The organism is Citrobacter sp. Marseille-Q5395 (assembly GCF_947057495.1).
Taxonomy (GTDB): Bacteria; Pseudomonadota; Gammaproteobacteria; order Enterobacterales; family Enterobacteriaceae; genus Citrobacter; species Citrobacter murliniae.
This window is the reverse complement of sequence record NZ_CAMSEL010000009.1, coordinates 115,343-230,685: the sequence shown is the minus strand read 5'-3', so window position 1 is coordinate 230,685 and position 115,343 is coordinate 115,343. Positions and strand designations below refer to the sequence as shown.

The 115,343-nt window shown below is 51.4% G+C and carries 108 protein-coding genes and 7 tRNA genes (2 of these 115 running past the window's edge); 39 read left to right on the top strand and 76 right to left on the bottom strand.

Translation table 11 applies throughout. From position 1 onward, the window contains the following. The 5 genes from pheP to OH663_RS12145 all read left to right on the top strand — a co-directional run. Positions 1-536, top strand: the 3' portion of a protein-coding gene (gene pheP / locus OH663_RS12165) for a phenylalanine transporter (RefSeq protein WP_045440895.1). It extends 859 nt beyond the left edge of the window; only the last 536 of its 1,395 coding nucleotides appear in the window; its start codon lies off the left edge, out of view; its stop codon occupies positions 534-536. Between the two features lie 163 nt (positions 537-699). Further along, the gene (locus tag OH663_RS12160) at positions 700-1,941 is read left to right on the top strand and encodes an MFS transporter (RefSeq protein ID WP_045440896.1); all 1,242 of its coding nucleotides are present in this window, start codon (positions 700-702) and stop codon (positions 1,939-1,941) included. A 15-nt stretch (positions 1,942-1,956) separates the two neighbouring features. Beyond that, positions 1,957-2,985: a sugar phosphate isomerase/epimerase family protein gene (locus tag OH663_RS12155; protein WP_200010477.1), complete on the top strand. Its 1,029-nt coding sequence runs from the start codon at positions 1,957-1,959 to the stop codon at positions 2,983-2,985. After that, positions 2,982-4,133, top strand: a complete 1,152-nt coding sequence (locus OH663_RS12150) for a Gfo/Idh/MocA family protein (RefSeq protein ID WP_200010478.1) — start codon at positions 2,982-2,984, stop codon at positions 4,131-4,133. Before OH663_RS12155 ends, OH663_RS12150 begins: the two co-directional genes overlap by 4 nt. Positions 4,134-4,210: 77 nt before the next feature. Continuing rightward, positions 4,211-5,191 (top strand): LacI family DNA-binding transcriptional regulator, encoded by a 981-nt coding sequence (locus OH663_RS12145; RefSeq protein ID WP_045440902.1) that lies wholly within the window; start codon positions 4,211-4,213, stop codon positions 5,189-5,191. Positions 5,192-5,194: 3 nt separating this feature from the next. Here OH663_RS12145 and OH663_RS12140 read toward each other — a convergent pair whose 3' ends face one another. Continuing rightward, the gene (locus OH663_RS12140; RefSeq protein ID WP_045440904.1) at positions 5,195-6,439 is read right to left on the bottom strand and encodes a mechanosensitive ion channel family protein; all 1,245 of its coding nucleotides are present in this window, start codon (positions 6,437-6,439) and stop codon (positions 5,195-5,197) included. A gap of 73 nt (positions 6,440-6,512) precedes the next feature. Beyond that, positions 6,513-7,949 (bottom strand): MFS transporter, encoded by a 1,437-nt coding sequence (locus OH663_RS12135; RefSeq protein ID WP_200010479.1) that lies wholly within the window; start codon positions 7,947-7,949, stop codon positions 6,513-6,515. Between the two features lie 107 nt (positions 7,950-8,056). On the opposite strand from OH663_RS12135, the gene OH663_RS12130 reads away from it, so the two are divergent. Continuing rightward, positions 8,057-8,923 (top strand): helix-turn-helix transcriptional regulator, encoded by an 867-nt coding sequence (locus OH663_RS12130; RefSeq protein ID WP_048221893.1) that lies wholly within the window; start codon positions 8,057-8,059, stop codon positions 8,921-8,923. 40 nt (positions 8,924-8,963) lie between these two features. Here OH663_RS12130 and nfsB read toward each other — a convergent pair whose 3' ends face one another. The 3 genes from nfsB to OH663_RS12115 form a co-directional block, all read right to left on the bottom strand. Beyond that, positions 8,964-9,617 carry an oxygen-insensitive NAD(P)H nitroreductase gene (gene nfsB, locus OH663_RS12125; RefSeq protein WP_045440910.1) on the bottom strand — a complete coding sequence of 218 codons (654 nt, stop codon included), beginning with the start codon at positions 9,615-9,617 and terminating at the stop codon, positions 8,964-8,966. 120 nt (positions 9,618-9,737) lie between these two features. Further along, positions 9,738-10,106 (bottom strand): MmcQ/YjbR family DNA-binding protein, encoded by a 369-nt coding sequence (locus OH663_RS12120; protein ID WP_045440911.1) that lies wholly within the window; start codon positions 10,104-10,106, stop codon positions 9,738-9,740. Next, positions 10,106-10,687 carry a TetR/AcrR family transcriptional regulator gene (locus tag OH663_RS12115; RefSeq protein WP_048221892.1) on the bottom strand — a complete coding sequence of 194 codons (582 nt, stop codon included), beginning with the start codon at positions 10,685-10,687 and terminating at the stop codon, positions 10,106-10,108. Before OH663_RS12115 ends, OH663_RS12120 begins: the two co-directional genes overlap by 1 nt. 190 nt (positions 10,688-10,877) lie before the next feature. On the opposite strand from OH663_RS12115, the gene OH663_RS12110 reads away from it, so the two are divergent. Together OH663_RS12110 and OH663_RS12105 are read left to right on the top strand one after the other, a co-directional pair. Further along, positions 10,878-11,990, top strand: a complete 1,113-nt coding sequence (locus OH663_RS12110; protein ID WP_200010480.1) for an MBL fold metallo-hydrolase — start codon at positions 10,878-10,880, stop codon at positions 11,988-11,990. A gap of 16 nt (positions 11,991-12,006) precedes the next feature. Beyond that, positions 12,007-12,348 (top strand): RamA family antibiotic efflux transcriptional regulator, encoded by a 342-nt coding sequence (locus OH663_RS12105; protein ID WP_045440915.1) that lies wholly within the window; start codon positions 12,007-12,009, stop codon positions 12,346-12,348. A gap of 22 nt (positions 12,349-12,370) precedes the next feature. Here the strand turns inward: OH663_RS12105 and OH663_RS12100 are convergent, their stop codons facing one another. Both OH663_RS12100 and OH663_RS12095 read right to left on the bottom strand, forming a co-directional pair. Next, a complete protein-coding gene (locus OH663_RS12100; protein ID WP_045440916.1) occupies positions 12,371-12,619 on the bottom strand; it encodes a DUF1158 domain-containing protein in 249 nt (82 codons plus the stop codon). Between the two features lie 64 nt (positions 12,620-12,683). Next, entirely contained in the window at positions 12,684-13,802 is a 1,119-nt protein-coding gene (locus OH663_RS12095) for a YbdK family carboxylate-amine ligase (protein ID WP_045440919.1), read from the bottom strand. 144 nt (positions 13,803-13,946) lie between these two features. On the opposite strand from OH663_RS12095, the gene OH663_RS12090 reads away from it, so the two are divergent. Further along, the gene (locus OH663_RS12090) at positions 13,947-14,651 is read left to right on the top strand and encodes a GNAT family N-acetyltransferase (RefSeq protein ID WP_200010481.1); all 705 of its coding nucleotides are present in this window, start codon (positions 13,947-13,949) and stop codon (positions 14,649-14,651) included. Between the two features lie 42 nt (positions 14,652-14,693). Here the strand turns inward: OH663_RS12090 and OH663_RS12085 are convergent, their stop codons facing one another. The 8 genes from OH663_RS12085 to OH663_RS12050 form a co-directional block, all read right to left on the bottom strand. Further along, entirely contained in the window at positions 14,694-15,479 is a 786-nt protein-coding gene (locus OH663_RS12085) for an SDR family oxidoreductase (protein ID WP_200010483.1), read from the bottom strand. 35 nt (positions 15,480-15,514) lie between these two features. Then, a complete protein-coding gene (locus OH663_RS12080; protein WP_200010485.1) occupies positions 15,515-16,312 on the bottom strand; it encodes an SDR family oxidoreductase in 798 nt (265 codons plus the stop codon). Between the two features lie 53 nt (positions 16,313-16,365). Continuing rightward, positions 16,366-17,433: an ABC transporter permease gene (locus OH663_RS12075; protein WP_045440927.1), complete on the bottom strand. Its 1,068-nt coding sequence runs from the start codon at positions 17,431-17,433 to the stop codon at positions 16,366-16,368. A gap of 17 nt (positions 17,434-17,450) precedes the next feature. Further along, the gene (locus OH663_RS12070; protein WP_048221887.1) at positions 17,451-18,995 is read right to left on the bottom strand and encodes a sugar ABC transporter ATP-binding protein; all 1,545 of its coding nucleotides are present in this window, start codon (positions 18,993-18,995) and stop codon (positions 17,451-17,453) included. A gap of 1 nt (position 18,996) precedes the next feature. After that, entirely contained in the window at positions 18,997-19,617 is a 621-nt protein-coding gene (locus OH663_RS12065) for a DUF2291 family protein (RefSeq protein ID WP_200010487.1), read from the bottom strand. 43 nt (positions 19,618-19,660) lie between these two features. Next, positions 19,661-20,596, bottom strand: coding sequence for a D-ribose ABC transporter substrate-binding protein (locus OH663_RS12060; protein ID WP_045440932.1), 936 nt, complete (start codon positions 20,594-20,596; stop codon positions 19,661-19,663). 128 nt (positions 20,597-20,724) lie between these two features. Then, complete coding sequence (locus OH663_RS12055; protein WP_263525748.1) at positions 20,725-22,245, bottom strand: FGGY family carbohydrate kinase; 1,521 nt, start codon at positions 22,243-22,245, stop codon at positions 20,725-20,727. Positions 22,246-22,588: 343 nt separating this feature from the next. Next, positions 22,589-23,539 carry a sugar-binding transcriptional regulator gene (locus OH663_RS12050; RefSeq protein WP_045440936.1) on the bottom strand — a complete coding sequence of 317 codons (951 nt, stop codon included), beginning with the start codon at positions 23,537-23,539 and terminating at the stop codon, positions 22,589-22,591. A 361-nt stretch (positions 23,540-23,900) separates the two neighbouring features. Here OH663_RS12050 and OH663_RS12045 point away from each other — a divergent pair, with 361 nt between their 5' ends. Next, the gene (locus OH663_RS12045; RefSeq protein WP_045440938.1) at positions 23,901-24,731 is read left to right on the top strand and encodes a transketolase; all 831 of its coding nucleotides are present in this window, start codon (positions 23,901-23,903) and stop codon (positions 24,729-24,731) included. Continuing rightward, positions 24,724-25,659, top strand: coding sequence for a transketolase family protein (locus OH663_RS12040; RefSeq protein WP_045440940.1), 936 nt, complete (start codon positions 24,724-24,726; stop codon positions 25,657-25,659). Before OH663_RS12045 ends, OH663_RS12040 begins: the two co-directional genes overlap by 8 nt. 3 nt (positions 25,660-25,662) lie before the next feature. On the opposite strand, the gene entD is transcribed toward OH663_RS12040, so the two are convergent. Both entD and OH663_RS12030 read right to left on the bottom strand, forming a co-directional pair. Next, positions 25,663-26,286, bottom strand: a complete 624-nt coding sequence (gene entD / locus OH663_RS12035; protein WP_048221885.1) for an enterobactin synthase subunit EntD — start codon at positions 26,284-26,286, stop codon at positions 25,663-25,665. A gap of 50 nt (positions 26,287-26,336) precedes the next feature. Continuing rightward, positions 26,337-28,610: a TonB-dependent siderophore receptor gene (locus OH663_RS12030; protein WP_045440945.1), complete on the bottom strand. Its 2,274-nt coding sequence runs from the start codon at positions 28,608-28,610 to the stop codon at positions 26,337-26,339. 251 nt (positions 28,611-28,861) lie between these two features. Between OH663_RS12030 and fes the strand changes: the two genes are divergently transcribed. From fes to wzz(fepE), 4 genes are all read left to right on the top strand, one after another. Then, positions 28,862-30,079: an enterochelin esterase gene (gene fes, locus OH663_RS12025; RefSeq protein ID WP_200010491.1), complete on the top strand. Its 1,218-nt coding sequence runs from the start codon at positions 28,862-28,864 to the stop codon at positions 30,077-30,079. A 30-nt stretch (positions 30,080-30,109) separates the two neighbouring features. After that, positions 30,110-30,328 carry an MbtH family protein gene (locus OH663_RS12020; RefSeq protein ID WP_045440946.1) on the top strand — a complete coding sequence of 73 codons (219 nt, stop codon included), beginning with the start codon at positions 30,110-30,112 and terminating at the stop codon, positions 30,326-30,328. Beyond that, positions 30,325-34,206, top strand: coding sequence for an enterobactin non-ribosomal peptide synthetase EntF (entF, locus tag OH663_RS12015; RefSeq protein WP_263525747.1), 3,882 nt, complete (start codon positions 30,325-30,327; stop codon positions 34,204-34,206). Before OH663_RS12020 ends, entF begins: the two co-directional genes overlap by 4 nt. A gap of 345 nt (positions 34,207-34,551) precedes the next feature. Next, a complete protein-coding gene (wzz(fepE), locus tag OH663_RS12010; RefSeq protein ID WP_200010500.1) occupies positions 34,552-35,685 on the top strand; it encodes an LPS O-antigen length regulator Wzz(fepE) in 1,134 nt (377 codons plus the stop codon). A 45-nt stretch (positions 35,686-35,730) separates the two neighbouring features. Here wzz(fepE) and fepC read toward each other — a convergent pair whose 3' ends face one another. Genes fepC through fepD form a run of 3 tightly spaced genes read right to left on the bottom strand, consistent with a single transcriptional unit; the run spans position 35,731 to position 38,521 of the window. Next, positions 35,731-36,528 (bottom strand): iron-enterobactin ABC transporter ATP-binding protein, encoded by a 798-nt coding sequence (fepC, locus tag OH663_RS12005; protein ID WP_045440968.1) that lies wholly within the window; start codon positions 36,526-36,528, stop codon positions 35,731-35,733. Next, the gene (fepG, locus tag OH663_RS12000) at positions 36,525-37,517 is read right to left on the bottom strand and encodes an iron-enterobactin ABC transporter permease (protein WP_045440970.1); all 993 of its coding nucleotides are present in this window, start codon (positions 37,515-37,517) and stop codon (positions 36,525-36,527) included. The genes fepC and fepG overlap by 4 nt, the downstream gene beginning before the upstream one ends. Then, a complete protein-coding gene (fepD, locus tag OH663_RS11995; protein WP_045440972.1) occupies positions 37,514-38,521 on the bottom strand; it encodes a Fe(3+)-siderophore ABC transporter permease in 1,008 nt (335 codons plus the stop codon). The genes fepG and fepD overlap by 4 nt, the downstream gene beginning before the upstream one ends. Positions 38,522-38,675: 154 nt before the next feature. On the opposite strand from fepD, the gene entS reads away from it, so the two are divergent. Beyond that, on the top strand, positions 38,676-39,920 hold the full coding sequence (gene entS, locus OH663_RS11990; protein ID WP_045440974.1) for an enterobactin transporter EntS: 1,245 nt from the start codon (positions 38,676-38,678) through the stop codon (positions 39,918-39,920). Positions 39,921-39,994: 74 nt separating this feature from the next. On the opposite strand, the gene fepB is transcribed toward entS, so the two are convergent. After that, positions 39,995-40,954 (bottom strand): Fe2+-enterobactin ABC transporter substrate-binding protein, encoded by a 960-nt coding sequence (fepB, locus tag OH663_RS11985; protein WP_200010502.1) that lies wholly within the window; start codon positions 40,952-40,954, stop codon positions 39,995-39,997. Positions 40,955-41,142: 188 nt separating this feature from the next. Here fepB and entC point away from each other — a divergent pair, with 188 nt between their 5' ends. From entC to OH663_RS11950, 7 genes are all read left to right on the top strand, one after another. Further along, positions 41,143-42,318: an isochorismate synthase EntC gene (gene entC / locus OH663_RS11980; protein WP_045440978.1), complete on the top strand. Its 1,176-nt coding sequence runs from the start codon at positions 41,143-41,145 to the stop codon at positions 42,316-42,318. A gap of 156 nt (positions 42,319-42,474) precedes the next feature. Beyond that, on the top strand, positions 42,475-44,085 hold the full coding sequence (gene entE / locus OH663_RS11975; RefSeq protein ID WP_200010784.1) for a (2,3-dihydroxybenzoyl)adenylate synthase EntE: 1,611 nt from the start codon (positions 42,475-42,477) through the stop codon (positions 44,083-44,085). Between the two features lie 13 nt (positions 44,086-44,098). Further along, a complete protein-coding gene (locus OH663_RS11970) occupies positions 44,099-44,956 on the top strand; it encodes an isochorismatase (protein ID WP_200010503.1) in 858 nt (285 codons plus the stop codon). Next, positions 44,956-45,711: a 2,3-dihydro-2,3-dihydroxybenzoate dehydrogenase EntA gene (gene entA / locus OH663_RS11965; protein WP_200010505.1), complete on the top strand. Its 756-nt coding sequence runs from the start codon at positions 44,956-44,958 to the stop codon at positions 45,709-45,711. The genes OH663_RS11970 and entA overlap by 1 nt, the downstream gene beginning before the upstream one ends. A gap of 2 nt (positions 45,712-45,713) precedes the next feature. Continuing rightward, positions 45,714-46,127 (top strand): proofreading thioesterase EntH, encoded by a 414-nt coding sequence (gene entH, locus OH663_RS11960; RefSeq protein WP_045449489.1) that lies wholly within the window; start codon positions 45,714-45,716, stop codon positions 46,125-46,127. Positions 46,128-46,311: 184 nt separating this feature from the next. Continuing rightward, positions 46,312-48,417, top strand: coding sequence for a pyruvate/proton symporter CstA (gene cstA / locus OH663_RS11955; RefSeq protein ID WP_045440986.1), 2,106 nt, complete (start codon positions 46,312-46,314; stop codon positions 48,415-48,417). A 63-nt stretch (positions 48,418-48,480) separates the two neighbouring features. After that, positions 48,481-48,678, top strand: a complete 198-nt coding sequence (locus OH663_RS11950; RefSeq protein WP_045440988.1) for a YbdD/YjiX family protein — start codon at positions 48,481-48,483, stop codon at positions 48,676-48,678. Positions 48,679-48,689: 11 nt separating this feature from the next. Here OH663_RS11950 and OH663_RS11945 read toward each other — a convergent pair whose 3' ends face one another. Beyond that, on the bottom strand, positions 48,690-49,778 hold the full coding sequence (locus OH663_RS11945) for an oxidoreductase (protein WP_200010507.1): 1,089 nt from the start codon (positions 49,776-49,778) through the stop codon (positions 48,690-48,692). A gap of 132 nt (positions 49,779-49,910) precedes the next feature. On the opposite strand from OH663_RS11945, the gene OH663_RS11940 reads away from it, so the two are divergent. Then, positions 49,911-51,071 (top strand): pyridoxal phosphate-dependent aminotransferase, encoded by a 1,161-nt coding sequence (locus OH663_RS11940; RefSeq protein ID WP_200010509.1) that lies wholly within the window; start codon positions 49,911-49,913, stop codon positions 51,069-51,071. Here OH663_RS11940 and OH663_RS11935 read toward each other — a convergent pair whose 3' ends face one another. The 4 genes from OH663_RS11935 to dsbG form a co-directional block, all read right to left on the bottom strand. Then, positions 51,072-51,689, bottom strand: a complete 618-nt coding sequence (locus OH663_RS11935) for an IbrB-like domain-containing protein (RefSeq protein ID WP_045440994.1) — start codon at positions 51,687-51,689, stop codon at positions 51,072-51,074. It abuts the gene before it with no gap. Beyond that, positions 51,674-52,897 (bottom strand): phosphoadenosine phosphosulfate reductase, encoded by a 1,224-nt coding sequence (locus OH663_RS11930; RefSeq protein WP_045440996.1) that lies wholly within the window; start codon positions 52,895-52,897, stop codon positions 51,674-51,676. Before OH663_RS11930 ends, OH663_RS11935 begins: the two co-directional genes overlap by 16 nt. A gap of 168 nt (positions 52,898-53,065) precedes the next feature. Next, positions 53,066-53,971, bottom strand: coding sequence for a DNA-binding transcriptional repressor CitR (gene citR / locus OH663_RS11925; RefSeq protein ID WP_045440998.1), 906 nt, complete (start codon positions 53,969-53,971; stop codon positions 53,066-53,068). A 202-nt stretch (positions 53,972-54,173) separates the two neighbouring features. Continuing rightward, entirely contained in the window at positions 54,174-54,920 is a 747-nt protein-coding gene (gene dsbG, locus OH663_RS11920; RefSeq protein ID WP_200010511.1) for a thiol:disulfide interchange protein DsbG, read from the bottom strand. 373 nt (positions 54,921-55,293) lie between these two features. On the opposite strand from dsbG, the gene ahpC reads away from it, so the two are divergent. From ahpC to OH663_RS11890, 6 genes are all read left to right on the top strand, one after another. Further along, a complete protein-coding gene (gene ahpC, locus OH663_RS11915; protein ID WP_200010513.1) occupies positions 55,294-55,857 on the top strand; it encodes an alkyl hydroperoxide reductase subunit C in 564 nt (187 codons plus the stop codon). Between the two features lie 154 nt (positions 55,858-56,011). Then, on the top strand, positions 56,012-57,577 hold the full coding sequence (gene ahpF, locus OH663_RS11910) for an alkyl hydroperoxide reductase subunit F (RefSeq protein ID WP_048221878.1): 1,566 nt from the start codon (positions 56,012-56,014) through the stop codon (positions 57,575-57,577). 225 nt (positions 57,578-57,802) lie between these two features. Next, positions 57,803-58,363, top strand: coding sequence for a TorD/DmsD family molecular chaperone (locus OH663_RS11905; RefSeq protein WP_200010515.1), 561 nt, complete (start codon positions 57,803-57,805; stop codon positions 58,361-58,363). Then, positions 58,353-60,629 (top strand): molybdopterin-dependent oxidoreductase, encoded by a 2,277-nt coding sequence (locus OH663_RS11900; RefSeq protein WP_200010516.1) that lies wholly within the window; start codon positions 58,353-58,355, stop codon positions 60,627-60,629. The genes OH663_RS11905 and OH663_RS11900 overlap by 11 nt, the downstream gene beginning before the upstream one ends. Next, entirely contained in the window at positions 60,626-61,183 is a 558-nt protein-coding gene (locus tag OH663_RS11895; RefSeq protein ID WP_045441010.1) for a 4Fe-4S dicluster domain-containing protein, read from the top strand. The genes OH663_RS11900 and OH663_RS11895 overlap by 4 nt, the downstream gene beginning before the upstream one ends. Then, on the top strand, positions 61,183-61,950 hold the full coding sequence (locus tag OH663_RS11890) for a dimethyl sulfoxide reductase anchor subunit family protein (RefSeq protein WP_200010524.1): 768 nt from the start codon (positions 61,183-61,185) through the stop codon (positions 61,948-61,950). Before OH663_RS11895 ends, OH663_RS11890 begins: the two co-directional genes overlap by 1 nt. A 69-nt stretch (positions 61,951-62,019) precedes the next feature. Here the strand turns inward: OH663_RS11890 and uspG are convergent, their stop codons facing one another. From uspG to citC, 10 genes are all read right to left on the bottom strand, one after another. After that, positions 62,020-62,448: a universal stress protein UspG gene (uspG, locus tag OH663_RS11885; RefSeq protein WP_005120854.1), complete on the bottom strand. Its 429-nt coding sequence runs from the start codon at positions 62,446-62,448 to the stop codon at positions 62,020-62,022. A gap of 202 nt (positions 62,449-62,650) precedes the next feature. Continuing rightward, the gene (rnk, locus tag OH663_RS11880; RefSeq protein ID WP_045441015.1) at positions 62,651-63,061 is read right to left on the bottom strand and encodes a nucleoside diphosphate kinase regulator; all 411 of its coding nucleotides are present in this window, start codon (positions 63,059-63,061) and stop codon (positions 62,651-62,653) included. Between the two features lie 146 nt (positions 63,062-63,207). Further along, on the bottom strand, positions 63,208-64,014 hold the full coding sequence (rna, locus tag OH663_RS11875; protein WP_200010526.1) for a ribonuclease I: 807 nt from the start codon (positions 64,012-64,014) through the stop codon (positions 63,208-63,210). A 110-nt stretch (positions 64,015-64,124) separates the two neighbouring features. Then, complete coding sequence (citT, locus tag OH663_RS11870) at positions 64,125-65,588, bottom strand: citrate/succinate antiporter CitT (RefSeq protein WP_045441017.1); 1,464 nt, start codon at positions 65,586-65,588, stop codon at positions 64,125-64,127. A gap of 23 nt (positions 65,589-65,611) precedes the next feature. Continuing rightward, a complete protein-coding gene (gene citG, locus OH663_RS11865; RefSeq protein WP_048221873.1) occupies positions 65,612-66,517 on the bottom strand; it encodes a triphosphoribosyl-dephospho-CoA synthase CitG in 906 nt (301 codons plus the stop codon). Beyond that, positions 66,489-67,040, bottom strand: a complete 552-nt coding sequence (citX, locus tag OH663_RS11860) for a citrate lyase holo-[acyl-carrier protein] synthase (RefSeq protein WP_048221872.1) — start codon at positions 67,038-67,040, stop codon at positions 66,489-66,491. The genes citG and citX overlap by 29 nt, the downstream gene beginning before the upstream one ends. 3 nt (positions 67,041-67,043) lie before the next feature. Further along, the gene (gene citF, locus OH663_RS11855; protein WP_048221871.1) at positions 67,044-68,576 is read right to left on the bottom strand and encodes a citrate lyase subunit alpha; all 1,533 of its coding nucleotides are present in this window, start codon (positions 68,574-68,576) and stop codon (positions 67,044-67,046) included. Positions 68,577-68,585: 9 nt separating this feature from the next. Beyond that, on the bottom strand, positions 68,586-69,494 hold the full coding sequence (locus OH663_RS11850; RefSeq protein WP_045441021.1) for an aldolase/citrate lyase family protein: 909 nt from the start codon (positions 69,492-69,494) through the stop codon (positions 68,586-68,588). Then, complete coding sequence (citD, locus tag OH663_RS11845) at positions 69,491-69,787, bottom strand: citrate lyase acyl carrier protein (protein ID WP_045441022.1); 297 nt, start codon at positions 69,785-69,787, stop codon at positions 69,491-69,493. Before citD ends, OH663_RS11850 begins: the two co-directional genes overlap by 4 nt. Next, positions 69,784-70,860 (bottom strand): [citrate (pro-3S)-lyase] ligase, encoded by a 1,077-nt coding sequence (gene citC / locus OH663_RS11840; protein ID WP_045441023.1) that lies wholly within the window; start codon positions 70,858-70,860, stop codon positions 69,784-69,786. The genes citD and citC overlap by 4 nt, the downstream gene beginning before the upstream one ends. A gap of 385 nt (positions 70,861-71,245) precedes the next feature. On the opposite strand from citC, the gene dpiB reads away from it, so the two are divergent. Continuing rightward, on the top strand, positions 71,246-72,907 hold the full coding sequence (dpiB, locus tag OH663_RS11835; protein WP_045441024.1) for a sensor histidine kinase DpiB: 1,662 nt from the start codon (positions 71,246-71,248) through the stop codon (positions 72,905-72,907). After that, on the top strand, positions 72,876-73,556 hold the full coding sequence (gene dpiA / locus OH663_RS11830) for a two-component response regulator DpiA (RefSeq protein ID WP_045441025.1): 681 nt from the start codon (positions 72,876-72,878) through the stop codon (positions 73,554-73,556). Before dpiB ends, dpiA begins: the two co-directional genes overlap by 32 nt. 148 nt (positions 73,557-73,704) lie before the next feature. Here dpiA and dcuC read toward each other — a convergent pair whose 3' ends face one another. Beyond that, positions 73,705-75,087, bottom strand: a complete 1,383-nt coding sequence (gene dcuC / locus OH663_RS11825; protein WP_045441026.1) for an anaerobic C4-dicarboxylate transporter DcuC — start codon at positions 75,085-75,087, stop codon at positions 73,705-73,707. Positions 75,088-75,546: 459 nt separating this feature from the next. On the opposite strand from dcuC, the gene pagP reads away from it, so the two are divergent. Both pagP and cspE read left to right on the top strand, forming a co-directional pair. Further along, a complete protein-coding gene (pagP, locus tag OH663_RS11820; RefSeq protein ID WP_045441027.1) occupies positions 75,547-76,110 on the top strand; it encodes a lipid IV(A) palmitoyltransferase PagP in 564 nt (187 codons plus the stop codon). A 188-nt stretch (positions 76,111-76,298) separates the two neighbouring features. After that, positions 76,299-76,508 (top strand): transcription antiterminator/RNA stability regulator CspE, encoded by a 210-nt coding sequence (cspE, locus tag OH663_RS11815; protein WP_000034826.1) that lies wholly within the window; start codon positions 76,299-76,301, stop codon positions 76,506-76,508. A gap of 52 nt (positions 76,509-76,560) precedes the next feature. Here cspE and crcB read toward each other — a convergent pair whose 3' ends face one another. After that, positions 76,561-76,944: a fluoride efflux transporter CrcB gene (gene crcB / locus OH663_RS11810; protein ID WP_045441028.1), complete on the bottom strand. Its 384-nt coding sequence runs from the start codon at positions 76,942-76,944 to the stop codon at positions 76,561-76,563. A gap of 205 nt (positions 76,945-77,149) precedes the next feature. Between crcB and OH663_RS11805 the strand changes: the two genes are divergently transcribed. Both OH663_RS11805 and tatE read left to right on the top strand, forming a co-directional pair. Continuing rightward, a complete protein-coding gene (locus OH663_RS11805) occupies positions 77,150-77,938 on the top strand; it encodes a deaminated glutathione amidase (RefSeq protein WP_200010533.1) in 789 nt (262 codons plus the stop codon). 127 nt (positions 77,939-78,065) lie between these two features. Next, positions 78,066-78,269, top strand: a complete 204-nt coding sequence (gene tatE / locus OH663_RS11800) for a twin-arginine translocase subunit TatE (RefSeq protein WP_045441030.1) — start codon at positions 78,066-78,068, stop codon at positions 78,267-78,269. Between the two features lie 85 nt (positions 78,270-78,354). On the opposite strand, the gene lipA is transcribed toward tatE, so the two are convergent. From lipA to OH663_RS11750, 10 genes are all read right to left on the bottom strand, one after another. Next, positions 78,355-79,320: a lipoyl synthase gene (gene lipA, locus OH663_RS11795; RefSeq protein ID WP_200010546.1), complete on the bottom strand. Its 966-nt coding sequence runs from the start codon at positions 79,318-79,320 to the stop codon at positions 78,355-78,357. Between the two features lie 261 nt (positions 79,321-79,581). Then, positions 79,582-80,223 carry a lipoyl(octanoyl) transferase LipB gene (gene lipB / locus OH663_RS11790; protein WP_045441032.1) on the bottom strand — a complete coding sequence of 214 codons (642 nt, stop codon included), beginning with the start codon at positions 80,221-80,223 and terminating at the stop codon, positions 79,582-79,584. Positions 80,224-80,447: 224 nt separating this feature from the next. Continuing rightward, positions 80,448-80,711 carry a DUF493 family protein YbeD gene (ybeD, locus tag OH663_RS11785; RefSeq protein WP_003022706.1) on the bottom strand — a complete coding sequence of 88 codons (264 nt, stop codon included), beginning with the start codon at positions 80,709-80,711 and terminating at the stop codon, positions 80,448-80,450. Positions 80,712-80,817: 106 nt separating this feature from the next. Then, a complete protein-coding gene (gene dacA, locus OH663_RS11780) occupies positions 80,818-82,029 on the bottom strand; it encodes a D-alanyl-D-alanine carboxypeptidase DacA (protein ID WP_045441033.1) in 1,212 nt (403 codons plus the stop codon). 142 nt (positions 82,030-82,171) lie between these two features. Further along, positions 82,172-83,266, bottom strand: coding sequence for an endolytic peptidoglycan transglycosylase RlpA (rlpA, locus tag OH663_RS11775; protein ID WP_200010548.1), 1,095 nt, complete (start codon positions 83,264-83,266; stop codon positions 82,172-82,174). Positions 83,267-83,276: 10 nt separating this feature from the next. Next, a complete protein-coding gene (gene mrdB, locus OH663_RS11770) occupies positions 83,277-84,389 on the bottom strand; it encodes a peptidoglycan glycosyltransferase MrdB (RefSeq protein ID WP_045441035.1) in 1,113 nt (370 codons plus the stop codon). Positions 84,390-84,391: 2 nt separating this feature from the next. Continuing rightward, complete coding sequence (gene mrdA / locus OH663_RS11765; protein WP_045441036.1) at positions 84,392-86,293, bottom strand: peptidoglycan DD-transpeptidase MrdA; 1,902 nt, start codon at positions 86,291-86,293, stop codon at positions 84,392-84,394. A gap of 30 nt (positions 86,294-86,323) precedes the next feature. Beyond that, on the bottom strand, positions 86,324-86,791 hold the full coding sequence (gene rlmH, locus OH663_RS11760) for a 23S rRNA (pseudouridine(1915)-N(3))-methyltransferase RlmH (RefSeq protein WP_003022725.1): 468 nt from the start codon (positions 86,789-86,791) through the stop codon (positions 86,324-86,326). 3 nt (positions 86,792-86,794) lie between these two features. Then, positions 86,795-87,112, bottom strand: coding sequence for a ribosome silencing factor (rsfS, locus tag OH663_RS11755; protein WP_045441037.1), 318 nt, complete (start codon positions 87,110-87,112; stop codon positions 86,795-86,797). A 254-nt stretch (positions 87,113-87,366) separates the two neighbouring features. Continuing rightward, positions 87,367-87,978, bottom strand: a complete 612-nt coding sequence (locus OH663_RS11750; protein ID WP_200010550.1) for an adenosylcobalamin/alpha-ribazole phosphatase — start codon at positions 87,976-87,978, stop codon at positions 87,367-87,369. A 96-nt stretch (positions 87,979-88,074) separates the two neighbouring features. Here OH663_RS11750 and cobD point away from each other — a divergent pair, with 96 nt between their 5' ends. After that, complete coding sequence (gene cobD / locus OH663_RS11745) at positions 88,075-89,169, top strand: threonine-phosphate decarboxylase CobD (protein ID WP_200010552.1); 1,095 nt, start codon at positions 88,075-88,077, stop codon at positions 89,167-89,169. On the opposite strand, the gene nadD is transcribed toward cobD, so the two are convergent. The 4 genes from nadD to leuS are packed head-to-tail and all read right to left on the bottom strand — an operon-like array spanning position 89,144 to position 94,008. Next, on the bottom strand, positions 89,144-89,785 hold the full coding sequence (gene nadD, locus OH663_RS11740) for a nicotinate-nucleotide adenylyltransferase (protein WP_136345291.1): 642 nt from the start codon (positions 89,783-89,785) through the stop codon (positions 89,144-89,146). The genes cobD and nadD overlap by 26 nt on opposite strands. A 1-nt stretch (position 89,786) precedes the next feature. Further along, a complete protein-coding gene (gene holA / locus OH663_RS11735; protein ID WP_045441039.1) occupies positions 89,787-90,818 on the bottom strand; it encodes a DNA polymerase III subunit delta in 1,032 nt (343 codons plus the stop codon). Beyond that, positions 90,818-91,411, bottom strand: a complete 594-nt coding sequence (gene lptE, locus OH663_RS11730; protein WP_048221864.1) for an LPS assembly lipoprotein LptE — start codon at positions 91,409-91,411, stop codon at positions 90,818-90,820. Before lptE ends, holA begins: the two co-directional genes overlap by 1 nt. A 14-nt stretch (positions 91,412-91,425) precedes the next feature. Then, the gene (gene leuS, locus OH663_RS11725; RefSeq protein WP_200010554.1) at positions 91,426-94,008 is read right to left on the bottom strand and encodes a leucine--tRNA ligase; all 2,583 of its coding nucleotides are present in this window, start codon (positions 94,006-94,008) and stop codon (positions 91,426-91,428) included. Between the two features lie 235 nt (positions 94,009-94,243). Here leuS and OH663_RS11720 point away from each other — a divergent pair, with 235 nt between their 5' ends. Continuing rightward, positions 94,244-94,726, top strand: coding sequence for a zinc ribbon-containing protein (locus OH663_RS11720; RefSeq protein WP_200010556.1), 483 nt, complete (start codon positions 94,244-94,246; stop codon positions 94,724-94,726). Positions 94,727-94,794: 68 nt separating this feature from the next. Here the strand turns inward: OH663_RS11720 and OH663_RS11715 are convergent, their stop codons facing one another. The 16 genes from OH663_RS11715 to miaB form a co-directional block, all read right to left on the bottom strand. After that, positions 94,795-95,400, bottom strand: coding sequence for a fimbrial protein (locus tag OH663_RS11715; RefSeq protein ID WP_200010559.1), 606 nt, complete (start codon positions 95,398-95,400; stop codon positions 94,795-94,797). Positions 95,401-95,417: 17 nt separating this feature from the next. Further along, positions 95,418-96,494, bottom strand: coding sequence for a hypothetical protein (locus tag OH663_RS11710; protein ID WP_200010560.1), 1,077 nt, complete (start codon positions 96,492-96,494; stop codon positions 95,418-95,420). Then, on the bottom strand, positions 96,494-99,067 hold the full coding sequence (locus OH663_RS11705; protein ID WP_200010561.1) for a fimbria/pilus outer membrane usher protein: 2,574 nt from the start codon (positions 99,065-99,067) through the stop codon (positions 96,494-96,496). The genes OH663_RS11710 and OH663_RS11705 overlap by 1 nt, the downstream gene beginning before the upstream one ends. A gap of 37 nt (positions 99,068-99,104) precedes the next feature. Then, entirely contained in the window at positions 99,105-99,785 is a 681-nt protein-coding gene (locus tag OH663_RS11700) for a fimbrial biogenesis chaperone (protein WP_045441045.1), read from the bottom strand. A gap of 44 nt (positions 99,786-99,829) precedes the next feature. Continuing rightward, positions 99,830-100,234, bottom strand: coding sequence for a fimbrial protein (locus OH663_RS11695; RefSeq protein ID WP_231593082.1), 405 nt, complete (start codon positions 100,232-100,234; stop codon positions 99,830-99,832). Positions 100,235-100,488: 254 nt separating this feature from the next. Continuing rightward, positions 100,489-101,055 (bottom strand): fimbrial protein, encoded by a 567-nt coding sequence (locus OH663_RS11690; RefSeq protein ID WP_200010562.1) that lies wholly within the window; start codon positions 101,053-101,055, stop codon positions 100,489-100,491. A 525-nt stretch (positions 101,056-101,580) separates the two neighbouring features. Then, a complete protein-coding gene (gene rihA, locus OH663_RS11685) occupies positions 101,581-102,516 on the bottom strand; it encodes a pyrimidine-specific ribonucleoside hydrolase RihA (protein WP_045441048.1) in 936 nt (311 codons plus the stop codon). Between the two features lie 118 nt (positions 102,517-102,634). Beyond that, positions 102,635-103,360: a glutamate/aspartate ABC transporter ATP-binding protein GltL gene (gltL, locus tag OH663_RS11680; protein ID WP_045441049.1), complete on the bottom strand. Its 726-nt coding sequence runs from the start codon at positions 103,358-103,360 to the stop codon at positions 102,635-102,637. Next, positions 103,360-104,034 (bottom strand): glutamate/aspartate ABC transporter permease GltK, encoded by a 675-nt coding sequence (gene gltK, locus OH663_RS11675; protein ID WP_045441050.1) that lies wholly within the window; start codon positions 104,032-104,034, stop codon positions 103,360-103,362. Before gltK ends, gltL begins: the two co-directional genes overlap by 1 nt. Continuing rightward, on the bottom strand, positions 104,034-104,774 hold the full coding sequence (gene gltJ, locus OH663_RS11670) for a glutamate/aspartate ABC transporter permease GltJ (protein ID WP_045441051.1): 741 nt from the start codon (positions 104,772-104,774) through the stop codon (positions 104,034-104,036). Before gltJ ends, gltK begins: the two co-directional genes overlap by 1 nt. Before the next feature lie 162 nt (positions 104,775-104,936). After that, positions 104,937-105,845: a glutamate/aspartate ABC transporter substrate-binding protein GltI gene (gene gltI / locus OH663_RS11665; RefSeq protein ID WP_045441052.1), complete on the bottom strand. Its 909-nt coding sequence runs from the start codon at positions 105,843-105,845 to the stop codon at positions 104,937-104,939. 404 nt (positions 105,846-106,249) lie between these two features. Then, positions 106,250-107,788, bottom strand: a complete 1,539-nt coding sequence (lnt, locus tag OH663_RS11660) for an apolipoprotein N-acyltransferase (RefSeq protein ID WP_048221857.1) — start codon at positions 107,786-107,788, stop codon at positions 106,250-106,252. 24 nt (positions 107,789-107,812) lie between these two features. Then, the gene (gene corC, locus OH663_RS11655; RefSeq protein WP_045441054.1) at positions 107,813-108,691 is read right to left on the bottom strand and encodes a CNNM family magnesium/cobalt transport protein CorC; all 879 of its coding nucleotides are present in this window, start codon (positions 108,689-108,691) and stop codon (positions 107,813-107,815) included. Between the two features lie 98 nt (positions 108,692-108,789). Further along, a complete protein-coding gene (gene ybeY, locus OH663_RS11650) occupies positions 108,790-109,257 on the bottom strand; it encodes an rRNA maturation RNase YbeY (RefSeq protein ID WP_200010563.1) in 468 nt (155 codons plus the stop codon). Next, positions 109,254-110,300, bottom strand: a complete 1,047-nt coding sequence (locus OH663_RS11645; RefSeq protein ID WP_019076268.1) for a PhoH family protein — start codon at positions 110,298-110,300, stop codon at positions 109,254-109,256. The genes ybeY and OH663_RS11645 overlap by 4 nt, the downstream gene beginning before the upstream one ends. 267 nt (positions 110,301-110,567) lie before the next feature. Further along, positions 110,568-111,998, bottom strand: coding sequence for a tRNA (N6-isopentenyl adenosine(37)-C2)-methylthiotransferase MiaB (gene miaB / locus OH663_RS11640; protein ID WP_200010565.1), 1,431 nt, complete (start codon positions 111,996-111,998; stop codon positions 110,568-110,570). 145 nt (positions 111,999-112,143) lie between these two features. Here miaB and ubiF point away from each other — a divergent pair, with 145 nt between their 5' ends. Then, complete coding sequence (gene ubiF, locus OH663_RS11635) at positions 112,144-113,319, top strand: 3-demethoxyubiquinol 3-hydroxylase (protein ID WP_200010567.1); 1,176 nt, start codon at positions 112,144-112,146, stop codon at positions 113,317-113,319. A gap of 107 nt (positions 113,320-113,426) precedes the next feature. Here ubiF and OH663_RS11630 read toward each other — a convergent pair. From OH663_RS11630 to asnB, 8 genes are all read right to left on the bottom strand, one after another. Beyond that, positions 113,427-113,501, bottom strand: a tRNA-Gln gene (locus OH663_RS11630). A gap of 36 nt (positions 113,502-113,537) precedes the next feature. Next, positions 113,538-113,612 (bottom strand) — tRNA-Gln (locus OH663_RS11625). A 44-nt stretch (positions 113,613-113,656) separates the two neighbouring features. Continuing rightward, positions 113,657-113,733 (bottom strand) — tRNA-Met (locus OH663_RS11620). Between the two features lie 21 nt (positions 113,734-113,754). Then, positions 113,755-113,829, bottom strand: a tRNA-Gln gene (locus OH663_RS11615). A 37-nt stretch (positions 113,830-113,866) separates the two neighbouring features. Next, positions 113,867-113,941 (bottom strand) — tRNA-Gln (locus tag OH663_RS11610). 23 nt (positions 113,942-113,964) lie between these two features. Continuing rightward, positions 113,965-114,049: transfer RNA gene (locus OH663_RS11605), tRNA-Leu, on the bottom strand. Between the two features lie 8 nt (positions 114,050-114,057). After that, positions 114,058-114,134, bottom strand: a tRNA-Met gene (locus OH663_RS11600). Positions 114,135-114,357: 223 nt separating this feature from the next. Next, positions 114,358-115,343 carry the 3' portion of an asparagine synthase B gene (gene asnB, locus OH663_RS11595; RefSeq protein ID WP_045441057.1) on the bottom strand. Its footprint extends 679 nt past the window's final position, so 986 of the gene's 1,665 nt are visible here — the last part of the coding sequence; its start codon lies beyond the right edge, outside the window; its stop codon occupies positions 114,358-114,360.

Genomic DNA, 115,343 nt, shown 5'->3' with positions numbered 1-115,343 from the left:
TTTTCCATAATCTTGACAGCAACGTGGTGGCTTCAGCGCTCAACTTCGTTATCCTGGTAGCTTCGCTGTCGGTCTATAACAGTGGCGTGTATTCCAATAGCCGTATGCTGTTTGGCCTTTCGGTACAGGGGAATGCACCGAAGTTCTTAACCCGTGTCAGCCGTCGCGGCGTGCCAGTTAACTCATTGATTCTTTCCGGCGCTATCACATCGCTGGTGGTATTGATCAACTACGTGCTGCCGCAAAAAGCGTTTAGTTTGCTGATGGCGCTGGTGGTTGCGACCCTGTTGCTGAACTGGATTATGATTTGTCTGGCGCATCTGCGTTTCCGTGCGGCGATGCGTCGCAAGGGGCGTGATACCCAGTTCAAGGCGCTGTTATATCCGGTCGGAAACTATCTGTGTATTGCCTTCCTTGCTTTGATCCTGGTGCTGATGTGTACCATGGATGATATGCGCTTGTCGGCCATGCTGCTGCCGGCATGGATCCTGTTCCTGTTTGTTGCCTTCAAACTGCTGCGCCGTAAAGCCCGCTAATCGCTAACCGATCTCATCCTGATGATGAGATCGGTCATCTCTCGATCTTTATCGTGATTGAACTCGCAGTTCTGAATCGCTTCACAGGATCTTTATTTTGTAATCGATTACTTTTTATTTGAACCTGTTTGTAATCGATTACTTTTTAAAGGTGAGGCAAAAAATGGTGTCGACAACCGAAAGTAGTGGAAAACAGAGCGTACGGTACAGACTGCTGGTGCCGAGGCTCTCGCTAATGATGTTTTTACAGTTCTTTATTTGGGGAAGCTGGTCTGTCACGTTGGGGTTGGTGATGAGCCAGCACAACATGTCGCTGCTGATTGGTGATGCGTTTTCCGCCGGACCAATCGCCTCGATTTTGTCGCCGTTTGTCTTGGGGATGTTGGTGGATCGCTTCTTTGCTTCGCAAAAGGTGATGGCGGTGATGCACCTTGCTGGGGCTGCGATCCTCTGGTTTGTGCCGCAGGCGCTGGTGGCGCAAAACGGCGCACTGCTGATTGGTCTGCTGTTTGGCTACACGTTGTGCTACATGCCAACGCTGGCGTTGACCAACAATATCGCATTTCATAGCTTGTCCGATAAAGACAAAACTTTCCCGGTAGTGCGGGTGTTTGGCACTATTGGCTGGATTGTCGCGGGGATCTTCATCGGCGTAACCGGCATTTCAGATACGACAGGCATCTTTACGCTGGCTGCGGTTATTTCAGTGATTCTGGCGCTCTATAGTCTGACGCTGCCCAATACACCCGCTCCGGCGAAAGGGCTGCCGGTAAAAGTGCGTGATCTGTTTTGCGCAGATGCCTTTGCTTTACTCAAAACTCGCCACTTCTTTGTCTTCTCTCTCTGCGCGACGTTAATCTCAGTGCCGCTGGGGACATACTATGCGTACACCGCGTCGTTTCTGGCGGATGCGGGCGTTGGTGATGTCAGCACGGCCATGTCATTCGGCCAGATGTCTGAAATTTTCTTCATGCTGGTGATCCCGTTCCTGTTCCGACGACTGGGCGTGAAATACATGCTGCTTATCGGCATGTGCGCCTGGTTTGTGCGTTATGCCTTCTTTGCGCTTGGCATCAGTGAAGAGGGGCGTTTCTTGCTTTATCTCGGTATTTTGTTACATGGGGTGTGTTACGACTTCTTCTTTGTGGTTGGTTTTATCTACACCGACCGTATTGCCGGGGAAAAAGTAAAAGGTCAGGCGCAAAGCATGATCGTCATGTTTACCTACGGGATTGGCATGCTGCTGGGTTCGCAAATTTCCGGTGCGCTGTATAACCGACTGGTCGCGGGACAGACCGTGCCTCAGGCATGGACTACTTTCTGGTGGATCCCGGCAGTCGCCGCCGCAGTAATTGCTGTGATTTTCCTTTTCTCTTTCAAGTATGACGAGAAAGAGCGCGCGTAATATTCAGGAGGGGTTATGAGAACCATTAAGGGACCGGGGATTTTTCTGGCACAGTTTATCGGTGGGCAACCTCCGTTTAACACCCTGAAAGGGCTGGCTGAGTGGGCGGCGGGATTAGGCTATAAGGCATTACAGATCCCGTGTAATCACAAGTCGCTGTTTGATGTCGAACAGGCTGCGGTAAGCCAGACCTACTGCGATGATATTCGCGGGATGCTGGCGGAACATGGGCTGGCGATCAGCGAGTTATCCACTCATCTCGAAGGTCAACTGGTTGCGGTCCATCCTGCCTACGATGATGCTTTTGCCGGATTTGCACCACAGTCATTACGCGCCGATCCCCAGACCCGCCAGGCGTGGGCGACACAGACGTTACAACAGGCTGCGGCCGCTTCACAAAGGCTGGGGCTGACGGCGCACGCGACGTTTTCTGGTTCTCTCGCCTGGCCCTATTTTTATCCGTGGCCACCGCATAATCGCCAGCGTTTTGAGGAGGCATTTCAGGAACTGGCACGTCGTTGGCGGCCCATTCTTGACTGTTTTGATGAACACGGCGTGGATGTTTGTTATGAGATCCATCCAGGCGAAGATCTGCATGATGGTGTCACTTTCGAGCGTTTTTTGGCGCTGGTTGATGATCATCCGCGTTGCAATATCCTTTACGATCCCAGCCACCTGCTATTGCAACAGATGGACTATCTCGGGTTTATCGATATCTACCATTCGCGCATCAAAGCGTTTCACGTTAAAGATGCTGAGTACCGTGCCAATAGCCGAAGCGGCGTGTACGGCGGCTATCAGCCATGGATTGACCGCGCCGGACGGTTCCGCTCGCTGGGGGATGGACAGGTTGATTTCAAAACGATTTTCAGCAAACTCACGCAATATGATTATCATGGTTGGGCAGTCCTGGAGTGGGAATGCTGTTTGAAAGAGGCAGAAACGGGGGCCAGTGAAGGTAGCGGGTTTATTCAACGCCATATTATTCCGGTTTCATCTCGCGCATTTGATGATTTCGCCGCTGGCGATGAGGTACGCAAATGATACAGGTTGGTATTATTGGTAGCGGATTTATTGGGCCTGCGCATATTGAGGCGCTGCGTCGGCTGGGTAATGTGAACGTGGTGGCACTTTGCGACAGCTCACAGGCCGTTGCTGATGAACGGGCTCGTTCGTTACATGTTCCCCATGCGTACGGTAGCGTTGAAGCGTTGCTGGCGCATCCGGGGCTACAGGTGGTGCATAACTGCACGCCGAATCATCTGCATGCTGACATCAATCGACAGATTTTGCGTGCCGGGCTGCATGTATTTTCTGAAAAGCCGCTCTGTATGACGCCTGATGAGGCTCATGAACTGGTGGAGCTGGCTGAGCAGGCGGGCGTGGTGCATGGTGTTAGCTTTGTTTATCGCCAGTTTGCAATGGTGCAGCAGGCGGCCAGCATGGTACGCAACGGCAGCGTTGGGCGTCTGTTTGCCGTACAGGGCTGCTATTTGCAGGACTGGATGCTGCTGGAAACTGACTACAACTGGCGCGTCGATGCAGCACTTGGCGGTGGCTCGCGGGCAGTGGCAGATATCGGCTCGCACTGGTGCGACACGGTGCAGTTCGTTACTGGCAAGCGTATTGTGGAGGTGATGGCCGATCTTGCTATCGTCTGGCCAACACGCAAAGCCAGCATTACCGGTGGTGCGACCTTTAATCAGCAGACCGCAGACCGACAGCTTGAAGATAAACCGGTTACTACCGAAGACTGTGGATCGGTGCTGGTGCGTTTTGAGGATGGTAGCAAGGGCTGTTTTAGTATTTCTCAGGTCAGCGCCGGGCGAAAGAACCATCTGAGTTTTGAGATTAACGGCAGCCAACATTCTTTGAGCTGGGACCAGGAAACACCGCAGCAACTATGGGTGGGACATCGCCAGCAGGCGAATCAGATCCTGACGGATGATCCGGGACTGATGAATGCCGAGGTAGCCGCAAGTGCGCATTTTCCGGGCGGACATATTGAGGGGTGGCCAGATGCGTTCAAAAATATGATGCTGCAGTTTTACCAGGCGGTGCAGGCAGGGAAAATGCCTGCACCTGAGGCCCGTCGTTTTGCTTCGTTCACGGATGGCGCTGATGTGATGTATATCATTGATGCTATTATAAAAAGCCATCAGCAGCAGCGTTGGGTGCCGGTACAGCGTTAAATACGCACCCGGTTCGCCGGGCGGTGATTTTATGGTAGCCTCAACGCAAAGCGAAAACCGCAGGATGTGTCGTCGTTATGTCTATTCAAAAAATCGCCCAGCTTGCCGGTGTATCGGTGGCGACGGTATCACGAGTGCTGAATAACAGTGATACCGTCAAAGCCAAAAACCGCGAGCGCGTGCTACAGGCTATCAAGGAAAGCAATTATCAGCCCAACCTGCTTGCCCGCCAACTACGCACGGCACGAAGCTCGATGATCCTGGTGATGGTCTCCAACATAGCCAACCCTTTTTGTGCCGAGGTGGTGAAAGGCATTGAGGAGGAGGCTGAGAAGAACGGCTATCGCATTTTGCTGTGTAATTCTGGCTCTGATACGGCCCGCTCGAAATCAGCACTGAAACTGCTGTCAGGTAAAATCGTTGACGGCATCATCACCATGGATGCGTTTTCTAAATTACCAGAACTGACTACGTTGATTGGCGATGCGCCCTGGGTGCAGTGTGCGGAATATGCCGATAAAGGTGCGGTTTCCTGTGTGGGTATCAACGATGTGGATGCCGCGCAGTCGGTGATATCGCATCTGGTGGACAAGGGCTACCGGCGCATTGCGTTGATCAACCATGATCTGAGCTATAAATACGCGCGTTTGCGTGAACGGGGATACAAAGCGGCGCTGCATGCGCTGTCGCTTGAGTATCAGGCGGTGGAGTACGCCAGTGAATTAAGTTCCAGCGCTGGTATTGCCGCGATGGAAACCTTACTGGCGGCAGAGGTGAAACCCGATGCGGTATTTGCCGTGTCCGACACGCTGGCAGCCGGAGCCATGCGCGCGATTATCAACGCCGGGTTACAGATCCCACAGGACATTGCCGTGGTTGGATTTGACGGCACGGAACTGGCGGAAATGGTCTCCCCACAGCTTACGACCATTGAGCAACCCTCGCGCGATATTGGCCGCAAGGCGGTAGGGTTATTGCTAAATAGAATTGAAAATCCAGATGCCCCTGCCGAAAGGGTCATGATGGACTGGCGCTATATTTCACGCGCCAGCACCTGAGGACTACCGCTGAAATGCGCCTGACAGCGCACGAATATCATTCCCGGTAGGGGACTGATGAATGCGTAAACCAAACTCTTCGACCACGGCAAAAATATGGTCGAAGATATCAGCCTGAATACTTTCGTATTCCAGCCACACTACCGTATTGGTGAAGGCATAAATCTCAATAGGTAAACCGTGATCGTCCGGGGCCAACTGGCGAACCATCAACGTCATATCTTTGCGGATGCGTGGATGGTGACGTAAATATTCGTTCAGATAGGCGCGAAACGTCCCGATATTGGTCATCTGACGGTGATTTAGTACGGATTCAGGCGCATCTAACTGCTGGTTCCATTCATTAATTTCCTGATGGCGTGTCGTTAAATACGGTTTAAGCAAGTGCGCTTTATGCAGTCGCTGGCGTTCATCCTCATCGAGAAAATGAATGCTGGTGGCATCAATATTGATGCTGCGTTTAATTCGGCGACCGCCGGACGCTGACATCCCGCTCCAGTTTTTAAAGGAGTCCGATACCAGCGACCAGGTTGGAATAGTGGTAATGGTATTATCCCAGTTACGTACTTTGACAGTGGTTAAACCGATATCGATCACCGCGCCATCTGCGCCGTATTTCGGCATTTCCAGCCAGTCGCCCAGTTTGAGCATATCGTTGGCGGAAAGTTGTATTCCGGCGACCAGACCGAGGATTGGATCTTTAAATACCAGCATTAAGACGGCGGCCATTGCACCTAAGCCACTAATGAGTATTGCTGGTGACTGGCCAATTAACAGGGAAATCATCAAAATACCGATGATAATTGCACCGATTAACTTGATGCCCTGAAATATACCTTTTAACGGTAGCTGTGATGCGGCAGGGAGTTTCTGCGACAGATTGAGAATAACGTCCAGCAGGGAGAATAAGGATAGCAGAGCGTACATCATGATCCACAGCTGTGCGCAGGTCACTAATATTTCGGCGGCTTCGCTTCCTTTTTGTAACCAGAGAGCAGCCTGGATATTGACGATGATACCTTGCAGCGTAAACGCCAGACGATGAAATAATTTGTTCTGCGTGATGATTTGTAGCCACAGACGGGAGCTGGCGTTGGCACGTTTTTCAAATGCGCGTAGTACCACCCAGTGCAAAATAACGTGAACAATAATGGCGGTGATAAAAATAATGCCAAAAATCATCACCAGCGAAGTGGTGTGATTCATTTCAATGCCGAGTTCTTCTACCTGAGATATCAATTCCTGCATAACGTCTCCTTAATAAACAGCGGTCTATGATGACCGCTGTGCAGAGGTTATGCAAATGCGTACTCCTCACTCTCTATTTTGAGGCGACACAGGCACGGGGTTGTACGACATTCAGCGTGCGACGGAAAAATAACGTTGCCAGAAGCAGAACAATCATCATTGCGGCTTCGACGGCCAAAAAACCGATAACCGACCGCGTGTAATCACCGTGGTTATGCTGCTGCAGATGCAAAAACAACGCGCCTAACACGGCGGGGCCGAGCCCGAGTGTAGCCTGCTGTAGCGTACTCAAAATGGTCGTTCCGGCACCAGCATCATGTGTGGTGATATCGCGCATACCGATGCGATAAAAACTGTTCACAATCAGCGCCTGGCCGTAACCGATAAGCGCTGTCGCCGGGATCAGCGTGAACACTGAAGTTTGCAGGCCCGAATGCCAGAAGGTCAGTATGAGCCCTGTTAATCCTGTAATTTGAATGACCAGGCCGGTTAACAGAATACGCCCTGTGCTATAGCGGGCAATCAATCGCGGCGCATAACACGCTGAGATAAAATAGGCCGCGCCGAGGGCAATAAAGCTGTTGCCGGATTCCCACGGTGCCATACCAAGACCTGCTTGCAGGGTCAGAGCCATGCAGAACATAAAACCTGACCAGGCGCTAAAAAACAGTAATGCAATCAGGACACCGAACCGGATGCTGCTGAGCCTCAACAGGCGTGGTGGCAAAAGAGGCTGTTGCTGACGTTGTTCCTGGTGTAATGCATTGCTCCGCATCCACCACCCCAACGGCAGGATCGCGACAAGTGCTACCTGTGTCTGCCATGGCCAGCCGGTTTCCGGGCCTAATGCCATCGGAAAAAGGAGGCAACAGAGGATAGCTGCCAGACCGGTGGTTCCCAGCCAGTCAATATCGGCCCGGGTTTCTCGGGTAGTTTCGGGGACATAACGGCGGCTGAAAATCAGCACCAACAGGCAGATCGGGACATTAATAAAAAACGCGTTGCGCCAGCCCAGTCCGGCAATATCTGCTGAAACTAACCATCCCCCACCCATCTGGCCTACGATAAAAGCGATACCGCCAATACCCCCGTACAAACTGATGGCTCGCGCATGTGCTGTACCTTTCAACGTGACGTGAAGGGTGGCGAGAATCTGCGGTACGATTAGCGCAGCCCCCGCACCTTGTAAAACACGGGCACTCAGTAACATGTCTATGGAGTTTGCCAAACCGCAAAACAGGGATGCTAACCCAAACACGACGACGCCCCACATAAACAGGCGGCGGCGACCGTAGTTATCGCCGAGTTTGCTTCCTAACGCCAGACTGACGGCGAAGGTCACACCGTACAAGGCAACAATCAACTCAAGCTGGGTCGTGGTAGCCTGTAGCGACTGCGTAATGGAATCCAACGCGACATTGGTAATTGATGTATCAATAAGCGGCAGCATTTGGCCTGTGAGTAACAGCAGTAACCCTACGCGACCGGGTGAAACAACTGAGGTATTCATGGTAACTCCATTGCGTCATTCAGCAGATGGACGTAGCATCACTGAATAATTAAACGGGTACCAGTTCCTGGTTATACGGGTATTGGTACTACCATGCTGGAGTGTATATGGCGGTAATGGCACAACCTGAATCTGTGGCTATCCTTCCTGATGACAGCCGCAAACAGCTCGGTGCGTTTTTGCGTGCGCGACGAGAAAGCCTTGACCCGCAACGACTGGGGCTGCCGAGAGTCGGGCGGCGGCGAACACCCGGCCTGCGCCGCGAAGAGGTCGCGATGCTGGCTAATGTTGGTGTAACCTGGTACACCTGGTTGGAGCAGGGGCGCGAGGTGAACCCGTCGCAAACGGTACTGCTGAGCGTGGCGAATGCACTGCAATGCAGCCCTCTGGAAACTCGTCACCTGTTTGTGCTGGCAGGATTGACACCGCCGGAATCGACGGCGGCTACGGTGTGTGAAGGCATCAGTCCAGGCACCCGGCGGATGCTAGACAGTCTGATGCCGCAGCCTGCCAGCATCCAGAAACCCAGTTTTGACATTGTGGCGTGGAATGACAGTTTTTGCCGCTTAATGGGGATTGATTTTGCTACGCTTCCGGACGAAGACCGCAACTGTATTTACCTCTATCTCACCAATGAAACCTGGCGAAGCCGTATCGAAAATTGCGATGTATTACCGACGTTTGTCTCGTACTTTCGTGCAGCAATGGCGGAGCATCGGGGCGATCCGATCTGGGAGAATAAATTGGCGCGTTTTTTTGCCGCGTCTTCTGAGTTCGAAGCGTTGTGGCATCAGCGTTATGAGGTTCGGGGCGTGGAAAATCAGGTGAAAAATTTTCACCATCCGCAGTTGGGGCGTTTTAGTTTGCAGCAGATGTACTGGTATTCAGCACCTCGTAACGGTTCGCGACTGCTGGTTTATTTACCGATGGATGCAGCCGGGGAGCAAGCATTAGCGTGGCTGGATAAGCAGTAAAAAGCCCGATGGCGTAAGCCTCCCGGGCTGTATGGGGAAATCAGACTTCCGTCAGCGTTGTTTCCTGTGGCAGGCGTGATTTTGGCAGTGCGGCGTTGAAGTCCTCTACGCTGTGGTGGCCCACCGGGACGATAACCACGCTGGTGTAGCCTTTTTCTTTCAGGCCAAACTCTGCGTCGAGAACTGCGGCATCAAAACCTTCGATCGGCACGGCATCCAGGCCCATCGCCGCAACGCCCAACAGGAAGTTACCTACGTTCAGGTACACCTGTTTTGCCATCCAGTGGTTGTCATCTTTGAGCTCTTTGCGGTGCATGTCAGCAAAGAATGTGCGCCCTTTGTGGTTAGCCGCCTTGGCTTCCGGGGTCGCAAAACGACCATCGATCTCTTCTTGATCCACGACACGCTCCAACCACGCGTCGTCCATAGCTGTTTTGGCGCAGAACACCACGACGTGAGAAGCATCAAGCATTTTACGCTCGTTGAACACAAAGTTACCGGCGGCGGATTTTGCTACGCGCGCTTTCCCTTCGTCAGTGCTGGCAACGATGAAATGCCACGGCTGGGAGTTGGTGCTGGACGGACTGAACTGCAGCAGCGTTTTTAATTTTTCTGCCTGCTCAGCGGTCAGTTTTTTACTCGGATCGAATGCCTTAGTGGAGTAACGTTTTAAGGCGACAGAAACAATATCCATAAAAACTCCTGGTGGTTTTTCGTACCCTGCGGGTGCGTTTTAGTTTCAGCAGGGTACAGGGTTAGCGAAAAAAAGATAAGACGGAAAAATGCAAAAACACTTATCGGCGCTAACGATAAATCAGGTGGGGCGCAGGCGTTTTTGATCCCGTTTAGGAAGACCGTCAACAACCCGATGCCATGAGTCATTCACCAGCTCTGTTAGTAATGACTCGCTAATATCGTCACCAGGATAGACCGAGATCCAGTGCTTTTTATTCATGTGATAGCCTGGCTCGATGCTGCGGTAAATCTGCTGATTTAACAGCGATTTTTGCGGTTCAGACTTCAGGTTGACCAGAGGGCGTCCGCGTTGCTCGGAGACAATCATAAAAATCTTGCCGCCGACCTTAAAGACGTCAAACTCAGGGCCGAATGGCCAGCAGAGCTCGGTAAAAGGGAGTTCAAGCGCAACACGTTTCGCACAAGCGTGTAATGTCTGACCGTCCATTATTTTTCCTCGCGGGTGAGCGCACGCCACATAGCTTCAAATCCCATAGCAATGTATTCATTTGCACGGGCAGGATCGCGGGCGGCGAATTCCATTGTTGTTTCCGCCAGCGACAGAAAAAGCCCGTCGCCGAAGGCGCGATACTCGTCAGACATGAACTCGGGCCGCACGGAGCGATGACAAAGATCGCGTAGTTCCGGGAACATATCGTCAGCCTGTTGTTCGGTTTCTTTGGAGATTTTCTCGCTGACGGCAAGCTGGCGAATGGTACGGTGCCCGGTAGTGTGATTCAAACCCCAGCTAATGTAGCTGTTCCAGATGTAGTGAGTCATAGTTTTGGCATCGGTCACCGAACGGTCCAGATTAGCCATCATCGACTGACAGAGATCGTGCTTTAGATAGAGATAAAGCTCGTTGATGAGATCATCTTTTGTCGCGAAATAGCGAAACAACGTTCCCTCCGCAACCCCTGCATTACGGGCAATGACGGCGGTAGAGGCCGCAATGCCAGATTGTGCAAATGCTGTGGTTGCAGCTTCCAGTAATGCCATTTTTTTGTCTTCACTCTTCGGACGAGCCACTACACTTTACCCTTAAGTCTGTAAAAAACACGATTGAATCACGGCCTTTGCAGTACCGCAACGGCGAATGTCAAAGATTGAAAATCATCTTGACGGCGAACTTTCGATTTCTATAATGAGTGCTTACTCACTCATAATCAAGAGTCAGTCGCGCAAACCAACGGAAAGGAGGCGCGTTTAAGGTCAGGATATGAAGCGTCTCACAGTTTGTGTGGTTGTTATTATGCTCATTGCCGCTACTGCAAGTTTACCATTCGTACTCAATGCTGGATTTGGTCAGGCGCCGCAAGGGGCACAACTAAGCCAGGTTGAACAGTCGCCACACTATCGTGATGGACAGTTTCATAACCAGGTGCCTACACCGGGCTATACCGGCAACAAAAGTATGCTGGCGGCGTGGTGGGAGTTTCTGGTTGCTAAACGTGAAAATGCGCGGCCTGCACAGCCGCTACCGCTGGTGGCGACCCATCTCGCGAGTTTATCACCGGAGCAAGATACCCTGGTCTGGCTGGGCCACTCCTCGTGGTACTTACAGTTGGCTGGCCAACGAATCCTTATTGATCCGGTGTTCAGCAATTACGCAGCGCCGTTTTCGTTTCTGAATAAAGCCTTTGTCGGGGATTACCCGTGGACGGCGCAGAACATGCCGGAAATCGATTTGCTGATCATCTCACATGACCACTATGACCATCTGGATCATGCAACCATCAAGGCGTTGATGCCAAAGATTAAACGGGTGATTACCCCGCTTGGCGTTGGTTCACACCTGCGTTACTGGGGAATGAACAGCGAGATAATAGAGGAGCGTGACTGGAATCAGTCCGTCAGAGTGACTGATTCACTGATTGTCCATGTACTGCCGGCGCGCCATTTTTCGGGGAGAGGCATTAAACGTAATCAAACGCTGTGGGCAAGTTTCATGTTTGAAACGCCAGAACAGAACGTTTATTACAGCGGAGACTCCGGCTACGGACCGCATTTTAAAGCGATTGGCGAGCAGTTTGGTACGGTCGATTTAGCCATCATGGAAAATGGTCAATATGACCAGGACTGGAAGTTTATCCACATGATGCCGGAAGAGACTGCGCAGGCGGCAGCGGATCTCCGTGCGAAAGCCGTTTTACCGGGACATGCCGGTCGCTTCGTTCTGGCAAAACACACCTGGGACGATCCCTACAAACGCCTGGCGCTTGCCAGTCGCCTCAAAGATTACCGTTTGCTGACGCCTATGCTGGGTGAGCAGGTAGTACTGTCCGAACCAGACCAACAGTTTACGGCCTGGTGGCAGCAAACGGCCCAATGAACACAGGGAGATGACGATGACGATTTCTGCTCAGGTTATCGAAACAATTGTCGAATGGATTGATGATAATTTAAATCAACCATTGCGCATTGATGATATTGCCCGCCACGCGGGATATTCAAAATGGCACTTGCAGCGTTTGTTTATGCAGTACAAAGGTGAAAGCCTCGGGCGTTACATCCGTGAACGTAAGCTATTACTGGCGGCGCGTGACCTGCGTGATACCGACCAGAAGGTGTACGATATTTGTCTGAAGTATGGCTTCGATTCACAACAGACTTTTACACGGATTTTCACTCGTACGTTTAGCCAGCCGCCCGGCGCTTATCGTAAAGAAAATCACAGTCGCACCCACTAGCGCAGCAAGGGTTCTCGCGGGATTAATCTGCCAGCGAGAACCAGCGTCGCCAGATGAAGCGCAGAACAAAATACTCAATCACCCCCAGCAGTAAAAACCACAGACAAAACAGCAAAGTATAAAACTGATTGAGATCCATTAAATGAAAGGCGGCGACGAACTTTTGTGCCAGCACCAGGCCGAGCGAGGGCGCAGGTAGCAGCAGGCAGGAAAGAAACGCCATCAGCAGGATCCCGGCGGCGGTCATTAGTGATTCAAGCGGGTGTTTCATAACATTGTTAAACTTGAGTTAAAAACCCATTGTCCGGGATATCTTCCGCTAACGCAAACCCTGCTTAAAGCCCAGACCAGATCTCACAATGTTTCTTCACCAGACCGCTTAATGACCCGCCTTTCGCGACGAAATCACGCATCTGTTGCGCTTCATTATGACCATTTTTCACCTGCTGTCGTAGGGCGGTAATCGCGCTGGTAGCGCCCACTTTTTTCGCCGAGGATGCAACGTTTTCCAGCAGCCGTAGCGTGTCATCCGCCAGACGATGATGATCCCCGGTGTTCACATCGGTTAATACCCCATCCATACCAAAACGGCAGGCCTGAAAACGATTAAATTTGTAAAGCAGGTAATCACGCTCCTGGTGTTTGAACGGACGTTCGGTTAATAACCAGTGGGAGGTGGCCTGAATTAATCCTGCCATATTAACGGCATGGTCAAGGGTCAGCGGGGTGTCCATCACCCGAACTTCTACTGTGCCAAAGTGTGGGCTTGGGCGGATATCCCAGTGCAGATCTTTAATGCTGTCAATCATGCTGGTCCAGGACAGTCGGCGAAACAGTCCTTCAAATTCCTGCCAGGTTTTAACCCATGGCATGGGGCCGTTATCGGGAAATCCGGAGAAAATATTAAGGCGCGCGCAGGCAAATCGTGTGTCGGCTTCCTGCATGTAAGGTGAGGCGGCTGAGAGTGCAATAAAATGGGGAACAAACCGCGACAGGCCGTGCAGGAGGTAAATCGCGTCATCACCGTTTTCACAGCCAACGTGGACATGCTGACCAAACACAGTCGCCTGCTGAATGAGATAGCCAAAGTTTTCCAGGTTACGCCGGTAGCGCTCGTCATCACACACTTCCTGGCGCTGCCACTTTTGAAAGGGATGTGTACCCCCGCCGCAAATTTCGAGGTGGTATTTACCGGCAGATCGCATAATGACCTGCTGCATAGTGGAAAATTCCGCCGCTGCCTGATCAATGTTGCGACAGACGCCGGTCGCCATCTCCAGCATACTTTCGGTGATATCGTGTTTCACCTCTCCGGCGGTGAGTTGTGGTTTAACATCGTCGATCAGCCGAGAAGAGTCCTGACTCAGATCGAAACCTGGAGGGTTGACCACCTGCATTTCCAGTTCAATCCCTAACGTAAACGGTTCGGAGACGTGAAAATCGGGTAGTGACATAGCGCTTTCCCTTCTGCGTTGATTTTTAATCAGTATAGAAGGGCAGGGGGTTCTTCGTTCAGTGTCAGAAATCGCGCACCTGCGCTTTGACCGTAAAATGGCCGATGCTATAACTGTTTTTTACTTTTTATACAGGGGTGAACTGTGCCGGAAATAAATGTTTATGGGCAGACGGTAGGAGACGCACTTCCAGACTGGAATGGCGCGTCAGCACTGACTCGGATTTTGCTGGAAGGGCATTATTGCCGTCTTGAGCCTTTGGATGCCGACAGCCATGCAGCCGATCTGTTTGACGCCTACGCGCAGGCTCCTGATGAACGTGACTGGACCTGGCTTGCCAGCACACGTCCATCGAACGTTGAGGAGACCGTGCGCTGGATTATGGGGAAATCAACAGATGCGTCGCTGGTTCCCTATGCGGTGATTGATTTACGCTCAGGACGTGCCGTGGGTCTGGTGTGTTTTATGGCGATCGATCTTGTAAACGGCTCGGTGGAAATTGGTCATGTGACATGGTCGCCACGCATGAAAAATACGGTGCTGGGCACCGAAACCATCTGGCTGTTGCTGAACCAGGCATTTGCTATGGGCTACCGTCGCGTGGAGTGGAAATGTGACTCGCTGAATGTCGCGTCCCGTCGGGCGGCGGAGCGTTTAGGGTTTGTTCACGAAGGACGCTTTCGGCAGAAGATTGTGCGTAAGGGACGCAATCGCGACAGCGACTGGCTATCGATGATTGACGGCGAGTGGCCGCAATGTGACGCCGTTTTGCAGCGCTGGCTGGCCCCGGAAAACTTTGACGAAAAAGGGCGACAGCGAAAAACGCTGGTGGCATGTAGAGCGATTTAAGTTAACGCCCGCAGTTTGTGATATCTGCGGGCGAATTGGCATTTACCAACAGATAAAGCCGCCGTCCACCACCAGATCTACACCGGTGCAAAATGAGGCGGCATCGCTGGCAAGAAATAACGCCGGGCCTGCCATTTCTTCCACCTTAGCCATTCGCTGAATGGGCGTCTGGCTTTCAAATTCCCGTGTCTGATGAACCATCTCCGGACGGGTATTCATCGGCGTGGCGGTATAGCCTGGGCTGATTGAGTTCACGCGAATACCTTTTTCAATCCACTCCATCGCCAGGCTTTTTGAGAGATGAATGACGCCTGCTTTGGAACTGTTGTAATGCGCCTGTTCAAGTCCCCGGTTAACGATAATCCCGGACATGGAAGCGATGTTGATGATCGAACCGCCGCCGGATTCAATCATCAATTCTGCTTCGGCTTTACAGGAGTTCCATACGCCGGTGAGATTGATGTCAATTACGCGTTGCCACTGCTCGCTCTCCATTTCCAGCGCGGGATTGGCGTTAGCGATACCTGCCGCATTCACTGCAATATCCAGACGACCGAATTGCTCTTTCGCCAGCGCAACTGCGGCGCGCAGGTCGTTAAGCTGCCGGACATCGCCCGAATAGAGTGCTGCCTGCCCGCCAATTGCTTCGATATTATTGACGGTCTCTTTTAGTCCGCCGTCTTCGCGCAAGTCAAAGCAAACTACGCTAGCACCCGCACTGGCGAGGGCATACGCGATAGTCTGACCAATACCGCTGCCTGCGCCGGTCACGAAAGCGACGCGCCCTTCAAGGTTAAACAGTTGTTGAGCAAAATCTTTTGCGATCATAGTGATGACTCTCCCTGCGAATACCCTTGCGGGCGTTACGACATAATCAGGCCGCCATCGATATTGATGGTTTGTCCGGTGAGATAACGAGCATCGTCAGAGGCCAGGAAAGCGACCAGTCCGGCGACATCCTCAGGTTTGCCCGCTCGTTTCATGGGAATGCCTTCAACCCATTCCGCCATCAGTTCACCTTTACCATAGCGTTTTTCATCGGTACTAAGGATCTCTCCCCATACGCGGTCGTTGTAATCCCACATTTCACTTTCGATAATTCCCGGGCAGAAAGCATTGACGGTGATATTCCACGGTGCCAGCTCATGCGCCAGGCTTTGAGTAATACCGATCACGCCCATCTTGCTGGCGGCATAATGCGGGGTGTAGATAAAACCCTGGCGTCCCTGACCGGAGGACGTGTTAATCAGGCAGCCCTGGTTTTGTTTAACCATATATTTTGCGGCTTCCCTGCAGCAGAGCCACACACCGGTAGTGTTTACGGCGAGGACCTTTTCGAAATCCGCTTTCGGCATGCGGTCGAAATAATCGATAGTGATAACACCTGCGTTCTGGATGGATACATCAATGGTGCCAAAGCGCGCGGCGGCCTGTTCATACAGTGATTGCACCTGCGCCTCATTGGTGACATCAACCTGCAAAGACAGAATGTCGGCCTGGTAACGATGACGCAGTTGTTCAGCCGTTTCGTGGACACGTTCGGCATTGGATACCATCACCAGATTTGCGCCGTCTCGGGCGAAACGTTCGGCGATACCGGCTCCAATTCCCCGGCATGCGCCTGTGATGACGATTGTCTTACCATGAAAATCACGTTGCATATTTCTTTCCCCTGTATAAGCCGGGCATCAGATGCCCGGCGGAATGATGCTGATTAGCTGGATATCGTGTTTGCCGAGGGTGCCGCCGTCTGCTTTTCTTCATGGCGACGCATCAGAATGACCTTGTTCTGTAGCTTTTGCTGGAACTGGTCGACGACCACAGCAGTGACGATAACAACGCCTTTAATCACCATTTGCCAGAAATCGCTGACACCCATCATCACCATGCCATCCGCCAGAAAGACGATTACAAAGGCACCGATAATGGAGCCAGATACCCGTCCGCGTCCGCCAGCAAGAGCGGTTCCGCCCAGGACGGTGGCTCCAATGGCATCCATTTCAAACATGTTTCCGGTCATAGGATGTGCAGTTTGCAGTTGCGATGCCACAATCAGACCGACAAAAGCGGCACACAACCCGGAGAAGGCGTACACGAAGATTTTCGCTTTTACGATAGGTACGCCAGCCAGGCGCGCAGCAGATTCGTTCCCCCCGATAGCGTAGATATAGCGACCAAGCGGGGTTTTGGTGGTGATCCAATAGCCCAATATCAGGAAAGCAATCATCAACCAGATGGGCAGATAAATCCCCAGTAGCGTGCCTGAACCCAGCGTGGCAAATCCCGTGTTACCCAGTGCTTCTATACCGTTAAGGTTGGGGTAGGTGCTACCGTCATTAAACAGCAAGGCGGAACCCCTGGCGACGTACATCATGCCGAGGGTACAGATAAAGGGGGCAACTCCGAAGCGAGTGATTACCGCGCCGTTAACAAATCCAACAATGATGCCGAAGATAGCGACAAAGAGAATAACTTCTGGCACGTTGAAAAAGAGGATATTGCCGCCCCAGATGGGCAGTCCATTGGTAAGCAAGGCTCCGGCGACCATGCCGCAGATCCCGGCGACGGCTCCGACTGACAGATCAATGCCTCCTGTCAGGATCACCAGCGTCATACCAATCGCCAGTAACCCGGTGATCGCAACATGCTGGGTCATAATCAGCAGGTTAGATGTGGTCAGGAAATTCGGTACCATCACGCTGAAGAATGCGATCACCAGCAGCAGAGCGATAAACGTTCTGGCCTTCAGCAGGTACATATAAATCATATATTTCTGGTTCATGATGGATTCCAGCCTGATTAATCTTGAGGTGTAGAAGCTGCGATCAATTTCTCGCGAGTGACCGCATGGCGAGGGACATCTGCGGTAATGCGGCCATCGGCCATCACCAGAATGCGGTCCGCCAGCGCCATCACTTCGTCCAGCTCTGATGAGGAGAACATCACCGCCAGCCCTTGCTGAGCCATTTTGCCGATAAGGTGATATACGTCAGTTTTGGCGCCTACATCGATGCCGCGAGTAGGTTCATCGAGGAAGACCACTTGTGGTTGCGTCATTAATGCTTTGCCGAGCACAACCTTTTGCTGGTTGCCTCCACTCAATGAGGTGATAGGCAGCTCGGGATCGCTGACTTTGATGGCCAGCTGCTGGATCATATTCTTCACGCTGGCCTGTTCTTTATGCGGGTTGAGCCATTTCCAGGCACGGCGAAATCCTTTCAGGCTGAAGTCAGACAGCGTCATGTTGGACTGAATTGACATCATCTGAATGACTCCTTCGCCCTGTCTGTCTTCTGGTACCAGCGCCAGCCCTTTTTTCAGTCGGGACTGAAAGTGGGCTTTATTAATGCATTCACCGTTGAGCTGAACATTCCCACTCTGGCAAGGCATCAGTCCAACCAGGCCTTTGAACAGTTCTGTACGTCCTGCGCCCAGCAGACCGTAGATTCCAATCACTTCACCTTTACTTAAGCTAAATGTTACGTCATTGAGCTTATAGCCGCCGCTGGGATGGAGCGCTGTGAGTCCCTGAACAGAAAGGATCGTGTCACCTTTTGGTGCAGGCTGATAATCGAAATGTTTTTTCTTATCGCCAACCATTTGCTCAATGATCCATGGAATGCTGGCATCGCTGACCGTTCTTTCACTGATAAATCGACCATCACGGAAGATAGTGATGTAGTCACCAATTTCCATCAGTTCTTCAAGACGATGAGATATATAGATGATGGTAACGCCACGCCGCTTGAGCTGCTCAATCACATTGAACAACACCTTTACCTCAGACTGGCTGAGGGCTGACGTTGGTTCGTCCATAATTAGAACGCGCGTATCTTTTGAAAGGGCACGGGCAATCTCAACCAGTTGCTGGTGGCCAATCCCGAGTTCATCCAGGGGCGTATACGGATCAACTTCCAGCTCAAGTCTTTCCAGTAAAGATTTAGCCAATGCATACTGGTACTTTTCGTTAATTCTCCCTTTCTGAAAGAACTCATTAGCCATGAAGATGTTGTCCATGACGTTCATATTTGGGAATAGATTCAATTCCTGGAAAATAATGCTAATACCCTGTTTTTCAGCCTGATGAGTTGAGTTCAGGGAAACTGGCTTGCCGTCCAGATAGATTTGACCGGACGATGGGCTTTCAACACCAGCAAGCATTTTCATCATGGTGGATTTACCGGCACCATTTTCTCCGATCAGCACGTTTACTTTATTACGATATACCCGGTAATTAACGCTATCTAATGCGACTACCCCAGGGTAGACGCGTGACAGATCGCGGGTTTCGATAATAACTTCTGATTCGACTGGATGGGGAGCGACGATATCTTGCTGTTGCATTTTACTGTCCCCTCATCTTTTCTATTTTTGCCGGTGTAATATCCGGGAGCGTTTGCGGAATATCCCATGCAGAAAAAACACCATAGACTTGTGTTAATTCACCAGTTTTAAGTTGCGACGCTTGAATCATCTTTATCGCTTGTTCGTTAATGGCCCGACCATATTCGCCAAATAATACCTGGTCGTTGAAGTCGCCATAGCTGGCACCTTTATAGGCATCGCGTAATTGCGTACCACGCAGGGTTGGGCCTATCTGTACGATAATATTGCTGCCGCTTTTATCCGTGATAGTCATTTTTCCACTGCGGGAAGTGGTATCAAGATGACTAATTGGCCCCTCTACTTTCACGTAAAAGATACAGGGGTTTTCTTCCTGGGAACGGTAGCCAAGATTTTTACAGGCGCTATCAATGTCTGGCTCGGTTTGCAACGCGGCCATTAATTCAGCTACCGGACGAGCCTGTCCAACAATTTGTGGGACAATTTTGCTTTGCCACGTTTGGTCTATATTCGCCATATTTGGGTTTGGTGGAGATTTGAGATCCGCCAGCTCTTGCTGAGAGACGATGCGACATCCTCCGACGGTCAATACGGCCAGCGCCAGCCAGGCTTTTTTAGTCATAATATTCTCCTTTGCGCCTCGCGAGAGGCGCAATAACCCGAGATCAGGATTTGATATTGAAATCCTGTACTTTATCTGCGTTATCTTTAGTGATGAGAATGCCGCGGAACATGACGCGTTGTTTAGCTGGTTTTACGCCATTTTGCAGGTAGTTATCCAGGTCCGTGACGCCCTGTGCAGCGATCGCCTGAGCCTGAAGCATCACCGTGGCTTGTAGTGTTCCTGCTTTTACCGCATCGCGTTCGTCGTTGCTGCCATCAATGCCAACGACAATAACGTCGCTACGGTTGGCTGCTTTGAGCGCGGCGATGGCGCCAAGCGCTACAGGACCGTTACCGCAGATGACACCTTTAACGTCCGGATGTGCCTGCAGAATGCTGTCCATAATACGTTTACCGTCGATAAGCGTACCTTTTGCATCCTGTTTGGCGACGCTGGTCATGTCCGGGAACTGATCAATAACCTGGTGGAAGGACTTAGAGCGAGTAACGCAGTTATTATCAGCCAGGTTACAGGTCAATTCGGCATATTTGCCTTTTTCGCCCATCTTCTCAACAAATACGTTGGCCACTTCAGAACCAGCCTGGAAGTTATTATGGGTGATTTGTACAAGCGCAACATCATCAACCGGAATTTCCCTGTTGATTAATATGACAGGAATACCTGCTTTTTTTGCTTTTTCAATTGCCGCAACACTGGCGGTTGAGTCTGCATTATCCAGCACAATACCCTGGACTTTTTTGCCGATGGCGGTATCGATTAATTCATTCTGTTTTTTAACATCTTCACTGTGCGAAAGAATCGTGGTTTTGTAACCTAACTCTTGCGCTTTTTCACTGGCACCTTTTGCCTCAGAGGCGTAATAAGGGTTATCCAGTGAGTTAACCATAATCATGATTGTCCCTTTATCTGCGGCATGGGCAGTAAAAGACAAAGCAGTCAGGGTTGCAGCGGTGAGCAGCGTTAAACGTAATTTCATGACAATGTTCTCTCTGTGTTGTTATTGTCGGGTACGGTGAAACAACGTAAAGCCTTAATTCTTTTATGGGCCGGAGTTCTCCTTTTATCGTTGGTAAAAAATCGTCACGTATTTTCCCTGGTAAGGCGTCAGACGGACGAGGCCGGTTTCCATAATGTTCTGTCTACCGCATGACGCCATTCTTGCCACCTTTTTTGCAGACGGTGATGACGGGCCATGTCGGGCTGAAATTTGCTGTGTACGGTTAAAAAGGCTTTTAAATCAGTGAGCGATCCAGGGTGAAGTGCTTTACGCGCCAGTAATGCTGCGCCAATGGCCGAAAGTTCCGGTACATCGCTGCGCATCACGGGGCAACCCAATAGATCTGCCTGATATTGCATTAACCAGTCATTCCTGGTTGGTCCGCCATCAACCATCAATGCTGACAGGCTAAAATCATTATGCTGTTGCATAGTGACCACGACGTCGGCGATTTGGTAAGTAATCGACTCGAGCGCGGCGCGAATTAAATGCGCCCGCTTTACACCCCGACTGAGTCCGCAGATAACGCCGCGGGCGCTGTCATTCCACCAGGGCGCGCCTAGCCCGGTGAGGGCAGGGACAAAGTACACGCCGAGCGTTGATTCAACAGACTCTGGAAGGGTATTCAGCTCGTGAGTTAGTTCGGCGTCAGGCAGTTCGCTGAGTCCGGTGCTTTCCGCCATCCACGCAACTGCATCGCCGGTGTGTGGAATATTTCCTTCAAGGCCGTAAATGATGCTGTCGCCATCGTGCCAGGCGATAGTGGTAGCCAGCGCACCAATATCACTCTGCGCGGATTTCACCGGAGCCATTACAGAAGAACCTGTGCCGTACGTGGCCTTAACGCATCCCATCTCACCGAGAGCATGGCCGAACAAAGCGGCGTGTGAGTCACCGACCATCGACATCACCGGAATGCCGTCCGGGATCCCATTCAGTCCACGGGTGTGACCAAATAACCCGCTCGATGGTTTGATTTCCGGCAATGCGGTGCGAGGAATATGGAACAATGACAGCATGGTGTCATCCCACTCTCCGGTGTGCAGATTGAGTAACTGTGTGCGTGCAGCATTGGAATAGTCGCAGGAGAAAGCTTCACCACCGGTTAAGTTCCACAGCAGCCAGCTATCGATTGTTCCAAGACAAATTAGTCCCTGTTCCGCGAGCAGTGGGCCATCAGTCACCGATTCCAGCAGCCAGCGCATTTTAGATGCTGAGAACAATGGGGCTATTGGCAGGCCTGTCGTTGTTTTAATCAACTGCTCTTTATTATCCTGGCGCAGTGCCTCGCAGTAAGCTGCACTGCGGGTACATTGCCAGGTGATGGCTGAATTCAGTGGTTTACCTGTATGACGATACCAGCCAATCGCGGTTTCTCGCTGATTACTGATCGCCAGTGCTGCCACGTTTTCTGCCCCAACGTGATTCACCGCTTTGGCAATGACGTCAATAGAAGCGTCAATCAACATTTCGCCGGATTGTTCAACCCAACCTTCTCGCGGAGTATGAATGGCCAGTGGTTGGGAAAACTTTGCGACGACATTGCCCTGATCATCAAGCGCTATTGCTTTCGCATTGGTCGTGCCTTCATCCAGCGCAATAATGAACTCTTTCTTCGCTGCACACATAGATTATCTCCTGAGTCACATTGCGTCCCGGCGTTGTAGGGAAATTCTCCCTCATTGTCGCGTCATTACTTCATCAGGTTCAGTTGTGACATATCGAATCTTTAACTTGTGAATATATATTCGGTATTGATTATTTATTTAATACCTTAGCCACAATCTGGCTGTTGAGCTACAGAAAAAATCATCAATTGTGCTGGTAATCACACTTAGCCTGACCAGGGAATACCCACTCGCAGCAAAAATTATGAGAAGGTGAATCCTTTCAGTTTATTGAAATTAAAGAGTTTTATGATGGCCTTTGTGTCAGGTGCTCACAACACACAGGCCTGGTTGGAAGTTAAGATTAGCCTGTTATCAACATGCGGGCGGTAGGATAGTCGGTGATCAGAACGTCGATATAGCCGCCATTCAGCGCACCCTTAATCGCGGCAACCTTATCCGTTCCTCCTGCCAGTGCCACCACATTCGGACATTTTTTCACTTTGTCGAGGGCCATACCGATAACCGGATCTTCATCATCCGTTAATACCGGTTGACCATTTTTGTCATAGTAGTGCAGACAAATATCGCCAACGGCACCGCGATCGGCCAGGACTTGCAGCATATCTTCGTGATAGTAGTTACCTGAGGTTTTCAGTAACTGAGAAGGTTCCAGAATACCGACACCAACAATAGCGATATCGACATTATCGAAGCGAGAAATGACGTCAGCGACGTCTTTACTGGCGATGAGGCGATTTTTCTCTTCGACCGAGCCTTCGATGCTTTGTGATGGAAGTAACCAGGCTTCACAGTTCAAATGTTGAGCAAGTGTCTGTGTCAGAATGGTAGCCTGTACGTTACCGTTAGGTCCTACACCACCCAGTAGTTGAATAACGCCGCCTGCTTTAAGATTTTGGGTGTGGACTTCATCAACCATGGCGCGGATTGTTGAACTCCATGAAGATACCCCTACCAGATCTTTGGGCCGCAAGCGTGTTTCCAGGTAGTGTGCGGCGGCAGAGCCGATGGCCCGCTTGATGGTGTAATCACTGGCATCCTCTTCCGTATCCACCACAATTGCCTGCTTCAGCCCGTAGCGTTCTTCGATGCCTTTCTCAAGATTCAGGAAGATATTTGAGGGCTGGACGACGCTGATTTTTACCACACCTTCTTTTTGGCAGCGAGTGATGGCTCGGGATATAAACGACTGAGAAAGCGAGAGAAGCTGAGCAATATCGGATTGTTTGCGTCCCTCAAGATAGTAAAGGGTTGCGATTTTAACCAATAGCCGTTGTTCATCCTGCTTAGCCATATATTTCCCCGAAAATCATTTACGTACCGCCATTATCTTAGAGTGTTTTATCATACGCGAAAAATGAAGACAGTTAAGTGTGATAAAGCTCTAACTTTAACCAATACTCAAAAACAGCTATGGACAAAAATGGAAAATGGGTCGCATAATTGAATAAAGAGTCATCTATGAATATATATTCATGATGATTTCAGGTCAACTGAATATTACCCGGCATCAGTTTGCATGCGGTAAGGAGGCAGAATGTTCCTGAGTATGACGCAGCGCGCAAGCCTTGTGATGCAACGCCTGGGGATTTCTGGTTTTTTTAGTCCCTGATGGAATAAATATTCCATATTGAAAATAAATTCAGAGGTATTAAATGAATCCCTACAACTATGATGTCCAGACACTTGAGCGCAAAGCGCGAGCTGTACGCCGCCACATCGTTAGACTGAATGCTAACAGCCCTGCAGGGGGACATACTGGCGCAGACCTCTCTCAGGTCGAACTGCTGACAGCGCTCTATTTCCGAATTCTTAATGTTGCCCCGGATCGTATCAATGATGAAGAGCGCGACGTTTATATCCAGTCTAAAGGGCATGCGGTCGGGTGTTACTACTGTGTCCTGGCGGAGGCGGGTTATTTCCCCATCGATTGGCTGGAAACGTATCAACATGCCAATTCCCATCTCCCCGGACACCCCGTTCGCCAGAAAACACCGGGCATTGAACTGAATACAGGCGCGTTGGGCCATGGTTTACCTGTTGCGGTCGGATTGGCGTTAGCAGCGAAGAAGAGCAACAGCACCCGCCGTATCTTTTTAATTACCGGTGACGGTGAACTAGCTGAGGGAAGTAACTGGGAGGCGGCACTGGCTGCGGCTCATTATGGTCTGGATAATCTAATCATTATCAACGACAAAAATAATCTCCAGTTGGCTGGGCCGACCCGAGAAATTATGAATACCGATCCTCTGGCAGATAAATGGTTGGCTTTTGGCATGAATGTTATGGAATGTCAGGGGAATGACATGACGTCTGTTGTCGCTGCGCTGGATGGCCTGAAGCAGGAGGGGAAACCTAATGTCATTATTGCCAATACCACGAAAGGCGCAGGTATCTCCTTTATTCAGGGGCGCCCCGAATGGCACCACCGCGTACCGAAAGGTGAAGAGATTGAACTGGCACTGGAGGAACTGAAAGATGAGTAATGCAGAGCACCTCGCAAACGTTATGGTCCAGGCATTTATTGACGCAGTAGAACGTGGTGTCGATCTGGTGCCGGTAGTCGCCGACTCTACATCAACCGCAAAAATCGCCCCCTTCATTAAGCAGTTTCCAGGGCGTTTGGTGAATGTGGGGATTGCCGAGCAAAGCATGGTTGGAACGGCGGCTGGTTTGGCCCTCGGCGGCAAGGTGGCTGTCACTTGTAATGCCGCGCCATTCCTGATCTCACGTGCCAATGAGCAAATTAAGGTCGACGTTTGTTACAACAATACTAATGTGAAGTTATTTGGTCTTAACGCGGGTGCCAGCTATGGTCCGCTGGCGAGTACTCACCACTCGATTGATGATATTGCCATTATGCGTGGCTTCGGCAACATTCAGATTTTTGCCCCATCTTCGCCGCGTGAATGTCGTCAGGTTATCGACTACGCCATCGGTTATCAGGGGCCGGTTTATATCCGTCTTGACGGGAAAGCACTTCCGGAGCTCCATGACGAGAGTTATCGTTTTGTTCCAGGGGCGGTGGTGACGCTGCGTGAAGGAGGCAATGTAGCGCTGGTGGCGACAGGTTCGACAGTGCATGAAATCGTTGATGCTGCCGCGCTGTTGGCTGATTCCGGTATTCAGGCGACGGTGGTCAGTGTACCTTCAATTCGACCGTGTGATACGAAAGCGCTTTTATCTGCATTACAGGGCTGTAAAGCGGTGATTACCGTGGAAGAGCATAACGTTAATGGTGGTCTGGGAAGTCTGGTGGCAGAAGTGTTGGCAGAAGCAGGGGAGGGAGCGGTTCTGAGGCGGTTAGGGATCCCTGATGGTGAGTATGCAGCAGCAGCCGATCGTGGCTGGCTGCGTCAGTACCACGGATTTGACGCGCAGGCGATTGCCACTCTGGCACGTGAAATACTTTGAATACTAATCTGCCGCCAGGGAGATAACGTAGCTATCTGAAAACAGCCACTGCACACGGTATGTCCGGGCGGGTGTCAGCAGGAGCAACTGCTGTTTCTGAACGCTGACAATTTGATATTGCAAAAACCCGGCGTTTACCTGTTGTAAAGCTGGGGTCGCTTTGAAGGCGCTCTCTTTGGCGGAAAAAGCCAGTGTGAGCGCCTGTTCAAAGGGCAGTCCACTCTCTACCATCCATGCTTTTTCTTCATCAGTCACTATGCTACTTGCCAGCTCCGCTGCGGTTTGTGGCGTAAAAATGCGTTCCATATCCACGCCAACCGGATATGAAGATACGACGGCAAGCGCCGTGTGTTCGCAATGACTGATACTGCCAAACAAACTTTCTGGCCACAGGGGCTGGCGACGGTCGCCGATGCCGGGGATGTTTTTGATGCCATATTCACGCAGGGCATGGACTGCGGCAATACGCCCCGCCAGGTGTTCTGATTTTCGCTTCCGTCCGGCAGAGATTAGCTGTGCGTGATGGGGGAGCCAGAGTAAATCGTGCTCGTGAAAGCTGTCGGGCTCAAATTCGACAAGATGCAGCGTGTGGTCTGCAAAGGGAAGTGGTGTGTGTGTTGTGCGCATTGTCTTTGACAAATTCCCTCTCCTCACCAGGAGGAGAGGGAAAAATATTATCAGAAGCGCGTGTTAACGCTCATGTACCACGTACGACCCGGTTCGTTATAGGTGTACGCACCTGCGCCTGCCATATAAGAAACGTCGGTCGTGCTGCCAGTGGTTTGGGCATTACCTGCACGCCACAAACGTTTGTCGAAGACGTTATCCACGCCGCCGGTCAGGCTGACATTTTTCATTACATCCCAGGTCGCGCTCAGGCCGACAATGCTGTACGGACTCACCTCATTTGCGGAGCTGCCGGTAACCGGTTTACCCTGGTAATCGTATTTTTTCGGCTGCTGTTTGCCATACCAGGTGAAGGTAGACTGCAATGACAAATCTTCGCGAGCCTGCCAGCTTAAGGTAGAGTTCAGCGTATATTCTGGAATAATCGACAGGCGCTCGCCGGTCTCTTTATTCTTGCTTTGCAGCATGTAAGTGATGTTGTTCGTCCAGTTAACGGTTTCACTCACTGGTACGTTCAACGTCCCTTCCAGACCTTCGACCACCGCTTTAGGCACGTTCTCCCACTGATAGATATCGGTGTAAGTTGTCTTGCCTTTATTGGTGATGGACGTTCTGTCAAATGGCGTGGTACCGGCTTCGATCTTGTTACGGTAATCGTTGCGGAACCAGGTTACGCCGGCCAGCCAGCCATCGCGCTTGAACTCCAGGCCAATCTCTTTGTTGATACTGGTTTCTGCTTTTAGATCATCGTTGCCCATCATATAGCAACCAATGCCGCTGGCGGCTCCGGTGGCATAGCAACCCTGACCTTTACTGTACAGAATATAGTTCGGGTTGAGCTGGTACAGGCTTGGTGCTTTGTAGGCGCGAGCGATCCCCATTTTCAGGGTAAAGTCATCACCCAGACCTTGTGACAGGTTCAGAGAAGGACTCCAGTTATCGCCCACAATGCTGTGATGGTCGAAACGCAGGCCCGGTGTCAGCATGGTGCTGTCGGTCAGCTCCATATTGTTTTCAGCAAACAGGGAGAAAATTTCCGCTTTGGAATACGGGCTACGATCGGTGCTGTTGAAGCCAGGGATGTTGCCGCCCATAAAGGTTTGCGAGTTGGACAGCATGTCTTTCATACGCTGTTGGTTCCATTCGGTACCGAGCGTCAGATTTTGGTTAACCAGCAGATCCAGCGGAATACTGATTTCACTGTGCAGCATGACATCGTTCAGATCGGCATCAACATATTTTTGCGATGCGTTCGGGTCAAAGATCCCTTCTGTACCCCCGGCTAAACCTTCCGGCGTACGGGAGTTACGCGTATGTTCATACTGCACCCAGTTGCTGGTGGTAACGCCGTTATCCCAGCCGCCGTTCCAGGTCAGGGAGTAGTTTTGACGGTACAGACGATTGGTCTCTTTACCGTAGTTATCTTTCACCAGTTGGTTGGTGTTGGTGTTTTGGGTGTCGCCAGCGTACAGGTTGCCCTGGCGGCTATACCCGGCTTCAAGTTCCAGTGACTGGAGTGGAGCGAAATCCCAGCGTACAACGCCGTTGATGTCTTTGTTGATCACACCTTCGCGACCGGCAGGTAACGTGTTGGCATAGGTGCCGGTACGCTCTGACTGATGTCCCTGGTTGATATCCCATGCGTCGGCCTGGGTTTTATCGAGATTACCGTACAGGCGGAAGCTGAAATCCCCACCCATCGGGCCATTAAGGCTAAAGGTGGTACGTTTGGTCGAGCCTTCGTCTTTGTGTTCCGGGGCGTTGAAATAGGTATCCCAGGAACCGTGCCATTCGTTGCTGCCTTTTTTGGTGATGATATTCACCACGCCGCCCGCCGCACCGTTGCCGTAGCGTGCAGCAGCAGGGCCACGCAGTACTTCAATACGCTCAATCATTTCCGGGGGTACCCAGGAGGTATCACCACGGGTATCGCGCTCGCCGCGCCAGCCCTGACGTACGGAGTTGCGGCTGGTGACTGGCTTACCGTCGATCAGGATCAGGGTGTTTTCTGGTCCCATACCGCGAATATCGATCTGACGGTTGTTACCTCGCTGACCGCTGGTTGAGTTACCGGTCAGGTTAACACCAGGCATGGTACGGATGATTTCCGAGACATCGCGAGCGGGAGGATTCTTACGGATTTCATCAGCAGTGATGGTTGAAACGCCTGGCGCCTGCAGGTTCTGTTGGGCGGCAGTGACGACGATGGTGTCTTCATGAGAGACGGCGGCGCTGTCGGTGTTATCTTCTGCCATTGCTGGCAGTGCTACCCCGTAAATACCTAAATTGACCAATAAGGCCAGTGAATGAATCTTGTTGTTCATTGTATGTCCTGCTTTCTTTTAGCCACGAGTACCAATGTGCCGTTTTGAAGCACCAGGCCTGATGTCGCCCGCATCTGCGAAAACTATCCATTCCAGAAAAGTTCGCAGCGCCAGGTCGGTTTATAAGTGGTGAAATAATGCGCGCGCTTCCCACAGCGCGGTAATACGCTATTGCAAATGCAAATAGTTATCAATAATATTATCAATATATTTCACGCCTAAATAAAAAATTGCACAATAAACATGGGGTTATGACGGTGACGACGTTAATGATGGGAAGCGAAGCGTGGTGGCAGTCAAAACAAGGCCCTGAGTGGGTGCGCGAGGATAGCGGTGATTACCGTGTGACCTTTTGGTGGCGTGATCCGCAGGGAACGGAGAAAACGTCGGCAATTCGTCATGTGTGGGTCTACATTACCGGTGTGACCGATCACCATCAAAATGCCATTCCCCAGTCGATGCAACGCATTGATGGTACAAATGTTTGGTGCTGGAGCACCACTATGAGCGCTCACTGGCGCGGTAGCTACTGCTTTATCCCCTCTGAACGAAACGATATTTTTGCCGCGTTATCTGCTGGTGATACGCCAGACAGAGCGACTCTTCGGGAAGGTTGGCGCCAACTGTTGCCGCAGGCGATTGCCGATCCCCTCAATCCCCAAAGCTGGCAAGGCGGGCGTGGTCATGCGGTTTCGGCGCTGGAAATGCCTGATGCGCCCGTCCAGCCAGGCTGGGATTATCCTGAACCCCCTGACACACCCGCGATATGCCTGCAATGGCGTAGCGCACGGCTGGGTAATACGCGACGCGTGTGGGTATTTACCACTGGCGAGGCCAGCCCTGAGGATCGCCCGCTCGCTATTCTGCTGGATGGCCAGTTTTGGGCGCAAAGTATGCCCGTCTGGCCAGCACTGACTTCACTTACTCAGCGCAATCAGCTTCCAGCTGCCGTTTATCTCCTGATCGATGCCATCGACACGTCTCATCGCAGCCATGAGTTGCCGTGTAATGCGGATTTTTGGTTGGCAGTACAGCAGGAGTTGCTGCCACTGGTGAAGGCGACTACCGCGTTCAGCGATGACCCGCAGCGCACCGTGGTGGCCGGGCAAAGTTTTGGCGGATTGTCATCGATGTACGCCGGATTGACCTGGCCCGAACGTTTTGGCTGCGTGCTCAGCCAGTCCGGCTCCTACTGGTGGCCTCATCGTGATAGTCATCAGGATGGGGTGATTATTGAACAACTAAAGGCGGGAGTGTTAAGCGCTCGTGGCCTGCGTATTGTTCTGGAAGCCGGTACTCGCGAACCGATTATTTTTTGCGCGAATCAGAGGCTTTACGCCCAGTTCCCTCCCGATTCACGGTCTTTTTTCTGGCGTCAGGTTGATGGTGGACACGATGCGCTTTGCTGGCGCGGCGGATTGATGCAGGGGCTGATGACGCTCTGGCAACCGCTTATCGACACGATTTAACCGGACGATGTTCCACGACAGGAGTTGAGTATGGAATTCAGTAATCCCTTCGATAACCCGCAGGGGCAATTTTACATTCTGCAAAACCCACAACGTCAGTTTAGCCTTTGGCCGCAGCAGTGCTCACTTCCTGTTGGCTGGCAGGTTATATGCGAACCGCAATCTCAGGAAGTATGTCAACAATGGCTGGAGGCGCACTGGACCACGCTGACGCCTGCAAATTATGCCGATCGACAGGAGGCAGAATGACTCAGCGTTTACCGTTAGTTGCGGCTCAGCCGGGTATCTGGATGGCAGAAAAACTCTCCACATTACCCTCGGCATGGAGCGTAGCGCACTACGCAGAATTAACCGGGGAACTGAATGCGCCGTTGCTGGCGAAGGCCGTAGTTGCGGGACAGCAGCATGCCGATACTCTACGCATGCGCTTTACTGAAGATAACGGTGATGTTTGGCAATGGGTTGATCCTGCTCTGACTTTTGCCGAACCTGAGATTATCGATCTGCGCGGAAAATCCGCTCCGCATGAGGCTGCATGCGCGTTAATGCAGGCCGATCTGCAGCAGGACTTACGCGTCGATAGTGGGAAATCGCTGGTCTTTCATCAGCTCATTCAGGTGGAAGATAACCGCTGGTATTGGTATCAGCGTTACCATCACTTGCTGGTCGATGGCTTCAGTTTCCCGGCAATTACCCGCCATATAGTCGCAATCTACAGCGCATGGCAGCGTGGCGAAAAGACGCCTGACTCGCCTTTTACGCCATTTGTCGAAGTGGTGGAAGAGTATCAACAATATCGCGACAGTGACGCGTATCTACGCGATGGCGCTTTCTGGAACGAGCAGAGACGGCAGTTACCGCCGCCGGCATCGCTGTCAAGTAAACCGCTGCCGGGACGGGCGACCACTGCGGATATTATTCGCATGAAATTGTCAGCACATGACGGCTCATTCCGTCAGCTTGCCGCTCGTATGCCCGACGTTCAGCGCGCGGATTTAGCACTGGCTCTGGTTGCATTATGGCTGGGACGTTTATGCAGCCGGATGGATTATGCCGCCGGGTTTATCTTCATGCGACGCATGGGGTCAGCAGCGTTAACGGCAACCGGTCCGGTACTGAATGTTCTGCCATTCGGCGTCAGTCTTGATGCGGCGGAAAGCCTGCCTGAACTGGCGAAACGCCTTGCCGGGCAGCTAAAGAAAATGCGCCGACATCAGCGCTACGATGCGGAGCAAATTGTGCGTGACAGCGGGCGAGCCGCCGGTGAGGAGCCGTTGTTTGGTCCTGTACTGAACGTGAAAATTTTCGACTATCAGTTAGACATTCCCGGTGTACAGGCGCAAACCCATACGCTGGCGACGGGGCCGGTTAACGATCTCGAACTGGCGCTATTTCCGGATGAAAATGGTGGCCTGAGCATTGAAATCCTGGCAAATAAACAGCGTTACGATGAAGCCACGCTGACACAGCATGCCTCGCGTTTAGCAGGTCTTATCGACCAGTTTGCTGAAAATCCGGCGCTGTGCTGCGGCGAGGCAGAGATGCTGCTGCCGACAGAACACGCACAGCTGGCGAAGATTAACGATACTGAAGTTGAGATCCCGTCCACTACGCTAAGTGCGCTGATTGCGACACAAAGCGATAAAACACCGGATGCCCCGGCGCTGGCCGATGCCCGCTATCAGTTCAGCTATCGCGAAATGCGCCAGCAGGTGGTTGCGCTGGCAAAACTTCTGCGCGAACACGGCGTGCGGCCGGGAGACAGCGTGGCGGTGGCCTTACCACGTTCCGTTTTCCTTACGCTGGCGCTGCACGGTATTGTCGAAGCAGGAGCCGCCTGGCTACCGCTTGATACCGGATACCCGGACGATCGTCTGCGGATGATGCTGGAAGACGCTAAACCCACGCTGTTAATTACTACCGATGAACAGCTGGCGCGCTTTAGCGATATTCCTGGGCTGGAAAGCCTGTGCTACAACGCGCCTCTGCCAGCACGCGATTGCACGCCATTGGCGTTATCACAACCAGACCATACGGCCTATATCATTTTCACCTCCGGATCGACGGGCAGACCAAAAGGCGTGATGGTAGGGCAGACCGCTATCGTTAACCGCCTGCTATGGATGCAAAATCACTATCCGCTGACGGCAGACGATGTGGTGGCGCAAAAAACGCCATGCAGTTTTGATGTTTCGGTATGGGAGTTTTTCTGGCCATTTATTGCCGGTGCAAAACTGGTGATGGCTGAGCCTGAGGCTCACCGTGACCCGATAGCGATGCAACATTTCTTTGCGCAATATGGCATAACGACAACGCACTTTGTGCCGTCAATGCTGGCGGCTTTTGTCGCTTCGCTGACGCCGGAAACGGCGCGGGAGAGCTGCGCCACGCTGAAACAGGTATTCTGCAGCGGTGAAGCCCTGCCGGCAGAGTTATGCCGCGAGTGGGAACAACTGACGCATGCTCCGCTGCACAATTTGTACGGTCCAACTGAAGCAGCAGTCGATGTGAGCTGGTATCCGGCCTGGGGTGAAGAACTCGCCGCAGTGACCGGCAACAGCGTGCCGATTGGCTATCCGGTCTGGAACACCGGCTTGCGGATCCTCGACGCCATGATGCGTCCGGTGCCTGTCAGCGTAGCGGGGGATCTGTATCTGACGGGGATCCAACTGGCGCAAGGGTATCTGGGGCGACCAGATCTGACGGCGAGCCGTTTTATCGCCGATCCGTTTGCGCCGGGTGAACGTATGTATCGTACCGGTGACGTGGCGCGCTGGCTTGAGTCTGGAGCGGTTGAGTATCTTGGGCGTAGTGATGACCAGCTAAAAATTCGCGGGCAGCGCATTGAGCTGGGCGAGATTGACCGGGTGATGCAGATGCTACCCGATGTTGAACATGCTGTTGCCCATGCTTGCGTGTTCAACCAGGCAGCGGCGACAGGTGGCGATGCGCGACAATTGGTGGGATATCTGGTGTCTCAATCGGGTTTACCATTAGATATTCCTGCCTTGCAGGAGCGTCTGCGCGAGAAACTGCCTGCGCATATGGTGCCGACGGTCCTGTTACAACTGGCTGAATTGCCGCTTAGCGCTAACGGTAAGCTGGATCGTAAAGCGCTGCCAATGCCGCAGTTAGCGGCTCGAACGCCAGGACGCGCGCCGCAGCCTGGCACGGAATCAATGATTGCCCAGGCCTTCTCAGCGTTGCTGGCCTGTGAGGTCAATGATGTTGACGCTGACTTCTTTGCGCTTGGTGGCCATTCGTTGCTGGCAATGAAGCTGGCAGCGCAACTGAGCCAGCTCTTTGCGCGTCAGGTTACGCCGGGGCAGATTATGGTTGCCTCCACAGTCGGACAACTGAGCGCATTGCTGGACGGCGCTGATGACGAACAGTCGCAGCGCCTGGGGTTTGAAGCGTTGCTACCGTTGCGCGATAGTTATGGTCCGACGCTGTTCTGCTTCCATCCGGCATCGGGCTTTGCCTGGCAATTTAGCGTGCTGTCGCGTTATCTCACGTCGCAGTGGTCAATTATTGGCATCCAGTCGCCGCGACCGGATGGGCCAATGCAGACGGCGGAAAACCTCGACGAGGTCTGTGAACATCATCTGGCAACGCTACTGCACCAACAGCCTCATGGTCCCTACTATTTGTTGGGCTACTCGTTGGGTGGCACGCTGGCACAGGGCATTGCGGCGCGTTTGCGAGCTCGGGGGGAAACCGTCGCGTTCCTTGGCCTGCTGGATACCTGGCCACCGGAGACGCAAAACTGGCAGGAAAAAGAGGCTAATGGATTGGATCCTGCCGTGCTGGCGGAAATCGATCGTGAGCGTGAGGCCTTTCTTGCTGCACAACAAGGGAATGCTTCGGAGGCATTATTCAGCGCTATCGAAGGTAATTACGCCGATGCGGTTCGTTTGTTAACTACGGCGCACAGCGCAAAATTTGATGGCAGAGCAACGTTATTTGTCGCCGAGAAAACGCGCCAGGCCGATCCGCAAACAGCCTGGGCTCCGTGGGTTGGGGAGTTAGCGGTATATAGCCAGGATTGTGCGCATGTCGATATTATTTCCCCGACAGCATTTGAAAGGATAGGTCCCGTTATAAATGCGTTGATCAATAAGCGGTAAACAAATCAGCATTGCGATAGATACCCGTCATACTTCAAGTTGTTTGGGTGTTGGTTACCCCAGTCACTTATCAGGTAAGTGACTGGGGGTTCGATAAGTTGCTGGCTTCAAGCAACTCGAATAATTTTGGGGGGAGGTATTTGAATAAACCCATAATGTAAAAAATATGTTATTAATTTGTGTGTTTTTTTGTTTGTCTCAAACGTAAATGGAAAGGATATTAATTTCTAATACAACATTTGGTAGGCATTTACGTGTAAAGATTGTTTCAGATAATTCTGAGTAGCTGTTAGACTCCGGCTAAGGAAGTATTTTTCTTTTGGCAAAGATTTCAGGTTATACAGAATGTCATCACTCAATATAAAGCAAGATAGAGATTCGGAATTCACTGCTTATCCTCAAACCACAGTAAATGGAAATGAAATTGATTTAGTGGGCCTGATCGAGATTTTATGGCGAGCCAGGACGAAAATCATCGCTACCGTTTTCGCATTTGCCTGCATAGGCCTTCTGGTGTCTTTTCTGCTTCCTCAAAAATGGACCAGCGAGGCGGTTGTAACGCCAGCAGAACCTGTTCAGTGGCAGGAACTTGAGAATACGTTAACCAAATTACGTGTGCTCGACATGGACATTAGCGTCAGTCGTGGGGATGTGTTTAACCTGTTTATCAAAAAATTCCAGTCTCCATTACTTTTGGAAGAATATCTGCGCTCTTCACCCTATGTATTAGAACAATTGAAGGGTGCCGATTTCGACGAAATGGATCTTCATCGGGCGATCGTAAGGCTCAGTGAAAAAATGACAGCGGTTGACAGCAATTTGAGTAAAAAAAATGAAACCGCGCTCTATACCGCATGGACGTTGAGTTTTACTGCACCATTAGCAGAAGAAGCACAGGCGGTACTGACCGGCTATATCCAGTACATTTCCGATCTTACTGAGAAAGAAACGCTTGAGGATATTCGCAACAAACTGGCCATTAAAACCAGCTTTGAGAAAGAAAGACTCGAAATGGATCGGGTAAGGCTCAAGAATCAACTGGAAGCGAATATTCAGCGACTAAACTACTCGCTGGAGATTGCTAATGCTGCGGGAATTAAAAAACCCGTTTACAGCAATGGCCAGGCGGTGAAGGATGACCCTGATTTCTCTATTTCATTGGGTGCTGATGGCATTACGCGTAAATTAGAAATAGAAAAATCGGTAACAGATGTTGCGGAAATTAACGGTGAATTACGTAATCGCCAATATCACGTTGAACAGCTGTTATCGACGAATGTGAATGACGTCAATTTTACGCCGTTTAAATATCAACGTTCACCTTCACTACCGGTGAAAAAAGATGGACCGGCTAAATCGATGATCATTATTCTGGCAGCTTTGCTTGGTGGAATGATAGCGTGCGGTGGGGTGTTGCTGAGACATGCCATGATGCATCGTAAACACAATGCAGAATTCCTGGGGCAGTCGTTGGTGTGAGTGATTTTGTATGGCGGCGGAAATGTCGCCATACACTACATCCCGTTATTTCTTGCGCCCAAGCGGCACTACTAACGGTGTTCCTGCAACGGGATCATCAATAATCATACAACGCAATCCATAGATTTTTTCGATGAGTTCCGCCGTGACAATCTCTTTTGGCGCACCCTCGGCAATGATTTTTCCATCACGAAGTGCAATCAGGTGCGTGGCATAGCGACAGGCCTGATTAAGGTCGTGCAGAACAGCGGCCAGCGTATATCCTTTCTCACGATTTAGCTCGCTCAGCAGTTCCAGCAGATCGATCTGATGGCTGATATCCAGCCAGGTGGTTGGCTCATCAAGCAACATAATGGATGTTTCCTGTGCCAGCACCATCGCTATCCATGCGCGCTGACGCTGTCCACCGGAAAGGGTATCCACACTTTGTGCCGCCAGGTGGGTGATGCCCGTGGCTTGCATAGCATTTGCCACTGCGTTTTCATCTTCTTGGCGCCAACGGGTAAATAACGGCTGATGCGGGTAGCGACCGCGGGCAACCAGCTCCTGTACGGTAATATCGCCAGGCGTGGTGGCGTTTTGTGCTAACAGACCAATTCTGCGCGCGACCTCTTTACTGGCGTAGTGCTGAATATGCTCCCCGTCCAGCCAGACCTTACCGTGTTCAGGCGTCATCAGGCGGCTTAACGTGCGTAACAGCGTCGACTTACCGCAGCCGTTAGGGCCAATTATTGCGGTAAAGTGGCCGTCGGGAATCGACACATTAAGGTTTTCTGCCACGGTAAATTTGCCATAACCCAGCGTTAACTGGTCGCCACGCAAACGGGCTACTGATTCGGTCATTTTTTGCGGGACTCCTGAATTAACAAGACGATAAGATAAATACCGCCGAGGCTTACGGTGACAACGCCAACCGGAAGCTGATAAGGCATAAATAGCTGTTGGGCGCATAAATCGGCCATCAGCAGTAGCAATGCGCCGCACAGTGCTGACTGGGTTAATCCCCAACGTGCCGTGCCGCTAAGCCGACGGGCAATATGCGGTGCGACAAGTGCAATAAAAGAAATTGGGCCAGCCAGCGCAGTGGCTGCAGCGGTCAGAACAACCGCAACCAGCATCATCATCAGACGCGAGCGTTCTACGCTGACTCCCAGCGCGCAGGCGCTGTCATCGCCCATTTCTAACAAGCGCAGACGGCGCACCAGCAGTGCGGCACACACTAACATCACGATAATCAGCGGTGCAGAAGGCCAGGTTTTAGCCCAGGTCAGACCGTTGAGCGATCCGGCGTTCCACAATCCAGCCGTCAACGCGGTTTCTAAAGACGCCTTCAGTAGCAACCAGGTATTAAACGCCACCAGCATGGCACGAATGCCGATACCGATAATGATAAGTCGGAAAGTGTCGATACCATTACGCCATGCCAGCGCCCAGACCACCAGTGAGGTCAGGATCCCGCCGAGCATCGCCGCCAGCGCGATAGCGGTAAGATGCTGACCAAATAACACCATTGCTACCAGAACACCGCTCCAGGCTCCGGTATTGAAGCCCATTACGTCCGGACTGCCCAGTGGGTTACGCATCAGCGACTGGAATATCGCGCCGCTAACGCCCAGGGCCGCACCAATCAACAGCGCCATCAATACGCGCGGTAAACGCCATTCGGTCACAACCAGTGTAATGCTGCGCGGCGCATCGCCCAGCAGAGCGGCAATAATCTGTTGGGTTTCCAGCGTTACGACGCCGCTACGTAGGCTCCACAATCCGACGGCGAGGCAGCCCACAATCAGCAGCAGACAACTGATAAGTAATCTGCGGGGAAAATGCATCATGCACCACCTCCGCGTTGTTTACGCCGGACCAGGAAGATCAGTACCGGTGCGCCGATAAACGCGCTGACTACGGAGACGCGCAATTCGCCGGGGACAATCAGACGACCGATGATATCGGCAATCAGCAGCAAAGAGGGGGTTGCCAGTAGGGTCACTGGTAGCGACCAGCGATGATCGGCTCCCACCAGCCAGCGTGCCATATGTGGCATCATCAGGCCGATAAAGGCGATAGGACCGACAATAGCGGTTGCGCTACCGCACAGTACGGTAATCACCAACAGACCAATAAGTTGGGTGCGGGCGACTTTGCTACCCAGCGCGGTAGCGGTGTCGCTTCCCAGGCTCAGGCTGTTCAGGGAACGGCTCAGAAACAACGCGACAGCACCGGCAATAAGCACCGGAGCCAGCACCACTTTCAACGTTTGCAGGCTACGAATATCCAGCGATCCCGCTTGCCAGAAACGCAGCTGATCATAGACGTCCGGGTTGAGCAGGGCGATACCGCTGGATAATCCCTCCAGCACTGCCCCCAGCGCGACACCTGCCAGCGTCAGACGCACCGGGCTTAACTGTCCTCCACCCTGACTGCCGGTAAATGCCACAATCAGCGACGCGGCCAGCGCTCCGGAAAATGCCATCAGCAACTGCTCTTGCGGGGAGGAAAAACCGAACAGCGATGCACCCAGCACAATGGCAAAGCTGGCCCCGGAATTGACACCGAGAATGCCTGGATCGGCAAGTGGGTTACGTGTGAGCGTCTGCATTAATGCGCCAGCCAATCCCAGCGCACCGCCTGCAAGGAGTCCTGCCAGCGTGCGCGGAAGTCGCGCATCCAGCACGATGGTGCAATCAGCACTTTGACAGGTGCCGGTCAGCGCATCCAGAACCACAGACGCAGGTATCGACCTGGCGCCAATAACCAGACTTAATGCGGTGGAGAGAACAAGTAATAACAATAGTCCGGGCACGGCAAAGGCGCGTGTCACGGAAACAGAGCATGACATATCAACTTCCCTGATAATGATAGTAATTATCGTTATCGATCTTATTTGGGTATGTTAGCATGTGCAGCCACAGAATGGATATTTAAAAAAACAGGTATGCACCTCATTCTTCAGGCTGCGACCTCAATGAGAGCATGTATCTTAAGGCTTTGTAATGAATAGAAAACCCTGGCTGCTGAATCTCAGCCTGTTAAAGACTCATCCTGCATTTCGCGCAGTCTTTCTTGCCCGTTTTATTTCCATCGTCTCTCTGGGGCTACTCGGCGTCGCGGTTCCGGTACAGATCCAGATGATGACCCAGTCTACCTGGCAGGTCGGTCTGTCGGTGACGTTAACCGGTAGCGCAATGTTTATTGGTCTGATGGTTGGTGGTGTACTGGCCGATCGTTATGAGCGCAAAAAGGTGATCCTGCTGGCACGCGGAACCTGTGGTATCGGGTTTATTGGTCTGTGCCTGAATGCGCTACTCCCGGAGCCTTCACTGCTGGCTATTTATATTCTGGGCTTATGGGACGGTTTTTTTGCCTCGCTGGGTGTGACGGCGCTGCTGGCGGCGACTCCAGCGCTGGTTGGGCGTGAAAATCTGATGCAGGCCGGGGCGATTACCATGCTAACGGTACGTCTCGGGTCGGTTATTTCACCGATGATTGGCGGGGTATTACTCGCCACCGGCGGCGTTGAGTGGAACTATGGCTTGGCAGCCGCGGGAACCTTTATTACCTTGCTACCGCTGCTCAGTCTTCCTGCATTGCCACCGCCACCGCAACCACGTGAACACCCGCTCAAATCGCTGCTGGCGGCGTTTCGCTTTCTGCTCGCCAGCCCGCTGATCGGCGGCATTGCGTTGCTTGGCGGCCTTCTGACGATGGCCAGTGCGGTGCGTGTCCTTTACCCCGCGCTGGCCATCGGCTGGCAGATGTCTGCAGCACAGATTGGTCTGCTGTATGCCGCCATTCCGCTGGGTGCTGCAGTGGGGGCATTGACCAGTGGGCAACTGGCGCACAGCGTTCGCCCTGGTTTAATTATGCTGGCCTCTACTGTGGCCTCTTTCTTCGCCATCGGATTGTTTGCGTTGATGCCGGTCTGGGCGCTGGGCGTTATCTGCCTGGCGCTGTTCGGCTGGCTGAGCGCGGTCAGTTCTCTGTTGCAGTACACGATGTTACAGACGCAGACGCCGGAAGCGATGCTCGGGAGAATTAACGGTTTGTGGACCGCGCAAAATGTGACCGGAGATGCCATTGGTGCGGCGCTGTTAGGCGGCCTGGGCGCGATGATGACGCCGGTAGCATCGGCGAGCGTCAGTGGATTTGGTCTGGTAATTGTTGGCCTGTTATTGCTGCTGTTACTGGGGGAACTACGTCGATTCCGTCAGGCACCGCCAGAACCCGATATCGCCTGAGGGTTTATCTGACCTGTGCCCTAAGCCGGGTAAGGCAAAGCCTTCACCCGGCAATGATGTAAAGCGGCTTCGACTTAACTAAACAGTCCAGCGAGACGTTTTAGTAACAGTGTGGCGCTGTAGTAATCCAGACGGAACGTTTCGGTTCCCAGCGCATAAACGCGTTTATTTTGCACTGCAGGCAGGTGTGCAAGCAGGGGATTCGCGTAAATGGCGTCAGCGTCTTTGCTGTCTCCCGCAAACAGAAACAGCGCTTCACCGTTCAGACCTGTCGCCAGGTTTTCACCACCAAGCTGGATGATATCGTGACGTTTACCCTGGCTCTGGCTGGTGTGCAGTCCGGCAGGCAGTGGTGCCAGCGTGAATCCCAATTGTTCCATCAGCTTGCCCTGCGCAGACTCTGGTGTCCACAGATTGGCGCTATGCGCGGCAGCGGTATACACCAGTGCGCTAACAGGCTGCGGCGGCAGGGTAATACGCTGTTTGACCGCCAGCAGTTGTTTATCAAACTCGGCAATACGCGCCGCTGCCTGTTCCTCATGACCGGTGATTTCACCTAACTGCGTCAGCAGTGACTGCCAGCTTTTGTCGTCGTAGTTAATGATAAGCGTTGGGGCAATGGTGGAAAGTTGATCGTAGAGCGCGAGGGCGGAATCTCCTCCGGTGGCGCTGATCAGAATCAGGTCGGGCATTTGTGCCGCGACGGCTTCGGCGCTCGGTTCACCAATATACAGGCGGCTCAGCTTGCGGGCTTTTGCCACGTCACTCCACTGGCGTAAAAATCCCTGAGCGTCACCAATGCGATTGTTTGGCGTGGTAGCGCCGCTGGCGATGATGGGCGCATCAATGGCCAGCAGAGAGCCGGTCAGAGTGACGCTGGTGGAAACAATACGTTGAGGCTTTTGTTCCAGCGTGTGCGTCCCCCGGCTGTCGGTAACCTGACGCGGCCAGTCAGCGGCATGACTTAAAGAAATTCCTGAAATAGACAGTCCAACCAGTAAGAGCGCAGTGCGGTAAAAAGCGGGGAGTCTCACAAATAAGCTTCCTGTTATCAATGTAGTTAATGCTTCTCATTTTCATTGTTACGGGACAGGTATGCAAGCCTAAGTCGCACATTGTGCTACCGCAAGAGTTGACATGCTGTCGCTTTGCTTTTAGGTTAGCGACCGAAAATATAAATGATAATCATTATTAAAACCTTTATCATTTTTTGGAGGATGATATGGATACGTCACTGGCCGAGGAAAAAACGCAGACTATGGCAACTCTCGCTCCCGACAATTTTTTCTTTATGTCGCCGTATCGTAGCTTTACGACGTCAGGATGCTTTGCCCGCTATGCGGAACCGGCAATTGATGGCGATTCGCCAGACAGCCCTTTCCAACAGAAAATGCACGCACTGTTTGCCGATGCTAAATCGCACGGTATCGCAAACCCCATCATGGTTGGAGCTATTCCTTTTGACACCCGCCAGCCGTCATCACTGTTTATTCCTGAGTCATGGCAGACTTTCTCCCGCACGGAGAAGCAAAAATCATCACGTTACTTTACCGCGCATCAGTCACTGAGCGTCATTGAGCGTAAATCGATCCCGGAACAGGACTTTTTTGAACAGATGGTTTCCCGGGCGGCAGCGCTGACGGCAACCCCGGAAGTTGACAAAGTGGTGCTGTCACGCCTGATCGATATCGAGACGGATGCTGTCATTGACAGCGGTGCGCTGCTGGAACGTCTGGTGGCGCAAAATCCGGCGAGCTACAACTTCCATGTGCCATTAGAAGATGGTGGCGTCCTGCTCGGGGCCAGCCCTGAATTGCTGTTACGTAAAGAAGGCGAACATTTTAGCTCACTGCCGCTGGCGGGTTCTGCTCGTCGTCAGCCGGATGATGTACTGGATCGGGAAGCGGGTATCCGCCTGCTGGCCTCCGAGAAAGACCGACATGAACATGAACTGGTGACGCAGGCGATGAAAACGGTTCTGCGCGAACGCAGTAGTGAACTGCAACTCCCGTCATCTCCTCAACTGGTGACGACACCAACGCTTTGGCACCTCGGTACACCGTTTGAAGGTAAAGCCAACGCCCAGGAGAATGCGCTGACGCTGGCATGCCTGCTGCACCCAACACCTGCGCTGAGCGGCTTCCCGCATCAGGTCGCCACGAAATTGATCGCGGAACTGGAGCCATTTGACCGTGAACTGTTTGGCGGCATCGTCGGTTGGTGTGATGCCGAAGGTAATGGCGAATGGGTGGTCACGATCCGTTGCGCGAAACTGCTGCGCAATCAGGTGCGTTTCTTCGCTGGTGCCGGAATTGTCCCTGCCTCATCTCCTGTTGCGGAGTGGCGCGAAACTGGCGCCAAGCTTTCGACTATGTTGAATGTTTTTGGACTGCATTAAGAGCCTGGTCCATCAGGTTATTTTATTTGCCAGTTTGGACACGGACAGCGCGGAGCAACCGGATTGTACTTGTAGTACGTGAGGATTGTGAGCACTGCCCAGGGGCAAACTGGCTGCAACAATATACGCCTTATTGACAGGCTCTAAGGAGTGATGATGAGTATTCCTTTCACCCGTTGGCCGGAAGAATTTGCCCGTCGCTACCGTGAAAAAGGCTACTGGCAGGATCTGCCACTGACTGACATTTTAACCCGCCATGCCGACAGTGATCACACGGCAGTCATTGATGGGGAACGCCATCTTAGTTACCGACAGCTTAACCAGGCGGCTGACAATCTCGCCTGCAGTTTGCGTCGTCAGGGGATCAAACCCGGAGAAACTGCGCTGGTGCAGTTGGGCAATGTGGCCGAGTTGTATATCACTTTCTTTGCGCTGCTTAAGCTGGGTGTTGCGCCCGTTTTTGCATTGTTCAGCCATCAGAGAACAGAGCTTAATGCTTATGCGACACAAATTGAGCCAGCGCTGCTGATTGCCGATCTCCAGCACGCGCTGTTCGCCGGTGACGATTTTCTGAACACGTTTGTAGCGCAGCACAACTCCGTGCGCGTGGTGCTGTTGCTCAATGATGAGGGTGAGCACAACCTGCAAAATGCGATAAGCCAGCCTGCTGCTGATTTTAGCGCCACGCCGTCGCCTGCCGATGAAGTGGCGTATTTCCAGCTTTCCGGTGGTACCACCGGCACACCAAAGCTGATCCCGCGTACTCATAACGATTACTACTACAGCGTGCGTCGCAGTAATGAGATTTGTCATTTTACTGAGCAAACGCGTTATTTGTGCGCTATTCCGGCGGCGCATAACTACGCCATGAGTTCACCAGGTTCGCTGGGCGTATTCCTGGCGGGTGGAACCGTGGTACTGGCGGCCGATCCGAGCGCGACGCTGTGCTTCCCGCTGATCGAAAAGCATCAGGTTAACGTTACGGCGCTGGTGCCGCCTGCGGTGAGTCTTTGGCTACAGGCGATTGGAGAGTGGGGCAGCAATGCGCAACTGGCTTCCCTGACGCTGCTTCAGGTGGGGGGGACGCGACTTTCCGCAACGCTGGCGGCACGTATCCCGGCGGAAATTGGCTGCCAGTTGCAGCAGGTCTTTGGTATGGCGGAAGGGCTGGTGAACTACACCCGTCTGGACGACAGCCCGGAACGCATCATCAATACCCAGGGGCGGCCAATGTGTCCGGATGATGAAGTCTGGGTAGCGGATGCTGATGGTAACCCTTTACCACAGGGCGAAACAGGACGCCTGATGACGCGTGGCCCGTACACTTTCCGTGGTTATTTCAAAAGCCCCGAGCACAATGCCAGCGCGTTTGATGCTAACGGGTTTTATTGCTCCGGCGATCTGATCTCTATCGATCAGGATGGTTACATCACCGTGCAAGGGCGTGAGAAAGATCAGATCAACCGGGGTGGGGAGAAGATCGCCGCGGAAGAGATTGAAAACCTGTTACTGCGTCATCCGGCGGTGATCCACGCTGCGCTGGTCAGTATGGATGATGAGCTGATGGGTGAGAAAAGCTGTGCCTGGCTGGTGGTTAAAGAGCCGCTGCGTGCGGTACAGGTACGTCGTTTTCTGCGCGAGCAGGGCGTGGCGGAGTTCAAATTACCGGACCGTGTGGAGTGCGTTGAGTCATTGCCGCTGACCCCGGTCGGTAAAGTGGATAAAAAACAATTACGTCAGTGGCTGGCATCACGCTCACTGGCCTGAAGGAGAATAAAAGATGGCGATTCCTAAACTGCAGGCTTATGCACTGCCCACAGCGCTTGATGTTCCGGTGAACAAAGTCGACTGGGCGTTTGAACCAGAGCGTGCTGCGCTGTTGGTACACGATATGCAGGATTACTTTATCAGCTTCTGGGGCGAGAATTGCCCGATGATGAAGCAGGTGGTGGCGAACATCGCCGCGCTGCGCCAGTACTGCAAAGAACACAATATCCCCGTCTATTACACCGCACAGCCGAAAGATCAGAGTGATGAAGATCGGGCCCTGCTTAATGATATGTGGGGACCGGGTCTGACACGCTCGCCTGAGCAGCAAAAAATCGTTGATGCGCTGGCGCCGGACGAAGCGGATACCATTCTGGTGAAATGGCGTTACAGCGCATTCCATCGCTCTCCGCTGGAACAGATGCTGAAAGAGACCGGACGTAATCAGCTGATTATTACCGGCGTTTATTCCCATATCGGGTGTATGACTACGGCAACGGATGCCTTTATGCGCGATATCAAGCCGTTTATGGTGGCCGATGCGCTGGCGGACTTTAGTCGTGACGAACACATGATGTCGCTGAAATATGTGGCAGGGCGTTCCGGTCGCGTGGTGATGACGCAGGAGTTATTGCCGGCACCTGTTCCCACCAGTAAAGAGGCACTACGCAGCGTTATTCTGCCGCTGCTGGATGAGTCCGATGAGCCGATGGATGATGAAAATCTAATCGACTACGGTCTGGATTCAGTGCGTATGATGGCGCTGGCGGCACGCTGGCGTAAAGTGCATAGCGATATCGACTTCGTGATGCTGGCGAAAAATCCGACGATTGACGCCTGGTGGAAACTGCTTTCCCGCGAGGTGAAGTAATGGCCGGGTTTGATTTCGCAGGTAAAACTGTCTGGGTGACTGGCGCAGGTAAAGGTATTGGTTACACCACGGCACTGGCGTTTGTTGACGCCGGTGCGCGGGTAACAGGGTTTGATCGTGAGTTTTCTCAGGATGTGTACCCGTTTGCCACTGAAGTGTTGGATGTGGCAAATGCCGGGCAGGTGGCTGAGGTGTGCCAGCGCGTGTTGCAAAAGAGTGAGCGGCTGGATGTGCTGGTCAATGCCGCTGGGATTTTGCGTATGGGGCCAACCGACGCACTGAGCCAGGAAGACTGGCAGCAGACGTTTGCTGTCAATGTCGGTGGCGCGTTTAATCTGTTTCAGCAGACGATGGCGCAGTTTCGTCGCCAGCAGGGCGGGGCGATAGTGACCGTAGCTTCTGATGCAGCGCACACGCCGCGGATCGGTATGAGTGCTTATGGGGCGTCAAAAGCCGCGCTGAAAAGCCTGGCACTGACTGTCGGTCTGGAACTGGCAGGCAGCCGTGTGCGCTGTAATGTGGTTTCTCCTGGATCGACCGATACTGATATGCAGCGTACGTTGTGGGTCAGTGATGACGCCGAACAGCAGCGTGTTCGTGGGTTTGGCGAGCAGTTTAAGCTCGGTATTCCGTTAGGGAAAATCGCCCGTCCGCAGGAAATTGCCAACACCATTTTATTCCTCGCCTCCGATCTGGCCAGCCATATTACATTGCAGGACATCGTGGTGGACGGCGGCTCTACGCTGGGAGCATGACGATGATCTGGAAACGACATTTAACCCTTGATGAACTGAATGCAACCAGTCAGAACACGCTGGTTGCGCATTTAGGTATCAACTATACCCGACTGGGTGATGATGTACTGGAAGCCGAAATGCCGGTGGATGCTCGTACCCATCAGCCGTTTGGTCTGCTGCATGGTGGCGCGTCGGCGGCGCTGGCGGAAACGCTGGGATCGATGGCGGGCTACCTGATGACTCGCGACGGACAATGTGTGGTGGGCACGGAGTTGAACGCGACGCACCATCGCGCGGTTTCGCAGGGAAAAGTGCGTGGTGTTTGCCAGCCGTTGCATCTCGGTCGTCAAAACCAAAGCTGGGAAATCGTGATTTTTGATGAGCAGGGTCGTCGCTGCTGTACCTGTCGTTTAGGAACTGCGGTGATGGGGTGAAGTTGCCGACAGAGTAAAATGAAATTGCATTGTTAACAGGTAAATGAAGTGATCTAGTTAACAATGCAATGTAAATAGTCAGTAGTGTCTCGGGTTTATGTGGTTGTCAGGTTGTTAAATCCGGAAAAGATGTTATAGAAACAAAATGTAACATCTTTCTGGAACACGCAAACGGATAACAACTATGAACAAATCAGGGAAATACCTCGTCTGGACATTGCTCTCCGTCATGGGAGCATTTGCCCTGGGATATATTGCGTTAAACCGTGGTGAACAGATCAACGCGCTGTGGATAGTGGTAGCGTCGGTCTGTGTCTATCTTATTGCCTATCGTTTTTATGGCCTGTACATCGCTAAAAATGTACTGGCGCTTGACCCGACGCGTATGACGCCAGCCGTGCGCCATAACGACGGTCTGGATTATGTTCCCACCGATAAAAAAGTGCTGTTTGGTCACCATTTTGCGGCAATCGCCGGGGCAGGTCCGCTAGTCGGTCCGGTGCTGGCGGCGCAGATGGGCTATCTGCCGGGGATGATCTGGCTGCTGGCCGGGGTAGTTCTGGCGGGCGCGGTGCAGGACTTTATGGTGCTGTTCGTTTCAACCCGTCGCGATGGCCGTTCCCTTGGCGAACTGGTGAAAGAAGAGATGGGGCCGACGGCAGGCGTTATTGCGCTGGTGGCATGCTTCATGATTATGGTGATTATCCTCGCGGTACTGGCGATGATCGTCGTCAAAGCGCTGACTCACAGCCCGTGGGGAACCTACACCGTGGCGTTCACCATCCCGCTGGCGATCTTTATGGGCGTTTATCTGCGCTATCTGCGTCCAGGTCGCATTGGTGAAGTGTCAGTCATTGGCCTGGTGTTCCTGGTATTTGCCATTATTTCCGGCGGTTGGGTTGCTGAAAGCCCGACCTGGGCACCGTACTTTGACTTTACCGGCGTGCAACTGACCTGGATGCTGGTGGGCTACGGTTTTGTGGCAGCCGTGCTGCCGGTATGGCTGCTGCTGGCTCCGCGTGATTACCTCTCTACCTTCCTGAAAATCGGGACGATTGTTGGCCTGGCGGTGGGTATTTTGATCATGCGCCCGACGCTGACCATGCCTGCGTTAACCAAGTTCGTTGACGGTACCGGTCCGGTGTGGACTGGTAACCTGTTCCCGTTCCTGTTTATTACTATTGCCTGTGGGGCGGTGTCTGGCTTCCATGCGCTGATCGCTTCCGGTACTACGCCGAAGATGCTGGCGAATGAAGGGCAGGCCTGTTTTATCGGCTACGGTGGGATGTTGATGGAGTCCTTTGTCGCCATTATGGCGCTGGTCTCCGCCTGTATCATCGATCCGGGCGTTTACTTTGCGATGAACAGCCCGATGGCGGTGCTGGCTCCGGCGGGTACAGTAGATGTGGTGGCTTCTGCAGCACAGGTAGTGAGCAGTTGGGGCTTTGCGATCACCCCGGATACTCTGCATCAAATCGCCAATGAGGTCGGGGAGCAATCCATTATTTCCCGCGCAGGTGGTGCACCAACGCTGGCTGTGGGGATGGCGTACATTCTGCACGGTGCGCTGGGTGGCATGATGGATGTTGCGTTCTGGTATCACTTCGCGATTTTGTTTGAGGCGCTGTTTATTCTGACGGCGGTTGATGCCGGTACACGAGCCGCGCGCTTTATGCTGCAAGACTTGCTGGGCGTGGTGTCGCCGAGCCTGAAGCGTACCGACTCGCTGCCTGCTAACCTGCTGGCGACAGCGCTATGCGTACTGGCCTGGGGTTACTTCCTGCACCAGGGCGTGGTGGATCCATTAGGTGGTATCAACACTTTGTGGCCACTGTTTGGTATCGCCAACCAGATGCTGGCAGGTATGGCGCTGATGCTGTGTGCCGTGGTCTTGTTCAAGATGAAGCGCCAGCGTTACGCATGGGTAGCCCTGGTACCAACGGCGTGGCTGCTGATTTGTACGCTGACCGCTGGCTGGCAGAAAGCGTTTAGCCCTGATGCGAAAATTGGTTTCCTGGCTATCGCTAACAAGTTCCAGGCTATGATCGACAGCGGTAACATTCCGGCGCAGTATACTCAGTCACAGCTCACGCAACTGGTGTTTAACAACCGTCTTGACGCCGGGCTGACTGTCTTCTTCATGGTCGTCGTGGTGGTACTGGGTCTGTTCTCCATCAAAACAGCGCTGGCAGCACTGAAAGAGGACAAACCAACATCGAAAGAAACACCGTACGAACCGATGCCAGAGAATGTTGAAGAGATTGTGGCGCAGGCGAAAGGCGCGCACTAAAATTCTCTTAACCAATAAGCCCTCTCCTGAACGGGGAGGGCGTTTGTACGACAGGGAATTACTATGTTTGAAACGCTCTCAAAAGCCGGCAAATATTTAGGCCAAACCGCCCGATTAATGATTGGCGTGCCAGATTACGACAATTATGTTGAGCATATGCGCGTCACACATCCGGACCAGGCACCTATGAGCTATGAGGAATTCTTCCGTGAGCGGCAGGATGCGCGCTATGGTGGGAAAGGCGGCGCACGCTGCTGTTAATGCTCTTCATCTCACACGCTAAACGACTCCACCTTTTCAAATGCGGCACGCAGGGTTGCTGGTGTTAATGTCACCGGCAGCGCGTGAATAGATTCCACCGGGCGCAGAGTATGCGCAATCACTTTATCGATCTCGGCGTGGTTAGTGATATCTACTTCTAACTGGGCCAGCCGGGTAGGTAAATTGAAGCGCTGATAAGCGGCAATCAATTGCGCCAGCACATCGTCTTGTCCCAGCAGCGCGCTCTGCACCAGTATGCCGTACGCCACTTTGGTGCCATGTAAAAATTTCTCCGTCTGTGGGAGCACGGTCAGGCCATTATGTACCGAATGTGCTGCTGCCACGCGAGTGTAACGCTCACCCAGACCACCAACCATTCCACCACCAGCAATAATCGCATCCACCACATCGCAAAAAGCCTGGGTCAGTTCGCCGCGCTGTTTATCTGCCAGCGCCTGTTCGCTGCTTTCGAGCAGGACGTCACGGATCGCCAGTGCGCCGTTGAGCCCAAGACGTACGGTTAGTGGCAAGGTTTCGGGTTGTGGCGCAAGTACGACGGCTTCATACCACTTCGCCAGCGTGTCACCGATACCCGCCAGTAAATACTCCTCCGGTGCATTGAGTAGGATCCTCGGCTCCACCAGCACCAGGAAATTGGCATCATCGAATATTTCGAAATGCAGTGCCTGACCGGCATCGTTATACCAGACAGAGAGGGGAGTCCAGGCCGCGCAGGTGGCGGCAATGGTTGGGATTGCCACGAAAGGCAAATTCAGCCGACGAGCCAGCGCTTTAGCCGTGTCGAGCAGTGCTCCGCCGCCCACGCCAATCACTATGCTGCGGTCATCTCCCGCATCTTTTGCCAGTTGGCACACATCTGTTTCACTGCAATGTCCGGTAAAGAGCAGATGCTTTGCACCGGTGAGATTAAACGCCTCGGGCAGCCAGGGACGGGCAGCGGCGATGGCCCGTTCGCCATAAACCCAGACGGCGCGCGCGAGTTGCCCGGCAGAGAAAAAATCTTCCAGCCTGGAAAGGCTACCGGTATGGGAAAAATAATTGGCCGGGCCGGTGACGACGCGAATCTTGGTATTACTCATGTTGTGTTGTCCTTTTGGCTGTCCTGTCGAGGCAGGTTATTTTTATATAGACGTCTGAACGTCTTGATTGCCAAATACTAGCATCGTGTTATAGTGGCTTCAACAACAACATCACCCGCTGGGATAACAATAATGAGTAATAACCCGCTGATTGTGCAAAGCAAACTGCCAAATTTAGGTACCACTATATTCACGCAAATGAGCGCGCTGGCGCAGGCTCATCAGGCGATTAACCTCTCCCAGGGTTTTCCTGATTTTGACGGCCCGCACTATTTACAACAACGCCTGGCATATCATGTGGCGCAGGGCGCGAACCAGTATGCGCCGATGACGGGTGTACAGCCGCTTCGCGAAGCCATCGCTGACAAAACCGCCGGGTTGTACGGCTACAAGCCAGATGCTGATAGCGAAGTTACGATCACCGCAGGTGCGACAGAAGCGTTGTATGCCGCTATTACAGCTTTGGTTCGACCCGGAGATGAGGTTATCTGTTTTGATCCCAGCTACGATAGCTATGCGCCTGCAGTGGCGTTATCCGGTGGCGTAGTGAAACGCATTGCGTTGCAACCGCCGCATTTTCGTGTGGACTGGCAGGAGTTTGCCGGGTTACTCAGCGATCGTACCCGCTTGGTTATTCTCAATACGCCGCATAATCCTTCCGCGACAGTCTGGTGCAATGCGGATTTCGACGCGCTGTGGCAGGCGATTAAAGGGCATGAGATTTTTGTCGTTAGCGATGAAGTCTATGAACATATCTGCTTTGCCGCGCACGGGCACTCCAGCGTGCTGGCGCATCCGCAGTTGCGGGAGCGAGCTGTCGCCGTTTCGTCGTTTGGAAAAACCTATCATATGACCGGCTGGAAGGTCGGGTACTGCGTTGCGCCACAGGCCATCAGCGCAGAGTTACGCAAAGTGCATCAGTATTTGACCTTTTCAGTCAACACGCCGGCACAGCTGGCGCTGGCGGATATGCTGCGGGCAGATCCAGCGCATTATCGTGACCTGCCGACGTTTTATCAGAAAAAACGTGATGTTCTGGTGGATGCGCTGCGTGACAGTCGGCTGGAAATTTTGCCCTGTGAAGGGACTTATTTTCTGCTGATCGATTACAGTGCAGTCTCTGAACTCAACGATGTTGAGTTTTGCCAGTGGCTGACCAAAGAGGTAGGTGTCGCGGCAATCCCGCTGTCTGTTTTCTGCGCCGATCCTTTCCCACATAAACTGATTCGTCTGTGTTTTGCCAAGCAAGAATCGACGCTGTTGGCGGCGGCAGAACGCCTGTCTTCGCTGTAGCTATTTCACAGTCCAGGCTTTGGAAAATCGACGGTCGGTAAATAACTCTTGCAGGCCGTTGATTTGTTTCAGTCGCAACACCTCGTCATTATCCATTCCCAACTCTGTGCTTATTTTCTCTTCGCTCCAACCCAGTTGCGACAACTCTCTCACGATTTCAGACATGGCGTGAATTTGATGCCGCCCGCGGGCACGGTTATGGCGGATTGTCGCCGCCATACGTTCATGGCGTTCACGATGTAAACAGGTGACGGGAAGATAACCTTTTAACCGTGCTTTCAGGGAAGGTTTGTTTTTGCCTATTTCATGGCGGTGAAAACCATCGACAATCTCATACTCTTCTGCGCTTGATTCAACGACGACAATAGGTTGTGTGAATCCATCTGCCTCAATGGATTTCAGTAGCAGTTTTTTCTCCGGAGGAGCAACGTTGTTAGGGTTGTAATCATTTGGAGAGATATGTTCGTTTTTTATCCATAACACGCAATCTACCGGTTCATTACGAAATGGACTGACGCTGTGAATTGCCATTCTGAATTCATTGATGGCATCAATTCGTTCTTCTTCTGACAAACCAGAAAGAAACCCGGTAAGTTCCTGAGTTAATCGATGTTGCATAAGAGTCCCCATTCGTGACGTTTTGCTTTCATACGATCGCTATAACGTTGGTAGTTTTTAGGTTTAGTGGGACTAAATGAAAGGGCGCGGCACCAGTAGTCATTATTCAGGAGCACTTTGCAAATACGCCGCCACGACGGAATATCTTTTGAACCGATATCACCCTCTTGCATCAGAGGAATGTCATCTATTCCCTTATTCCTGTACCACTGTAAGTAGACCGCAATTTTGTTGCGGTAATGTTCTGCCGTTGGCACTGGCATGCTGTTCAACAGTAACAGGGCATACTCTTTCCAGTCTAAGTGCTCTGGCTTCAATATTTTCCGGTGACCGTAAAAATGGTTGTCCTGCCCGGCATAAATACCACCACTTTTCACGCCGCTAACGCGGGCGCACATGGCTGCCCAGCGCTCAGGCTCTATAACATGATACAGCCATAGCCCCTGGCGTTGTTCCGGTCCAAACGGTTCACAAATACGCATGTAACGTGTAGGAACGCCAGCCTGATACATCAGGTTATACAAGGGATTACACGGCTTTTGCGTTTTAGCGAACCACGTCCAGATGTCAGCAGTTTTCCAGTCATAAATGGGATAGATATACCAGGTATGCCCCCCAGGCGCTGAGGTGGTCCAGGGTTTATCATCGGCAAAGCGCTGTTTTCGCGAGTTAGCTATCGCTACAAAGCGGTTATATGACTCATCTGAACGTATACCTACCATCATGGCTGCTGGGCGTTTTTCAGAAAACCAATCAGCAAATTCGCGAACAAATTGCTCAAAGGTCATGCCGGATTGATAGAAGGGAAAATAAGACGGATCGGTAATAGCATCTGCGGGAGGTTGACGAACCCACTGTGCATTCGGTTCCCAGCACTGCCATTCGGGTTGATACTGTGAGAGTGAATTTTGTGTTGTTAGCGGTAACGCCACCCAATAAAACGCTTCGATAACATCAGAATAAAGTTCGCGTAACTCCTCTATATGATTGATTGTGCATGAAAATTGTGCCTCCCAGTCGATAAACAAGACGCTGATTTTTTTATGTAACTGGCGTGCAAGCATTGCTGTTAAATGCAGCATTAGCCCGGAATCCTTACCTCCTGATAACGAAACACATATGCGAGGTAAAGTCTCTAGCGTCCAGGATATGCGTTCCTGGGCCGCTTCAAGTACGTTTTGTTTAAGCGGGATTTTGTAAACAGACATATCAAATCCATATGAGATATTACGGGTGACATTCATAATAAATGCTCGTAATAAGATATGCTATTTTGCGTATCGTGCAATCTTTATATATAAATATTCAAATGTTGTATTTGTTACGTAATGACATTTTCTCCATGAATGTATTGTGTAAAAACCTGTTGTATCAAATCACATTCCACTATCCGTTATTTTTTTAATGGTATTAGCGAATCCCTGATTATTAAGTGATGCTCGGTTGTACATTAAAAAAAGCTGTACTTTGGGTAATGCCACATCAATTTTAATCTGTTTAAGATTAAGCGGTGCTGCATAAAAGTCGTAAGCCTCTCGCGGTACCAGACCAATAATATCGGTAGTGGCTATGATATTAGTTATGGAAATTAAAGAGTCACTGTAGAAACCGATTTTACGATTGGTTAAAAAAGAACTCGCTCTTGATTGAAATTCTTTAATGCCTGAGTCATCGGAGAGAAATAATGTAAATTGCTCTTCCAGTATTTGTTCAAGTGTACTGGATTGATTGATCCTTGGGTGATTTCCGCTGCAGATTAACACGTTTTCGATGGTTTTGAATGGGGTGCATATAATTGAGCGATTAGCAATCTGTGACAGAGTGATGATCAGATCAGCTTTTCGGTAAGCCAATAAATCTTCAGCTGTTTCTGCAGACATTAAGATATCCCGATGCTCAATTTCAACGTTCGAATCCTCTCTGAGATATTGAACTAACTTCATCACGCCTGTGGTGGTAATAATTTGCGGACTGTAAATGATAAATTTCTTCTTCAGCGTGGAGTTATTCATAATATTTATTGTCTGCTCCAGACTATTGAGATTATTTTCGAGATGGTGATGCAGGTTTATCCCTGTCACGGTAGGGGTAATTCCCTTTCCGGAGCGGATAAACAGAGGGTCATTAAACTGAGTGCGTAATCTATGTAGCGACTGGCTGACTGCGGATGGCGTAATGTACAGCGTTTCAGCTGCCTTGCTAATACTTAAATGTTGATAGATGCATTCAAAAATAACCAGCAGGTTGAGATCGAATTTTTTGAGGTCGTAAAGGTTAGCCATATATCCATTCCTGTCTTAGCTTTGCTCTGAAATATTCCGTTTCATTATGTCTAAGTTATTAATCATTCTTAGCACATATCCATTTAAATCTTAATGAACAGTTAACTAAAACTAAAGTAGCACAGCCTGTGTTAATTGTACGAGGAAAAAGTGTGATGAGCGATCGATATGAAAATGATAATAATCACTCATCGTATTATCTTTATTCATTACCCATAATGATGTTCAATTTTTCCTTATCTGGCAAACCTACTTCCTGTTGCAATGTATTGTCTTTACTCATGTAATAGATTGCCGGTGTCACGTTAGCGCCCAAATCGTCCATTAATTTTTGATTGATATTCAGTGCCTTCAGTTGCTCTGAAGGGGGAGATGCCGGCATGTCCAGTTTCATTTTACCGCTGGAGGCCTCATAGTCGTGCCAGGTCTTAGCCGGATCTTTGGTTGCCAGAATTGCCGCCGCAGTAGCCGGGCTTTCGGGTTTAATCACGCCTACCAGCAGCGTTCGTAACTGAACTTTACCAGATTCAACCCATGGACGCGCTTGCTGCCAGAACTGTTTGCAGTACGGGCAGAAAGGGTCGGCAAATACATAGACGATAACCGGAGCCTCTTTTTTGCCGTCCAGGATCCAGTGTGCTTTTTCCATACGCTGCCACATTTCGCGTCCTGCAGGTGCATAGATTTCTTTTTCTATCAGCTCATTACTGAGGTTTTCGCCTTTTTCGTTATACATATAGCCGGAGATAGCATGTTTTCCGTCTGGTGTGACATAGATAGTCACGCCCATGTCCTGGTATTTTCCCAGGTAGCCTTTCATTCCACCCGGCGCGTCAAACGGCTTCAGGATTGTAATGCCTTGTTTCTCAATCGCTTTAACGGCGTCCGGGAGGTCTTCGGCGTGTACGACGGCAGGTAACAGGGCTAAGAGTAATGTACGTTTGAGCATTGATTTTCCTTATAAAATCAGAAGGAAAGGGGGCTGAGTTGTAAAACCTATCACAGCCATAGGTAAGACCGACAGTCTGTCGATTGCCCTTTCGTTCGCTGGGTGATGTAATCCCAATCGCTGTTACAACCTTTGTTAAGGTAATGTAGAGCGCAACACTTAGCCAGCACTGCTGGCACTGAAGTTATCTGCGGGTAACTCGGGTAATGGGGCTCCCTGCAAAGGGGGCCTTTTTTACTTTTGGCTTAGAGTTATCAAAATGGGTTGAGTCGGTTGTTAGTTAACGCTTATTGATTTGATAAAGGAAACGCATTAGCCCTGAGAAGAGATTTTCGTTAACTTATCCCTCAACGAAAACACGGAGGAAGTACAGATGTCTTTGATTAATACAAAAATTAAACCTTTCAAAAACCAGGCGTTCAAAAACGGTGAGTTCATCGAAGTAACCGAGAAAGATACCGAAGGTCGTTGGAGTGTCTTCTTCTTCTACCCGGCTGACTTTACTTTCGTTTGCCCGACCGAACTGGGTGACGTTGCAGACCATTATGAAGAACTGCAGAAGCTGGGCGTAGACGTTTACTCTGTTTCTACCGACACCCACTTTACTCACAAAGCATGGCACAGCAGCTCTGAAACCATCTCCAAAATCAAATATGCGATGATCGGTGACCCGACTGGCGCCCTGACCCGTAACTTTGACAACATGCGTGAAGATGAAGGTCTGGCTGACCGCGCAACTTTCGTTGTTGACCCGCAGGGCATCATTCAGGCAATCGAAGTTACCGCTGAAGGTATCGGCCGTGATGCGTCTGACCTGCTGCGTAAAATTAAAGCAGCTCAGTACGTTGCTTCTCACCCAGGCGAAGTTTGCCCGGCGAAATGGAAAGAAGGCGAAGCCACATTAGCTCCATCTCTGGACCTGGTTGGTAAGATTTAAGTCGCATAATTTGTAGGCCGGATAAACGCAGTGCATCCGGCATTCCACAGGCGCAAATTTGCGCCTGTTTCATTCCAGCACCATGACGCAAGTTGCATTAATGCAGTCCCGCGAAGTCGGCTTGCATGATGATGTTTTCAGAGAGGGAAGAACAATGCTCGACACAAATATGAAAACCCAGCTCAAGGCTTATCTTGAGAAACTGACCAAACCTGTTGAGCTGATTGCAACGCTGGATGACAGCGCTAAATCGGCAGAAATCAAGGAACTGCTGACTGAAATTGCTGAGCTTTCAGAGAAAGTCACCTTCAAAGAAGACAACACTCTGGCAGTACGTAAGCCCTCGTTCCTGATTACGAATCCGGGCTCCAGCCAGGGGCCGCGTTTTGCCGGTTCCCCATTGGGCCACGAGTTTACCTCACTGGTACTGGCACTGTTGTGGACCGGTGGTCATCCGTCTAAAGAGGCGCAGTCTCTGCTGGAGCAGATCAGCGCCCTCGACGGGGATTTTGAGTTCGAAACCTATTACTCTCTGTCCTGCCATAACTGCCCGGACGTGGTGCAGGCACTGAACCTGATGGCGGTTCTGAATCCGCGTATCAAACATACGGCAATTGATGGCGGCACATTCCAGAATGAGATTACCGATCGTAACGTGATGGGCGTTCCGGCGGTGTATATGAACGGTAAAGAGTTTGGTCAGGGCCGTATGACGCTGACTGAAATCGTGGCAAAAGTGGACACTGGCGCAGAGAAACGTGCAGCAGAAGAGCTAAATAAGCGTGACGCTTACGATGTGCTGATCGTCGGTTCTGGTCCTGCTGGGGCTGCTGCTGCAGTTTATTCTGCGCGTAAAGGTATTCGAACCGGCCTGATGGGCGAACGCTTTGGTGGTCAGGTACTTGATACCGTTGATATCGAAAACTATATCTCGGTGCCGAAAACCGAGGGGCAGAAACTGGCAGGCGCACTGAAAGCACACGTTGATGATTATGATGTTGATGTCATTGATAGCCAGAGCGCCAGCAAACTGGTTCCGGCGGCGACGGAAGGTGGCTTGCATCAGATTGAAACCGCTTCCGGCGCGGTACTGAAAGCGCGCAGTATAATCATTGCGACCGGTGCTAAGTGGCGCAACATGAACGTTCCAGGCGAAGACCAGTATCGCACCAAAGGCGTTACCTATTGCCCACACTGTGACGGCCCGCTGTTTAAAGGTAAACGCGTAGCAGTCATTGGCGGTGGTAACTCTGGCGTTGAAGCGGCTATCGATCTGGCTGGTATTGTTGAGCATGTGACTTTGCTGGAGTTTGCTCCGGAAATGAAGGCTGACCAGGTTCTGCAGAATAAAGTTCGCAGCCTGAAAAATGTCGATATCATTCTGAATGCACAAACAACCGAAGTGAAAGGCGATGGCAGCAAGGTTACCGGTCTGGAATATCGCGATCGCGTCAGTGGCGATGTCCACAATGTCGAATTGTCAGGTATTTTTGTTCAGATTGGCCTGCTGCCGAATACCAACTGGCTGGAAGGCTCCGTTGAACGTAACCGCATGGGTGAAATTATCATCGATGCCAAGTGTGAAACCAGCGTGAAGGGTGTTTTCGCGGCTGGCGACTGCACTACCGTACCGTACAAACAGATTATCATCGCCACCGGCGAGGGCGCGAAAGCATCGCTGAGCTCCTTTGATTATCTGATTCGTACAACTACAGCATAAGAAAAGTAAGACTCACCTGCAAAACCAAAACCGTCAGTTACCCACTGGCGGTTTTTTTATTTTCCCCGCCCCCTATTGTCAATTCTTGAAACAATAAATCTGATAAGACATCGTTTTTAACGTAGCGAATGATTTATTTAATCAAAGAATGATTTAGCCCTTTCGATATTATAACGCCTCTGTTTGTTACATATATTCATTATGTGAATGAGGGGCTTTTCATTCATGGATTTAAATTATGAGGCTCTGACGAAATTTGAGTCGGCAGGGTTGTTGTTACGTGATTTTTTTATTTCTTATGACGGGGATTCACTTAAGTCTGCTTATATTTCACTGGCTGATGAATCGGGTAATTTCACTGGTCAGGACTGGCTGGATATCGAATACGATTTCAATGCGCTTTTTGTCGGCCCGTTAGCGTTGAAAGCTGCGCCCTACGCCTCGGTGTACCTGGAAGACGAGGCGCTGGTGATGGGAAAAGCCACCTTGTGCCACCGGGAGTTCATGGAAAAACTCGGATTGTCTGCAAATCAAGAAAATAGCATGCCAGATGATCATATTTCTTATGTCCTGGAGTTGGCTGTTTTACTGAGTGCCAATGCCAGAAAATCTGCTGAATATATGCCGGCATTTAATCAGTATGTAATGGAATATATAGCGAAATGGGTGCCGGATTATATCGATAAAATCAAAATAAATGCACAAACCGCCGCACTGCAAAACATAGCGGAAAAATTATCTTATTGGCTTGGTGAATTAATAACGAGAGTATCATATGAGCAATGAACAGGGACTTCTGAACAGACGTTCTTTTTTAAAGGGACTGGCTGCACTTAGTGCTGTAGCCGCCTTACCGGGGGGATTATTGTCATCGCGCTGTGCTTACGCGCAACCGCCAGTTCCATTTAACCCTAAAACTTACACTATTCACCGCAATGCATGCCCACGTAACTGCTACGACACCTGCAGCCTTAAAACCTGGGTGAAAGATGATGTGATCACCTTTGTGGAAGGGGCTACGGAGTCCACATTTACCCACGGGACGCCTTGCGTGAAAGGACTGACTTATCCTCGCCGGGTGTACAGCCCCGATCGCATTAAATATCCAATGGTTCAGGATGGCCGTGGTAGCGGCAAATGGCGTCGGGTTTCCTGGGATGAGGCGATGCAACGGATTGCCAAAAAAATGCTGGAAATCAAAAAGAAAGACGGCTCAATGCTGGGGCTGGCTCTGTCTAAATATTCCGGCAACCTCGGAGTGATGGGGTATGCCGTTGAAGGGATGATGTCTTCTCTGGGGTACACCACGCGCTTCGCCGGTACACCGTGCTGGCCTGCGGGTATTGATGCTCAGAATTACGATATGGGGGATATGTGGTGTAACGATCCGGAAGATTTTGTGAAAGCAAAATACATTATCATCTGGGGGGCAAACCCGGCGTGGTGCTCCATGCACACAATGAAGTACATCTACCAGGCTCGGGAAAAAGGCGCGAAGATTGTCGTTATTGATCCGCTGCTGACGCAAACGGCAGCAAAAGCCGACCTGTACCTGCGTGTTCGCCCTGGTTCAGATGGCGCGCTGGCCCTCGGCATGGCACGGCATCTGGTGGATAAGGGGCTGGTTGATCAGGATTTTGTGAACAACTATTCCCATGGCTACGCGGAATTTGAAGACTATCTGCGTAATAACGTCACCGTTGAGTGGGCGTCAGAAATTTGTGGTCTGTCAGCAGAAGTTATCCGCGAGCTGGCGGAGGAGTTTACCGCTGTTAATCCTGCCACCGTGTGGATTGGCTACGGTATGCAGCGGCACGTCAATGGCGGTGCAAACGTGCGAGCGATCGATGCCTTTGTGGCGATGACTGGCAATATCGGTATTGAAGGTGGCGGCGCTCGCTACGGACATTTGCAAACCTGGGGCTACAGTTACCACGGTATGATGCAGAAACCGCCAGAGGGTTCTGTGGGGATGAAAGGTGCTGGTGGCCCGGTGGGTGAGTTTGTCAGCGATAGCGGTGAAAAAAGCGAATACTCTGATCGTGCGTTGAATATCAACCAGACGGCACAGGGCATTCTCGACGCCAGCGAACCACCGGTACGAATGTTATGGGTGGCCTCTAAAAACCCGTTTGCCCAGGATTTCGATCGCAACAAGATGGTTAAAGCGTTCGACAAACTGGAAATGGTGGTTTGCGTCGATCAGTTCTTTAACGAGACTGTTCAGCATGCGGATATTGTATTACCCGTCACCACAACCTTTGAGCAATGGGATGTATCTTCGTCTTATTGGCACTATTGGTTATCCGTCAACCAACCGGCGATTAAACCGTTGTATGAGTGTAAAAGTGACCCGGAAATAGCCGCACTGTTATCTAAAACCATCAATAAACTGGAACCTGGTTCGTGTACCTTCCCGCAAGAGTTTGATACCAAAAGCTGGCTGGATCAGGAATTCAATGAGGCGATGGGTAAACAATTTGGGATTGCTGGCTGGGACGACCTGCTTGAAGGGCCTCGCAAAGCGAAAATGGTCAGCTCTGCGGCCTGGTATGATCGCAAATTCAAAACGCCATCTGGCAAGTACGAATTTAAATCTGAGCGCTGTGCGGAAAATGGCCACACTGCCTTGCCTGAATATAAAGCTGGTGCCATGGGAACGCTGCCGTTCCACCTGTTTACACCTCACCTCCAGTACGGATTGCATTCACAGTTCGTAAATCTGGACTGGATGCAGGTTTTCTGGCCTGAACCGTTCGTTTATATCCATCCGTTTGCCGCACAGAAAAAGGGTATTGCTGAAGGCGATCTCGTCAAAGTTTTCAACGAGGCGGGTCACGTTGAGCTGCGCGCCAAAATCACTACCAACGTCCCGGAAGATTTCCTTGTGATGTATGAATCCTGGTTCAATAAGCTTAGTTACAACGTCCAGAACGTGGTTAAGGACACTCCGGCCGATATGGGCAAAATGGCGACCGGTGCGCCAGGTGCGGCCATTCACAGTCAATTTGTTGATATTACTCTGTTGGGAAGTAAAGGAGCCGCAGCATGAGACGCGCGTTTTTAGTCAATAGCGATAAGTGCATCGGCTGCCGTGGCTGCGCGATGGCGTGTAAAAGTTTTAACCAACTGGAGCCGGAGCGGTACTGGCGTTATGTCTATCCGCTGGATAAAGAAATTTATCCGCATGAGGAGCGGGCATTTTACTCGCTGGCCTGCAACCATTGTGAAAACCCGGCCTGTCTTGCAGCCTGCCCGGTAGAGGCATACACCAAACGTGAAGACGGCGTGGTTGTGCATAACCCGGAGCGCTGCATCGGGTGTAAAAACTGTATCCGCAATTGTCCTTACGGCGCTCCGCGCTTTAATGAGGAAACGAAAAAAGCGGAAAAATGCAGTATGTGTTACGAGCGTCTTGATATCGGTATGAATCCGGCGTGTGTGAATGCCTGTCCGGTGGGGGCGCTAACGCTTATTGACCTGGATGCCGACCCCATACCAAATAATGCGGTGCAGTACCCGCCGGGATTCCCGCGTATGCCGCAGCTTAACCCCGGGACGCGTTTCATACTGGCACGTCAACCGAAGCAACCGGAGGGCAAGTAATGGAAAAATACGAACTTCCTCTGGTGGTCTTTACCGTACTCAGCCAGATGTCGGTGGGGATGACGTTAATCCTGACGTTGCGTACGCTGCGTGGAGAACTGGAAAGTAAACGTCTTTATTGGCTGGTCAGCGGACTGTTACTGGCGGCGGCATCCGTTGCGGCGGTATTACACCTCGCGCATCCGGATCGTGCCTACAATGCCCTGATTAACTTACAGCACGCCTGGCTGAGCCGCGAAATTCTCGGCGCAACGTTATACGGCGCGGCGGTCGGCGTAACGTTTTTGGCTAAAGGGCATAAGATCCCGGCTGTACTGGCATCCCTTCTCGGTATGGCGCTGGTGGCGGTGCAGGGCATGACCTATGCCGCGCCAGCGATGGTCGCTATCGCCAATGGTCTGACGATGCTGCTGTTCTTTATCACTGTATGGGTAATGGGTTGTGCGGCGATCCCACTGTTGAATCTCACACCGGCAGTTACTGCATTGCGTCAGGGGATCCTGGTCTGCATGGCGGTACTGATTGCCGCGCCGATTATCTGGCTAAGTGGTGGAACAATCATGCAGATGACGGCTCATGCCTGGCTTACATCCCCGCTTTACCTGGCAAGTCTGGTGTGCCTGGCGGTGGCGTTCGTGCTGAGCCGCAATGGTGAACGTAGAGCGAAAACACTCTTTGTACTGCTGTTTATTGGCGTGTTTTTGAGTCGTTTGACCTTCTTTGGTGATACCGTCAGCACCATCGTGAATATTGGTCATTTGTACTGAGGGCCATAAAATATAAACCCCAGCCAGGTAAAATCCTGGCTGGGGTTTTCTGTCTTATCTTAGTTCGAATTAACGCACAACCAGTACCGGTAGAGTTGCATGGCGAACCACGCTGGAGGCGTTAGAACCGAGGAGGTGCGTGCTAATTGACGGATTGCGTGAGCCAATGACCACTACATCCGCATTCAGTTCTTCACCCAACTCATTGACGACGTCACGCACGCTGCCAAAGCGGACATGCTGCTTGATCCGCGAAGGATCGATGCTGAAGTGGCCGACCATAGTTTGCAGACGAGTTTCTGCTTCGTGTTGCAGATGCTCTTCAAAACGGCGAACGTCAGCGGCAAAACGGTGCAGGCTTAAGCTGGCTGAACCCGGAAGCACATGCAGCAGGTGGATCACACCTTTATCTTGTGCCAGAAATTCTGCATGGCGAACAGCCTTGTCGCTCAGTTCCATTTCAAATACATCAACAGGCATTATGATTGTGTTGTACATAAGCATTCTCCTTGTCATTACATGAATACATAACAGCATACTATTAAATATGATTCTGTCAGTCACGACACAGATTTATGTTTTGCCAACAGAAGTGCGGGAAACAGCAATAAAGCTAATGCAACGGTGAGAGGAATGAAACCGGAAAGAGGATGCGGATGCATCCCCTGTAAGATAAAGCGGGTGCTTTGATAAGACAGAGTTAGCGCAGGTAGTCGCCCGCTGCTTCAGGCTGGTACTCAAGCGCAATGACTTCAAGGTGAGTTGATGTACCGCCTGGTAGCTCCCAGTGGATAGTGTCGCCAACGCGCAGACCCAGCAGGGCGGCACCAACGGGCGCCATTACCGAAAGCTGAGTATTGCTGTCAGTCATATTGGCCGGATACACCAGAGTACGCACACGGATTTCGCCATCACTCAGGTTGCGGAACTTCACACGACTGTTCATGGTCACCACATCGTGCGGCATGGTTTCTGGAGAACACATTTGGGCACGATCCAGCTCGGCGTTTAAAGCGTCGGCAATCGGTAAACCAGCAAACGCAGGTTGCTCCAACAGGCGGTCAATGCGTTCGGCATCGAGGTCGTTAATGATGATAGTTGGTCTGGACATTTATTACTCCATGTCGTCGATACTGCGGGTGCGCAGGTAAATAATCCCAAAAGAAAACCCTCACCGTCAGGCGGCAAGGGTTTAACTTCACCGATGATACTGAGACTTACCCCAGGTTTGAAGTGATTTAGTTCACATTCAGGCGATCAATAACCGACTTTATCAAGTACGAATCGTTTACCGCAGTTACCAGGATGTGGTTGTGACAGGAACGATGTCGCAGAAAGCGGGGCGTTAATCATAGCGGCCTTAAGCGTAAATTGAATTTCCGTCAGATAAGCCGGGTTACCGTGGCAGCTTAATTTCACCGCTTTCACGCTCTCTTTGCCCCATGTTTTGGCAATTGCTGCGTCAAAATCATCGCGACTGACCATTTTTCCATAGTTGTCCGCAAGAAAGACGCCCAATGCGCTGTTCTTTACTTCACTATTCAGACGCACCATCGTACCGAAGTATGCGTCAGGGTCAAAACCAAAGCAGGCCCCGTGTTTGGCGTATTCGTAACGCTCCAGGCAGGATTTACCACCGGCACCGGGCATCACAGTGCTTAGTTTTGCCGCGCTTTCCGGTGACAGACCGGTTTGTGGTGCGGCACATTTACGACTGGCACGGGCTTCCGGCAGGTTGGGAATAGGGCGAGTTGCGCAGCCAAAACGCATCCACCGACGATTATCCACACCGCGCGCGGCGATTGATTTAGGCAGACCTGGCCACAAGCCGTGAACGGTCAGGAAATCCGCTTTGTTTGCGGTCTCTTTTTGCAGGCGGCATTCGTCGGGTTCCTGACGGTTACGTTCATGTTGACTCTGACAAAACCCAGTCTGCCAGGAGAGTGCCAGCACGTAGCTGTTAAAATCGCTGTACTGTTTTGCCTGAAGCTCGTCGGCATGAGCCACTGAAACCGGGAGCACAAGCGCAGCCAGTAAAGAACAATAACGCCATCTTGATGTCATGATGAATTCGGATACTTATATGATTTCTGAATGTCATCTATTTAACCATAAAAAATGCCAGTCAGGTTTAGCTGACTGGCATCATTTTAGCTATGCGTTGAGCGGGGAGATTAGCTCCACATTGCCAGAATCGGCCAACCGACCAGCAGGAGCATAGAGATATAAATTACGCCGAAGATCGCGCCAAGACGCCAGTAGTCTTTTGACTTCACGTAACCGCAGCCGTAGATAATTACGCCAGGGCCGGTTGCATACGGAGTCAGACAACCCATGATACCGATGGACAGAACCAGCAGAATACACAGATGTTCCATCGGCACGCCCGGAATACCTTTACCGACGGCCAGAATAACCGGCAGCATGGTCGCGGTATGCGCAGAAAGGCTGGCAAACAGGTAGTGAGCAAAGTAGAACACCAGCACCAGTACGATGACAGTCGCATTAGGCGAGAAGCCTTCCAGGTGGGTGCTCATGGTATTGGCGAACCAGTCGATAAAGCCAGAACGGGTTAAACCGTTTGCCATCACCACCAGTGTAGCGAGGTTAACCAGCGTGTTCCATGCACTGTTATAGCGGGTGATGTCTTTCCACGGAACAACGTGCAGAGCCAGCATCAGGGAGACTGCCAGCAGACCTACTGCAGTCGCATCAATCAGTTCACCACCGAAGACCCACAACCCTAAGCTGAGCAGAACCAGACCTATCAGGGTCATCTCTTTACGGGTCAGTTTACCCATAGTTTTGAGTTCGTCACCGGCCCATGCGGCAACTTCGGCACTATGCGTTACTTCCGGTTTGTACAGAACGTAGGACAGCCACGGGGCAACGATCAGTAAAATAATCCCGACCGGCAGGAAGCTCAGGAACCACTGCAGCCAGCTGATTTGAATGCCCGCGATTTTGTTAACGAACTCCAGGCCCAACACGTTCGGCGCAGCGCCGGTAACGAACATAGAGGAGCTAAGGCTGGTACTGATAACCATCATCCACATCAGATATCCGCCGATACGGCGAGCGGAAGGATCGTTCGGGAATGATTTAAACAGCGGCGGCAGGTTTTTGATAACCGGGAATACGGTACCACCGGTACGCGCGGTGTTGGACGGTGTAAACGGCGCCAGCAGAATGTCGATAATAACAATCGCATAGCCCAGCGTCAGGGTACGTTTACCCATGAATTTCACCAGGAACAGCGCGATACGACGGCCCAGGCCGGTGACTTCATAACCCAGTGCGAAAATGAAAGCACCAAATACCAGCCACACAGTGGTGCTGGAGAAGCCTGCCAGCCCCCATTTCAGAGCCTGTTTACCGGCGTTGAAGTCCGGGTTAGCCAGCTCTTTGGCATCAAAAAGCAGGTAATTACTGCCGATAACGCAAATTGTGACGGCAATGAAGCTAATCGCCGTTGCCGGGATTGGCTCGAGGATCATACCGACAATCATCGCCACAAACACGGCAAAGTAGTGCCAGGCCTGTGGAGGCATTCCATCTGGGACGGGGATAAGAAACATGACGCCCATTACAATCAATGGAGCGAATAACTTCCATATACTATCTTTTGATAAAGACATGAATGATTCTCCGGAAAGGATCTTTAATTGTGATAATGATGAACTTGCGAAATCTGGGCTAAGAACCAGGTGACGATCAGCAGATCGGCGCAGCCTCCAGGACTGAGATTGCGTTCGATGCACTGTTGGTCGAACTGGTGCAGGTAATAGAGATCGGAGGAGGTACGAATTCCCCCTCGCTGCAATAATTTGGCGGCGTGCTGCTGTAGCCAGCGCAGACCTTCAGCGCCACCACGTGAAGCGACATTGGTGTCGCCATTGATAGACATCAGCAGCAATAACGTGTCGAGTAACGCCAGTTCAGGATCGCGGCCCTGAGCCAGCAGTGCGCGGTAATGCGGCAGGGCATGCTCAATGACGAGCGGATATCCCGCTTCGGCTTCACCCCGTGCGCCGGTTAATCCCAGTTGCTGATAAAGACGTTGGCCAGCCGTGAGTTGTTGATTGTTCTGGCGCAGTTCGCGCTCGGTCAGGCCGCGGCAAAAAGTTGCCGCCGTAGAGCAAATGGTTTCTGCTGTAACAGCCTCACTCCGCTGGTGCAGGCGGCCGATGGCGGCGCACAGCAATCCCAGTGAAAAAATACTGCCTTTATGGGTGTTCACCCCTGCGGTGGCGCGAAACATATCGGCTTCGCAAGCCATGCCTAATGGACGCAGTCCTTTCAGCACATCTTCAGACGCCGACTGAGCACTAAATGCCCCGTATTCAACGAAACGCGGCAGCCAGGCCTGAATGGCCTGTGCGCTACGGTGAAAATCCTCCAGCGCCATGTCTTTATGTGCGCCGTTATTAATGCGATCCACCAGACCGGGTTTTGGCGATAAGTTGACTTCAGTCAGCATGGCGCGCCACGCCAGCGTGGCGTAGGCGTCGGGTAAATCTACAGGAAGGACTGCGGTATCAGTCGATGTTGCGGGAATCGGCATCATGTAGCAGTTCCTCCATGCGAATAAGTAAGTCAGAAAGCGCGTGGGTTTTACCCCGCGCGCATTCGGCAGCGCTTTGTCCGCACAGCAGACAGCGGCGGGCAGGGAGCGCGAAGTGACGACGAGACAGTATTTCCCCCTCAGGGGTCAGGACATCGATATCCCATAACCGTCCCAGCGGGTGCGAATGCTCAAGCTCGATAGTGGCGAGCTTGAGGTTGTTGGCCGGTGCTGCAATGGACAATAAGCCTTCCGGCCCACTGGCTGAGACCAGTGCGGTTTGCTCCCTGACCGTCCAGGCTGATTTCTCCGCCAGCGTGAGCAGGGCGGTCATACCGTGGTTAAAGATCTGGCGGGTTAATTCGCTGTCTTTAATCGGACCTGGCGCTACCACAGTAAATGAGACCAGCGGCGCACGATGGCGCGCCAGCCAGGCATGCTGCCGGGCTTGTCTCTCATCACGGCTGGTGAGCAGCTCGGGAATAGAAACAGCATGGCGGGTGGCCAGTTCAGGGAGCAGGTGCATGGCTTATTCCTTCACCTGATGCACAACGTCAATCACCGAACCATCGCGATAACGCACAACGGCAATCACGCGGTCGGTGAATTCGATGGCACGCGGTTGACCGGTGAGCTGCAGCGCGCGTTCGCGCAGCCATTCGATGGATACCACTTTCATACCGGCTTCTTTCAGACGTTCAGCCAGTTCCGGACGAGCAGGGTTAACGGCAATACCGTGGTCAGTGACCAGAATGTCAACGCTGGAACCGGGCGTTACGCAGGTCAGTACGTTATCAACCAGCGTCGGGATACGACCACGCACCAGCGGCGCGACGATGATTGAAAGCGCTGCAGCGACGGCGGTATCGCAGTGACCACCGGATGCGCCGCGCAGTACGCCATCAGAGCCGGTCAGCACGTTAACGTTGAAGTTGGTGTCTACTTCCAGGGCGCTCAGTACCACAACGTCCAGACGGTCAACCGATGCACCTTTCGAACCCCAGTTGGCATACTGGTTGGCACTGATTTCGATGTGGTTCGGATTACGCGCCAGGGATTCTGCGGCGTTACGGTCGAAGCTCTGTACGTCAAGCAGTTTGCGGATTAAGCCTTTTTCATGCAGGTCAACGATGGTGGCAGTGATGCCGCCCAGGGCAAAGTCAGCACGGATGTCGCGGCTGCGCATTTTGTCTTCCAGGAAGCGGGTAACGGCCAGTGAAGCCCCGCCGGTTCCCGTCTGCAAGGAAAAGCCTTCGTTGAAGTAACCGGAGTTGGCAATGACGTCCGCCGCGCTACGGGCAATCAGCAGTTCACGCGGGTTGGTGGTCATGCGAGTTGCATCGGCGCCGATTTTGTCAGCATCGCCGACTCTTTCGATCTGTACGATCAGATCGACCTGATCCTGTGCGATGCTGGCCGGATTGTGCGGATAGGTCAGCAGTTGTTCGGTCAGCAGGACAACCTGTTTGGCGTTTTCAGCATCAACACGGGCGTAGCCCAGTGAACCGCAGCACGCTTTACCGGTGTAGCCGTTAGCGTTACCAAATTGATCGCAGGACGGTACGCCAAGGAATGCCACATCAATGCTTAACTCGCCGCTCTGTACCAGATGTACACGACCGCCGTGAGAGTGGACCTGTACGGGTTCAGCCAGCAGACCGCGGGAGATCTCTTCAGCCAGCGGTCCGCGCAGACCGGAAGTATAAATGCGGGTAACTACACCCTGGCGAATATGTTCAACCAGCGGAGCGTGGCAGTCGCTCAGGGAACTGGAAGCCAGTGTCAGATTTTTAAAGCCCATCGCGGCGATGGTATCCATCACCAGGTTGATCGTCAGATCGCCACCGCGGAATGCGTGGTGGAAAGAGATGGTCATCCCATCCTGTAAACCGGAACGACGAATGGCGTCTTCCAGGTTAGCGCACAGCTTTTTGTCACGCGGTTTTTGCGCCTGCAAATCCCGTTTTGCGGTGCTCTGATAAGCGGAAAGTTCGCTTTCTGCATGACGACTCCAGGTCGCCACGCGATCCTGTCGTTGAGATTGTTCGATTTTCTGCGTCATTTTTTTGCCTTATTCTTCGCGAATGCCGGAAAGTTCTGCACGGGAGATAACCAGAAGGGCGCGCTCGATTACCGGGCTGTCGACCATCTTGCCGTTCAGGGAAACAACGCCACGGCCTTCGCGGGCAGCAGCTTCAGCGGCTTCTACAACCAGGCGTGCATGAGCCAGTTCTTTGCGCGTTGGCGCATACAGGTTGTGCAGGAGTTCAATCTGACGTGGGTTGATGAGCGACTTACCGTCAAAACCCAACTGTTTAATGTGCGAGGCCTCGTGCAGAAAACCGGCTTCGTTGTTAGCGTCGGAATAGACGGTATCGAAAGCCTGAATGCCCGCAGAGCGCGCGGCTTGCAAAATTGAGCAACGGGCAAACAGCAGTTCGGTACCTTCCGGTGAGCGTTCAGTTCGCAGGTTACGCACGTAGTCTTCTGCACCGAGAGCAATACCGATCAGGCGTTCGGAAGCATGGGCAATTTCCACTGCGCGGGTAATACCTAAAGGCGATTCGATAGCGGCCAGCAGACCGGTGCTGCCTGGCTCGCGACCGCAGGCTTTTTCAATGCGCAGGATTTCGCTTTCGATATCGATAACATCCTGGGCGGTATCGGTTTTCGGCAGACGAACAATGTCAGCGCCGCCGCGAACGACCGCTTCCAGGTCGTTAATACCCCATTCGGAGTCAAGGGCGTTAACACGTACGATAGTTTCAACGTCGTGATACAACGGATGTTGCAAAGCGTGATACACCAGACGACGCGCGGTATCTTTCTCACGTAACGCGACGGAATCTTCAAGGTCGAACATCAGCGCATCGGCTGGATAGATAAACGAGTTGCTGACCATTGCGGCATTGGCGCCCGGCACGAACAGCATACTGCGGCGTGTGCGGGATTTACGTTGTTGCAAAGAAGCGGAAATCACTGGCAATCCTCCCATGGCAGTGCCGGAATACCGCTGGCGCGGGCCAGTAAAGCTTCCAGTCGCGCACGTAAAATGCAGTCCAGTGCGCCTTTATCATCAACATTTAATTGCACGCCGCTTACGTTATAGCGGGACAGTACGTCCAGAATGGTGGTGCGGATGGCATCGCCAAACTGTTTTTCAACGCTACTGTTGACCTGCAGGTCAATATCCTGCGTATCGAGAGGGGCGATGCGTATCATCACATCACCAGACTCAAGAGTGCCTGCGACGGCTGCCTGCTTTATTTTCATTTTTCACCTGTTGCTAATGCGGGGGTATTTTGGCGGACTACCGCGCCCGATGAGGCCCGTTCAACCATGCTTTGCAGATAGTGCAGAGTGGCTTCTGGTACCAGGGAGGCGATAGCCGTGAGATCTTTTTTAACCAGCAGCTTGCGCACCCAGGAGGCGGAAATCGGCATCTCCTGGAAGCACAGCCGCTCAATTTCCACCAGTTCAATCGGTGGGGCGGGGAGCGTTGGGGTCTCCAGCCAGTAACGCATATCGTTGTTGTACTGGGAGGTGACGGTGCAATACGGTTCAGTACCGACGAAGCGGTGCGTGACGCCGAGTGCCGGGGCCAGGTATTGGCGGAAGATTTTCAGGTCTATTTCGGTGTAGCAGTGGTTAATAACACTCTGCTCTTTGATGAAGTAGCATGGGAAAGTGGCACGGGAAATGATGTATTCCGATCCGCGATGCACGGTTAAACGCGGAATATCTTTGGTTCCTTTGAGTACCAGGTCCAGCCGATCTTCATAGGGAAAGCGTGAGGTGTCTTCTTTTACTAAAAACAGATGCAGCCAGTCGCACTGCGCGGCTGCCTGCTGGATCAGAAAACGGTGGCCGTTGGTGAACGGGTTGGCGTTCATGACGATGCAGCCAATTTTTTGCCCTTCATGGCGCTGTTTGGCCAGCGATTCGGCGTAACGTTTCAGGCGAGTGGTACTGTTTTCCATCAGCACCATAATGCCTGGTACGCTGGTGAGCGTAGAAAAACCACACTGTTTAAACAGCGACTCATACTCGGTTTTGGTATAGATGAAGAGGTGAGTGCAGTGCCGCTCATAGGCGAGATTGATTAGCTCAGTAGCCAGCGTCAGCGCTAAGCCTTCACCGCGTACGGATTCACAGATCGCGACGCATTTAATGATATTTCCAGCGATGCCACCACAGGCAATGAGGCGGTCTTCACGGGTGACGGTGATAAATACTTCAACGGTAGTGTCAACGCTCAAATCATTCTCTTTCAGAAATTGAGCGATAACCGCCATCTTTTTATTTTCTGAGCGTTTAACTTGCGTGAATATATTATTACCTAACATAGTAAAAAGAGCCCCGATGCTATATTTGTTACTGGGTTTCTGTTTTTGTTGCTCTGTTTAGCAACCTGATAACGTTTTTTTTGCAATTGAAGGGAATTGTTTTTTATTACGGAGTATTTCTTTTTTTCCCTGCTGTATACATCGTAAGGAGTATTTTGGAGGCAAATTTTGATTTATTTCACAATAAGTTAGAAGGTTTTAATGTGTTTTATGGTTTTAAGTTTTTTAATTAATTTAATCACCATTTGCGGTGTGGTTTTTATTTGTTTAATTGATTTAAGGTGGGGAATCTGTAACGATCCTGCTTTATTCTTCAACTTGTGAATAGAACATTTTTATTACAAATACAAAATAAGTTGTTGGTTAACGTCGGCAAGGAAAGTTTATGGTAATCCAGAAAAATAAAACACGGTTTTCTTTTTTTCGCAGGCTGGCGTTTCCATTACGTATTTTTCTGCTTATCCTGGTAGTTTCCATCCTTATCATTGCGGCACTGGCAAAATACTTCACCGCCAGCTTTGAAGATTATCTGGCGACGCATGTCCGCGACATGGCGATGAACCAGGCGAAGATCATCGCTTCCAATGACAGCGTTATCGCCGCAGTCAAACACCGCGATTATCAGCGTCTTGCGACCATTGCCGACAAACTGCAAAGTGGAACGGATTTTGACTATGTCGTAATCGGAGACAATCACTCGATTCGCCTTTACCATCCGAACCCGGAAAAGATTGGCTACCCGATGCAGTTCACCAAGCCGGGAGCTTTGGAAAAAGGGGAAAGTTATTTCATTACCGGTAAAGGATCTATCGGGATGGCGATGCGAGCGAAAACCCCGATCTTTGATGATGATGGCAAGATTATTGGTGTTGTCTCAATAGGATACCTGATTAGCAAAATTGATAGCTGGCGTTCGGATTTCTTATTGCCGATGGCCGGGGTGTTTATTCTGCTGCTACTGTTACTCATGCTGCTCTCCTGGTTTTTTGCTGCACACATCCGCCGTCAGATGCTCGGTATGGAACCCAAGCAAATTGCTCGCGTGGTCCGTCAGCAGGAAGCGCTGTTTAGCTCAGTGTATGAAGGTTTGATTGCCGTTGATCCTGAAGGATTCATCACGGCAATTAATCGCAGTGCGAGAAAAATGCTGGGGCTGTCATCGCCAGGACGGCAATGGCTGGGAAAACCGATTGATGAGGTTGTTCAGCCCGCGGATTTCTTTACTCAGCAGATTGCGGAGAAACGTCAGGATGCGATGGTGAATTTTAATGGGTTGAGCGTTATCGCCAACCGTGAAGCTATCCGCTCTGGTGACGAATTACTTGGGGCGATTATCAGTTTTCGCAGCAAAGATGAAATTGCTACCCTCAATGCGCAATTAACGCAAATTAAACAATACGTTGAGAGCCTGAGAACGCTACGCCATGAACACCTGAACTGGATGTCTACGCTCAACGGCCTGCTGCAGATGAAAGAGTACGATCGGGTGCTGGAGATGGTTCAGGGAGAATCTCAGGCTCAGCAGCAGCTCATCGATAGTTTACGCGGCTCATTTGCTGATCGTCAGGTTGCTGGTTTGCTGTTTGGTAAAGTGCAGCGTGCGCGGGAATTAGGGTTAAAAATGATCATTGTTCCCGGTAGTCAACTACATCAACTCCCTGAGGGGCTGGATAGCACAGAGTTTGCAGCAATTGTTGGTAATCTGCTTGATAATGCATTCGAAGCCAGCTTACGTACCCAGCAAGGGAATAAGGTCATCGAACTCTTTTTGAGCGATGAAGGGGATGAGGTGATCATAGAAGTGGCCGATCAGGGCTGCGGTGTGCCGGAAGCATTGCGTGAAAAAATATTTGAACAGGGTGTGAGTACCCGTACCGATGAACCAGGTGAACATGGCATCGGTTTGTATCTGATTGCAAGTTATGTGAGGCGCTGTGACGGGGTTATTACACTCGAAGATAATGATCCCTGCGGTACTTTATTTTCTCTATTTCTTCCGAAAGTGAAAAAAAACGATGACGGAACCATTAACGCTATTGATCGTTGAGGATGAAACGCTACTGGCGGAAATGCATGCTGAATATATTCGCCATATACCTGGCTTCAGCCAGATATGGCTGGCGGGTAATCTTGAGCAGGCGAGGATGATGATTGAGCGTTTCAAGCCGGGGTTGATTCTCCTGGACAACTATTTACCGGACGGCAAGGGCATCACCTTACTACATGAGCTGACCCAGGCGCGTTATCCTGGCGGTGTGGTGTTTACGACGGCTGCCAGCGATATGGACACAGTTTCAGAAGCCGTGCGTAGCGGGGCTTTTGATTACCTGGTTAAACCGATTGCTTATGAGCGCCTGGGACAGACGCTTACGCGCTATCAGCAGCGCAGACGCATGCTGGCAGGTAACGACAGCGCCAGTCAGCGACAGATTGATGAAATGTTTAATGCCTACGCGCGCGGAGAGCCGAAAGGGGATCTGCCCACGGGTATTGATGCCTTAACGCTGAATGCGGTGTTGAAATTATTTACCGACCCAACGGTACATCATACAGCGGAAACGGTAGCACAGGCGTTAACCATCAGTCGCACAACCTCAAGACGTTACCTGGAATATTGTGCCGGCCGCCATTTGATTATTGCGGAGATTATTCACGGTAAGGTAGGAAGGCCGCAGCGTATTTACCACGGTGGCTGATACCGTCATCCCTTAAGCTGCCTCTTTGTTGGCTGCCTTTAGAAACCCCAGTCACATCGTTATCTATGTGACTGGGGATGTCCTCACTAGCTGCCTCAATGCAGCTTAAAAGATTTTGCGTATCAAGGTCGGATATTAACTGGTCGCGTTAACCACCAATTACAGCGGACGTTGCAGGCACCATCACTTCAGTTGCGATAATCACAATCAACAACCCGACCATGACCGGAACAGAAGTCCGTTTTACCACTTCAAACGGTGAAATCTTCGCCATGCCCGCGACAGCCACAACCACGCCAGATACCGGGGAAATTGTGCGTCCAAGGTTTGATGCTTGCAGCATCGGGATGGAGAGGTATGCCGGGTTAATACCGGAAGAGTGTGCCAGTTTAGGGATCATCTCAACGAAGGCATAGAATGGCGCGTTACCGGAGCCGGTGGTCATTGCTGCCAACATGGTCAGAATAACCAGTACCAGCATCAGAATAATACTTGCTGAACCAAACGATGTAGCGATAGAAATCAGACTCTGGATAAAGCCGATAGTGCTGAGACCCTGGGCAAAAACACCGGCCGCGACTAACAGCATAACCACGTTAGCAAAGGCATCCGCCATTCCGCGATAGGCGACTTCCAGACCTGAGAACACCTTCTGGGTATTGAATCCACGCACAAACTCCAGAACCGCAGCGATGAGCATGCAGAGGACCAGAATAGTGATGATGTGCAATTGTGGACCCCATTTGCCATCAAAAATCAGTACGCCAACGATAGGGGTAAACGGCAAAATGGCATAAAAAGACGGAGCAGTTGTGGTGATCTCGGCCACGTCTAACATTTCGTGTGAGATGTTCTCTTTTTTATCCAGATAGCGCTGCCAGAAAAAGTGCGCAATAGCCATACCGATAATGGCGGCGATGGAAATTGGCAATGTTGTTTTAAACGCGAAGTCGATCAGCGGCATTTCTGCTGCTTTTGCTGCCAGAACCACATCCCCTGAGGTTGGAGAAAGAATGATGGCGGCAGGAGATGCACAAATGGCTGCTGCAGCACCGCGGCTGATTCCAACGTTAACCATGACCGGAAATAGCGTCGCCATCAATAATACACCCAGCCCTGTCGCGGAGGAGACCGCCAGTGACATCAGGCAGGCAACAAAATAAGCGGCAATCATCAGAATATAAGGCGAGTTGATATATTGCAGAGGTTTCGAGGCCAGCTTAACGACCATATCGTTCGCGCCAATATGCGTCATATAGGCGGCAAAACCGCATAGCATCATAATCATCATGCCGAGATCGCCACCACGGCTCATCAGCAAAATTTTAATATATTCAACAATGTCTGTCGCTGTATAGCCAGTCGTTGCCGCGCTGGAAGGCAGAACTTTGTGTCCCATCAGGGCGCTGACAATCAGTAAAACCAGACCACCGACAAACAGTACACCGGTCGCCGAATAACCTTTAATGATGTAGCGTGCTACACCCACAATAACCACAACCCCAATAAGGAGTTCAATAAATGTCAACATTGTTTCCCCTGTCGCGTAAACGCCCAGAAAGTAAAAAATAAAAAAGAGCATAAAGTGGAGTCAGAATGTGCCTAATAAACGGTCATCGCTTGCTGATTAAAATCAATAAAGATACGGATTAAACCGATGGCCAAGGCATTTTTCAAACATAGCCGATGAAAAGGGAATATCGCAATAAAAAAAGAGTGAGGTGCAGTTGTTGTACGCTATTTGATGCGTTATTGATATTATTGTGTTAATAAATTGTAGAATTATTTGGAGGATACTCGTAAAACAAGCAATCCAGGTTAATAAAAGTTACGAGTTACATGCGAAAAGGCTTAGTAAATATATGGATAATAACCATTAAATTCTACGCTATAGAATAATCTGATTTTTTAAAATGGTATTTTTTGTTAAGCTGTCATTAAGGTTGAGTTTGCTACAATTAATCTTAAATTTCTGGACGGTAATTAAGTTGTGATTGTCGCTAAACGATATTTATTCATTTTTTCATTTCTTTTTATTCAGTTAACTATTATTCCTCAGGCCTATGCGGAAGATAAAGGCTGGTTTGATACTTTTAAAGATAATGTCAGTGAAACCTGGCAGCAGCCGGAACATTATGAGCTGTATGTGCCCGCTATTACCTGGCATGCGCGCTTTGCCTACGATAAAGATAAAACAGATCGCTACAATGAACGTCCCTGGGGGGCTGGATTTGGTCAGTCGCGTTGGGACGATAAAGGCAACTGGCACGGACTTTATATTATGGCCTTTAAGGACTCCTACAATAAGTGGGAGCCGATTGGCGGCTATGGCTGGGAAAAAACCTGGCGACCACTGGTTGATGATAACTTCCATATGGGATTGGGTTTTACGGCGGGCATGACTGCTCGTGATAACTGGAACTACATCCCGGTGCCCGTGTTGCTGCCGCTGGCATCAATCGGTTATGGCCCGGCAACGTTTCAGATGACCTACATTCCAGGAACGTATAACAACGGAAATGTCTACTTTGCCTGGCTACGTTTCCAGTTTTAAGGGGCTACCTGTATTGTCAGTTGGAATATTAAAATCCCTTTAATAACAAAGTGATATGAACTTTACCTGAAAAATAACGCGACATTTATCACTTTTTGACAAGGTTTGACTGGACAAACAGCACCACAATTGTTGTACTGATACCCGACACAGCATTTGTGTCTATTTTTCATGTAAAGGTAATTTTGATGTCTAAGATTAAAGGTAACGTTAAGTGGTTTAATGAGTCCAAAGGATTCGGTTTCATTACTCCGGAAGATGGCAGCAAAGACGTGTTCGTACACTTCTCTGCAATCCAGACCAATGGTTTTAAAACTCTGGCTGAAGGTCAGCGTGTAGAGTTCGAAATCACTAACGGTGCCAAAGGCCCTTCTGCTGCAAACGTAACCGCTCTGTAAGCATACGACAGCAAGAATTCAAAACCCGCTTAATTGCGGGTTTTTTTTGTCTTCAATGTGCGGTGGAGGCGGAAACCAACCAGAATGCCAGTGCCGTCATCGCAAACGACCCCAGCAGATTAATCAGCACATTCACCATCGCCCAGCCAAAGCGTCCATCCTGCAGTAAAAACACCACTTCTGCGGAGAATGTAGAGAATGTTGTCAGCCCTCCACAAAAGCCCGTGGTAATTAGCACTTTCCACATTGGGTCAATGTGGGTCATGCGATTGAACCACGCCAGCCCCATACCAATGATAAACGCGCCAATAAGGTTTGCAGCCAGCGTACCTAAGGGAATGGCTTGATGAAGCGGGTTAAACCGCATACTCAACATCCATCTTGCAACGCTACCTGTACCACCACCTATAAAAACAGCTAATAGAAGTTGTAACACGGCATAATCCTGCTATTTGATTTTATACTCATCATACTTCAGGTTGTTGATGCGTTGACTGCGCACTTTCATCCCAGTCACATAGTTATCAATGCGCCAGGGGACTTGTGCGCTTGCCGCAACCTGAAGTATGTAGAGTATACAGGGCGAATGTAACGCTGAGTCATTATTGTTGATGAGCTTAACAAATTTTTCTGGAGGGAATATGTTCGTTGCAGCAGGGCAATTTGCCGTCGGTCCCTCATGGGAGAAAAATGCAGAAACGTGCGCCTTATTGATGTCACAGGCTGCCAGAGAGGGCGTATCGTTGCTGGTACTGCCTGAAGCACTGCTGGCTCGTGACGATCTTGACTCGGATCTGTCCGTGAAGTCTGCTCAACTTTTAGAGGGGGGATTTCTGACGCGATTGTTACGTGAAAGCGCACAAAACGATATGACAACGATTCTGACCATTCATGTACCTTCATTGCCTGCCCGGGCGTTTAACATGTTAGTTGCTCTACGAAGAGGAAAGGTTGTTGCCCATTATGCGAAATTGCATCTCTACGATGCCTTTTCGATTCAGGAGTCGCGTAATGTGGATGCAGGCGACGCCATAGCGCCGCTGTTGGACGTAGACGGGTTAAAGGTAGGGTTAATGACCTGCTATGACTTACGCTTTCCTGAGCTGGCGTTAGCCCTCGCTTTGCAGGGGGCAGAAATCCTCGTCTTACCTGCGGCATGGGTTAGGGGATCTATGAAAGAACATCATTGGGCTACGCTGCTGGCGGCAAGAGCGCTGGATGCCACCTGCTACTTGATTGCGGCAGGAGAGTGCGGTAATAAGAATATCGGTCAAAGCCGGGTGATCGATCCCTTTGGCGTGACCATTGCTGCCGCTGCAGAGACACCCGCGCTGATTATGACTGAGGTTTCGGCTGAGCGGGTGAGGCAAGTCAGGGCGCAACTTCCGGTGTTACGTAACCGGCGCTTTGCGCCACCGCAATTATTATGACGTTTTTTTAAACAAGGCTTGATTCACCTTGTTACAGATTGCTATTGTGTGCGCGCGTCGAAAGGCCGTTAATATTCTCAGGTTAATATGGCGCTTATGCAGCCTGGTTTAAGTCAAGAAGGTATCTATGGGTGAGATTAGTATTACCAAACTGCTGGTGGTTGCCGCACTGGTCGTTCTGCTGTTTGGTACCAAGAAGTTACGTACACTGGGTGGAGACCTGGGAACGGCAATTAAAGGCTTCAAAAAAGCGATGAACGATGAAAATGCCGATGCGAAGAAAGATGCTGACGGTAGCGTTCAGGCTGAGAAGCTTTCTCATAAAGAGTAATGTCTGGAAGACCATTGCTCTGCATGAAAAAAAACCGGCAATTTGCCGGTTTTTTATTGCTGAAATGTAAGCGAGTATTACGCGATTACTTAACTTCCAGCCCTTTTGCCTGCATATCTGCATGGTAAGAAGAGCGAACAAACGGACCGCAGGCGGCATGGGTAAAGCCCATCGTCATTGCTTCGGCTTTCATTTCATCAAACTCATCCGGGCTAACATAGCGCTGAACCGGCAAATGGTGACGGCTTGGCTGCAAATACTGCCCCAGCGTCAACATCGTTACGCCATGACGGCGCAGATCGCGCATAACTTCAATGATTTCGGCATTGGTTTCACCCAGACCCACCATCAGACCTGATTTGGTTGGGATCTCCGGATGCGCTTCTTTGAAACGTTCCAGAAGTTTCAGCGACCAGTTGTAATCAGCACCCGGACGAACGTTGCGGTAAATACGCGGCACGTTCTCGAGGTTGTGGTTGAATACATCTGGCGGGGTTGCCGTAAGGATATCCAGCGCGCGATCCATACGACCACGGAAGTCCGGTACCAGCGTTTCGATTTTAATCGTAGGGCTTTTCTCACGGATAGCAGTGATGCAGTCAGCAAAGTGCTGAGCGCCACCATCACGCAGATCGTCACGGTCGACTGAGGTGATGACTACATAGCGTAGCGCCATGTCTGCAATTGTCTGAGCCAGTTTTAATGGTTCGTTGGCATCAGGGGCAACCGGACGTCCATGGGCAACGTCACAGAACGGACACCGGCGGGTACAAATTGCGCCGAGGATCATAAAGGTTGCGGTTCCGTGATTGAAACATTCAGCCAGGTTAGGGCAGGAAGCTTCTTCGCACACAGAGTGCAGGCCATTTTTGCGCATTGCTGCTTTGATGCCCTGGATGCGAGTGGAGTCCGCTGGAAGTTTTATTTTCATCCATTCCGGTTTACGCAGCAGGGCTTCGCGCTCTGTTGCCACATTTTTTACCGGGATAAGAGCCATCTTATCGGCATCGCGGTATTTAACACCGCGTTCCATCACAATGGGTTTACTCATAGCGTGCGTGTTCCAGTTGCGAATAACGAAGGAAAGCGTTTCAATTCAAGGGAATGTTGTATTTATCAACTATTTTTGAATTAGTGATATGCAGTATATCATTGAAACGGGCCATAAAGCAGCCTGACAGGCTGGCAAAATGTAAAATAGTTGTTGTTTTGTGCCATTTGCCCAACATTTGCTGTGGCAAAGTATGCCCCGCTTTTCAGACGTCACTTTGATCGTATGACCTGTCATATCCAGGTCCTTCAATGCGCACGTTTAGTCCGATATATATTCATGAGGCGGGTTGCCCAGCAGCGCTAAGATGTTTGCTAACAAGCGAGGGCGGACGCTCTCTGTTGTTGCATTACTATCCCACTGCGATACCTTCGCCATCTCCATCCCGGCATAGCCGCAAGGATTGATGCGCTGGAAAGGTGACAAATCCATATCCACATTTAACGCTAAACCGTGAAATGAACATCCTTTACGGATACGTAACCCTAACGAGCAGATTTTCTTTTCACCAACATAAACGCCTGGCGCGTCGGCTCGCGGGTGAGCGTCGATGCCCATTTCAGCAAGGGTGTTAACAACAGTGTTTTCCAGCAGCGTGACCAGTTCGCGTACACCCAGCTTACGTCGCTTCAGGTTCAACAGAACATACATAACCTGCTGGCCTGGTCCGTGGTATGTCACCTGACCGCCACGGTCGCTCTGGATAACCGGAATATCCCCCGGCATCAGTACGTGCTCTGCTTTACCTGCCTGACCCTGAGTAAAGACAGGATAATGCTCTACCAGCCAGATTTCGTCATGGCTGTTTTCATCGCGGGTATCGGTGAATTCGTGCATGGCCAGAGAGACTGGCTCGTAAGGCTGAAGACCAAGCTGGCGGACAAGAATTTTATCCTGATACAAAACGGCATCTCCGTAGATACTCGTCGTCTTTCAAGTGGCAGGTAGGGTGTTGGCGCTAACTCACACCAGTCACTTACTTGAATAAGCTCCCGGGGATTCGCTGTCTTACCGTCTTGCTGCAACTCGAAATTCAGAGTAGAGAATGTAAAAGAGGGGAAAAGTATATCACAGGGGTGGGGGAGAGAGGTTACCCGAGCGGAGTGCTCCGGGTAACCGACAGGCTTTTACAGCACCATACGAACGATGTCGATATTGCCTAATTCTTCGTACAGTGTTTCAACCTGCTCAATGTGCGTAGCAGTGATCGTAATAGAGACCGAGTGGTAGTTGCCTTTGCTGCTCGGTTTTACCGTCGGGGAGTAATCACCTGGCGCATGGCGCTGTACCACTTCAACCACCTGATCAACCAGCTCAGGCAACGCCTGCCCCATTACTTTGTAAGTAAATGGAGTAGGGAATTCAAGCAGTTCGTTAAGTTTGGTTTTCATGTCAGCTCCGGCGTTACATCAAAAAATAATAACTCCCACGCTGAGTGGGAGTTATCTGGATACCTAGTATATGGGGACGTAAATCACACTTTCAAGTGTTCAATTTTTAGCCAAACCAGTGATGGAACATTAATTTAATGTAATCAATGATTTTACCAAAGAAGTTACCTTCCGGGATTTCCTGCAGTACAACCAGTGGACGTTGTTCAATGGTTTTCCCATCCAGCTGGAAGTTAATAGTGCCGACAACCTGGTTTTTCTGCAGCGGAGCATGCAGTTCAGTTGTATTCAGAACATAGCTCGCTTTCAGGTCTTTCATACGGCCGCGCGGAATAGTCAGGTAGACATCTTTATCAACGCCTAACGATGCACGATCGGTATTACCAAACCAGGCTGGTTCAGAAGCGAACTCTTTGCCGACTTTCAGCGGATTTACGGTTTCAAAGAAACGGAAGCCCCAGGTTAGCAGTTTTTTGCTTTCGGTTTCACGGCCTTTATAGGTGCGACCACCCATGACTGCGGAGATCAGACGCATCTGACCTTCGGTTGCCGATGCCACGAGGTTATAACCAGCCTTATCGGTGTGACCGGTTTTAATCCCGTCAACATTCAGGCTGTTATCCCACAGCAGACCGTTACGGTTTAGCTGACGGATGCCGTTAAAAGTGAACTCTTTTTCTTTATAGATAGAGTATTCATTAGGCACGTCGCGAATCAGTGCCTGACCAATCAACGCCATATCGCGTGCAGAGCTGTACTGACCTTCAGCATCCAGGCCATGAACGGTCTGGAAGTGGGTGTTTTTCAGCCCCAGCGCATTCACATAGCTGTTCATCAGACCGACGAAAGCATCCTGGCTACCGGCAGAGAAATCGGCCATTGCTACACAGGCATCGTTACCTGATTGCAGGTTAATCCCACGGATCAGCTGTGAAACGGGAACCTGCATACCCGGCTTGAGGAACATCAGGGATGAACCTTTAAATACCGGGTTTCCTGTAGCCCACGCGTCATTGCCGACGGTGACCAGATCGGTTTCTTTGAACTTGCCTGCTTTCATTGCCTGGCCGATGACGTAGCTGGTCATCATTTTGGTCAGGCTGGCGGGATCGCGGCGTGTGTCAGCATTTTGTTCTGCCAGAACTTTGCCTGAATTGTAATCGATCAGGATATACGACTCCGCATCGATCTGCGGAACGCCCGGGATCATGGTTTTGATATTCAGGTCATCGGCATGGGCAGCAGAGAGAGAGGCTGCGCAGAGAGCCGCGGTGAGCGCCATGCGCTGCACGAAACGAGCGGAAAAAGTGGTCTTCATGGTCTGAACTACGACGTCCGTGATGAAATTAAAAAAAGTGCCCTACTATAGCAAATGCGTAACTTACAGGCATCCGACTTTCCGCGTGACTTTGTTAATGTCATTTACAGAAATTGACAACTCGGATACCTGGTTTACGTTACTACACGCCGGTGATGAAGGACTGTAATTGTGCTTCGGATTGAAGACGTTGCTGCAACGTAGAGGCTTCAGCTTTGCTGGCGAACGGCCCCATCTGAATACGCCAAACGGCACCGTTTTGTACCACACGGCCCGGAACACCAAACTGCTGGCTTAAACGTTTCTGATACTGCTGCGCGCGGCTCTGCTCACTGACGGCACCAACCTGAACCACATAACGCCCGTTGGCTGTTGCCGCAGGAGTGACGGCGGCAGCGGGAGCGGATACCGGAGCGGTTGAGGTGACTGGCGTAGCGACAGTGGGCTGTGGAGCAGGCGTTGGTTCGCTGCCTTCCAGCACACCAGCGGCGAGCGTCGTTGGTGCACCGAGGAAACCACCGCTATTAACCGGCGCGCCGGTTGGGTCATCGCTTTTCAGCGTTGAATTACTGATAGGGCGGATATCCGTTTGCGGCTGACCTGCATCCGGCGCGGAAGGCATACTGCCACCACCGCTCAAATCTGGACGTGAGGGCAGGGCGTATGTTTGTTTCGCAACAGTCGTACAGGCCATGCCGGGTCCTGACAAAGAACCATCCGGCGCGACGATAATAGGATCTACGCGCACTTTGGTGTTGTTCGAGGTGTTCAGGCGATCGGCGGATGCACGCGAAAGAGAGATGATGCGATCGTTACCATAAGGGCCGCGATCGTTAATGCGCACCACGATCATCCTGCCATTGGCCAGGTTAGTTACCCGGGCATAGCTTGGGATCGGTAGTGTCGGATGCGCCGCAGTCAACTGCATCGGATCGAACGCTTCCCCTGAAGCGGTTAAATTGCTACCTGGTTCCGCATCGTAAATAGCAGCCAGACCGGCCTGGCTGAAGCGAGAGGGATCCTGGACTATCTTGTAACTCTTACCGTCACGCTGATAATCCTGATTCGCCGTCGGGTTCAGGGGTTCAAAGCGCGGATCGGCCCCGCTGATTTCAACAATCGGACCATTACACACCGCAGGCTGCGGCGCGACAGCAACCTGTTGCTGACCATCATCATTCGAACATGCCGCGAGCATTCCTGCTGCGATGCAGATTCCAAGCCACTGCTTACGCATTGCGTACCCCTTACACGCTTTTCGACAACATTTTTCTATGGGTGTGGATCGACATGACAATCCCGAACCCGGCCATCAGCACTATCAGTGCAGAGCCTCCGTAACTGACCAGTGGGAGTGGAACCCCTACAACGGGCAGAATACCGCTCACCATACCAATATTTACGAAGACATAAACGAATAATATCAACATTAAACCGCCAGCCATGACGCGACCAAAGGTCGTTTGCGCTCGGGCAGCGATCCATAATCCGCGCATAATCAGCAGAATGTACAGCGTCAGCAGTATTAATATCCCGACCAGGCCAAGCTCTTCGGCTAAAACGGCAAAGATAAAGTCCGTATGACGCTCGGGTAAAAACTCCAGCTGTGACTGCGTTCCGTGTAGCCAGCCTTTACCGCGCAGACCGCCGGAACCAATAGCAATTTTAGACTGAATAATGTGATAACCCGCACCCAGCGGATCGGTTTCTGGATCGAGAAGCATCATTACACGCTGGCGCTGGTAATCATGCATCAGGAAGAACCAGAGTATCGGGATAAACGCTGCGACCAGTACAACGGCGACGCCGATTAAACGCCAGCTTAAGCCTGACAGGAACAGAACGAACAAACCGGAAAGGGCAACCAGGATAGAGGTTCCCAGGTCAGGTTGCGCGGCAACCAGCAGGGTAGGCATGAAAATCAATACCAGCGCAATGGCGGTATTCTTCAGCGATGGCGGACAAACATCACGGTTAATAAAGCGAGCCACCATCAGTGGAACGGCAATCTTGGCAATTTCAGAGGGTTGAAAACGCACGATGCCCAAATCGAGCCAACGCTGCGCGCCTTTGGAAATCGCGCCGAATGCATCCACCGCGACCAGCAGGATGATACAGATGATATAGAGATAGGGCGCCCAGCCTTCATAAACCCTGGGGGGGATTTGCGCCATTACCACCATGATCACCAGACCCATCGCGATCTGGCCTACCTTGCGCTCCATCATGCCAATATCCTGGCCGCTGGCGCTCCAGATAACCAGCGAGCTGTAAACCAGCAGTGCCAGCAAAATGAGTAACATAGTGGGATCGATATGAATTTTATCCCAGAATGTCTTTTTGTTCGGATTATCCGTCACGATTATTGGTCCTCAGCTGCTGCAACCGCTGGGTTTTCCGCAGGCAGATTGGTGTTGTTGTCGCCCAACATAATGTGGTCAAGGATCTGGCGCATGAGCGTACCTACAGCCGGACCGGCGCCACCGTTTTCGAGGATCATCGCGACGGCGACCTCAGGTTTATCGTAGGGCGCGAATGCCGTCATCAGCTTATGGTCGCGTAAACGTTCGGCGATTTTATGCGCATTATAGGTTTCGTTGGCTTTCAGACCAAAGACCTGCGCAGTACCGGATTTCGCGGCAATTTTGTACGGTGCGCCAGCAAAATATTTGTGTGCGGTACCGTTGGGGCGGTTAGCTACGCCGTACATACCGTCTTTGGCGATTTCCCAGTAACCGGAGTGAATGTCACCGACGGGAGGTTCATGCGGCTGTACCCACGGCACTTGCTTGCCGTTTTCCGCTGTGCTCATCAGCAGATGTGGGACTTTGACCATGCCGTCATTGATAAGGATCATCAGCGCCTTACTCATCTGGATAGGGGTTGCTGTCCAGTAGCCCTGACCGATACCGACCGGAATTGTATCACCCTGGTACCACGGCTTTTTAAACCGTTTTTGCTTCCATTCGCGGGTAGGCATGTTACCTGCGCGCTCTTCGGCGAGATCGATGCCAGTGTAATGGCCGTAGCCAAATTTACTCATCCACTCCGAAAGTCGATCTATCCCCATATCATAGGCGATTTGATAGAAAAACGTATCTGCCGACTCTTCCAGAGAGCGGGTGATATTCAGATGACCATGGCCCCACTTTTTCCAGTCACGGTAGCGTTTTTCAGAGCCGGGCAACTGCCACCAGCCTGGATCGAACAGGCCGGTATTACGGGTAATCACGCCCGCGCTTAACGCGGAGACCGCCACGTAAGGTTTAACCGTTGAAGCAGGGGGGTAAACACCTTGCGTCGCGCGGTTAACCAACGGGGTATTGGGATCGTTAAGTAACCCTGAATAATCTTTGCTGGAGATACCATCTACAAACAGGTTAGGATCGTAGCTGGGCATTGAAACCAGCGCCAGTACACCACCGGTGCGCGGGTCTGTTACGACAACGGCGGCGCGGCTACCCGCCAGCAGCGTTTCGATATACTGCTGAAGCTTCAAATCAAGCGTGAGATAAATATCATGCCCGGCCTGCGGTGCGACCTCTTTTAACTGGCGAATGACGCGACCACGGTTGTTTACTTCAACTTCTTCATAACCGGTCTGGCCGTGAAGTACATCTTCGTAATAGCGCTCGATACCCAGTTTGCCAATATCGTGGGTGGCAGCATAGTTGGCCAGCTTGCCGTCTTTATCCAGGCGTTCAACGTCTTTATCGTTGATCTTTGATACGTAGCCAATAACGTGAGTCAGCGCTGAGCCGTAGGGATAGTAACGGCGTTTGTAACCTTTTACTTCGACGCCAGGAAAACGGTACTGATTAACGGCGAATCGCGCCACCTGCACTTCCGTCAGGTTTGTTTTCACAGGGATTGAAGTGAAGCGATGGGAACGTGAACGCTCTTTCTTAAAGGCGGCAATATCGTCGTCATTCAGATCAACCACGCTCCGTAGCGCGTCCAGCGTTTGCTGAACGTTATCGACCTTCTCCGGCATCATTTCTATTTGATAGATGGTGCGGTTTAGGGCGAGGGGAATGCCGTTGCGGTCATAAATGATGCCGCGGCTGGGCGCGATAGGCACCAGTTTGATACGGTTTTCGTTTGAGCGGGTCTGATAATCAGTGAAACGAACGATTTGCAGATTATAAAGGTTGGCGATCAGCACACCGGTGAGCAGCAAAATCCCCAAAAAAGCAACCAGCGCCCGACGCACAAACAGCGCGGACTCAGCCGTATAGTCGCGAAAAGAATTCTGTAGTTTCATCCGCTGCTTAATCTACTCAAGACTCAATGATCACTCACGGTGATATGGATGGTTGGTGGTAATGCTCCACGCCCTGTATAGACTCTCTGCTACCAGTACCCGAACAAGCGGGTGAGGAAGGGTTAATGCAGAGAGTGACCAGCTTTGTTCCGCTGCGGCTTTACAGGCTGGGGACAGCCCTTCCGGTCCGCCAATCAGGAGACTGACATCACGACCATCCAGTTTCCAGCGTTCCAGCTCGGTTGCCAGCTGTGGCGTATCCCAGGGTTTTCCGGGAATATCGAGGGTGACGATGCGATTTTTGCCTGCGGCAGCCAGCATCTGTTCACCCTCTTTGTCGAGAATGCGTTTTATATCCGCGTTCTTGCCGCGTTTTCCTGCCGGGATTTCGATAAGCTCAAAGGGCATGTCTTTTGGAAACCGGCGGAGATACTCCGTAAACCCGGTTTGCACCCAGTCAGGCATTTTTGTACCCACAGCGACAAGTTGCAGCTTCACGCATTAACTCCAGAGTTTTTCCAGTTCGTACAGGCGACGGCTCTCTTCCTGCATAACGTGGACAATCACATCGCCGAGGTCAACAACGATCCAGTCAGCTACGTTCTCGCCTTCTACGCCAAGCGGCAACAGGCCAGCTGCGCGGGATTCCTGAACAACGTGGTCAGCGATTGACATGACATGGCGGCTGGACGTGCCAGTGCAGATAATCATGCAGTCAGTGATACTGGATTTGCCCTGAACGTCTAAGGCGATGATGTCTTGACCTTTCAGGTCATCAATTTTGTCGATTACAAAATCCTGGAGTGCTTTACCCTGCAAGTGTTCCCCCTGGGTGAAAAGAGTTAAAAACGTCTGTTAGTATACCTGAACCAGAGGCGATATCGGGACAAATGTCTCCGAAAGCGCTTTTGAAGTGCGCTATCATCCCACCCCACGCAACAGAATGCATCGCCATTTTTGTAAAACAATTTCTGCAAAGCTCTGAAGGGCGGGAAAAGTCAGGCTGCGGAGAATAGCAGCCTGTCATGGGGTGTCAATGGGCGAAAGGCTCCTGAGCAGAAAAAACAGAGCTTTCACTCACCTTCGTGCCAAACTGCCCGGCTGTTCAGGACTTTCAGCACGGCAAAACTGTCACAGAAATCAATCGCGCTCCAGCAACCTTGTTCGACGCGAAAATGCCACATTGACGCCGCAGGCATTGACAGAAGACGGGCGATCAACACGCTCAAAACACCCTGATGGCTGACCACAAGCAGGTTCTCGCTTTCTTTATAATCAGCCAGTTGTGCAATAAACCGTTCAACGCGTTGTGAAAACGCCTGAAATCCTTCGCCATTGGTCGGCGTTGCATTTTGCCAGTCGTTACACCATATGGCGTAATTCTCTGCGTCCTCACGCGCAAGGTCGCGATGATGACGCATTTCCCAGTCGCCAAAGAACATCTCGTTTAGCTCAGGCATAATACGTAGCGGAACGTCGCGATCCGCCAGGATCAACTGTGTCGTATGGCGAGCTCGCTCAAGTTCACTGCACAGCACGTGTTCAACAGGAACGTTGCGTAACAGCGTCGATAACGTTTTGGCCTGAGCAATTCCCCGCTCAGTCAACGACGTAGGCGCATGGCCGCTGTATAACCCGGCCACATTGGCTTCGGTTTCTCCGTGGCGTACTAACCAAAGTCTCATTGTTTCCTCGTGAGGCTATTCGCACAAAATATGATGTTTGCCCTGATTGCGCAGAGATTTTTCAATAAAATACTCTTTTTTAAGTGGAGCGGCACGATGTCTTTATTGAAGAGCGCGCATGGCGGGAACACACGAGAAGCCGCAGCATTGTTGGGCATCCCGCCTGAGCAATTGCTGGATTTTAGCGCGAATATTAATCCGCTGGGTATGCCAGCAAGTTTAAAACGCGCGCTGATCGACAATTTGGATTGCGCTGAACGTTACCCGGATGTCGAATACGCCCATCTGCACGCTGCACTGGCGGAGCATCACCACATTCCGTCCTCGTGGATCCTCGCCGGAAACGGTGAAACAGAGTCAATCTTTACGCTGGTTAATAGCCTGAAGCCGCGCCATGCGATGATCGTTATCCCAGGATTTGCTGAATACCGCCGGGCGCTGCAATGGGGTGAATGCGCAATACATGAATTTGCGTTGCGTGAAGAAGACGGCTGGCAGCTTACTGATGCCATTCTCGATACGTTAACGCCGCAACTGGACTGCCTTTTTCTCTGTACGCCCAACAACCCTACCGGGCTGTTGCCTGATAATCACCTGCTACAAGAGATTGCAAAACGTTGTGAAACCCTCGGAATTGCCCTGATCCTTGATGAAGCGTTTATTGATTTTATTGCTGGTGAGCAGGGATTCATCCCGCTGTTGCAAGCGAATCCACATATTTGGGTACTGCGCTCACTAACCAAGTTTTATGCGATCCCTGGACTGCGTTTGGGGTATCTGATCAACAGCAATGAGCAGGCCGTCGCGCACATGCGCAGTCGGCAAATGCCCTGGTCAATCAATGCATTTGCCGCCCTTGCGGGAGAGATGATCCTGCGGGATAGCGCCTATCAACAGGCAACATGGAAATGGCTGGAGCAAGAAGGGAAGCGTTTTGATCAGCAGTTGAAAAATCAGCCCGGTTTAACGGTTTATCCTGGTCTGGCAAATTATCGCCTGTTGCGTTGCGATCGGGCTGGTATTGATCTGCAAAGATCGCTACTCGAGCAGCATATTTTGATCCGCAGTTGCGCTAACTACCCGGGGCTGGATGCGCGTTATTACCGGGTAGCTGTTCGTGGTGAGGAGGAGAATAACCGTCTGCTGGCGGCATTAAGCCTCACGCTTAACGGTACAACCCTTGCTGATTGATATAGTCCAGAACGGAACCGGGCAATAAGTCGTCGCATGGCTCGCCCTTTTCGATACGCTCGCGAATAAGCGTGGCGGAAATATTGAACCACGGCGTTTCTGCCAGATAAATCTTTCCTGAGGGAAGGTTGTGTAAGTCATCTGGCGTGTGGGTCAGATGACGTTCCAGCCATTGTTGATGCCGTTCCTGAACCATTTCCAGCGGATACCCCGGACGTCGACATACGATGAGGTGGGTATTGTCCAGGATGGTGTCGGAGTCGTGCCAGGAAGGGAAGGTGAGCAGCGAGTCCTGACCAATAATAAAGGCCAGCGGAACCTCCGGACCTTGCTCCGCGCGCCACTCTTTTAGCGTCTGTGCGGTATAGGAGGCGGTATCACGTTTCAATTCACGTTCATCCAGGATAAACAATGGTTTATCGGCGATTGCCAGTTCAACCATATGCTTACGCTGTGCACTGGAGGCCTCAGGTTGTGCACGATGGGGCGGCACATTATTAGGCATGATGATGACCCGGGAAAGGCCAATCAGATTAGCCAGAATTTCAACGGGTTTAAGATGACCATAATGCACCGGATCAAAGGTGCCACCGAACAGAGCCTGCAATGATTTCATATCAACCATCAATAAATACATCGGCCAGTGGTTTATGGCACAGCAAAAGGGAAAGTCCCTCAAGCTCAGCCCATACTGACTGACCGTAGTCTTGTTTAAGCGTTATTTCCGTACGTGTTAGCAGCGTCACTGCCTGACGTAGCTGCTCAGGAGACAGCCGATTTAGCGCATCTCCCATCATGCCACGACGATTTTGCCACACCCGATGTTTATCAAACAATGTGCGTAACGGCGTATGGGTAGACTGGCGTTTAAGATTTACCAGCAGCAATAGTTCACGCTGCAGAGTTCGCAGCAGAATGACCGGTTCACTACCTTCAAGGCGCAACTGCTGCAAAATGTGCAACGCGCGTTTGCTTTTGCCCATCAGCAGCGCATCCACCCAGTGGAAGGGGGTAAAGTGCGCGGCATCGTTAACGGCTTGCTCCACGCGCGGAAGCGTGAGTTTGCCATCGGGCCAGAGTAATGATAATCGATCCAGCGCCTGTGCCAGCGCTAACAGATTGCCTTCATAGCAATAGCACAATAGCTGGTTGGCGGCGTCATCCAGTTGCAGGTTATTTTGCTTCGCCCTTGCAGCAACCCAGCGCGGAAGCTGTGCCTGCTCTGGTGTCTGGCAACTGATCTGGACCGCATTGCTTGCCAGTCCGCTATACCATGCGGCATTTTCCTGCGCTTTGGTCAGCTTATTGCCGCGAACAATCAGCAGCAGATCGTCATGGAGCAGGGTGACGAGCGTGGCAAGCTGTTCGTTAATCGCTGCATTTGGACCATTTTCGGGCAACTGCAGGAGCAAAGTCTGACGGCTGGCAAACAGGCTCATTGCCTGGCACAGTGAAAAAATAGCGCCCCAGTCGGTGCTGGTGTCGATGGTGAAAGCGTGGTGTTCTTCGAACCCTTGCGTAGCGGCAGCCAGACGAATCGCGTCCTGGCTTTCCTGTAACAGGAGGGGATCGTTGCCCAGTAGTAAATACGCCGCGCGCAGCCCTTCTTTGAGCTGTGCGCGGAGTTGTTCAGGGTACAACTTGAGCATCAGTTACCCAGCGTGGTGGAAACACGCGCCGGAGAAGATGCTGGCGCTGCTGTTTTCGTCACCGCAGGCTGTACATCATCACTGGATGACTGAGCATCGGCGATATGTACGCTTGGCAGCTTACGAATCAACTGTTCGGCTGCTTTGTCATACATCTCTTTGATGATCATATCCTGCTCGTTATCCTTCGCCAGTGCCGCTTGTGGGTTGTCAAAGAACGAACGATAGACTTTAGCGCTGATCGGATAAATATCATGTCCAGGAATCAATACCGAGGCATTGACTGACATCACCATCTGGTATTCAGCCGTTTGACCGTTCTGGAACACAGACGCCGTATCCTGAGAGATGCTGACCGTACCAAGACGTAAGGACGTGACATCTTTACGCATTGAACCGTCTTCAAGCAACTCCACGCCGTTAAGACGCAGCTGATTACGTACCGCGCGGCTTAAGGGGCCGTTCGGATCGCCTGAGTTCAGAATCATAGTTTTCATCGTGGGGGGCACCTGCGTGGTACTACGCAGATGCCAGCCACACCCGGCGGTGACCAGCACCACCAGGGATAACAACAATGTTGTCAGATGTCGCACGCTTCCTCCCGCGCTTAGCCAACGACCAGATTGAGGAGTTTACCTGGTACATAAATCACTTTACGTACGGTAACGCCATCAAGATATTTTGCCACCAGGTGTTCCTGGCCAGCACGTTCACGAACCTGCTCTTCAGTGGCGTTTACCGGAACGGTGATTTTGCCACGTACTTTACCGTTAACCTGGACAACAACCAGCGTAGAGTCTTCGACCATTGCGCTTTCGTCAGCAACAGGCCATGGCGCGTTGTCGATATCGCCTTCGCCTTTCAGCGCTTGCCACAAGGTGAAGCAAACGTGAGGGGTGAACGGGTTCAGCATACGTACAACGGCCAGCAACGCTTCCTGCATCAGGGCGCGGTCCTGTTCGTCTTCGGTCGGTGCTTTCGCCAGCTTGTTCATCAGTTCCATAATTGCCGCAATCGCGGTGTTAAAGGTCTGACGACGGCCGATATCATCGGTAACTTTAGCAATAGTTTTGTGAACGTCACGGCGCAGAGCTTTCTGATCTTCGCTCAGGCTTTCAACGTTCAGGCTGGCAACATCACCCTTGGAGGTGTGCTCATAAACCAGTTTCCAGACACGTTTCAGGAAGCGGTTTGCCCCTTCAACGCCAGATTCCTGCCATTCCAGGGTCATATCAGCCGGAGAGGCAAACATCATAAACAGACGTACGGTGTCCGCGCCGTAACGCTCAACCATCACCTGCGGGTCGATACCGTTGTTTTTAGACTTGGACATTTTGCTCATGCCGGTATACACCAGCTCATGACCTTCCGCGTCCTTCGCCTTAACGATACGGCCTTTTTCGTCGCGCTCAACGATCGCGTCGACCGGAGAAACCCAGTTACGTTCGCCGTTTGCACCAACGTAGTAGAAGGCATCTGCCAGCACCATGCCCTGACACAGCAACTGTTTCGCTGGTTCGTCAGAGTTCACCATGCCCGCGTCACGCATCAGTTTGTGGAAGAAGCGGAAGTAGAGCAGGTGCATGATGGCGTGTTCAATACCGCCAATGTAGATGTCAACCGGCAGCCAGTAGTTCGCGGCTTTAGAGTCCAGCATGCCTTCCTGATACTGCGGGCAGGTATAGCGCGCGTAGTACCATGAAGATTCCATAAAGGTGTCGAAGGTGTCAGTTTCACGCAGCGCAGGCATACCGTTAACGGTGGTTTTCGCCCACTCAGGATCGGCTTTGATCGGGCTGGTGATACCGTCCATGACCACGTCTTCCGGCAGAATAACCGGCAGTTGATCTTCCGGGGTTGGCAGTACGGTGCCATCTTCCAGAGTAACCATCGGGATCGGCGCGCCCCAGTAACGCTGACGGGAAACACCCCAGTCGCGCAGACGGTAGTTGACTTTGCGCTCACCAACGCCTTTAGCGACCAGTTCGTCGGCAATGGCGTTGAACGCGTCTTCAAAGGACAGACCGTCAAATTTACCTGAGTTGAACAGCACGCCTTTTTCAGTCAGAGCTTGTTCGGACAGATCCGGTTCTGAACCGTCAGCAGCCAGAATGACCGGCTTAATGTTCAGACCGTATTTGGTGGCAAATTCGTAGTCGCGCTGATCGTGGCCAGGAACGGCCATTACAGCACCCGTGCCGTATTCCATCAGCACGAAGTTCGCCGCCCATACCGGGATCTCTTCGCCAGTCAGCGGGTGAATCGCTTTAAAGCCAGTGTTGACGCCTTTCTTCTCCATGGTTGCCATTTCGGCTTCGGCAACCTTGGTGTTGCGGCATTCGTCGATGAAAGCAGCCAGTTCCGGATTGTTTGCCGCCGCTTTCTGCGCCAGCGGGTGACCCGCTGCAACCGCCAGATAAGTGGCACCCATAAAGGTGTCCGGGCGGGTGGTGTAAACGGTGAGCGTGTTGTCATAACCGGTGACATCGAAGGTGATTTCCACGCCTTCAGAACGACCGATCCAGTTACGCTGCATCGTTTTCACGGTGTCAGGCCAGTGATCCAGGTTATCCAGGTCGCGCAACAGTTCGTCAGCGTAAGCGGTGATTTTGATAAACCACTGTGGGATCTCTTTACGCTCAACTTTGGTATCGCAGCGCCAGCAGCAACCGTCGATAACCTGCTCGTTCGCCAGTACGGTTTGGTCGTTCGGGCACCAGTTGACCGCAGAGGTTTTCTTGTACACCAGGCCTTTTTTATACAGCTCGGTGAAAAACTTCTGTTCCCAGCGGTAATATTCCGGGGTGCAGGTCGCCAGCTCGCGGCTCCAGTCATAACCGAAGCCCAGCATTTTGAGCTGGTTTTTCATGTAGGCGATGTTGTCGTACGTCCATGGTGCCGGGGCAGTGTTGTTTTTAACCGCTGCGCCTTCAGCTGGCAGGCCGAACGCATCCCAACCAATGGGCTGCAGGACGTTTTTGCCCAGCATACGCTGGTAACGGGCGATCACGTCACCGATGGTGTAGTTACGTACGTGGCCCATGTGTAGTCGACCAGAAGGATAGGGAAGCATAGACAGGCAGTAATACTTCTCTTTGCTCTCGTCTTCGGTAACTTCAAATGTGCGCTTCTCATCCCAGTGAAGCTGTACTTTGGATTCTATCTCTTCCGGGCGGTATTGCTCTTGCATGGCAGCCAGTGGTCCTGTTTTCAATACAGCTACAAACGTAGCTTTAGATGTGGTGTTTCAGATCCGCATAGCATAGCCCAAACGCCCGCGTCAAAACAGCCTTTCGCGCATTCAGCATTGAATTCTCGCAAGGATAAATCTTGCACGAATTTACATACTCTGTGGACAGTCTTGCAAAGCGTTTCGTAAATAACGTCTATTATTATAGACAGTTAACGACCCAGGAGGCGAAGCGATGAACAAGGTTGCTCAATATTACCGTGAACTGGTGGCGTCACTTAGCGAACGTCTGCGCAATGGCGAACGCGACATTGATGCGCTGGTAGACCAGGCGCGCCAGCGCGTTATGCAGACCGGGGAGTTAACGCGAACCGAAATCGATGAGCTGACGCGGGCCGTCAGGCGCGATCTGGAAGAGTTTGCGCTGAGTTATGAAGAGAGTCTCGACGAGGAGACTGACAGCGTTTTCCTGCGGGTTATTAAGGAGAGCATCTGGCAGGAGCTGGCGGATATTACCGATAAAACGCAGCTGGAGTGGCGTGAGGTATTCCAGGATCTGAGCCATCACGGCGTGTATCACAGCGGTGAAGTGGTGGGGCTGGGCAATCTGGTGTGCGAGAAATGCCACTTCCATTTAGCGGTGTACACGCCGGACGTGCTGCCGCGCTGCCCGAAGTGTGGGCATGACCAATTCCAGCGGCGGCCATTTGAGCCGTAATGCGGCGTAAAAAATGGCCCGGATACTCTCCGGGCCATATGTTTTATACGAGGGGACGCTAACCGGGTTCAGGGAACAATCAGCGTCATGTAAATATTGGCTCTGACATTCCCCGGTACCGCCGCCGACTGGTCGGTCAGATAGGTTAATTTCCCGGCAAAGGTTAACACGATAGAATCATCGCTTCCGCTCGCGGCCGGTAGCGTGTAAGCAGCGAGATTGCGAATCGCACCGTCACTAATATCCCCTCCCGTGCCCATCACCTTCATTTGTACCCCGACGCCTTTCGCCGGATTCTCATCATACGCATCATCCAGCTCATTGGCGAAAACAGTGCCATTATCGCCGTCAACCATTTGGCCTTCAAAACGGATAATAGCCCCGTTGCCATCCCGACCGTTTTTCACACAGTCCCCGGTTATGGTGAGCGTGCGGTTGTTAAATGAGACCCAATTAAAGGTTGGCTGTATTGCCACCTCGCCCATATCGAGATCCATAATTTCTTCATTGCCCTTAATGTCACAGGAGGCCTTAATCACCCCAGTGACGCTGATGGGAATATCGACCCCATCCCCCTTTTGCAATTGCGACCCATACACTGCCAGAGAAGGCGGCAGACAACTGACCCACAGAAGAAGCGCAGCGCCAGAGTATTTGAATAAATAATTGTTCATAGCGTGTCCCTCGCGCATTACTGAATTTTAATGTTCAACACCGCAGTGGATTGAAACTGGCCGGGTTTTATGTCGCCAAATCGGTAGTAGTAGGCGAAGAGATAAAACGAAAGCCTCGGTGAGACAGAGTCGATATCGCCATTCCGCAAATACATCGGTTGGCCGAATATCACATCGACTTTGTTCTCTTCGCCCGTTTCTCCATCCTCATTAATTTTGTACCGGAATGTGGCGCCGAGCCCCTCTGTGTAACCGTCACCTTTTACTGAATCCAGAACGTTATCCATCCCCGGATGAAGATTGCCCGTATCACTGATTGTGAATTGCACATTCAGATCGCTGTCGCACCTAAAAGGTCCTATCACTTGAGTTACCTTCGTTGAGTTAAGCCTTCCAAGACCATCGTGTTCGCCTGGGTCCTCTGCCAAATGGTTGGCCATGACGGTTCGCATAGTAAAGCTAAGCTCCGATGTCGATGGTACATTGCATGTTGCAATAGTCTGGGAAGTGCTACTAAAACCGAAGACCACTGAGTCATTAAGGAGACCCCCGTCTCCCCCTGCGCGCACTTTAAGTATGGGTTGCCCGCCAAACGACCCGGCTTTTGGGTCCTTAGGGCCAATAGCCCAAAACTCATACATCGGGTATTTGGCAACAGTGAAGTACCGAGGTAAGGTGTCCTCTGAGGCAGGAATCTCCCAACGCCTGGAGGTAAACGACCCGTTGGTTAACACCACACTTTCCGTGCCGGAAAAGTCATTCTTTGCAATATCTGCCGTAAGCTTCACCCCGACGCCGGGAACCGATGTTTGCTGCGCATCGTACACCCCCGCAGGGCCGTTGGGGGACACCATCTCCAGCTCTATCCACCCGCCATCTTTATTACACTTGACACGACTGGCAAAGCCGTCACCCACTTCATATGAGACTATCATCGGGTCCGGAGCGTCGTGCTTTGTATAATCCAGCCACACATTCCCGTTATATAAGCCTTCAATTACTCCCGGATTATCAACTTTACAGTCCGCCAACGCGCTCTGGGAGCATCCTACTGCCAGCGCGCCCACCATGAGTAAAACCAGCTTCCCTTTCATTATTTACATTCTCCTTTGGCTATCGTTACCCCGGTGACCGGCGGTGTCGCCGCACTGTGGTACACCATGCGACAGGATTGATTATTGCCCCACTTCGCCAGCAGCGTGGTGTTATCAATCAGCCCTGCGAGGTACACCTCGCCATCATTACCGACAATCGCGCTTTGCCCGGCGCCGCTTTCCTGTGTCACCATCGCACCAAACGGCACTACGCTGCCGTTGCTGCGCAGCAAGGTCACCAGCGCTCTTTCACCGACATTTGCCTTGTATTCTGCCCGCACCAGCGCGCCTCGCGTTGGCACCAGCGTCTGGCTGGTTTCTGTCAGATCGATATCTTCCGGCAGCGTTTCGGTATCCAGATTCACTTCGTTTTCACGGTATGGCGTCATGGTGTTCACCACCGTATACCCCCGGAAGTCGGTACGAACCCCGTCGTTATTCGCTACCCGCACACCGGACGCTCCTGGAATTTTCACCAGCGCGTTGGTTTCACCCATCTCCTGTGCCAGCGTTACCCCGTTGGCGTGAGCGATCACCGACCCCGACATACCGTAGTCGGTCCTTTTGCTATAATCATCGTAACTGTAGCCGCCCTGAACTGTACCGTAGGTCCCGTTGTAGGTTGCGCGCAGGCTGCCGTTATAGGTGTTATCGTCGTCGTCAACGTCGACGTAACCTTGCTGCACACTCCAGTTCAGCGCGTCGCCTTCCAGGGCATAGCCGCTAAGTGTGGCAGAGTGAACCGTGTCGCCACCTTTGGTTGAGTTCATGCTGTAGGTCGCCCATGACTTCGGCAGCAGTTTTTCCAGCGGTACGGAGATACTCAGCGAGAAGACTTCATCTTTGCTGTAGCGTTCGCGCCGGTCATAGGATTGGGTGTTCTTGTTGTAGCTGTAGCCCAGGCTGTAGCTCACCGCGCGCCAGTGGTTGTTCCAGCTTACCCGCCAGGAGTTCATCTGTTGCCCGGTGTTCCAGTAATCCTCGCGTACCAGCGAGCCGGATATTGAACCAAAGTTACCGCCAAACGGTTGGCTCAGGCTGATTTCACCCCGGTTACGACGCCGGTCAGGAAGGATAGGGCCGCTGTTACCCCAGGTATCGAGGATGTCCGCCATCTCATAGTAACCGTCACTGTTGTAGCGGTATCCTGCCATGGTGAGGGTTGTGCCCGTTTCCTGGATAGATTTGCTGTAGCGAATGCGTGATGATTGCCCGCTCTCTTTTACCTCTTCATCAATCGGTTCTTCTGGCGTACCCCAGGATTGCGTGACATCCACAGACAGCGCCCCCCAGCCCCCCATATTTTTACCCAGCCCAATGGCCAGCGACTGGTAATGGCTGGCGAACTGCCCACCGCCGTACAGGGTTAGCCCCCAGGGCAGGCCGTAGCTCGCCGAGGCCTGGGTAAACGACGTTTCATTCACCCCTGAATCATCCGGGCGATAGCGCCCGGTGGTTATTGCATAATCCAGCGTGCCTTCACGCTGCAGGTTGGCCAACGATGCGTACGGCACGACAAAGTTCTGTTCTGAGCCATCCTGCTCTTTTACCGTAACGTATAAATCCCCGGAGCCGCCCGTTGAGTACAAGTCCTTGATGGAGAACGCACCCGCAGAGACATAATTCTGATAAATAACGTAATTGTTTTGCCGGACGATAATCTGCGCGTTAGTACGGGCAATCCCCTGTACTACCGGTGCGTAGCCACGCTGCGAGTCGGGCCGCATGCTATCGTCGCTTTCGATTTGCGCACCGGTAAACGGCACACTGGTAAACACATCGGAATTGGTCATGCTCTCGCCAAGGGTCAGTTGGCTACCCCAGGCCGGAATATTGCGCTGGGCATACGTGTACGCAGAATCCCATTCCTCGCTGCCGTCGTCATTATGGTTCCACGTCGAGTAGTTGCGGATACGCCAGGCACCGATATTCATCCCCGGCCGCAGGTTGGCGTACCGGCTATCAGATATGTCGCCGCCGTGTCGCTGGCGGGTTTCATCGCCGGTGAAGTCATAGTTGAGGATCAGCGCGTTGATACCTTCATCCCAGTCTTCCGGTGGAATATATCCCCGGATGTCGTTGGCCAGCGCTGCCTGCGGAACGCTTATCTGTAATTGCTGTTTATTAAAATCAAAGAGGGTGGAGAGGCTTTCAATCGCCAGCAGATTCGCGCAGTCATTGCCTTTCTGCGTCAGCGCAGGGTAGGCGGAAACATTGACGCCGTATTTTTTTAGCTGCGCGACGCTGAGGCAAGGGGTTAGCTGGCCGTCATTATCAACGGAGAAGTTTATATTCTGGGTATCAACCCGACGCTTGTTGACCAAAATATCAACGCGATAGTTGCCAGGAGGCTGACCGCCTTTTTCAAATACCGAGAGATCTACCGGCATCTCGCCGGAGCCGGAGTGCTTAAAAAATGCCGAGTTGAAACGCGAAGGCGTGGACATCGCCTTTTTCGTATCCGTGTTGTTTTCAGCCGCGTAAATAGGTGTACAGCTTAATCCACAGGCCAGCATAATTCCCAGCGCCAGCTGGGTTTTATGAAGCGGCGCAGATGTGGTTATTATTTTCATGTCAACCATCCATCAATAAGGATAACTAATCCATCAGTCAAATATGTGTATGGAAATCTTCGCCAACACCACCCTGGTCATTTATTATTGCGAACGATACATCTCCCCCGGTTACGCCTTTCGGTAAATCAAAACGGGCACTTTCGCCTGGGGCCACATAGGTGACGTGTTCCACCTTTTTGCCAGCGACGGTTATTTTGCTGAAGTTAAAATAGTAGGCGGAAGCATTGTTCACCTGAATCTGATTTCCGCTGCGTTGCCAGGTGAGTTTATTTTTTTGGTTAGCCGGAATGAAGTTATCTAATGACTTTGGACGGTAAATTAATTTAATTACCGTATTTATCGCGATCTGAATGCTGTTGTCCGCTTTTGACTCGCTGGGTATGCCTTTAACATTCAGCCAGAATAAAGATTCTTTATTTTCTGGCAGTGGGGTGGTGAGAATAATGCGCAGTACATTCTTTTGCTTAGGGTCAAGGCGGAACAACGGCGGTGTAATGATAAATGGCGCTTTCTGCGCTTTATTACCATCCGGCATCTCAACCCATGACTGTACTAAATAAGGAGAACTGTCAGGGTTTTCCAGGTTAATGGATGCCTCTTTTTTCGCGCCGTTATAAATGACCCGCGTTCCCATTAACGACACGTTGGCATAGGCACTGGATAAGGTGAATGCGCCTAATAGCATACCGATAATGATTTTTTGAATTCCCTTCATTGCTTATTTCCTCGAAAACCAAAATATAATTACACCAAAGCTCGTTAATTTTGCTTGATTTCAACGGTAACGGTAGTGGCCGTTTTCCCGCTGGTAACTGTGTCACCAATGCGCATATATCCGGCCTCAAGCTGAAACTTAACGTCTTTGGTGGTATCTATATAGTGCAGTGACGATGGCTCACCATCGCCAAGAAATGTGCCGTCCGGATAAAAAGCCCCGGTGGAGTCAACATATTTCAGGTAGTGCGCTACGCCCTCGGCTTCGCCGCTGCTGGCTATTGCATTTGGGTAATTACTGACCGGCATTCCGCTAAACGTCAATGTGTACTGACCGTTTTGCCCACACTGGCTGATGGATGCATTAATCGTCTCGCGACCTTCAGGGACAGGCGCGCCTAAGCTCACTTCATTGACATCTTTCTTGCTGACGGAGGCAAGATCAATCACCGGCCCGCCCTCTAATATGATCTTGCAAGCTGATGCTACCAACCTGGCGTATACATCCAACCTGATAGAATCTACTTCTTCTTCAGCCCATGCTGGTGAATTACCTATCAGCATTAGGGGAATAATCGTCGCGAGAACAATTTTCCTGGTTTGTATCATCCTGGATATCTCCCTCAAACAGGCGTGTGAAAACACAATGTTGCGGATATATCCCCTCAAGGAGGGGATATATTGATTACACCCGTTTGTGCAAATTACTGACGATAATATACGTTCAGCGTTACCACAGATTTGGTGAGACCGGCTGGCGTATTTTCACCATCAACTTCAGCCGTTTTCAGATAACCTGATTCAACCGGGAAACTAAAGCCCGTACTTGATTGTGCTTTAGTGCGTTCATCGTTATCAAGGTATACCTGGTTTCTGGATGGGTTAGTCAAATATACGTGGTCTGATATATGAGTAGGACGCGCATCTCGCAGGTAATGCGCAACAACTGTATTTGATGGTGCTTCAGTGTTCACAATACCGTTATCATACCCTGGCGGGATGTCAGCAATGAAGTTTAATTCAACTTCGTAGCCTGCCGGGCAATCTTTAATCATGAAATAGTCAGCCTGGTTTGCCAGTTCGCTACCTATACCGGTCTCTTTCACCTGTGCAACGGTCACGGTACGCAGATCGATGTTCGCATTACCGTTCTCACCAATGGTGCAACCTTTTTCGATGATTTCACCGTTAATGGTGATGGTGTCGCTTGCCATAACGTGGCCGGAAATCAATGCGGCCATTACGGATGCTGCTAAAAGTACCTTTTTCATTTAAAACTCCATTTTTTCATGTCAAAAACATGGTACTAACGATGCAAAAAGATATTTATCTTTCTCGTAAATATATTGATGCAGATAATAAATAGTAAATCTGCAACTAAAAGATTGTAGCTATGGAGATTCATACAATAAAATTGTTTAACCAAATATATCGCACACAGCAATTAGGTAAAAAGAAATAATATTCACCGTGAAAAGGAATTTGGCTTTTTTCTGAGTTGATACCACAAGAAAACAAGGCTATGTAGATGATATGTTTATTAATCGATGTAATATGAACGCTTTTAAGAACATATCAGAAAGTTGTTTTTAAGAATATATTTAGATTCTGGCCCTGTAGGTCTTTGTTCTTGATAATGAGATTACAGGTAAAAGTAGGATAGCTTCGTACCTTTTGGCCTTCTTTTCTCTTCGGGCTAAGATCCGGAAAAACGATTCATTAAGCTATGTATTCTCTCGACTAATACGAAACAAGGCCATCGCATTTTATTACGATGGTCTTAATCAAGACATTCATTACGCGTAAAATTTCAATCTTTTCGCCAGTAAATCGACAAACCCCTGGCGATCAACATCGACCATCACCTTCGCGTTCGGTTTATTCCCCGTCAGGAAGTAGTAATCTACGACCGTCATGCCCTGCGTGTATTTCCCCTGCGTTTCCACGCCAACCCATCGTTCTACGGTGGTGAACAATTCGGGTTGGAGAAGCCAGGCGATGGTACACGGGTCATGCAATGGCGCGCCGATAAAGCCCCATTTTTCGTCTTTGTGGTATTCGAGGAAGAAATCCAGTAATTCGGCCACGATGGTGGAAATCGGGTTGCCGATAGCGCGGAAGCGCTCGGTGTCTTCATGATAAATCTGCGCTTTGTGCGTGACGTCCAGCCCGGCCATGACAATAGGGATCCCAGACTGGAAGACGATTTCTGCGGCTTCCGGGTCAACGTAGATGTTGAACTCGGCGGCAGGTGTCCAGTTACCGAGCGCCATTGCACCGCCCATGATCACAATTTGCGCGATTTTATCGTGCAGTTCCGGGTGGCTATTAAGCAACAGGGCGACGTTGGTTTGTGGTCCGGTTGATACAAGCGTCACCGGTTCGTGGCTTTCGCGCAGTGTTTTTGCCATCAGTTCGACGGCGTTACAGTTAAGCGGTGCGAATGAGGGTTCCGGCAGAGCTGGGCCGTCAAGACCGCTTTCGCCGTGAACGTTGTCGGCGATAATCAGTTCACGCATCAGCGGTTTTACCGCACCGCCCGCCACTGGGATATCAGGGCGTTTCAGCAGCGTCAGCATTCTTAGCACGTTACGCAGGGTTTTCTCCGGCGTCTGGTTACCGGCAGAGGAGGTAATGGCTTTCACTTCAAGTTCGGGAGAGGCGAGTGCAAGAACAATGGCGATCGCGTCGTCATGACCGGGATCGCAATCAAGAATGATCGGCAGTGCCATAGCAATTCCTTGTTCGCGTGATTTTGTAACAAGGTTAAAGCTGGCTAATGAAATGAACGAGAATAGAAATGCTAAAGCGTGATGTAACGCGCACTCTACCGAGTGCGCGCAGGAAGAATTAATGCAGAATTTTAGCGAGGAAGTCTTTGGCGCGGTCTGATTTCGGGTTGGCGAAGAAGGCCTCTTTTTCCGAGTCTTCAACAATTTTCCCTTCATCCATGAAGATAACCCGGTTAGCCACTTTACGCGCGAAGCCCATTTCATGAGTCACCACCATCATGGTCATGCCTTCATTGGCCAGTTCAACCATAACGTCCAGTACTTCGTTGATCATTTCAGGATCAAGTGCCGATGTGGGTTCGTCAAACAGCATGGCGATAGGGTCCATACACAGCGCGCGGGCGATAGCAACACGCTGCTGCTGACCACCGGAGAGCTGCGCCGGAAACTTATTGGCATGGGCTGATAACCCTACGCGTTCGAGCAACTTTTGCGCTTTTTCTCGAGCGGGCGCTTTATCGCGTTTGAGCACTTTTACCTGGGCCAGAGTCAGGTTCTCAATGATCGACAGATGGGGGAACAGTTCAAAGTGCTGGAACACCATGCCGACGCGGGAACGTAGTTTTGCCAGATCGGTTTTTTTATCATTCACAACGGTACCATCAACGGTGATGATACCCTGCTGCACAGGCTCCAGCCCGTTTACCGTTTTAATTAGCGTTGATTTACCGGAACCTGACGGGCCGCAGACCACCACCACTTCACCTTTTTTCACTTCTGTGGAGCAGTCGGTCAGCACCTGAAAGTGACCATACCATTTAGAAACATTTTTCAGGGTAATCATTAAACTGTCCTTTTCTTCAAATAGCTGACCAACAACGATGCGCTCAGACTGAATACAAAATAGACGGCGCCAGCAAACAGGATCATCTCAACCTGAGTGCCGTCACGCTCGCCAATGGTGGAGGCGGTGCGGAAGAAGTCTGCCAGACTCAATACGTAGACCAGGGAGGTGTCCTGGAACAGTACGATGCCCTGGGTAAGCAGCAGCGGAACCATGGCGCGAAATGCCTGTGGCAATATGATGAGCTTCATCGATTGCCAGTGGGTCATCCCCAGTGCCAGCGCAGCGCTGGATTGCCCGCGGGAAATACTCTGGATCCCTGCGCGGATAATCTCCGAGTAGTAGGCGGCTTCAAACATCGAAAACGCGACCATTGCTGAGATCAGACGAATATCGGTTTTCGGTGACAGACCCAGCACGTTTTGCAGGAAGCCAGGCACGATCAGATAGAACCACAGCAGCACCATCACCAGCGGAATGGAACGGAATACGTTAACGTATATTTTCGCAAACCAGGCAATTGGCGCGAAGCTGGACAGACGCATGACCGCCAGGATGGTTCCCCAGACGATACCGATGATGACCGCCGTAACGGTAATTTTCAGCGTGATGAGCAGCCCATCCAACAGATACGGCAGGGAAGGGACAATCGAGCTCCAGTCAAAATCGTACATTATTTGCCTCCTATGTTGCCAGGCAGGCGGATTTTACGTTCGACAAGATTCATCACCAGCATAATAAAGGCGTTAATCAGTACATAGGCCAGGGTAATGGCCGTAAACGATTCCCATGCGTGGGCTGAGTAATCCAGCAGTTTTCCTGCCTGTGCCGCCATATCGACCAGACCGATGGTCGAGGCGATGGCTGAGTTTTTCACCAGGTTCATCATCTCTGAAGTCATCGGCGGGACGATCACGCGGTAGGCGTTAGGCAGCAGAACATAGCGGTATGCCTGTGGCAGAGTCAGACCCATTGCCAGCGCTGCATTTTTCTGCCCGCGAGGCAGAGACTGAATCGCAGCACGAACCTGTTCACAGACGCGAGCGGCAGTAAACAGCCCCAGACAGATCATCGATGAAAGGAAGAACTGAATATTGGGATCCAGTTCAGCCTTGAACCACATGCCGAGATTCTCCGGCAGCAATTCAGGGACCACCAGATACCAGGTGAAGAATTGTACAATTAGCGGAACGTTGCGAAACAGTTCAACATACAGCGTGCCGAGCCCGGCAAGGAAGCGGTTGGGAACAGTACGTAAAATACCGAACAGAGAACCCACCAGGAAAGCGATAATCCAGGCAGTGATAGATAACGCGACAGTAACCTGGAAACCACTCCAGAGCCAGCCGAGATAGGTGGTGTTGCCGAACGGGGCTTGTTGTAAAAAAATGCCCCAGTTCCAGTCTATAGACATAAATCTACTCCAGAAAAAAAAGGGTAGCAGCGCTACCCTCGAAGATTGTTATCCAGCGTTTTTCGGTTTTCGAGACTGATGGGGAACGACCATCAGGCTTATAGTCTGTCCGTGCTGAAAAACAATCGAGAGGGCAAGGTAAACTCGCCCCATTTATTTTAGTTAGTTAAGTGCTTTGTCATTCGGTTCTTTGAACAGGGCTTTCATCTCGTTTGACAGCTCGAAATTCATGTTCAGGTTTTTCGGTGGAATTGGGTTTTTAAACCACTTATCAAACCATTTTTCTGCTTCACCGGAGGTCTGAGCCTGAGCGATGGTGTCATCCATCAGCTTCTTGAATGCGACGTCGTCTTTACGCAGCATACAGCCGTAAGCTTCCTGAGATTGCGGCTTACCGACGATCTCCCAGTTGTCCGGTTTCTTCGCTTTCGCGCGCTCGCCAGCCAGCAGTGCGTCATCCATCATAAAGGCAACGGCGCGACCGCTTTCCAGGGTACGGAAAGAGTCACCGTGGTCTTTCGCGCTGATGATGCGCATATCCATTTTTTGTTCTTCGTTCAGCTTGTGCAGCAGCACTTCAGAGGTAGTACCGGAAGTGACGACCACGGCTTTGCCTTTCAGATCCGGGAAGTCTTTAATATCGCCGCCTTTTTTCGCCAGTAGACGCGTGCCTACAACGAAAATGGTGTCAGAGAAAGCAGCTTGCTTCTGGCGTTCAACGTTGTTGGTGGTGGAGCCACATTCAAAGTCGAAGGTCCCGTTTTGCAGCAGGGGAATACGGTTTTGCGAGGTAATCGGAATCAGTTTTACCTGCAGGTCAGGCTTGTTCAGCTTTTTCTTCACGGCTTCAACAATCGCGTTGGAGTAATCCTGTGAATAACCGACCACTTTTTGCTGATTATCGTAGTAAGAAAACGGAACCGATGATTCACGGTGCCCGACGACGATCACGCCATTTTTTGCGATCTTGTCCAGCGTGCTGCCTGCTGCGGGCGCTGCGTCTTCTGCATGCGCCAGACCGGCGGACATTCCCATAACCAGCATGGCAGTGGCGAGCTTACGTAATTGCATATCCAACTCCTTTATCGTCTGCGCCAGGGACGCATTGATACCCATTGTGATGTTGTTATTGTTTGCAACTTAAATGTGCAGTCTTGTGTGTGTTTGTTAACATTTAGTTTGGATGAATGTAAAGAATTTGCTGTGTTATTGTTTATTTTTGCGAAGTGCGCCGCACCGTTTAGGGGCAAAAATATCTTGTTGCACTTTTTAGGTGCTACCAGTGATCCGCTTTGGTGCGACCAGGTTGCACATTCATCCAAATTGCTATTGTGTTATTTAATAAAGCAATTGACGTGCCAGAATGGGAAGTTCGGTGGGTTTCGATGCAGGATAGTATTTAGCTTATCCGGCCTACAGTGAGGTTGTAAGCCGGATAAAATGTTTTCGCGCCGTCATCCGACGGTACAGCCGCTTTACTTACGACGTTGACGCAGACTCATCAACACTGCGCCAAAACCAAGCAGTGCGGTGATAAGCCACAGCGGCCAGTTGCCGGTACGGGCATAAGGTGTGAGACCCGTTGTCGGCGTGACGCTGGTGGTCAGTACCTGGCGGGTAAACTGCGGGATCATGGCCTGCACGTCACCCTGCGGACCAATCACCGCGGTAATCCCGTTATTGGTGCTACGCAACAGCGGACGCGCCAGCTCCAGGGAACGCATACGTGCCATCTGGAAGTGCTGCCACGGGCCGATGGATTTACCAAACCAGGCATCATTGGAGATGGTCAGCAAGTAGTCCGTATCCGGACGGAAGTTATCGCGTACCTGTTCGCCAAGGATAATTTCGTAGCAGATTGCCGCAGTCAGTTTAAAACCGTGTGCGTGCAGCTGTGGCTGGATATACGGGCCACGGCTAAACGAGGACATTGGCAGGTCAAAGAACGGCGCTAACGGGCGCAGAATCGATTCCAGCGGAACAAATTCACCAAACGGTACCAGATGGTTCTTGTTGTAGCGATTTGTGGAGTCGTAGCTGTACGGACTGTCTTTACCCAGCGTGATGATGGTGTTGTAGGTATCGTAACGATTCTGTTTGTTGAGGCGAGCGTCAACAATCCCGGTGATTAAGGTACTGTTTTTGGATTTTAACAGGTCATCCATCATGCTGAGGAAACGCTGCTGATTGATTTCCAGATCCGGGATGGCGGACTCCGGCCAGATAATCAGCTGTGATTTACCCATCTCGGGCTGGGTAGCGTCGAGATAAATCTTCAGCGTGTTGAGGAGTTGGCCCTCATCCCACTTCAGTGACTGCGGAATGTCGCCCTGTACCATGGAAACCTGGGTGGTTTTTTCCGGTTCGAGGGTATACCACTGAATGTAGCGTAGCGGGAAGGGCAGGGCGAAAAGCACGACGGCCGCCACCAGAGGACGCCAGTTACGCGTGACTAACGCCAGTACCAGCAGACCGCTGACCATCATCAGCAGGAAGTTAATCGCCTCAACGCCCATTACCGGTGCCAGCCCTTTCAACGGGCCATCAATCTGACTGTAGCCAAACTGCAGCCACGGGAAGCCGGTCAGCACCCAACCGCGCAGAAATTCGGTTATCTGCCAGACAACCGGTGCGGCGATCGCCACCCGTAGCCAGGTGGTTTTCGGCCACAATCGCGACAAAATACCGGCAAACAGACCGGTGTAGAGCGAGAGGTACGCGGCAAGCAGTACCACGAGGAAAACGTTAACCGGTCCCGGCATACCGCCAAATTGCGCGATGCTGACGTAGACCCAGTTGATGCCGGAGCCAAAAAGCCCCATTCCCCAGAAATAGCCAATAGCGGCAGACTGGAGTGGGCGGCGGTTGAGGGTGAGAGCCTGCAGGCCCATCAGCGAAACAATCGCTGCAGGCCAGATGTCATACGGAGAGAAAGCCAGCGTCCCGCAGGCACCGAATAATAACGCCAGCAGCAGGCGAATGCGCTGGCGTTCAATTAATGGGGCAAATGCCATGTAGTCTTTGATCCAGTATCGGGTTTATTCGTCCAGTTTGGGCTGGGGTGAGTCGTCCGGAATTCTGACATGAACCTGAATAATACGACGGCTGTCGGCCATTGCTACTTTGAACTGGTAACCATCGATGTCGATAGTCTCACCGCGAGCGGGCAGATGACCAAAGGCCTGCATGACCAGCCCGCCAATGGTATCCACTTCTTCGTCGCTAAAGTGGGTGCCAAAGGCTTCGTTGAAGTCTTCAATTGGCGCGAGCGCTCGGATAGTCCATGTATGGCGACTGAGCTGACGGAAATCAATATCGTCTTCTTCGTCGTACTCATCTTCGATTTCACCGACGATCAGTTCAAGGATGTCTTCAATAGTCACCAGACCAGACACTCCGCCGAATTCGTCGATGACGATAGCCATATGGTAACGCTGAGAACGGAACTCTTTCAGCATGCGGTCAACACGCTTGCTCTCAGGTACGACAACTGCCTGGCGTAACACTTTTTCCATGCTGAAGGCTTCGGAATCGCTGCGCATGAACGGCAGCAAGTCTTTGGCCATCAGAATCCCTTCAATGTGATCTTTGTCTTCGCTGATCACCGGGAAACGCGAGTGAGCAGACTCGATAATAACATCGAGGCATTCATCCAGGGTCTGGTTGCGTTTGAGGGTAATCATCTGGGAGCGGGGGATCATGATGTCGCGAACGCGTTGGTCCGCAATGTCCATCACCCCTTCGAGCATATCGCGCGTATCTTCATCGATAAGGTCGTTCTGCCCGGAATCACGGATCAGCTCCAACAGTTCGTCGCGGTTTTTAGGTTCACCGTGGAAAAGTTGGCTCAGTAACAGGGAAAAAAATCCCTTTTTGCTGTTTAAGGTGTCACTACTGTGTGAATTGTCGTCGCTCATGGCGTCGTATGGGTTCTCATGTTAGTTAATATTAAGCACGTCGAGCAAATACTCTGCGTCAGACGGCAACAACAACCGCCGGGCGTTAGCCCGGCAGCTTATTCTTTCTCGGCAATGTACGGATCCTCATAGCCCAGAGCAAGCATAATCTCTGTTTCAAGGGATTCCATCTCTTCCGCTTCGTCGTCTTCGATATGGTCGTAACCCAGCAAATGCAGGCTACCATGCACCACCATATGCGCCCAGTGGGCTTCCAGCGGTTTGCCTTGCTCCAGCGCTTCTTTTTCAACCACCTGGCGGCAGATGATCAGGTCACCCAGCAGCGGCAGCTCAATCCCCGGAGGCGCTTCAAACGGGAAGGAAAGCACGTTGGTAGACTTGTCCTTTCCGCGATAGGTCAGGTTCAGTTCGTGACTTTCGGCGTCATCAACCAGGCGAATAGTCACTTCTGATTCTTCCTGGAACTGCGGGATCACTGCATCCAGCCATGCCTGAAACTGACTCTCTTGCGGTAAGCCGGATTCATTTTCACATGCCAGCTGTAAATCGAGGATAACCTGACTCATTTTTGTTCCTGTTCCTGAGCTTCGCGTTTACGTTCCGCAGCCAGCTCGGCTTTTCGTTTTTGTTCTGCTTCTTCCCAGGCCTCATACGCCGTCACGATACGGGCAACTACCGGGTGGCGCACCACGTCTTCGCTATGGAAGAAATTAAAACTAATCTCGTCGACTTCAGCCAGCACTTCGATGGCATGACGCAGGCCGGATTTGGTGCTGCGCGGTAGGTCAATCTGGGTAATGTCGCCAGTGATAACGGCTTTGGAGTTAAAGCCGATACGAGTCAGGAACATTTTCATTTGTTCGATGGTGGTGTTCTGACTCTCATCAAGAATGATGAACGCATCGTTCAGCGTACGACCGCGCATATAAGCCAGTGGTGCGACCTCAATGACGTTACGCTCAATCAGCTTCTCTACTTTCTCGAAACCGAGCATTTCGAACAGAGCGTCATACAGCGGGCGTAAATACGGGTCGACTTTCTGGCTCAGATCGCCTGGCAGGAAACCCAGTTTTTCACCGGCTTCAACCGCCGGACGGGTCAGCAGAATACGGCGGATTTCCTGACGCTCAAGCGCATCTACCGCCGCGGCAACGGCAAGGTAAGTTTTACCCGTACCTGCAGGGCCAACGCCGAAGGTGATGTCGTGGTCAAGAATGTTGGCGATATACTGCGCCTGATTCGGCGTACGCGGTTTAATCACCCCGCGTTTGGTTTTGATATTCACCGCTTTGCCAAACTCAGGCACGCTGTCTGCGCTCTGTTCAAGAACACGCGCTTCTTTGATCGCCAGGTGAATTTGTTCTGGCTCGATGTCCTGCGTCTGGCCGCGCATCGGGGCGGTATCAACGTAGAGACTGCGTAAAATATCTGCCGCAGCGGTGACGCAAATCGGACGACCGGTCAGTTTAAAGTGGTTATCGCGGCGGTTAATTTCGATGCCGAGGCGACGTTCCAGCTGTTTGATGTTGTCATCAAACGGACCGCAAAGACTCAACAAACGGGCGTTGTCTGCGGGTTCAAGGGTGATTTCTCGAGTGTCTATGTTCAAACCGTTCCTCTTATGCATGTATCGCCGGACGTTGAACATTCACCGGCATGTAAGGAAATTATTCACGCCACAGAGAAAAGGCGCAAGCATTGCGATAAATATGGGGATTGGGTAAGGAATTGCAAGGCCGCCTGTCATACTTCAGGCTGCAGATGCGTTGGCTTCGCTTGTTCACCCCAGTCACATAGTTATCTATGCTCCTGGGGATTCACGCTCTTGCCGCCTTTCTGCAGCTCGAATTATTCAGGGGGAGGTGATGCCTTAAGATTAAGGCTGATAAATACCTACGCCGAGATCGTTTTCTTTGCGGGTGCGTGCAATGACTGACTCAGGACTTTCTGCGATGCGCAGGCCCATTTCGTCTTCAGTGCGTACCACTTTACCGCGCAGAGAGTTGGTCCAGACGTCGGTAATTTCAACGTCTACGAACTTACCAATCATTTCCGGGGAGCCTTCAAAGTTCACCACACGGTTATTTTCGGTACGTCCAGACAGTTCCATAATGCTTTTACGCGACGTGCCTTCAACCAGAATACGCTGAGTCGTGCCGAGCATACGGCGACTCCAGGCCATCGCCTGCTGGTTGATACGTTCCTGCAGAATATACAGACGCTGTTTTTTCTCTTCTTCCGGAACGTCGTCAACCATATCGGCTGCTGGTGTGCCAGGACGCGCAGAGAAGATAAAGCTGTAGCTCATGTCGAAATTGACGTCAGCAATCAGCTTCATGGTCTGCTCGAAATCTTGCGTGGTTTCACCAGGGAAGCCAACAATGAAGTCAGAGCTAATCTGGATGTCCGGGCGCGCGGCGCGCAGTTTACGGATGATCGCTTTATATTCCAGCGCGGTATGGGTACGGCCCATCAGGTTCAGGACGCGATCCGAACCACTCTGTACCGGCAGGTGCAGGAAGCTCACCAACTCCGGGGTGTCACGATAGACTTCAACGATATCATCGGTGAACTCGATCGGATGGCTGGTGGTAAAGCGAATGCGATCGATCCCGTCGATAGCGGCAACCAGACGCAGCAGGTCGGCAAACGAACCAATCGTGCCGTCGTAGTTCTCACCACGCCAGGCGTTGACGTTTTGCCCCAGCAAGTTCACTTCACGTACGCCCTGAGCTGCAAGCTGGGCGATTTCGAACAGAATGTCATCCGCCGGGCGGCTGACTTCTTCACCACGGGTGTACGGCACCACGCAGTAAGTACAATATTTATTACAGCCTTCCATGATGGATACAAACGCGCTTGGACCTTCAGCACGCGGTTCAGGCAGACGGTCGAATTTTTCGATTTCCGGGAAGCTGATATCCACCACCGGGCTACGGGTGTTGCTGCCGCGCACTTTATTGATCATTTCCGGCAGACGGTGAAGCGTTTGTGGCCCAAAAATAATATCGACATAGTGTGCACGTTGACGAATGTGATCACCTTCCTGAGAGGCAACACAGCCACCGACACCAATAATAAGATCGGGATTTTTCTCTTTTAAGAGTTTCCAGCGACCTAACTGGTGGAAAACTTTTTCCTGAGCCTTCTCGCGGATTGAGCAGGTATTCAACAGCAACACATCCGCTTCTTCCGCCACGTCGGTCAGTTGATATCCGTGAGTGGCATCCAGCAGATCGGCCATCTTCGATGAATCGTATTCGTTCATCTGACAGCCCCAGGTTTTAATATGGAGTTTTTTGGTCATCGACTTGCTCTTGCGAAATTGTGGCTGAAATGCAGGGCGCATAGTGTACTGCTTTGGCGCGGTTGTGACCAGTATGACCGATGTCAGCCTCAAGGGGTAAAAAATCCTGTAAACTTACACAATACATGTAACAGGATGATTGACCATGACAAATCAACCAACGGAAATTGCCATTGTCGGCGGGGGGATGGTCGGCGGCGCGCTGGCGCTTGGACTGGCGCAGCATGGATTCTCGGTAACGGTTATTGAACACGCCGTTCCTGCGCCGTTCGTGGCTGACGGACAACCTGATGTGCGTATTTCGGCGATTAGCTCGGCATCTGTGTCGCTGTTGAAAGGGCTGGGCGTCTGGGATGCGGTACAGGGTATGCGCAGTCATCCTTATCGTCGCCTGGAAACCTGGGAGTGGGAAAACGCTCATGTGGTGTTTGATGCCGCTGAGCTTAAACTGCCATTGCTGGGCTATATGGTGGAAAACAACGTCCTGCAACAGGCGCTCTGGCAGGCGCTGGAAGCCCATCCAAAGGTGACTTTGCGCGTGCCGGCATCACTGATCTCTCTGCATCGCCATAATGACCGGCATGAGCTTGAGCTGGCAGGCGGTGAAAAGATCACTGTGAAGCTGGTGATCGGTGCCGATGGAGCGAATTCTCAGGTACGCCAAATGGCCGGAATTGGCATTCATGCCTGGCAGTATGCGCAATCCTGTATGTTGATAACCGTTAAATGCGAGAACTCACCAGGAGACAGCACCTGGCAGCAGTTTACCCCTGACGGTCCTCGCGCGTTTTTACCGCTGTTCGATAACTGGGCTTCGCTGGTGTGGTATGACTCTCCGGCAAGGATCCGCCAGTTGCAGAGTCTCAGCATGCCGCAGCTACAGGCCGAGATCACCAAACACTTTCCTGCACGGCTCGGACACATTACACCAGTCGCAGCGGGCGCGTTTCCGCTTACTCGTCGCCATGCGTTGCAATATGTGCAGCCAGGTCTGGCGCTGGTGGGTGATGCCGCGCATACCATTCATCCGCTGGCGGGGCAGGGGGTTAATCTGGGATACCGCGACGTTGATGCCCTGATTGATGTGCTGGTTAATGCCCGTAGCTATGGTGAATCCTGGGCCAGTCAACAGGTGCTGAAACGCTACCAAAACCGTCGTATGACCGATAACTTCATTATGCAGAGTGGGATGGATCTGTTCTACGCCGGGTTTAGCAACAATCTGCAGCCGCTGCGTATTATGCGTAACCTCGGGTTAATGGCGGCAGAGCGAGCCGGTGTGTTGAAGCGTCAGGCGCTGAAGTATGCGTTAGGGTTGTAGTGCGTATGCGGGCCTACGCAATTCGCCGTAGGCCCGATAAGCCTTTTGCCATACGATATTGAGAGCGCAGAAAAGCAAAAAGCTCGCCAAAGCGAGCTTTTTTAATATGGCTGGGGTACGAGGATTCGAACCTCGGAATGCTGGTATCAGAAACCAGAGCCTTACCGCTTGGCGATACCCCAACGGGTGCACCCACAAAGTGGACGACTTTTTGAAATTGGCTGGGGTACGAGGATTCGAACCTCGGAATGCTGGTATCAGAAACCAGAGCCTTACCGCTTGGCGATACCCCAACAATTTTTTGGATTTACCGAATTAAATCGATACGTCCTTAATATGGTGGCTACGACGGGATTCGAACCTGTGACCCCATCATTATGAGTGATGTGCTCTAACCAGCTGAGCTACGTAGCCATATATTATCATATTCTTCGATGGCTGGGGTACCTGGATTCGAACCAGGGAATGCCGGTATCAAAAACCGGTGCCTTACCGCTTGGCGATACCCCAATGACCGTCGCGGTGAACCGCTATATCGAAGAAAAAATGGCTGGGGTACCTGGATTCGAACCAGGGAATGCCGGTATCAAAAACCGGTGCCTTACCGCTTGGCGATACCCCATCCGTGCAACGCTTACGGGTGAATGGTGCGGGAGGCGAGACTTGAACTCGCACACCTTGCGGCGCCAGAACCTAAATCTGGTGCGTCTACCAATTTCGCCACTCCCGCAAAAAAGATGGTGGCTACGACGGGATTCGAACCTGTGACCCCATCATTATGAGTGATGTGCTCTAACCAGCTGAGCTACGTAGCCATCTTTTTTTCGCGTTACCTTATCGGCGTTGCGGGGCGCATTATGCGTATTGAGCTTTGAAGCGTCAACCCCTTTTTCATGGAAAATAGCTGGAATGTGACTGTTTGGTTAGGTTGCGAACAGCATGACGCAATATTCGGCAATTATTAGTTATTAATTGTTTTTCCGCACGTTAAATCGACATAAAAAAAGAGCCCCGCAGGGCTCTTTTCTGATGATTTGCTTACTTATAAGCTGACTGATGCACACCAACTGCACGGCCTGATGGATCGTTCATGGTTTTGAACGCTTCATCCCATTCAATTGCTTTTGCTGAAGAACAGGCGACAGACGGACCGCCAGGAACGCATTCAGCAGCGCTTGCTACCGGGAACAGTTCTTCGAAAATCTCACGGTACAAGTACGCCTCTTTCGATGATGGCGTGTTATACGGGAAGCGGAAGCTGGCGGTTTCCAGTTGCTGGTCGGAAACTTGCTCTGCTGCCACTTCTTTCAGCGTGTCAATCCAGCTGTAACCGACGCCGTCAGAGAACTGCTCTTTCTGACGCCACGCCACGCTGGCTGGCAGGTAAGATTCAAAGCATTCGCGCAGGACATGTTTTTCCATTTTCCCGTTACCACACATTTTATCCTGCGGGTTGATGCGCATCGCCACATCGAGGAATTTTTTATCCAGGAAGGGAACGCGGGCTTCGACACCCCAGGCAGACATCGCTTTGTTGGCACGAGCACAGTCAAACATATGCAGCGCTTGTAGTTTACGCACGGTTTCTTCATGCAGCTCTTTCGCGTCTGGCGCTTTATGGAAGTAGAGATAGCCGCCAAAGACTTCGTCTGAACCTTCACCCGACAGCACCATTTTAATGCCCATCGCTTTAATTTTACGAGACATCAGGTACATCGGTGTTGAGGCGCGAATTGTTGTTACATCGTAGGTTTCGATGTGATAGATGACGTCGCGGATCGCATCCAAACCTTCCTGCACGGTGAAGTGGATCTCGTGATGCACGGTGCCTAAGTGGTTCGCGACTTCTTGCGCGGCTTTCAAGTCTGGTGCGCCTTCCAGACCCACAGCGAAGGAGTGCAACTGAGGCCACCAGGCTTCGCTGCGTTCCTGATCTTCAACACGACGCGCCGCGTATTTTTTGGTGATGGCAGAAATAACGGAGGAGTCCAGGCCGCCGGATAGCAGTACACCGTAAGGGACAT

Bases quoted from the DNA above. Each gene is read 5' to 3' on its own strand.
- OH663_RS12160 (WP_045440896.1), top strand. From the start codon at position 700: ATGGTGTCGACAACCGAAAGTAGTGGAAAACAGAGCGTACGGTACAGA.
- OH663_RS12155 (WP_200010477.1), top strand. From the start codon at position 1,957: ATGAGAACCATTAAGGGACCGGGGATTTTTCTGGCACAGTTTATCGGT.
- OH663_RS12150 (WP_200010478.1), top strand. From the start codon at position 2,982: ATGATACAGGTTGGTATTATTGGTAGCGGATTTATTGGGCCTGCGCAT.
- OH663_RS12145 (WP_045440902.1), top strand. From the start codon at position 4,211: ATGTCTATTCAAAAAATCGCCCAGCTTGCCGGTGTATCGGTGGCGACG.
- OH663_RS12140 (WP_045440904.1), bottom strand. From the start codon at position 6,439: ATGCAGGAATTGATATCTCAGGTAGAAGAACTCGGCATTGAAATGAAT.
- OH663_RS12135 (WP_200010479.1), bottom strand. From the start codon at position 7,949: ATGAATACCTCAGTTGTTTCACCCGGTCGCGTAGGGTTACTGCTGTTA.
- OH663_RS12130 (WP_048221893.1), top strand. From the start codon at position 8,057: ATGGCGGTAATGGCACAACCTGAATCTGTGGCTATCCTTCCTGATGAC.
- nfsB (WP_045440910.1), bottom strand. From the start codon at position 9,617: ATGGATATTGTTTCTGTCGCCTTAAAACGTTACTCCACTAAGGCATTC.
- OH663_RS12120 (WP_045440911.1), bottom strand. From the start codon at position 10,106: ATGGACGGTCAGACATTACACGCTTGTGCGAAACGTGTTGCGCTTGAA.
- OH663_RS12110 (WP_200010480.1), top strand. From the start codon at position 10,878: ATGAAGCGTCTCACAGTTTGTGTGGTTGTTATTATGCTCATTGCCGCT.
- OH663_RS12105 (WP_045440915.1), top strand. From the start codon at position 12,007: ATGACGATTTCTGCTCAGGTTATCGAAACAATTGTCGAATGGATTGAT.
- OH663_RS12100 (WP_045440916.1), bottom strand. From the start codon at position 12,619: ATGAAACACCCGCTTGAATCACTAATGACCGCCGCCGGGATCCTGCTG.
- OH663_RS12095 (WP_045440919.1), bottom strand. From the start codon at position 13,802: ATGTCACTACCCGATTTTCACGTCTCCGAACCGTTTACGTTAGGGATT.
- OH663_RS12085 (WP_200010483.1), bottom strand. From the start codon at position 15,479: ATGATCGCAAAAGATTTTGCTCAACAACTGTTTAACCTTGAAGGGCGC.
- OH663_RS12080 (WP_200010485.1), bottom strand. From the start codon at position 16,312: ATGCAACGTGATTTTCATGGTAAGACAATCGTCATCACAGGCGCATGC.
- OH663_RS12075 (WP_045440927.1), bottom strand. From the start codon at position 17,433: ATGAACCAGAAATATATGATTTATATGTACCTGCTGAAGGCCAGAACG.
- OH663_RS12070 (WP_048221887.1), bottom strand. From the start codon at position 18,995: ATGCAACAGCAAGATATCGTCGCTCCCCATCCAGTCGAATCAGAAGTT.
- OH663_RS12065 (WP_200010487.1), bottom strand. From the start codon at position 19,617: ATGACTAAAAAAGCCTGGCTGGCGCTGGCCGTATTGACCGTCGGAGGA.
- OH663_RS12060 (WP_045440932.1), bottom strand. From the start codon at position 20,596: ATGAAATTACGTTTAACGCTGCTCACCGCTGCAACCCTGACTGCTTTG.
- OH663_RS12055 (WP_263525748.1), bottom strand. From the start codon at position 22,245: ATGTGTGCAGCGAAGAAAGAGTTCATTATTGCGCTGGATGAAGGCACG.
- OH663_RS12050 (WP_045440936.1), bottom strand. From the start codon at position 23,539: ATGGCTAAGCAGGATGAACAACGGCTATTGGTTAAAATCGCAACCCTT.
- OH663_RS12045 (WP_045440938.1), top strand. From the start codon at position 23,901: ATGAATCCCTACAACTATGATGTCCAGACACTTGAGCGCAAAGCGCGA.
- OH663_RS12040 (WP_045440940.1), top strand. From the start codon at position 24,724: ATGAGTAATGCAGAGCACCTCGCAAACGTTATGGTCCAGGCATTTATT.
- entD (WP_048221885.1), bottom strand. From the start codon at position 26,286: ATGCGCACAACACACACACCACTTCCCTTTGCAGACCACACGCTGCAT.
- OH663_RS12030 (WP_045440945.1), bottom strand. From the start codon at position 28,610: ATGAACAACAAGATTCATTCACTGGCCTTATTGGTCAATTTAGGTATT.
- fes (WP_200010491.1), top strand. From the start codon at position 28,862: ATGACGGTGACGACGTTAATGATGGGAAGCGAAGCGTGGTGGCAGTCA.
- OH663_RS12020 (WP_045440946.1), top strand. From the start codon at position 30,110: ATGGAATTCAGTAATCCCTTCGATAACCCGCAGGGGCAATTTTACATT.
- entF (WP_263525747.1), top strand. From the start codon at position 30,325: ATGACTCAGCGTTTACCGTTAGTTGCGGCTCAGCCGGGTATCTGGATG.
- fepC (WP_045440968.1), bottom strand. From the start codon at position 36,528: ATGACCGAATCAGTAGCCCGTTTGCGTGGCGACCAGTTAACGCTGGGT.
- fepG (WP_045440970.1), bottom strand. From the start codon at position 37,517: ATGATGCATTTTCCCCGCAGATTACTTATCAGTTGTCTGCTGCTGATT.
- fepD (WP_045440972.1), bottom strand. From the start codon at position 38,521: ATGTCATGCTCTGTTTCCGTGACACGCGCCTTTGCCGTGCCCGGACTA.
- entS (WP_045440974.1), top strand. From the start codon at position 38,676: ATGAATAGAAAACCCTGGCTGCTGAATCTCAGCCTGTTAAAGACTCAT.
- entC (WP_045440978.1), top strand. From the start codon at position 41,143: ATGGATACGTCACTGGCCGAGGAAAAAACGCAGACTATGGCAACTCTC.
- entE (WP_200010784.1), top strand. From the start codon at position 42,475: ATGAGTATTCCTTTCACCCGTTGGCCGGAAGAATTTGCCCGTCGCTAC.
- OH663_RS11970 (WP_200010503.1), top strand. From the start codon at position 44,099: ATGGCGATTCCTAAACTGCAGGCTTATGCACTGCCCACAGCGCTTGAT.
- entA (WP_200010505.1), top strand. From the start codon at position 44,956: ATGGCCGGGTTTGATTTCGCAGGTAAAACTGTCTGGGTGACTGGCGCA.
- entH (WP_045449489.1), top strand. From the start codon at position 45,714: ATGATCTGGAAACGACATTTAACCCTTGATGAACTGAATGCAACCAGT.
- cstA (WP_045440986.1), top strand. From the start codon at position 46,312: ATGAACAAATCAGGGAAATACCTCGTCTGGACATTGCTCTCCGTCATG.
- OH663_RS11950 (WP_045440988.1), top strand. From the start codon at position 48,481: ATGTTTGAAACGCTCTCAAAAGCCGGCAAATATTTAGGCCAAACCGCC.
- OH663_RS11945 (WP_200010507.1), bottom strand. From the start codon at position 49,778: ATGAGTAATACCAAGATTCGCGTCGTCACCGGCCCGGCCAATTATTTT.
- OH663_RS11940 (WP_200010509.1), top strand. From the start codon at position 49,911: ATGAGTAATAACCCGCTGATTGTGCAAAGCAAACTGCCAAATTTAGGT.
- OH663_RS11935 (WP_045440994.1), bottom strand. From the start codon at position 51,689: ATGCAACATCGATTAACTCAGGAACTTACCGGGTTTCTTTCTGGTTTG.
- OH663_RS11930 (WP_045440996.1), bottom strand. From the start codon at position 52,897: ATGTCTGTTTACAAAATCCCGCTTAAACAAAACGTACTTGAAGCGGCC.
- citR (WP_045440998.1), bottom strand. From the start codon at position 53,971: ATGGCTAACCTTTACGACCTCAAAAAATTCGATCTCAACCTGCTGGTT.
- dsbG (WP_200010511.1), bottom strand. From the start codon at position 54,920: ATGCTCAAACGTACATTACTCTTAGCCCTGTTACCTGCCGTCGTACAC.
- ahpC (WP_200010513.1), top strand. From the start codon at position 55,294: ATGTCTTTGATTAATACAAAAATTAAACCTTTCAAAAACCAGGCGTTC.
- ahpF (WP_048221878.1), top strand. From the start codon at position 56,012: ATGCTCGACACAAATATGAAAACCCAGCTCAAGGCTTATCTTGAGAAA.
- OH663_RS11905 (WP_200010515.1), top strand. From the start codon at position 57,803: ATGGATTTAAATTATGAGGCTCTGACGAAATTTGAGTCGGCAGGGTTG.
- OH663_RS11900 (WP_200010516.1), top strand. From the start codon at position 58,353: ATGAGCAATGAACAGGGACTTCTGAACAGACGTTCTTTTTTAAAGGGA.
- OH663_RS11895 (WP_045441010.1), top strand. From the start codon at position 60,626: ATGAGACGCGCGTTTTTAGTCAATAGCGATAAGTGCATCGGCTGCCGT.
- OH663_RS11890 (WP_200010524.1), top strand. From the start codon at position 61,183: ATGGAAAAATACGAACTTCCTCTGGTGGTCTTTACCGTACTCAGCCAG.
- uspG (WP_005120854.1), bottom strand. From the start codon at position 62,448: ATGTACAACACAATCATAATGCCTGTTGATGTATTTGAAATGGAACTG.
- rnk (WP_045441015.1), bottom strand. From the start codon at position 63,061: ATGTCCAGACCAACTATCATCATTAACGACCTCGATGCCGAACGCATT.
- rna (WP_200010526.1), bottom strand. From the start codon at position 64,014: ATGACATCAAGATGGCGTTATTGTTCTTTACTGGCTGCGCTTGTGCTC.
- citT (WP_045441017.1), bottom strand. From the start codon at position 65,588: ATGTCTTTATCAAAAGATAGTATATGGAAGTTATTCGCTCCATTGATT.
- citG (WP_048221873.1), bottom strand. From the start codon at position 66,517: ATGATGCCGATTCCCGCAACATCGACTGATACCGCAGTCCTTCCTGTA.
- citX (WP_048221872.1), bottom strand. From the start codon at position 67,040: ATGCACCTGCTCCCTGAACTGGCCACCCGCCATGCTGTTTCTATTCCC.
- citF (WP_048221871.1), bottom strand. From the start codon at position 68,576: ATGACGCAGAAAATCGAACAATCTCAACGACAGGATCGCGTGGCGACC.
- citD (WP_045441022.1), bottom strand. From the start codon at position 69,787: ATGAAAATAAAGCAGGCAGCCGTCGCAGGCACTCTTGAGTCTGGTGAT.
- citC (WP_045441023.1), bottom strand. From the start codon at position 70,860: ATGTTAGGTAATAATATATTCACGCAAGTTAAACGCTCAGAAAATAAA.
- dpiB (WP_045441024.1), top strand. From the start codon at position 71,246: ATGGTAATCCAGAAAAATAAAACACGGTTTTCTTTTTTTCGCAGGCTG.
- dpiA (WP_045441025.1), top strand. From the start codon at position 72,876: ATGACGGAACCATTAACGCTATTGATCGTTGAGGATGAAACGCTACTG.
- dcuC (WP_045441026.1), bottom strand. From the start codon at position 75,087: ATGTTGACATTTATTGAACTCCTTATTGGGGTTGTGGTTATTGTGGGT.
- cspE (WP_000034826.1), top strand. From the start codon at position 76,299: ATGTCTAAGATTAAAGGTAACGTTAAGTGGTTTAATGAGTCCAAAGGA.
- OH663_RS11805 (WP_200010533.1), top strand. From the start codon at position 77,150: ATGTTCGTTGCAGCAGGGCAATTTGCCGTCGGTCCCTCATGGGAGAAA.
- tatE (WP_045441030.1), top strand. From the start codon at position 78,066: ATGGGTGAGATTAGTATTACCAAACTGCTGGTGGTTGCCGCACTGGTC.
- lipA (WP_200010546.1), bottom strand. From the start codon at position 79,320: ATGAGTAAACCCATTGTGATGGAACGCGGTGTTAAATACCGCGATGCC.
- ybeD (WP_003022706.1), bottom strand. From the start codon at position 80,711: ATGAAAACCAAACTTAACGAACTGCTTGAATTCCCTACTCCATTTACT.
- dacA (WP_045441033.1), bottom strand. From the start codon at position 82,029: ATGAAGACCACTTTTTCCGCTCGTTTCGTGCAGCGCATGGCGCTCACC.
- rlpA (WP_200010548.1), bottom strand. From the start codon at position 83,266: ATGCGTAAGCAGTGGCTTGGAATCTGCATCGCAGCAGGAATGCTCGCG.
- mrdA (WP_045441036.1), bottom strand. From the start codon at position 86,293: ATGAAACTACAGAATTCTTTTCGCGACTATACGGCTGAGTCCGCGCTG.
- OH663_RS11750 (WP_200010550.1), bottom strand. From the start codon at position 87,978: ATGAGACTTTGGTTAGTACGCCACGGAGAAACCGAAGCCAATGTGGCC.
- cobD (WP_200010552.1), top strand. From the start codon at position 88,075: ATGTCTTTATTGAAGAGCGCGCATGGCGGGAACACACGAGAAGCCGCA.
- nadD (WP_136345291.1), bottom strand. From the start codon at position 89,785: ATGAAATCATTGCAGGCTCTGTTCGGTGGCACCTTTGATCCGGTGCAT.
- holA (WP_045441039.1), bottom strand. From the start codon at position 90,818: ATGCTCAAGTTGTACCCTGAACAACTCCGCGCACAGCTCAAAGAAGGG.
- leuS (WP_200010554.1), bottom strand. From the start codon at position 94,008: ATGCAAGAGCAATACCGCCCGGAAGAGATAGAATCCAAAGTACAGCTT.
- OH663_RS11720 (WP_200010556.1), top strand. From the start codon at position 94,244: ATGAACAAGGTTGCTCAATATTACCGTGAACTGGTGGCGTCACTTAGC.
- OH663_RS11715 (WP_200010559.1), bottom strand. From the start codon at position 95,400: ATGAACAATTATTTATTCAAATACTCTGGCGCTGCGCTTCTTCTGTGG.
- OH663_RS11710 (WP_200010560.1), bottom strand. From the start codon at position 96,494: ATGAAAGGGAAGCTGGTTTTACTCATGGTGGGCGCGCTGGCAGTAGGA.
- OH663_RS11705 (WP_200010561.1), bottom strand. From the start codon at position 99,067: ATGAAAATAATAACCACATCTGCGCCGCTTCATAAAACCCAGCTGGCG.
- OH663_RS11700 (WP_045441045.1), bottom strand. From the start codon at position 99,785: ATGAAGGGAATTCAAAAAATCATTATCGGTATGCTATTAGGCGCATTC.
- OH663_RS11690 (WP_200010562.1), bottom strand. From the start codon at position 101,055: ATGAAAAAGGTACTTTTAGCAGCATCCGTAATGGCCGCATTGATTTCC.
- rihA (WP_045441048.1), bottom strand. From the start codon at position 102,516: ATGGCACTGCCGATCATTCTTGATTGCGATCCCGGTCATGACGACGCG.
- gltL (WP_045441049.1), bottom strand. From the start codon at position 103,360: ATGATTACCCTGAAAAATGTTTCTAAATGGTATGGTCACTTTCAGGTG.
- gltK (WP_045441050.1), bottom strand. From the start codon at position 104,034: ATGTACGATTTTGACTGGAGCTCGATTGTCCCTTCCCTGCCGTATCTG.
- gltJ (WP_045441051.1), bottom strand. From the start codon at position 104,774: ATGTCTATAGACTGGAACTGGGGCATTTTTTTACAACAAGCCCCGTTC.
- gltI (WP_045441052.1), bottom strand. From the start codon at position 105,845: ATGCAATTACGTAAGCTCGCCACTGCCATGCTGGTTATGGGAATGTCC.
- lnt (WP_048221857.1), bottom strand. From the start codon at position 107,788: ATGGCATTTGCCCCATTAATTGAACGCCAGCGCATTCGCCTGCTGCTG.
- corC (WP_045441054.1), bottom strand. From the start codon at position 108,691: ATGAGCGACGACAATTCACACAGTAGTGACACCTTAAACAGCAAAAAG.
- ybeY (WP_200010563.1), bottom strand. From the start codon at position 109,257: ATGAGTCAGGTTATCCTCGATTTACAGCTGGCATGTGAAAATGAATCC.
- miaB (WP_200010565.1), bottom strand. From the start codon at position 111,998: ATGACCAAAAAACTCCATATTAAAACCTGGGGCTGTCAGATGAACGAA.
- ubiF (WP_200010567.1), top strand. From the start codon at position 112,144: ATGACAAATCAACCAACGGAAATTGCCATTGTCGGCGGGGGGATGGTC.